The organism is Caulobacter sp. UNC358MFTsu5.1 (assembly GCF_000712075.1).
Lineage (GTDB): Bacteria > Pseudomonadota > Alphaproteobacteria > Caulobacterales > Caulobacteraceae > Caulobacter.
In genome coordinates this window covers 55,500-163,139 of sequence record NZ_JONW01000012.1, presented here as the reverse complement: position 1 = coordinate 163,139, position 107,640 = coordinate 55,500, and the positions used below count along the sequence as shown (strand labels likewise).

Below are 107,640 nucleotides of genomic sequence, written 5' to 3'. Positions count from 1 at the left end.
CGGCGTGGCCCTGGTCGACGAGGCCGGCCGCATCGTCGCCGTCAACGTCCCCGCCGCCCGCGCCCGCGAGGCGATCGTGCGGCTGGACACCGGCGAGGACGTCACCGCCCTGGTCGACACCCGCCTGACCGCCGTGGAGCTGGGCTCGGCCTACAACCACGCCCTGCGCAAGCGCGAGCCGCCGGTGCTGGAGCGCCTGACGCCCGAGACCCGCGTGGCCGTCGAGAAGCGCCTGTTCCAGGGCTCGTACAAGGGCGTCACCGACCTGGTGACCAAGCACGTGTGGCCCGTGCCCGCCCGGATCGTCACCCGCTGGTGCGCCCTGGCCAGGATGACGCCCAACCAGGTGACCCTGATCGGCTTCCTGCTGGTGCTGGCGGCCTTCTGGCTGTTCTGGAAGGGCGAATTCGGCTGGGGCCTGGTCTGCGCCTGGATCATGACCTTCCTCGACACCGTCGACGGCAAGCTGGCCCGCGTGACCCTGACCTCGTCCAAGTGGGGCAACGTCTTCGACCACGGCATCGACCTGGTGCATCCGCCCTTCTGGTGGTGGGCCTGGTATGTCGGCGTCGGCGCGCTGGGCCTGACCATGCCGCACGGCCAGCTGGCCCTGGCGGTGATCCTGGCCGGCTACGTCCTGCAGCGGGTTGAGGAGGGGATCTTCCTGGCCCTGTTCAAGGTCGAGATGCACGCCTGGCGGCCGTTCGACAGCTTCTTCCGGCAGATCACCGCCCGTCGGAACCCGAACCTGATCCTGCTGACCCTTGCGGTTGTGGCCGGTCGTCCCGACATCGGGTTCCTGGCGGTGGCGGTCTGGACGGGCATCTGCCTGGTCGTGCACGCCGCGCAAATCCTGCAAGCCCTGGCCGCCCCGAAGGGGGCCGTCGTTTCCTGGTTGTCGCGCTGATGCGAGTAGGCGTCGTCCGCAATCCGATGAGCCACGCCAATATCGGGCGCTCGGAGTCCGATACGGGCGACGCGTCGACGACCGACGCGGTGCTGCTCGTCGAGCCGGCCACGCCCGAGGCGCTGGAGCAGGACCTGCAGGCCTTCGCCCAGTGCGGCGTGAAGATGCTGGTGATCGACGGCGGCGACGGCACGATCCGCGACGTCCTCAGCCGCGCGGCGACCATCTTCGGCGACGCCATGCCGCTGATCGCCCTGATCCCGTCCGGCAAGACCAACGTGCTGGCCATCGACCTGGGCGTGCCGCGCGACTTCACCCTGGCCAAGGCCCTGGCGGCCGCCAAGTCGCCCGACGCCGTGATCAAGCACCGCGCGCCGCTGGAGGTCCGCTGGGACGACGGACGGCCCAGCCTGCGCGGTTTCGTCTTCGGCCTGGGCGCCTTCGTGCGCGCCACCAGCCTGGCCCAGACCGTCCACAAGACCGGCGCCTTCCACAGCATCGCCGTGGCGATGAGCGTGCTGGGCGCCCTGGTCGGCACCGTCATGGGCGGCAAGCGCGACCAGTGGCGGGCCGGCGTGCCCCTGTGCCTGGCCATCGACGGCGAGGAGACCCGCACGGCCGACCGCTTCCTGGTGCTGGCCACCACGCTCAAGCGCCTGCCGTTCGGGGTCAAGCCGTTCGGCCCGCCGCGCGAGGGCCTGAAGTTCCTGGACGTCGACGCTCCGCCCCGCGGCCTGCCGGGCGCCTTCCCGGCCCTGGTGGCCGGCAAGGAGTCGGCCTGGTCGGGCCGCTACGGCTACCGGCGCGGCGACGCTTCGAGGCTGCGGATCACCACCAACCAGCCGCTGGTGGTGGACGGCGACGTCTATGACGGCTCCGGCGGCCTGACCGTGGTGCTGGCCCCGACCCTGAGGTTCCTGGCGGCATGACCGGGTCCGTCGCAAGCCTGGTGGGCGAGGAGCTGCTGGCTCCCGCCCCGCCGCAGGCCGTGGCCTTCGCGGCCAAGCTCCTGGACCGCTTCGAGACGCCGCTGGCGGTGCTGTTCTACGGCTCGATCCTGCGCACGGGCGACCTGGACGGGGTGCTGGACTTCTACGTGCTGACCGAGCGCGTCCGGCCGGGCCCGCGCGGCCTGGTCACGCGCCTGCTGTGGCCGGACGTCAGCTATCACGAGCTGGAGGTGGACGGTCAGGTGCTGCGGGCCAAGGTGGCGACCATGACCCTGGCCCAGTTCCAGGCGGCGACGCGCGGGCAGGGGATCGACACCACGATCTGGGCCCGCTTCGTCCAGCCGGCGGGGCTGGTGTGGAGCGCCGATCCGGCGATGGCCGGCCAGGTCGTCGAGGCCGTGGCCGACGCCGCCCGCACCGCCGCCCGCTTCGGCGCCGCCCTGGGCCCCGCCGAGGGGCCGTCCGAGGCCTATTGGACGGCGCTGTTCAAGGAGACCTACGCGGCCGAGTTCCGGGTCGAGAAGGGCGGGCGCGAGCGCTCGATCCTGGGCTTCGACGCGGCGCGGTACCATCGCCTGCTGATCGCCTGCTGGCGCGAGGAAGGGCTGCTGGGCATCGAGGCCGACGGCGTCGTGCGGCCCAAGCTGGACGAAGCGGGCCGGAAACGCCTGCTGGCCGCCTGGCGGTTGCGCCGGCGGATGGGGCGGCCGCTGAACTACGCCCGGCTGATCAAGGCGGCCTTCACCTTCGACGGGGCGGCGCGCTACGCCGCCTGGAAGATCGAGCGCCACACCGGCATGCCGGTCGAGGTGACGCCCTGGCGCGAGCGCCATCCGGTGCTGGCCGCGCCGGGCGTGCTGTGGGGCCTGTGGCGCCGACGGCAGGCCCAGGACCGGGCGAAGGCGGGGAATGGGACGTAGACGGGGACATGCCCTTGCGGCGTGTCCCCAAGACTTGGCTCTGTAGATGCCGATGGGGACACGCCCAAGGGCATGTCCCCGACCGCAAAAAGAAAAGGCCCGAGGTTTCCCTCGGGCCTTTCGTTTTCCAGAGCTGTCCGGCCTTAGGCCGAGACGCGCTTCAGCGGGGCTTCGATCAGGCCCATGGCCGCGCCCAGCTCGGCGAACACGGCCAGGACCTGGTCGATCTGCTCGAAGGTGTGGGCGGCGCTGACGCTGGTGCGCAGCAGCGGACGGCTGTCCGGCGTGGCGGGCGGCAGGGCCAGGTTCAGATAGACGCCGTTCTGCAGCAGCGCGTTCCACATGCCGATCGCGCGCTCGGTGTCGGGCATGGTGATGGCCACGATCGGGCTGGAGGTCGGGCCGGTGACGTAGCCCATGCCCGACAGGCCGTCGTACAGGCGGCGGGCGTTGTCCATCAGCTTGTGGCGCAGCTCGGGCTGCTCTTCCAGGCGGCGCAGGGCGGTCACGGTCGAGGAGACCACGGCCGGCGGCAGCGAGGCGGTAAACATGTACGGACGGCAGGTGACGCGCATGACGTCGAAGTCGTCCATGTCCGAGACGCAGAAGCCGCCGATGGCGCCCAGGCTCTTGGAGAAGGTGCCGACCACGAAGTCGACGTCGGCCTCGACGCCGGCTAGTTCAGCCAGCCCGCGGCCGTGCTCGCCCAGGACGCCCATCGAGTGGGCCTCGTCGACCAGCAGGTAGCCGCCCAGCTCGCGCTTCACGGCGGCGATTTCCTTGAGCGGCGCGGTGTCGCCGATCATCGAATAGATGCCCTCGACCACGATCAGGCGCTCGCCGGGCACGTCCTTCATGCGGCGCAGGCGCTTGTACAGGTCTTCCGGGTCGTTGTGGCGGAAGCGGATGACCTCGGCGTGGCCCAGGCGCGCGCCGTCGTAGATCGAGGCGTGGCTGTCGGCGTCCAGGATCAGGTGGTCGCCGCGGCCGACCAGGGTCGACAGCACGCCCAGATTGGCCTGGTAGCCGGTGGTGAACACCATGGCGTGCTTGCGCTTGTAGAACTTGGCCAGGGCTTCTTCGAGCTCGACGTGCGCCTCGAAGCTGCCGTTGGCGATGCGGGAACCGGTGGTGCCGGTGCCGCGTTCCTGCACAGCCTTGACCGAGGAGGCGATCGCCTGCTCGTCGAAGGTCAGGCCCAGATAGTTGTTGGTGCCCAGCAGGATCGTGCGTTTGCCGTTGATCACGCCTTCAGTCGGCGAGACGACGGCGTCGAAGCGCACGCTGAAGGGATCGGCGCCGGCTTGCCGGATGGCATTGTAGGCGTCGCGATATGCGAGGTGCTTGTCGAACAGCCCCATGGCTTAGGCCCTATTCCGAAGATCTTTAATCAGGGAGGCGAGGTCTCCGGCGGTTTCCACCGAAGCCAGGCGATCCAGAGGAATGGAGATGTCGAAGGTGTCTTCGAGCTCCATGATGATGTTCATGAGGGCCAGGGAGTCGACCGCCAGATCGCGGCCGATATGAGTATCGTTCGCCACATCGACCGAGCGCCCGAGCACCTTGCTCGTCGCTAGTCCGATTTCACGTAGAGTGAGATCCGTAACAGCTTCCATCGACCCGACAGTATCCCCGACCACAGTCTTACATAACCGAATTGTAACAGCAGTCCCGCCAGAAAATCGCCGTATTCGGCTATTTTCGAGACTTTTCTTCCTTCAACCAACCTTCCGAGCGATACCAGCGCACGCTTTGCGCGAATCCCGCTTCGAGAGGGTATCTCACTGGGGGAAAGTCCGGAATCGGATCGTTGCTAGATAGGGCCCAATCGTCGTGAAGCAACTCCCGAGCCTTGCCCGGCGTGAGAATTGTATCCTTCCCAGTTGCGGCGGACGCCCATTTTGACAACACCGCCAAAGCCTTGATCGCCCCCGAGGGGATGCGCACCAGCCTTGGCGACGCGCCGACCGCTTTGGACGCGGTCCGCATGAGTTCGATCCAGCCATACCCCTCCGGACGGTTGTCGGACAAGCTGAGCAGCCCGAGGCGCGGCGTTTTGACCAAGTCGGCGATTCGGGCCGCGGCGTCGTCGACGTGGATCCACGCCATGCGCGTTTTGGGGCTCAAAACGGGTAAAAAGGCCGCTTTCGAGGCCATTTTGAACAGTCTGAGCGTCTCGACGTCGCCCGGTCCGTAGATCGCCGGCGGGCGGACGATGGTCAGATCACCGCCGAAAATCTCGCGGGCTGCGTCTTCTCCGCCACGTTTGCTGCCCGCGTAATCGGACAAATGGGGCTCGCGGGCGGCCAGGCTGGAGACCAGGATGAGTCGCGCGCCGGCCGTCTTGGCCGCCTGGGCCACCCGCCGCGAGCCCTCGACATTGCCGCGATCGAAGGTCGCCCGGTCCCGCGCCTTGATCAGGCCGGCCACGTGGACGACCGCCTCGGCGCCGTCGCAGAGCGCGGCCAGGGCGGGAGCGCTGGCCAGGTCGCCGATCACCAACTGGGGCTCAAGGCCCCGCCACATCGGGTCGGTGATGTCCCGTCGGGCCAGGATGCGGACGGTCCAGCCTTGCTCGGCCAGGATCTTGACCAGCCGGCGGCCCAGGAAACCTGTGGCCCCCGTGACGGCGACCACGGGGCCCTTGTGGGCCCCCGTCATGTCAGGCGCGCTCGCCATAGGCGCCGGCCAGATAGGCGGCCTTGGCCTTGGAGCGGCTCAGCTTGCCGGACGAGGTCTGGGGCAAGGCGTGGGCGCCCACCAGCTGGACCTGGGTCTCGACCTGGTGGCGCAGGCGCAGGACGCCCTGGATCTTCTCGACCAGGGCCGCGCGGGTGTCGGCGTCGCCGCCGCGCGCCTGGACCAGGATCACCACGACCTCTTCCTCGTCGCCGGGCACCGAGAAGGCCGCCACGTCGCCGCTGCGCAGGCCGTCGACCTCGGCCTCGGCGGTCCATTCCAGGTCCTGCGGCCAGATGTTGCGGCCGTTGAGGATGATCAGGTCCTTGCCGCGGCCGGTGATGACGATCTCGCCCTCGATCAGGTATCCGAGGTCGCCGGTGTCCAGCCAGCCGTCGGCCGACAGCACGCGAGCGGTCTCCTGGGGCTGCTCGAAGTATTCGCGCATCAGGCTGGGGCCGCGGGCGTAGATGCGGCCGACGCCGCGCTCGGGCAGCACCGCGCCGTTCTCGTCGCGCACTTCCAGCTCGTGGTGGGGCAGGGCGGGGCCGTTGCGGGCGAACTCGCGCGAGCGGTCCAGGTCGTCGGTGAGCACGGCCTCGTGCTGCTCCAGGCGCTCGACGTCCAGGCGCTCGGTCTTCAGGCCGCCGCCCAGCGGGGCCATCGACAGGGCCAGGGTCGCCTCGGCCATGCCGTAGCTGGCGACGAAGGCTTTTTCCGAGAAGCCGACGCTGGCGAACCGCTCGGCGAAGGCGCGCAGCGGGCCGGTGCGGATCATGTCGCCGCCCAGGCCGGCGCTGCGCCACTTGGACAGGTCCAGGTGCTCGATCGAGGCCACCTCGGCGCGACGGGCGCACAGCTCGTAACCGAAGGTCGGGCTGTAGCTGATCGTGCCGCCGTTCTTGGTGATCAGGTCCAGCCACAGCAGCGGCCGGCGCACGAAGGCGCCGGTCGGCAGCAGGTCGACCGTCATCTGGCTGGTCATCGGCGACAGCAGGAAGCCGATCAGGCCCATGTCGTGATAGAGCGGCAGCCACGAGACGGCGCGGTCGGACGGCAGCACCTGCAGGCCGTCGCGGGTGATGGCCACGGCGTTGGCCATCAGGGCGCGGTGGGTGACCAGCACCCCGGTCGGGAAGCGCGTGCTGCCCGACGAGAACTGCAGGTAGCAGGTGTTGTCCGGCTTCACCTCGGGCAGGGCGTCGCCCTTCGAGGCCGGCAGATCAGCCAGGACGCCGGCGAAGTTCAGCGCGGTCTTGGCGGCGATCTCGGCCACCCAGTCCTTCATGCCGGCCGGGCCGATCAGCAGCTTGGCGTGGGCCGAGTCGAGCATCCGCGCGATCTGCTCGACATAGGCCTCGCGGCCGCCCAGCGGCGCGGGCAGCGGCAGGGGCGCGGGGACCAGGCCGGCGTACTGGCAGGCGAAGAAGGCGCGCACGAAGTCGCCCTCGGTCTCGGCGATCAGGCCGACGCTGTCGCCCGGCTTGGCGCCGGTGGCCAGCAGGCGCGGCGCCAGCTCCAGGGCCTGCTCGCGCAGCTTGGCGTAGGGCAGGGCCTCGACCAGTTCGCCGCGCAGCGAATAGAGGTTGATCCCCGTTTCACCGGTCGCGGCGAAGTCGAGCGCGGCCGTCAGGGTGGGGAAATCGGCGAATCTCACGGTTCGCGAAGAGGACGTCGGAGTAATCATTGCGGAAGGCCTTTGGCGCCGTTTTGATCCTCGGCGCAAGTTTGTTCGTCTTTGGCGTGGGCCGTTTCCTGGGCCAGGCTTCGCTTGAGGGCGATGTACATGCCGATCGCCAGGGCGGCGGCGACGCCGACCAGGGCCGCCCCGGCGCCGTCCAGGCCCGCGGCGCGGATCAGCGGCACCAGGCAGGCCAGGTAGATCGCGCAGACCACGGCCCGCACGCGCAGGGCCAGGCCCGCCTTGCCCAGCGAGACCAGCATCGGCTCCAGCGGCATGGCCAGGACGCCGATGGCGGCGGCGGCCACCTGCCAGTTCATGATGCTGGCGCCGGCCGCGAAGGCGGGGCCCATCACGATGGCCAGGATGTGGGCGCCGAACAGGATCGAGACCAGCAGCAGCAGGCCCGCCACGCCGCCGCCGATCAGGCCGATCTGGCGCGACAGCTTGCGCATGGCGTCCTCGCCGCCCGTGGCCCGCATCTTGGCCAGTTCGGGATAGAGGGCCGGGACCAGCAGCTTGGCCGGCTTGGCCATGCCGTCGGCCACCTGGCGGCCCACGCGCCACATGGCGGCCTGGCCCGGGCCCAGCACCGAGCCGACCACCAGGGTGATCACCTGGCTGAAGGCGGTGTCGATGGTGCCGCTGAAATTGGTGGCCCAGGCGAAGCGCCAGATGCCCGGCAGGCCCTCGGACAGCGGGCCGCGGAAGGTGAAGCCCTTGAGCAACTGGCGGCGATTGAGGTCCCACAGGGCCACGCCGTTGACGTAGAGGAAGGCCGCGACCGTCCCCGCCGCCCAGGAGGCCAGATAGGCCTCGATCGGGGCGTGCAGGGTGAAGCACAGGGCGCAGCCGACCAGCCGCACCGCCGAGCTGACGGCCTGTTCGGCGGCCAGGAAGCGGAAGCGGTCGAACAGCCGCAGCAGGCCGACCGAGGTGGCCGAGTCCATGACCGCGATCGACAGGGCGTAGCAGGCGGCGGCGGGCGACAGCTCGGCCGGCCAGCCCAGGAAATGTCCGAACAGCAGGGCGCCGACCACGCCCAGGGTCACGCCCACGGCGGCGCCCAGCGAGTCGAGCAGGATGGTGAAGCGCAGCACCTGCTGGAAGCGCGGCCGGTCGTTCTGCAGCAGGGCCGAGGCGCCGTACTGCAGCAAAGTCTGCCACGACTGAAACTTGGCGACCTCGCCCAGGAACTGCGAGAAGGCGTTGATCAGCACGATCACGCCCATCAGCTCCTTGCCGAGGCCACGTGCGGTCAAGGCGATATAGGCCAGGCCGACCACGGCGTTGACCGTACGCCCTCCGAGCAGGGTCCCGGCATTGGCCAGAACCCGGTGCAAGACCTTGGTTTCCTTGCTCATCGTGGACGTCGGCGTCCCGATGGCAGGCGGTCGACGATCGCCTGGGCGGCGCGGACCGACGAGGGCGTCTCGCGCAGGTCGAAGCTCTCGGCGAAGCCCTTCTTCTGGGCCTCGACATAGTCGCCGTGCCCGCGCTGGGCCGAGGCGACGGCGTCGACCACGCCCTCGATGTCGTCCAGCACCGGCCCGTACAGCCAGTGATGGAAGCTCTCGTCGCCGCGCCAGTCGGCGTGGGTGGGGTTGAGGAACAGGCACGGCTTGGGCGTGCGCAGGAATTCGTAGACCTGGCTGGAGACGTCGCCCAGATAGATGTCCGCCGCGCGGGTGTAGGTCATGTCGATCGCCGCGGGCCCCCCCAGGTCGAGATGGATGCGCGGATGATCGACGAACGGGGCCAGGGCCTCGATCGAACGGGGATCCGCGCCTTCGAAGAGGCGGATATGGGGCGCGAAGATCAGATTGTAACGCTCGTCCGCCGCGAACCGCTCGAGAATCCGCCGGCCCCACTTGGGCCAGGAGCCCAGGGTCGGGTGGAAGTGCGGGTTGTACAGCACCAGCGGCTTGGCCTGCGGGAAGACCGGCAGCGGCGAGGGCGGCAGGGCGTCGATGATATCGAACTTGGGATAGCCGACCATGGCGCAGGTCTTCTGCGTGACCCAGCCTTCGTCCAGCATGCGGTCGCGCTGCTTGGGGCCGGCGGCCATGACCAGGTCGAACTGCTTGAGGCGCGGCTCGAACGGACCGCCCCGGTCGCCGGCGCCGTGCTGGGTGTAGACCAGCTTGGTGTCCTTGACCCCCAGCTTGCGCAGCAGGGCCGTGGTGCGCTCGGGCGTGACCACGGCGTCGTAGCGGCCCAGGCGGTGGACGTTGGCCGCCAGCATCAGGGCCTTGGGCGGGGTCGAGGAGCCCTTCAGCCGCAGCTCGCGCAGCCAGGTCGGCGGCAGCAGCCGCATGGGGATGGGCGGGGCCTTCAGCGTCTCCAGCAGGTCGCGCACATAGTCCAGGTGCTCCTGGGCGGTGGCGGCAATATGCACGTCGACGTCGGGCCAGCCCCGGGCCAGGGCGATGGCGATCGGCAGGCTGTGCAGGATCTGGTGGGTCTGGGCGATGTAGAGGAAACAGACGCTGGGCCTGGATCCGCCGCCCTTCGGGTCGGTCGCGGTCACTGTTGCGGCGTGAGGCGCGTGCGCACCCGGCCCTTGAACACCACCCGGTCGCCCTTGTCGCTGACCGAGTAGTTGTCGGCCCGGACCGAGCCGTTGTTCGGGCCGGCGCCCTCGACCGCGGCGCCGCCGACCAGGTCGCCGGTGTGGGTGTCGATCAGCGCCTTCTGCGAGGCGAACTGGTAGCCCTGGCCGTTGTCGATCTTGACGTCGCCGGTCAGCAGCAGCGAGCCCTTCTCCTCCTGGTAGGCCCCGTCCTTGGAGACCACGTGGGTGGGGTTGTCCGAGCCGTAGCCGCGGGTCAGCTGCGGGTTCTTCAGGAACACCTGGTCGGCGTTGCTGAGGTCGCGGGTGGCCGAGGAGGCGGTGATCAGGAAGGCGCGGCCGTCCTTCAGCGTGCCGGTGAAGCGCGGGTTCTCCATGCGCAGCGGCGCGGCGGAGGCGGGAGCGGCGGGCTTGACGGCCATGGCGCGGATCACGCCCTGGCCGACGATCGCCACGGCCATGCCGACGGCGATCGCCGGCAGGACGGTCCGCAGGGTGCGCACCGGCTTGCGGTGGCGATTGCGGTTCTTCTTGCGGACCGGCGCGGCGGCTGCGGGCGTGATGGCGATCATGGCTGTACGAACTGGATGCGGCTGCCGAAGGGGACAGGCGACCGGCTTAAGCCCACCGGCCCGATCCCCCAAGCGGTATTGCGAACCTGCCCCCGCCCGGGGTGGCGGTCAACGTCGGGTTTATCCGGCGGCGGGATGGATCAGGCCAGCCCGTTCGGCGGGGGTCAGGGGCCGCCAGCGTCCCTCGGGCAGGTCGCCCAGCACCAGGTCGCCGATGCGGATGCGCAGAAGGTCGGTGACCGTCAGCTCGACCAGCTCGCACATCCGGCGGATCTGGCGGTTGCGGCCTTCCTTGAGCACGAAGCGCAGCTGCTGGCGGCCCACGACCTCGACCTCGGCGGGGCGCAGCTGGCGCTCGTCCAGCTCCAGGCCGTGGCGCAGCAGGGCCAGCTTCTCGTCGGTGATCCAGCCGTCGACCCAGACGAGGTATTCCTTCTCCAGCTCCGAGGCCGGGCCGATCACCGCCTTAGCCACCACCCCGTCCTCCGACAGGATGAGCAGGCCGCGCGAATCCATGTCGAGGCGTCCGACCGGGGCCAGCTTGTTGTCGAAGCCGGGGATGACCGGGCTCTGGCCGACTAGGGCCTCGCGGGTCAGCAGGCGCACGGCCGGGACCTGGCCCGGATCGGGCTGCGACGAGACGATCCCGACGGGTTTGTGGATCATCACCGTCAGGGCGCCTTCCAGCTTGGCCTGGGCGCGGTCGGACAGCACCAGGGTCTGGCCGGGCTCGATCTTGCGGCCGACGTCGTCCACCCGCTGGCCGTCGATCGACACCAGGCCCTGGCTGATCAGGGCCTCGGCCTCGCGGCGCGAGCAGACGCCGTTCTGGGCCAGCCAGCGGTTGACGCGCTGCGGCTCGGCTTCGTCGTAGAGGCGGGTCCAGGCCATGGGATCGGGTCCGAAGAGGTGAGGGGCTTGTCTAGGACTAGCCGGGGGCGCTCGGCAACCGTCGTGGCGGCCAAGCCGTTGGATCGGCAGTGCGAACCGCTTTGGAGACCTCCCATGACCGATCACGTCGACAACGATACCGCGCTCGAGGAGGTCCTGGAATTCCTGGCCGCGCCGCCCGCGCCGGGCACCCCCGAAGACGCCCGTTTCGGCGCCCGCCTGCGCCAGGTGCTGTCGGCCTCGCTGGTCGACGATGCGGTGGATGAGGACGACCCCGTGCCCAAGGCGGAACTGGCCCTGGACGACGACCTGCGCCGCAAGCTGGAAGCGGCGGCCAAGCGGCGCTCGTCCAACCCGTTCGGCGAGCACCCCGAGGGGATCGGTCCGACCCTGGGGATGGATCTGAGCAAGTCCTGAGGCTTGCCGCCGAGGCCTAGGCCCGCCCGCCGGGGCTGTTCTTGAAGGTGTCGCCGATCTCGCGGGAGTCGCCGCCGTCGGGTCCGGCCGTGCGGCGTTCCTTCTGGCCGGTCTTCCTGGTGTCGGCGTCCGAAACCAGTCCCGGACGTTCGCCGGCGGGCAGGGCCTCGTTGGCCTCGCGGCCGGGGCTGTTGATCTTGTCGGTCATGGACGTTCCTAATGATGAGCGTGGTGTTCGGCGTTGCGCTTGCGGGTCGCGGCCGCCTTCTTGGCCGAGGCCGAGCGTTCCGCCGCGGTGCGCGAAGCCGCCGCCTTGCCGCCCTTTTCGCCGCCCTTGTGGGCCGCCGGATGGCCGGTGGACTTGCCGCGGCCGGAGCCGCCGGGCTTCTTGCCGCCGCCGTCGTCCTTGTTGACCGTGGCCCAGGCCCGCCGCTCGGCCTCCTTCTCGGAGACGCCCCGCGCCTCGTAGCCTTCGGCGATGTGGTCGGCCTTGCGTTCCTGCTTGTCGGTGTATTTCGACTTGTCGCCCTGGGGCATCGTCGTCCTCCATCTCTCGTGGAGGGAAAATCCTTCGCCGCAGGGTGAGGTTCCTAAGGCCAACCTTCGGAACAAGCTGAACAATCCGGCCGTTCGTGAGGCATGGCGCGCAAGCTCAAGGTGTTCTCCTGGTCGGACGGCCTCCACGACTACACCGTGGCCGCGACCTCGCGCGCCAAGGCCCTGGAGGCGTGGGACGTCGGCCGCGACCTGTTCAAGGACGGCACGGCCCGGGAGATCGCCGAGGGGCCGGCCCACGACGCCGCCCTGAAGGGGCCGGAAACCGTGGTCACCACCCCGGCCGGCGGCCTGGGCGCGGCGTTGAAGGGACTGCCCGCCAAGGCGCGGCGCAAGCCGTCCAAGGCCGAGACGGCGCGGGCCGAGAAGCTGGCCGCCCTGAAGGCGCGGCTGGACGCCCTCGAGGACGAGGCCGAAGCCTCGGAACTGGCCTTCGCCGAACGCCGCGCGGCGCTGGACGCCGAGGAGGCGGCGGCGGCGGAGGACCTCCAGGCGCGGCGGGCGGACCTGGAGACGGCGATCAAGGCGGCGCGGAAATAGCCGCTACTTCCCCGCGCTCTCCTGGAACCGCAGCCGCGCGATGTCCGGATCGTCGACCAGCCGGGTCTCGGGCCCGATCAGCATCTTCTTCGGCGTGGCGGGGTCGTAGGGCGTCCAGGCCGGCAGGCCGGGGCCGTTCGGATCGCCGGCGCGCGCGAAATTGACCCAGTAGGACGACGTCTGGTCGGCCACCCGGCGGTCGACCGCGTCGGTGGTCCAGGCCTTCAGGATCTCCGGATGGTCGAACACATAGACGATGTCGGCCGAGTGGAAGGCCCCGAAGTCCTTGCCGCGGTTGGCCGCGCCGAACCAGCCGTCGGGAATCCTCGGCGCGTGGTCGAAGCGGTAGACATAGACGGGCGACTTGCCGGTTTGGGTCTGGGCCACGGCCCAGCGCCAGGTCGGCAGGCCCATCCACAGGTCGCCGGCATAGGTCTGCTGCGAGGCGCGGGCCACGGCGGGCGGATCGGCGGGATAGAGGGCCAGGGCGTCGCCGACCCGGGGGCCGAAGCGCTCGGCCAGCACCGGCTGCAGCGCGCGTTCGCCGAAGATCGCGCCCTGGAACAGGCTGCCCTCGTCGCGGTTCCAGCCGACCAGCAGCGGCACGTCCGACTGCTGGCGGGCGGCGAAGGTCTGGGCGGCGGTGGCGGGCAGGATCCAGCCGTCCAGGTTCGGCCGGAAGGCGAAGGCGGCGTTCGGGGCCATGCTCGCCGCCAGGATCTCGGCCGAGGAGCGTTCACGCAGGCGCTTGAGGTCGTCGCCGCCCAGCGACCGGGCGAAGGCCTGGCCGACGGCCTCGGCCTGGGCCAGGGTCTGGTCGTCGCCCATCATCGAGAAGGCCGAGCCGCTTTCGCCGATGGCGCGGTGGAACAGGCCCTTGGCTTCCGGCGAGATCATCATCCGGCTGACGGCGTCCGAACCGGCCGACTCGCCGGCGATGGTGACGTTGTCCGGGTCGCCGCCGAACGCCGCGACATTGGCCTTCACCCAGCGCAGGGCGGCGACCATGTCGGCCAGGGCCTGGTCGCCGCTGGCGTGGCGGGGGCTCTCGGCGGTCAGCTCCGGATGGGCCAGGAAACCGAAGACGCCGAGGCGGTAGTTGATCGTCACCACGACCATGCCCTTGCGGGCCAGGGCCTGGCCGTCATGGCGCGGCTCCGATCCCGAACCCGCCCCGTAGCCGCCGCCGTGGATCCAGAAGAACACCGGCAGCTTCTCGGTCGGCTTCGCGGCCGTGGTGATGTTCAGATAGAGGCAGTCCTCGCTCATGGACGGGGTGAACGGGTCGATGTCGTCGTAGCGCTTGGGCTGCAGGCAGTTGGGCGCGTAGGCGTCGACCGGGCGCACGCCGGTCCAGGGCTGGACGGGCTCGGGCGGCTTCCAGCGGCGCTCGCCCACGGGCGGGGCGGCGTAGGGCAGGCCCTTGTAGACCCGCACGCCGTCGGCCGCGGCCGGGGCGGCGGCGATCTCGCCGCCGGTGATCCTCAGCGTCTGGGCGGCGGCGGGCGTGGCCAGCAGGGCCGCCGCGACGAGCGACAGGGCGAGGGCGCGAAGGGTCATGGGCGGGCTCCGACGATGCGGGGCCGATCATGGATGATTCAGCGTAGAGGTCACGCTGCGGCGCGGTAGGGGCGGCCCTAGACCCGCTCCACCACCATGGCGATGCCCTGACCCACGCCGATGCACATGGTGGCCAGGCCGTAGCGGGCGCCGCGCCGGTGCAGCTCCTCGACCAGGGTCAGGCCCAGCCGGGCGCCGCTCATGCCCAGGGGGTGGCCCAGGGCGATGGCCCCGCCGTTGGGGTTCACGTGGTCGCCGTCGTCGGGCAGGCCGAGGTCGCGCAGCACCGCCAGGCCCTGGGCGGCGAAGGCCTCGTTCAGCTCGACCACGTCGATGTCGCCGATCGACAGGCCCAGGCGCGCCAGCAGCTTCTTCGTGGCGGGGACCGGGCCGATGCCCATCACGCGCGGTTCGACCCCGGCGGCGGCTACGCCCAGGATGCGGGCGCGGGGCGTAAGGCCGTGGGCCTTGGTCGCCGCCTCGGAGGCGACGATCAGGGCGGCGGCCCCGTCGTTGACGCCCGAGGCGTTGCCGGCGGTAATCGTGCCGTCCGGGCGGACGATCGGCTTCAGGGCCGACAGGGCCTCGATCGTGGTGGCGCGCGGGTGCTCGTCCTTGGAGACCACCACGGGATCGCCCTTGCGCTGGGGCAGGACGACCGGGACGATCTCGGCGTCGAACCGGCCCGAGGCTTGGGCGGCCGCCGCGCGGGCCTGGCTGCGCAGGGCGAAGGCGTCCTGGTCGGCGCGGCTGACCTTCCAGTCGTCGGCGACGTTCTCGGCGGTCTCGGGCATGGAATCGACGCCGTAGGCCTTGCGCATGGCCGGATTGACGAAGCGCCAGCCGATGGTGGTGTCGAAGATCTCGGCGTTGCGCGAGAAGGCGCTGTCGGCCTTGCCCATCACGAAGGGCGCGCGGCTCATGCTCTCGACGCCGCCGGCGATCATCAGCCCGGCCTCGCCGGCCTTGATGGCGCGGGCGGCCACGCCCAGGGCGTCCAGGCCAGAGCCGCACAGCCGGTTGACGGTCGAGCCCGAGGCGGTGGTCGGCAGGCCCGCCAGCAGGGCGGCCATGCGCGCGACGTTGCGGTTGTCCTCGCCGGCCTGGTTGGCGCAGCCCAGCACCACGTCGTCCAGCGCGCCCCAGTCGATGCCCGGGTTGCGCTCGGCCAGGGCCTTGATCGGGATCGCCGCCAGGTCGTCGGCCCGCACGCCCGACAGCGCCCCGCCATAGCGGCCGATCGGCGTGCGGATCGCGTCGCAGATGAAGGCGCCGAAAACAGAGGAGGTCATGGCGCGGGTGCTCCCAAACGTTTGTTTGAGCGCAAACTAGCGGGCCCGGCCCTGCGATCAAGGGCCGCTAGTTCTTGATGTCGATCGTCTCGATCCGCGACTGGGTGGCCTCGGCCTTGCGGTGGCCGGGCACGGGCATCAGCAGGCCGACCAGGACGGCGGCCAGGACGGCGAGGGAAATGAAGGCCTTGAGGGCCATGACGCACACGAACTTGCTGTTGATCCGACACAGGAACAGCGTCCTGGGCGGGGGACGGGTTCCAGAGTCGGAACCTCGACGTCCTCACCCGTGAAACGGGGGAGGTGGATCGGCGCGCAGCGACGAGACGGAGGGGGTCGTGCGGCGGACGCCCGCTCCGTCACGATGCGTATCCGCATCGCGCCACCTCCCCGCTTCGCGAGGGAGGAGAAAGGGCGTTAGGCTGGTCGGATGAGTTTCGAAATCCACCAGACCGAGACGCCGTCGCTGGAGTCCTACCAGCAGGGCCTGGCGGTGCTGCGCGCCTTCACTGGCGAGGCGGTCGGCCCGCCCGACAACCGCGACTTCGCCCTGCTGATCCGGACGCCGGGCGAGCCGGCCGTGCGGGGCGGCCTGTGGGCGCAGTCGCGCTGGGGCGCCTTCTATGTCGACATGGTCGTGGTGCCCGAGGCGCTGCGCGGGACGGGCGTGGGGACTGACCTGATGACCCGGGCCGAGGCCGAGGCGCGGGCGCGCGGCTGCCACCTGATGTGGCTGGACACCTACGCCTTCCAGGCCCGGCCGTTCTACGAGCGGCTGGGCTTCGAGGTCTTCGCGCGGATGGACGGCCCGGAGCCGTTCTATCCGCGCTGGTTCATGCGCAAGCTGCTGGCCTAGGACGCGGCCAGGGTCGTCGGCCGGGCGCCGGGGCAGGCCCGGGCGATCGCCGAGATCAGCGCGGCCGGCTGGATCGGCTTGGCCTGCACCGCGTCGAAGCCGCAGGCCAGCAGGTCGCCCTCGTCGCCGTGCATGACGTCGGCGGTCAGGGCGATGACGGGGATGTCGCCGGCCCCGGCCGCCCCGGCGCGGACCCGCCGCAGCGCCTCCAGCCCGTCCATGTCGGGCATGTGCACGTCCATCAGCACCGCGTCATAGGCGTGCTCGCCCAGGCGCTGCAGGGCCTGGCGGCCGTTGTCGGCGACTTCGACCCGGGCGCCGGCGGCTTCCAGGATGGTGCGCGCCACCAGCTGGTTGATGTGGTTGTCGTCGGCGACCAGCAGCCGCAGCCCGGCGATGCCCTCGCACGGCGCGCTGGGCGCGACCTCGGGCGCGGCGACGGCCGGCAGGGGGAGGGCCAGGGTGAAGGCCGAGCCCTGGTCCGGCGCGCTGCGCACCGTGATGGCCCCGCCCATCAGCTCGGTCAGCTGCTTGCAGATGGCCAGACCCAGGCCCGTGCCGCCGAACCGGCGGGTGATCGAGGCGTCGGCCTGGGAGAAGGCCTGGAACAGCCGCGCCTGCTGCTCGGCCGACATGCCGATGCCGGTGTCGACGACCTGGATCTCCTGGAACGCCGCGCCGGCCGGGCCGACGCGCAGGGTCACCGCGCCGCTGGCCGTGAACTTCAGGGCGTTGGAGATCAGGTTGGTCAGGACCTGGCGAAGCCGGGTCGGATCGCCGCTGACCCAGGTCGGGGCCAGGGGATCCACCACGCTGGTCAGGCGCACGTCCTTGGCGGTCGCCGCCTCGGCCCACAGGCCCGCGACCTCGTCGACCAGGTCGCGCAGGTCGAAGGCCAGGACCTCGAGCTCCAGCTTGCCCGCCTCGATCTTGGAGACGTCCAGCACGTCGTTGAGGATGGTCATCAGGCCTTCGCCCGAGCGGATCAGCATGTCGACCTGGCGGGCCTGCTGGCGGTCCAGCGGGCCGGCGGTCAGGGCGCGCGCCATGCCCAGGACGCCGTTCATCGGCGTGCGCAGCTCGTGGCTCATGGTGGCCAGGAACACCGACTTGGCCGCGCTGGCCGACATGGCCGCGCGCTCGGCGGCCTCCAGGGCGGAGACGCGGCGGGCGTTCAGGGTGGCGCTGGAGACCGTGTAGAGCAGGACCAGGGCGACGGCGATCAGCACCGTCAGGCTGGACCAGCCGCCGTAGCCGCCCAGCAGCAGCGGCATGCCGGCCAGGGCCAGGGCCGGAAGCCCGGCGTCGAAGGCGAACACCGTCGGCGAGCGGAAGGTGACCGCCTGCGCGTGGATCAGCTGTCCGGCGGTCAGGCAGACGGCGGCGAAGCGCAGGGCCGGGTGTTCGGACAGCCACAGCACCACGGCCAGGGAGGTCCAGACGCTGACCATCACCACCACGGCCGATACATAGCCGGCGCGGCGGACCTTGGGCCCGGCGCCCCGTTTGGCGGCCAGGCGGGTGACGGCCAGTCCGTACAGGTCGGCGAACAGCACCGCGGCCAGCCAGACGAAGGCGGTGCGGAAACCCAGGTTGAACAGCAGGAAGCCGGTGATGAACACCGCCATGATCAGCCGTTGAGGACGCGCGCGCCGGCTGGCCGCGGCGACCTCGTCGACCCGCTCGTCCAGAATGCCGAGCCTGGCCGGCCCGGGCGAAGGCGTCTGCCCCGTCATACCGCCGGTCTAGCGGAAAACCGTTAGGAATATGCTCCCCAAGGCCCCGTTTCGCGGGGTGCGACATTTGGCCTTGGGCCGGCCTAGGCCGTGATGTAGCGGATCAGGGCCGCCATGTTCTCGATGTAGGCGCCGGTCGAGATGCCCGGCTTGGGCACGTCGGCGATGTAGGGCGAGGTGTCGGTCGGGTCGCCCACGCGGGTCATCGAGAACTCGCCCGGGGTCACGGTGGTGGAGCCGTCGCCGATATAGGGGTTGCTGACCGCCTTCATCGGGGTGGGCCACCAGCCCTCGGCGTTCAAGCCCGCCATCAGGCCCGCGACCTCGGCGTCGGTGGTCTTCTCGCTGGTCTTCAGGGCGCCGACATTGAGGTCGGAGACCGAGATGGTCTTGGTGGTGAAGTAGCGGGGCAGGGGGCGGCTGCCGCCCTTCACCTTCAGCGGCGAGTCCTTGCTGACCACTTCGGCCGGGGTCGCCTTCAGGGCGGCGTAGCGCTTGCGCAGCTTGTCGATGTTGACTGCCCGGAACGACGAGTAGTGGACGATGGTGTTCTCCCAGTGCTTGTCGATGAAGTACTCGCCGTTGAAGACGTTCGAGCCGCGACGGTGCACGTAGAGCGGCTCGTTCGTGCCGATCTCGATGAAGGTGGGATAACGCGGGCGGCCGGGCGCGACGTTGTCGGGCAGCTTCAGCGAGGCCAGCCAGTCGATGGTCTCGGGGATGCGGTCCAGATACTTCGGGTCGCCCGTCAGCTCGTAGTAGTCCATCAGGTTTTCGAGGTTGCCGGCCGTGGTGTGGCTGGCGAAGGCCTTGGGCTCGTAGGTGCGCGCGCCGGCCGGCTTGAGGTCGGCGACGGTGTGCTGCAGGCCCCAGCCGGGCTGCGGCATCGGCTGGTGGGCGGCGATGTAGACGTCCATGGCCCGCTTGATCGGGTCCAGCACGCGTTTGTCGCCCAGGGTCTGCCAGACCATGATCAGGAACTTGACGTTCTCGTCGACCACGCCGTCGTTGAAGGTGATGTAGCCGGTGTAGTCGGGGTGGCCCTTGTTCTCGAAGCCGCTCATCAGCGGGAAGCGCTGGGGCCAGCCGCCGACCGGATACTGGCTGTCGAGGACGAACTGGATGGCCTTGTCCAGCGCCGGCTTGAAGGCCTTGTCCTTCTTTTCCAGATAGATGCGCAGCATCAGCTGGCAGCTCTCGGCGGTGCCTTCGTCGTCGAACGTGGCGTTGCCGTAGTAGTGTTGGAATTCCTCGAGCCGCCAGCCGTTCTTGCCGATGGTGTCGTACCACTTCTTCAGCGACTCCGGCCCGGCCAGGTCGCCCATGTAGTTCCAGCCGCCCGCCGGGTGCTGGATCTTGATCAGGGCCAGGGCCGCTTTCTTGGCCGCCTCGTAGTAATATTCGTCGCCCGTGGCGTGATAGGCGTCGAGGAACAGGTGGCCCATGGTCGCCGTGCCGGGCGGCTGGACCCAGATCATGGTCGGGAAGGCCTCCATCTCGCCGAAGCGGCGCGAGAAGTCGGGCAGGTAGCTCCAGACATAGCCGCCCTCGTAGGCGGCCTTCTCGGCCATGAAGGTCGTGGCCTTCTTCATCGTCGCCAGGACCTGGTCCTTGGACGGGGCGGCGCCTTGGGCCAAGGCCTTCAGCGGGGCCATGGCCGCGGCGGCGGCGAAGGTGGCGGTGGTCGTCGCCAGCAGGCGGCGGCGGGTGAGGGGGCTAAGCGGCATGACGACGAGACTCTCCCTGGGACTTCACGTCCGAACCCCGCGACGCAAGGACGCGGCGTGGCGGCCGGGAGAGGAAGCGGGAGGGCCTTACCAAACCCTCGCGTTCCTGGTCGTCCTCCCGGTCGGTCCTTGCCGAAACCCTTGTCGCCGTTGGGGCGGCGTGTGTTGGGCATAGGTATGATACCGGTGTCATGACTTGACCAGCGCCTTTTGGTAAAGCTTTGTTATGTGACGCCGGCGTCATTCTCCTGCGACAGGCCGTCACGTTGTACCGGGACGGCCGTCGAGCGAGAACGGGGCATCGGTTTTTGAGGCGACGCCGCCGCGCCGGTTCTGGTAGCGCGCGACGCCGTCCTGTTGGGGAACAGGACGACGGCCCCGGGTCAGGAATGACTCGGGGCCGTTTTCAGTTCTGACACCGGTGTCCGGCCTAAGCGCTTGATTTTACGTGATGTTACACCGTTCTGCGACCAGCGGTCACATGGATGGCGTCGTTCATCTCCCGTAAATGTTCAGCATGCCCAGCCAACTCGACCATTTGAACGAAGCCGAGCGTCTCGAGCGGCAAGCCGAGCTCGCCGACAGCGATCACGCCCGCGAGGCGCTGCGCCGCATGGCCCAGACGTCGCGTCTGTCGGCGGCCCTGGTCGGCATGCTGGAAGCCAGCCGCGAAGAACTGCCGGGCTGAGGTTGGATCGGTCGTTTCCCAAGAAGTCCGTCCCCAAAATACACGCATCGCTTGAATTGCTGCGCGGCTCGGTGAACATGGGTTCCAGCAAGGAGACCCTGGTGTCGGGCGAGGGATCGGACAAGACCGTTCTGGAAGGCGCGGGGGCGTACTTCCTCAGCATCGTGGAAGCCAGCCGCGACTGCATCCGGGTGATCAGCCCCGAAGGCTTCGTCGAATACATGAACGCCCGCGGCCAGGCGCTGTTCGAGATCGAGGACTTCGCGGGCCGCAACCGCAACCGCTACTGGCCCGAGATGTGGCCCGCCGAGAGCCGCACGGCCGTCGAGCAGGCCCTGCGGACCGCCCTGGCCGGCGAGGCCTCGGCCTTCCGCGCCCAGTGCCCGACGGCCAGGGGCGAGCCGCGCTGGTGGGACACCACGGTGTCGCCCATCCTGTCGGAAGAGCGGGGGGACGAGGGCCGGGTGATCCGGGTCCTGGCCACCTCGCGCGACGTGACCGGCGAGGTGCGCGCCGAGGCCCACCGCCAGCTGCTGGTCAACGAGCTGAACCACCGGGTGAAGAACACCCTGGCCACCATCCAGTCGATCGCCAGCCAGTCGCTGCGCAACGCCGGCGTCGACCTGGCCGTGCGCGGGGCGTTCGAGGGACGGCTGATGGCCATCGCCGCCACCCACAACGTGCTGACCGACGAGAACTGGTCGGCCGCCAGCCTGCGCCAGATCATCGACGGCTCGGTCACGCCCTATCGCGCCAATCCGGGACAGCTGACGATCAGCGGCCAGGACCTGATGGTCTCGCCCAAGCCCGCCGTGGTGCTGGCCCTGGCCTTCCACGAGCTGGCGATCAACGCCCTGAAGTACGGCGCCCTGTCGTCGGCCGGCGGCCATGTCGACATCGGCTGGTCGGTGGCGGGCGGCGACCGGCTGGACATCACCTGGACCGAGCAGGGCGGCCCCACGGTGCGCCCGCCCGAGCGGCGCGGGTTCGGCTCGCGCATCGTCGAGCTGGCCCTGCCCAATGAACTGGGCGGCGAGGTCGACATCGACTACCGTCCCGAGGGGCTGCGCTGCCGCATCCACGCGCCGCTGGCCGCCCTGGACAAGGTCGACGCCTTCATGCCGCTGGCCTGAGGACGGCTGAGGCCGAGTGCAGGCGAGCGCCGCCAATGTCCTGACACGGTGAACCCCGATCCTCCTGGGCCGTTGTGCAAGCTTGAGCGGCGTTGAGGTCGCGGAGGCGCGTCGCTGATGATCCCTGGGAGCATGAAGGCAAGGCTGGCGTCCGCCTGGACGGTCTCGCGCGCCTTCGTCGTCCGCCATCGGCTGTGGTTCGGGGCGGGGATCGGGGCGCTGCTGCCGCTGGCGGTCCTGCTGGTCTGGCTGGGCGCCAGCCTGCCGATCTCGCGCGCCCTGGAGCCCTTGCCCAACCGGGCGCTGATCCTGCTGGACGACCAGGGCCGGCCGTTCGCCCGCCGCGGGGCCTACAAGGAGGCGCCGGTGGTCATCAAGGCGCTGCCCAAGCACGTCCCGGCCGCCTTCATCGCCATCGAGGACCGGCGGTTCTACCACCATCTGGGCGTCGACCTCGGGGGCATGGCGCGGGCCCTGGTGGTCAACGCCAAGGCCGGCCGCACCGTGCAGGGCGGCAGCACCATCACCCAGCAGCTGGCCAAGAACGCGTTCCTGAAACCCGAGCGCAGCCTGCGCCGCAAGGGCCAGGAGGCGCTGATCGCCGTGTGGCTGGAGCTGCGGCTGTCCAAGGACGAGATCCTGTCGCGCTATCTCTCCAGCATCTATTTCGGCGACGGGGTCTACGGCCTGGGCGCGGCGGCGCGGCACTATTTCGGCAAGCCGCCCGAGCAGCTGTCGATCGGCGAGGCGGCGATGCTGGCGGGCATGGTCAAGGCGCCGGTCGACCTGGACCCGGTCGACCATCCCCAGGCGGCCGGCGCGCGGGCCCGGCTGGTGCTGGACGCCATGGTCGACACCAAGGCGGTCACCCGCGAGCAGGCCGACGCGGCCGGCCACGTCGTCGTCACGACCACCCGGGCCGACCTGCCGGTGGGCGGCTATTTCGCCGACTGGATCTCGCCGCAGGTGAAGTCGGCCTTCGACGGTCCGGGCTACGGCGAAGTGCGCGTGCCCACCACCCTGGACGGCCGCCTGCAGCGGATCGTCGAGCGCGCCGTGGCCGCCGACATGAAGGGCGCTGCCAAGCGCAAGGTCGGCCAGGTGGCCGTGGTCGCCATGCGTCCGGACGGCCGGGTCGTGGCCATGCTGGGCGGGACCAACTATCGCCAGACCCCGTTCAACCGCGCCGTCCAGGCCAAGCGCCAGCCGGGCAGCGCCTTCAAGCTGTTCGTCTACCTGGCCGCCCTGCGCGACGGGGCCACGCCGGACAACCTGGTGATCGGCGATCCCGTCACCATCGGCGGCTGGACCCCGGCCAACTACGAAGGCGGGGGCGGGCGCGACCTGACGATCCGCGACGCCTTCGCCCAGTCCAACAACGTCATCGCCGCGCGCGTCTACCAGCAGGCCGGCGGACCGGCGGTGGTCCAGGCGGCGCGGGACCTGGGCATCGTCTCGCCCCTGCGCCAGGACGACGCCACCCTGGCCCTGGGCACGGCCGAGACCAGCCTGCTGGAGCTGACCAGCGCCTACGCCGCCGTCGCCTCGGGCAAGACGCCCGTGCGGCCCTATGGGCGTCCGGACACGGTGGGCGCCTCGGTCCAGGATCTCGATCCCGATCAGCGCGCCGCCCTGCTGGACCTGCTGGGGGCGGTGGTCGAGGAGGGCACCGGCCGCGCGGCGCGCCTGGGCCAGAAGGCCTACGGCAAGACCGGCACCACCCAGGACTATCGCGACGCGGTGTTTGTGGGCTTCACCGGCGACCTGGTGGTCGGGGTCTGGGTCGGCAACGACGACCATTCGCCGATGACCCGCATGGTCGGCGGCGACCTGCCGGCCCGCATCTGGCGCGACGTGATGACCGCCGGCCTCAAGGCGGGCCTGGTGGCGCGCGACGCCCCGCCCGAGCCGCGCTACCGCCAGGTCGAGCCCGACGAGGTCGAAGAGGCGCCGCGTCCGAAGCATGTGCCGAAATGGCTGCGGCGGATCTTCGGGCTCTGACCCTTCAAGATAATCCGCTCATCGGCGAATGCCGGGATGAGCGGAAGCAAGAGTGGTCCGGGCCTTGCTGCCGGACTGAGGCCGCGACCCAGAATGGGACGCCTTTCGACCGCCGTTCGGGGGAGCGGTCGCTGGGCGGCTGGGCGGCGTAGTCGGAAAGGCTTTGACGATGAACCCGAAGGCAGCGCTCCTGATCGGAGCCGCGACGATGACGCTCGCCGCGTTGGAACCGGCGACCGCCGCCCTGGCGGACGGCTATCCGTCCCGCGCCACGCCCATCACCCAGGCCGCGCCGAAGCCGGCGGCCAAGCCCGCCCCCAAGCCCGTCGTCAGGACCCGGGTCAAGGTCGTCGAGCGCCCGGTCTATGTCGAGAAGGTCGTCAAGCAGCTCGTCTATGTCGATCACCCCGTCGACCGCGTCGTCGAGAAGCGGGTCGAGGTGCCGGTGATCGTCGAGAAGACCGTCGACCGCCCGGTCTATGTCGATCGTCCGGTGGACCGGATCGTCGAGAAGCGCGTGGAAGTGCCCGTCGAGCGCATCGTGGAGAAGCGCGTCGAGGTGCCGGTGGTCAAGATCGTGGAAAAGCCGGTCGACCGCATCGTCGAGAAGCGGGTCGAGGTCCCGGTCGAGAAGATCGTTCGCGTGCCGGTCTATGTCGAGCGCGAGGAACGTCGCGGCTGCGACTGCGACGACGACCGTCGCGGCTATCAGGAACGCGCCTACCAGGATCGCGGCTATCGCCAGCAGGGCCGGGTCGAGAGTCAGGTCGAGCGATCGGAAGAGACCTACGAGTCCGAAAGCTCGCGCTACAGCGAGGAAGGCCAGGGCTGGAGCTACCAGGGCAGCTACATGGCCGGCGACGGCTACGCCCAGTCGCTGGAGGGGACGGCCGGCGGCGGCTACTACGGCTCGTCCACGGCCCGCTACGGCGTCGGCGGCGGCTGGATCGGCGGCCAGGCCTATGGACGGTCGGGCTACGCCCGCGGCTGGTCGGGCGCGTCGGCGTCGTCCAGCGCCCAGGCCAGCTCCAGCGCCAGTTCGTCGGTCAGCGTGACGGTGTCGCGCGGCGGGCGGGGCGGCGGAGGCGGCCATGGCGGCGGCTCCACGGGCGGTCACGGCGGCTGCTGCGGCCGTTAACCGCGTTCGCGCAGAAACACGGGTTCACGGAGCGAAAACGCGCCGTTCTGCATAGTCTGGCCCTTGGAATCGGTCATCATTCGCTCACTGGGGGATCACGCGCGACGCGAGTCGCCTGATCGGGAGCGGATCGTGGACTTGATCCTGGTGGTCACCAAACCGTTCGATTGGTGTGTCGAACGCAAGGGGCAGACCCTGTCGCGCCATTCCAGCCAGGAAGCCGCCTACAAGGCCGCCCTCGACTACGCCAGCGCGCTGTTCGAGGAAGGCATCCGCACCCAGGTCACCATCAAGCCCGAAGCCCGCACCTTCGCCGGCGTCACGGCGGAGTGACCTCCGCGCCGCCATGGCCTAAGACCCGGGACAGGTTCGAAGTCCTTGGGAGCGGAAGCTCGTGCAGATCGCGGTTCTGACGTTCGACGGTTTCAACGAGTTGGACTCGTTCATCGCCGCCGCGATCCTCAACCGCATGAAGCCCCACGGCTGGAAGGCGCACATCACCGCGCCGACCGACGAGGTGACCTCGATGAACGGCGTCGTCGTGCGTCGCCAGAAGCCGCTGGCCTTCGCCGCCGAGGCCGACGCGGTGATCATCGGCAGCGGCGTGAAGACGCGTGAAGTCGCCGCCGACGCCGGGCTGCTGTCCCAGATCGGCCTGGACCCGGCGCGCCAGCTGATCGCCGCCCAGTGCTCGGGCACGCTGCTGCTGGCCCGCCTGGGCCTGATCGACGGCGTCCCCGCCTGCACCGACCTGACGAGCAAGCCCTGGGTGGTCGAGGCCGGCGTCGACGTCATCGACGCCCCGTTCTTCGCCCGGGGCAATGTCGCCACGGCCGGCGGGTGCCTGGCCTCGCAGTACCTGGCCGCCTGGATGATCCTGCGCGCCGCCGGCCGCGCGGCGGCTCGCGACGCGATCCACTATGTCGCTCCGGTGGGCGAGAAGGACGCCTGGGTCGAACGGACGATGGGTGTCGTCCAGCCCTTCGTGGTCGATGAGCTGGCGGCGGAATAGGGCGCGGCGATGATCGATCCGTTGATGGACAAGCTGCGTCCCGGCTGGCGTGAGCGGCGGGACGCCCAGAGGTCGTGGTGGAAGCCCATCGAGGTCCTGCTGGTCCTCGGCCTGTGCCTGGTCTCGTACGTCTGGTTCTGCCGGCACCTGGTCTGGGGCCTGCACGTCGTGTTCCATCGCGAGGACGCCGGCCGTTTGGCCCAGGTGATGGCCGGGCCGGTCCAGGCGCTGCCGCTGATCGTCCTCCTGGTGGCCGTCTTTCCGTTCCTCTGCCTGGCGGGGGTGGTCGTGAACACGATCGTCTATTTCATCCCGCCGCTGCGACGGGTGTCGGAAAAGGGGTCGGATCGAGTGGCCGGGCTGACCATCCGGCACGCCAATCGCCAGCTGTTGGCCGTCGGCGGAAAGGCGGCCCTGGTCGCCGCGCCGCTGCTGGTGCTGTTGGCCGCCTGGCCGTTCCACCGCCACTAGGGCGTCCGCGCGGCCTCGCGACGTGCAATTCCCCCAGCGTCGCGTTATGAGGGAGTCGCTAGATTTCGCGGGGGTAGGGGTTCATGGAAGATCCGCCGAAGCGTTCCTTCATAACCGGCGAAATTGACGTCAAAGCCCTGATCGCCTTCGTGTTCGGCGCGATCTTCATCATCACGATCCTGGCGTTCGCGACGATCGTGAAAAATCCCAGCTCGACCGCGATCTGGACCTATCGCGTGATCCTGGCCCTCGCCGCCGGCGGCGTCGCGGCGATCCTGCCCGGGTTCATCGACGTCAAGTACAAGAGCTTCGTCCAGGCCGGCGGCGCGATCGGCGTGTTCGTGCTGGTGCTGATGGCCTTTCCCACGCCCAGCCCAGCGCCCGAGAAGCCGGCCGCAACCGAGAAAGCCGCCGAGGCGCCGTCCCAGGCGTCTGGCCAGGCGTCTGGCCAGGCGGCCCCGCCAACGGCCTCCCAGCCGATCGTCTGGCCGACCGAGGATCCGGACTTCGTGGCCCGCAAATACGTCGAGCTGGTCGACAACGAAAAGTATCTGGAAGCCTACGAGCAGATCGACAAATCGATCGGCATCCCGTGGGCCACGTTCGAGGCCTCGTACAAGGCCGGGCACGCGCCGCTCGGCGTGGCGGAGGATCGCCGCCAGACCGGAGCCAAGCGCGAGATCGACCCGCCGGGCAAGGCCAAGGGCGGCTATGCGATCGTCACCTACCAGACCAAGTTCGCCAAGGAAGCCAAGTGCCGCGAGGAGGTCGTCGCGCTCAGGGCGATGCCCGACAACAGCTGGCGCGTGGCCAAGCACGAAAGCTCGCCCCAGCTGGTCGACTGCATCGGCCTGTAGGACCGGCCCTCAAGACGCCAGGCAGACCTCCACGCACCGCTTGGCCAGGGCCTCGGTGGCGTCGATGAACGGCACGGTCAGGTCGGCGCCGCCCATCACCAGCGGCACCTCGGTGCAGCCGGCCACGACCACCTGGGCGCCCTTGCCGACCAGCCGGTGGGCGAGGGCGGCCATGGTCTCGCGGCTGTCCGGCCCCAGGTCGCCGTGCTTGATGCGGTAGAGCAGGGCCATGAACTCGACCTGCTCGTGGTCGTCCAGGGTGACCGCCTCGATCCCCAGGTGCGAGAAGGTCCGGCGATAGAGGGCCAGGGCCCCGCCGGTGCCCAGCACGCCGACGCGCTCGGCGCCGTCCTTCTTCGCCGCCAGACCGGCCGTCTCGATCAGGTCGACCAGGGGCAGGCCGCTGGCCTTCACCTGGTCGGCATAGGCGTGGGCGGTGTTGCAGGCGATGGCCAGCACCTGGGCGCCGGCCTCGCGCAGGCCCACGGCCATCTCGGCCAGGACGGGACCGGCCGCGTCATAGCTGTTGTTGCGGTCGGGGACCTTGGGGTTGATGTCGACCAGCACCCGCAGGTGGTCCTGCTCGCGGCTGACCGGCGTGGCCGCCTGCAGCTTGGCCAGGAAATCCAGGGTGGCGGCGGGGCCCATGCCGCCCAGGACGCCCAAAACTTTCGAATGGGGGGTCTTAGACAAGGGCGGCCTCCAGTTCGCTCTGATAGCCGAACAGGCCCTGGGCGCCGCCGGTGTGCAGGAACACCACGCGCTGGCCCTTGAAGGCGCCCTTGCGGGCCTGGTCGATCAGGCCCTTCATCGCCTTGCCCGAATAGACCGGGTCCAGCAGCAGGCCCTCGGTGCGCGCGGCCAGGGTCAGGGCGTCGATCACGCCCTGATCGACCAGGCCGTAGCCCGCGCCGACATAGTCGCAGTCGGCCACGACGGCCTCGCGCTTCACCCGGCCGGCGGCGCCGATGGTCTCGGCCGTGGCGACCGCCAGGTTGAAGACGTTCTCCTCCTGCTTGGCCTTGGGCGCGCGGACGCCGAAGCCGAGGATCGGGATGTCGACGCTGAGCGCGGCGAAGCCGGCGACCAGGCCCGCATGGGTGCCGGCGCTGCCGGTGGCGGTGACCAGGCGGTCGATCTTCAGGTCCAGGGCGTCGGCCTGGACCACCAGCTCGCGGGCGCAGTCGACATAGCCCAGGGCCCCGACCGTGTTGGAGCCGCCGCCGGGGATGACATACGGCTTGCCGCCCCGCTGACGCACCGCATCGGCGCTGCTCTCCAGCTCGGCGACCATGTCGGTCCCGCCGGGCACGAAGCGGATCGAAGCGCCCATCAGCCGGTCCAGCAGCACGTTGCCGTTGCCGACATAGTCGCTGGCCTTGGAGCCCGTGCGCTCCTCCAGGATGATCTCGCTCTTCAGGCCGAAGCGCGCGCCGGCCGCGATGGTCTGGCGCACGTGGTTGGACTGGACCGCGCCCTGGGTGACCAGGGTATCGGCGCCTTGGGCGAGGGCCTCGCCCAGCAGGAACTCCAGCTTGCGGGTCTTGTTGCCGCCGCCGGCCAGGCCGGTGCAGTCGTCGCGCTTGACCCACAGGTCGATCCCGAGCTCGGCGCCCAGGCGGGGCAGGGGCTCGAGCGGCGTCGGCAGGTGGGCGAAACGGGCGCGGGGGAAGCGGGCCAGATGCATCGGGCGTCTTTCGATACTGGAGGGCGGACGTTCGCCGATTCCCTACAGGCTCGGGCGCGGTCGTGCTATGCTGACGGTCAGAAAAGCACGACCCGGCGCGTTCTCCGCGCGACTGCCTCCAGCCGCGCCGCGCCGCCAAGAGCCGCGCCCCCAAAAGTCGCGTGGCTGGCCGCGCTGGGGAGAGGCGCATGGCTTCGATCAGGATCATCCTATGCGCGGCGGCGGCGGGGCTGCTGCTGTGCGCGGCGCCGGCGGGCGCCTCGACGCTGATCATCGGCGGCGGGGCGGCCAAGGAGTGCGCCGACGCGGCCCTGGACGGGCGCTCCGACAACGCCTCGATCACCACCTGCACCCTGGCCCTGGAGACCGAGATCCTGAACTTCCGCGACCAGGCCCGCACCTATGTCAATCGCGGCGTCCTGCACCTGCGGCAACGCGATTTCGACGGGGCGATCGGCGATTTCGACGCCGCCTCGAAGATCGATCCGGGCCTGGGCGAGGCCTATGTCAATCGCGGGGCGGCCTATGTCGGGTCCAGCCGCTACGGCGAGGGCCTGGCCCAGATCGACCAGGGCCTGGCCCTGGGCGTCAAGGATCCCCAGAAGGCCTATTTCAACCGCGCGATCGCCCACGAGAACCTCGGCGACGTGAAGGCGGCTTATCTGGACTTCACCAAGGCGGCCGAGCTCGATCCCGATTGGCAGGCCCCCAAACAAGAGCTCACGCGTTTCACCGTCAAGCGGCCCTGAACCCGACGCATTGGCGGCGTAGGTTGAAGGGCTGGAAAACGGAGCCCTGACGGCATGAGCAAGGTTCGGACGATGATCGCGGCGACAGGGCTGGCCCTGGCCTTCGCCGCCTCGGCCTCCGCCCAGATCGACCCGCGCGCCCAGCGCGAGCGCAACGCCTTCTATCTGCAGCAGGACGTCAACCGCCAGAACGCCCTGGCCGCCCAGCGCGAGCTGTCGGCGGCCCAGAGCCGCTACAACGCCCAACTGACCCTGCGGTCGCTGGACGAGGCGGCGCATCCGCCCACCGAGCCGACGCTGCGCTCGACCCTGCCGCCGGCCCCGCGCGGTCCCAGCGCCGGGGACATGGCGTCCGACATCGAGCGGATGGAGCGACTGACCGACCAGGCCCTGGCCGCCAGCAACGCCCGCCTGCGCAGCATCAAGCCGGCGTCCTGACGCCCCTTCCGGACAAGACCAGGAGATCGAACGCATGGAGTGGGGTGGCGGACGCCGCGAGGGCAATATCGAGGACCGTCGCGGCCTGGGCCCGGTGGGCCTGGCCGGCGGCGGCATCGGGGCGGTGGTGCTGGCCGCGATCGGCTATTTCGTCTTCGGGATCAGTCCCGACACCACGATGAGCGTCGTCAACGGCGCCCAGCGGCCCGCCGCCCAGGAGGGCGTGCGCGGCCAGGTCAGCGACCGCGACGGCCAGTTCGTCGACGTGATCGAGACCTCCAACACCGACGTCTGGGGTCCGTTGCTGGCCAAGCACGGCGTCAGCTACCGTCCGCCCCGGGCGGTGGTGCTGTACGACCAGGCCACGGGCACCGGCTGCGGCACGGGGCAATCGGCCATGGGGCCGTTCTATTGCCCGGCCGACAACAAGGTCTATCTGGACCTCAGCTTCTGGAACGAACTGGAGACCCGGTTCGGCGCCAAGGGCGAGTTCGCCCGGGCCTATGTGATCAGTCACGAGATCGGCCACCACATCCAGAGCCTGACCGGCGCGGCCGACGAGGCCCGGCGGCTGGGCGCGCGTGGGGCCGAAAGCGGCTCGGTGCGGCTGGAGCTGCAGGCCGACTGCTACGCCGGCGTCTGGGCCCGGCACGCGCCCGAGGCCTCGAACGGCGGCATCCAGATCACCAGGGCCGACATCGAGGACGGCCTGGGCGCGGCCTCGGCGGTCGGCGACGACGCCATCCAGGAGCAGGCCCAGGGCCGCGTCATGCCCGACAGCTTCACCCACGGCACCAGCGCCCAGCGGATGCGGTGGTTCGGCAAGGGCTACGACGCGGGCGACCCCGGCGCGTGCGACACGTTCGGGGCGCGGACGCTCTAGCCGCCCGCCCATCTCTAATCGCTTGATTGGGCGGCGCGTTCGATCAGGTCGGTGATCGCCTGAGGGTGCGAGATCATCGAGACGTGGCTGGACGGCAGCTCGATGGTCGTCGCCTTCATCCGCTGGGCCAGGAAGCGCTCAAGGTCCGGCGAGGTGGTCTCGTCGTGGGCCGAGACGGCGTAGTAGCTGGGCTTGCCGCGCCAGGCCGCGACCGTGGTCCTGGCGGCGAACAGGTCCGCGGCGATCGGCTGCTGGGCGGCGTACAGCACCCGCGCCCGGGCGGTCGGGACGTCGCCGGCGAAGTGCTTGAGGAAGGCGTCCTCCGTCAGCCGCGAATAGCCGTCGGTCGTCACCACCCCGGCGCGGGCCGGCATGGTCGGATAGCGCGCGACCAGGGCGGCGAAGTCCTCGCCGGCGTCGGGCGCGCGGGCGGCCACATAGACCAGGGCCGTGACCTTCGGATCGTCGCCGGCCTCGCTGATCACCACCCCGCCCCAGGAATGGCCGACCAGCACGGTCGGGCCGTCCTGCAGGGCCAGGGCGCGGCGGGTGGCGGCGACGTCGTCGGCCAGCGAGGTCAGCGGGTTCTGGACGACCGTGACGTTGTACCCGGCCGCCTGCAGCCGCACGACGACGTCGCTCCAGCACGAACCATCCGCCCAGGCGCCGTGCACCAGCACCACGTTGCGGACGGGCGCTCGGGCGAGCGCGCGCGGGGCGATCGCCAGGGCCGTCGCGCCCAGGACCGCGCCGAGCACGGCGCGACGGTTGGAAACGGGGCCTTGCTCGAGCTTCGATCGCGCCATGCCGACATCCTCCGGGCTCCGGGTCACAGGATGCCATTCGCGCGGGCGGGAGGGAAGGTTACGCCGGCGGCGCGGCGGGCAGGCGATTGCCCAGATACTCGGCCGGGTTCACCGCCGTGGGGTGACCGCGGTTGCTCAGCACGGCGGTGACGTAGCCGGAGCCCGGATAGATCGCCAGGTCGCCGTTGACCCCCGGCGCGCCGCCGCCGTGGCCGTAGCAGGTCGCGCCGTTGCGGCTCTGGATCCGGAAGCCCAGCCCCCACTTCGACGCCCCGCCGGCTGCGACCCTCGGCGTGGTCGCCAGCGTCGTATGGGCGGCGTCCAGCAGGCGGTGTTCCCGCAGGGCGGTCGCGAAGGCGTGGAGGTCGTCCACCGTCGAATAGCCGCCGCCGGCGGGCAGGCCGACATAGGGCGTCAGCGGCTTCAGGCCCGCCAGGGCGCTTCCGGCATAGGGCAGGGCGTCGCCCTCGCGCGGCCGCTGGCCGGTCGCGCTCATGCCGGCCGGTCCGAAGACGTGGTCGTCGAAATAGGCTTCGTAGGGCCGGCCGGAGACCCGTTCGAGGATCGCGCCCAGCAGGACGAAGCCGTAGTTGCTGTAGGCGAACCGGGCGCCGGGCTCGAACAGCGGCTCGCGCGGGCCGTACAGCCGCACATAGTCCGATACCGTGCCCAACTCGGCCTGATGGGCGTCGTGGAACGGGCCGAAGATGTCGCCTGTGCCGCCGGTGTGGGTCAGCAGGTGCTCGACGGTCAGGCGCTTGGCCAGGGCCGCGTTCGGATAGTCGGACAGCAGGGCGGCCACCGGCGTGTCCAGCGCCATCCGCCCGGCCTGGACCTGCTGCAGGATCGCGACGGCGGTGAACATCTTGCCCATCGAGCCGATGCAGAACCGCGTGCCGGTCTCGACCTTGCCTCGTCGGGCGCGGTCGGCCAGCCCGTAGGCCTCGCGTAGGATCACGCGGTCCGCCCGCGCGGCCAGCACGGCGCCGGAGAAGCGGTCGGCGGCGGCCTCGGCGCTAAGCTTGCCGGCCAGGGCGGCGACGGCCTGGGCCTCGCCGAGCCGGGCGATCCGGAAACCGTCCGGGGGCGTGGCGCCCGAGAACGCGATGTCGGCCAGGCCGCCTTCCGGTCCGGCGGTCACCACCACCTTGGAGAACCGGTCCCAGGCGCGGTCCTGGACCCAGACGGTCAGCTCGCCGGGCCCGGTCGCCTCAGCGCGCAGCACGGTGAAGCCGCCGGACGCCTCGCGCGTGGCCAGGTCCTCGTCGACATAGGGCAGGGCGTCGGGCAGCCGGGCCTGGATGAAGGCGCGATAGGCGGCCGGATCGTCGCCGTTGAACACCGCCAGCCATTGCCGGAACCAGACCTTGGCGGGCTCGTCGCCGGCCAGGTCCGACGCGGGATCGGCGCACCGGCAGGCGCCGGCGGGCAGGCCGAGGCCGAGGAGGGCCGCGCCCGCCATGAAGTCGCGTCTGTTCATCCGCCGGCGTCTCCTGTAGAGGTGACGAGAGAAATGTAAGCGCTTACGGATTCTGTCAATGGCCTCCGAAGACACGTCCTCCGACAGCAACTCTGGCGACTACCCCCGCGCCTCCGGCGCCGCCGCCCTGGGCGCGCGGCTGCGGCGGCTGTCCGAGCGGATCGACCGCGACGCCGGCCGGCTGTACGCCGCGCTCGACGTGCGGTTCGAGCAGCGCTGGTTCGGGGTGCTGAACCAGCTGGTCCTGCACGGCCCGCGTTCGGTCGGCGACCTGGCGGCCGCGCTGGGGGTCACCCACGTGGCGGTCAGCCAGGTGCGCCAGGCCCTGGTCGCCGAGGGGCTGGTGGCCGAGGACCGCGACCCGCGCGACGGCCGCAGCCGGGTCCTGCGCCTGACCGACGACGGCGAGGCCCTGGCCCGGCGGCTGGCCCCGGCCTGGGACGCGCTCTCGGCGGCGGCCGTCGAACTGGACGCCGAGGCGCGCGACGTCCTGGCGGCGCTGGACCGGCTGGAGGCGGCGCTGGACCGGTCGTCGATCCTGGAGCGGTCGCGGCGCATTCTCGATAGCGCCCGCCCTTGACCCGCGCGTCAGTCGGTCTAGGGTCGCCCCGTTCACCGGGGGGCCGCTTCGCGCGGCTGAGATTGGGCCTGGCCCTGACCCGTCGAACCTGATCCGGGTCATGCCGGCGAAGGGAGGGAACGCGGTCGGAACGCTCGAACCCCGTCCGTAAACCGACTTAAGCGCGACACGTCCGGGTCTCCTTGAAGCTGAAGGAGCGCCCGAAATGAACATCCAGTCCACCATCAAGGCCGTGGCCGAGACCCTGTCGACGGGGCCGATCCCCGGCTCGCGCAAGGTCTATCAGGCCGGCGAACTGTTCCCCGACATCCGCGTGCCGTTCCGCGAGGTGGCCGTCCACCCGTCGGCCAACGAGCCGCCGGTGACGATCTACGACCCGTCCGGTCCCTACAGCGATCCGTCGGTCGCCATCGACATCGAGAAGGGCCTGCCGCGCTCGCGCGAGGCCTGGGTCGTGGCGCGCGGCGACGTCGAGCTGGTGACCGATCCCCGCCAGGTGAAGCCCGAGGACAACGGCTTCGCGGCCGGCAAGCACCTGGCGCCGGAGTTCCCGGACACCTCGCGCAAGATCTACCGCTCCAAGCCCGGCAAGCTGGTCACCCAGCTGGAATACGCCCGGGCCGGGATCATCACGGCCGAGATGGAATACGTCGCCATCCGCGAGAACCTGCGCCGTGAGCAGACCCGCCCGTGCGTGCGCGACGGCGAGGACTTCGGCGCCTCGATCCCCGACTTCGTGACCCCCGAGTTCGTGCGCCAGGAAATCGCGCGCGGCCGGGCCATCATCCCGGCCAACATCAACCACGGCGAGCTGGAGCCGATGGCGATCGGCCGCAACTTCCTGGTCAAGATCAACGCCAACATCGGCAACTCGGCCGTGCTGGGCACCGTGGCCGACGAGGTCGACAAGCTGGTCTGGGCCACGCGCTGGGGCGCCGACACGGTCATGGACCTGTCGACCGGCCGCAACATCCACAACATCCGCGACTGGATCATCCGTAACTCGAGCGTCCCGATCGGCACGGTGCCGATCTACCAGGCGCTGGAGAAGGTCAACGGCGTGGCCGAGGACCTGAACTGGGAGGTCTTCCGCGACACCCTGATCGAGCAGTGCGAGCAGGGCGTCGACTACTTCACGATCCACGCGGGCGTGAGACTCCCCTTTGTCCCGATGACTGCAAAACGGGTGACGGGCATCGTCTCGCGCGGCGGCTCGATCATGGCCAAGTGGTGCCTGGCGCACCACAAGGAGAACTTCCTCTACGAGCGGTTCGAGGACATCTGCGAGATCATGCGCGCCTACGACGTGTCGTTCTCGCTGGGCGACGGCTTGCGTCCCGGCTCGACCGCCGACGCCAACGACGAGGCCCAGTTCAGCGAGCTGCGCACCCTGGGCGAGCTGACCAAGGTGGCCTGGAACCACGGCGTGCAGGTGATGATCGAAGGGCCGGGCCACGTGGCCATGCACAAGATCAAGGCCAACATGGACGAGCAGCTGAAGCACTGCCACGAGGCCCCGTTCTACACTCTCGGCCCGTTGACCACCGACATCGCCCCTGGCTACGACCACATCACCAGCGCGATCGGCGCGGCGATGATCGGCTGGTTCGGCACAGCCATGCTCTGCTACGTCACGCCCAAGGAGCACCTGGGCCTGCCGGACCGCGACGACGTCAAGACCGGCGTCATCACCTACAAGCTGGCCGCCCACGCCGCCGACCTCGCCAAGGGCCACCCCGGCGCGGCGATGTGGGACGACGCCATCAGCCGGGCGCGGTTCGAGTTCCGCTGGGAGGACCAGTTCAACCTGGGCCTCGATCCGGAAACGGCCCGCAAGTTCCACGACGAGACCCTGCCCAAGGAGGCGCACAAGACCGCGCACTTCTGCTCGATGTGCGGGCCCAAGTTCTGCTCGATGAAAATCAGCCAGGAGGTCCGCGACTTCGCGGCCGGCAAGGCGCCCAACAGCGCCGAAATCGGCATGGCGGAGATGAGCGAGAAGTTCAAGGAACAGGGCTCGGAGATCTATCTGAAGACGGAGTAGGCATTGCAGCTCAGGGCGGCGAGAAACGTTATTTCATCGCCGCCCACAAAGGCGGTGAAAGGGGATGCCCAATGCAAACCTCTTTGAAAGCGCCTGGCCCATAAGCGTGGTCGACGTATATGGTCCAATAATAGGGTGTAATTCGTGGACCACAGGCTGACTCGACCCGAGGCCCGGTTTGAAAGAGCCGGGCCTTTGTGATGCACCGATCCTCGGTTCGCGTCCTGCGGTCGATGCATCGCGCTTTACGGAGACGCAGGGGATGCTGGGGTTGATATTGGCGGCTGGGGTACAGGCCGCCGCGCCGGCCGCCATGGCCGATCCGCTGGCGCCCGCCCGCATCGGCGACCTGCAGTGCTATCGGCCCGATCCGGTCCGCAAGACCTGCCGGTCCATGGCCGGCTACGCCTTCGCGGCCGACGGCAAGATCCTCAACAGGGCCGAGGTGCTGCTGCAGGACGCGCCGCCGGTGACCATGACCACGGTCACGCCGGTGACGGTGAAGGACGGGGCGGTCTGCGGACCGATCTCGGGGATCGACAAGGCCCAGATCGCCTTCCGCGGCCGCCGCATCCCGGAGGCGGACGCCGTCCCGATCCGCGCCCAGATCCAGCAGTCCATGGCCGACGTGCTGGGCCAGGAGGTCTGCACCACCTATCGCCGCAGCGGCGACTGGTGGATCGCCGAGGTCAAGCTGAACGGCGTGGCGCGGCCGGACATGGGCGACACCCTGATGTGGGTGCCGGCCTCCGCCGGCTACTCGGTCCAGCCCTGACGGGTCAGCTCGAACTGGCCGAGGCGAACCGGGCGCGCATGGCCTCGTCCGGCTGTTCGCGCCAGTAGAAGTACAGCAGCACGGCCATGGCGCCCGACAGGGTGTGCCACAGCAGGCCGTGCGGCTGGAACCCGCTGGTGGCGCTGCACAGCGGCCCGCCGGTCTGGGACAGGATCTGGAACATGGTGGCCAGGCCGAAGCAGCCGGCGCCGACCCACCAGAAGATGGTCGCGCGCTTGGACCAGCCGTCCCGCCAGTCGGTCTTGACCTGGTCCCACCAGGCCGAGGGGCCGCCCAGGCGGATCATGTCGTAGATCTGCAGCGCCAGTTCGGTCAGGAAGTACAGCCCGACCAGCGAGCCGATCAGCTTCATCGAGATCAGGGGCACGTCGTCCAGGATCCGGTTCAGCATGGTGAAGACGATCACCAGCACCGCGTAGGCGCAGTAGAAGAACACCCCGATGTCGAAGCGTCGTCGGACCGTGATGACGGGCAGGAACGAGGCGAAGACGTACATCGACATGCCGTCGAACCAACTGACCGTGCTGGACAGCGAGGCGTGGAACCACATGCTGCCCAGGCCCAGGAACAGCACGGCGAAGACCCAGACCTCCGGGACCCAGCTGCCGGAATTGTAGAAGACGTTCCTGACGGTGGACTCGCCGTCGATCACCTTCTTGCGGTCGCGGCGGATCAGGAACACCACGGCCAGCGACGTGAACAGCGCGTAGTAGTTGCTGTAGGTGTTGACCTTCTGCCGGATGCCGGGCGCGCCGTTGTAGACGTCCTCGATCCGGAAGGCCTCGCAGTAGCAGCTGTCGGCGTGCGCCCAGTCGGGCCTGCCGTCGACCACCGGGGGCACCTGGACGCCCGCGGCGTTGATGTTGGTGCAGGAGTCGGGATGGGCCGGCCAGCCCAGCAGCGCGAACAGGTAGAACGGGATCAGGATCAGCAGCGCGCCGCCGCCCCACACGAAGAACCCTCTGATCGGCGCCATGAACCTGCCCTCCCGGCGTTCGCGACCGTGGAGCGCTCGTTGCAAGGCGACGCTCCGTCCGGTTGAGGAGAATGACACGGTCGCGCTTAAGTGCAATGGCGTTGGTCGGCGATCCGACCGAGGGTCGGTCCTGGGCCGACCCAGGGCGAAGGCGCGGGCGGCGACCATTTTTTCCGACGCCATGTCGGAACGCCGCGCCGTCGCCCGTCCTTTGGACGGCAACAACCCCAGGGAGGACGTCATGTCCTATGTCGACGGTTTCGTGATCGCGGTCCCCAAGGACAAGGTCGAGGACTACAAGGCGATGGCCCGGCTGGGCGGCGAGGTCTGGATGGAGTACGGCGCGGTGTCGTACGTCGAGTGCCTGGGCGACGACACGCCCTACGGCGAAGTGACCTCGTTCCCGCGCGCCGTCCAGGCCAAGGAAGACGAGATCGTGGTGTTCTCGTGGATCACCTACAAGGACAAGGCCTCGCGCGACGAGATTATGGCCAAGGTCATGGCCGACCCGCGCCTCAAGCAGGACCCCAAGGACATGCCCTTCGACGGCAAGCGCATGATCTTCGGCGGCTTCGTGCCGTTCCTGGAGCGGTAGGGAAGCCCTCGTAGGGCTGGCGCGGCCTCTGCAAGCAGCTTCACACCGTTCGCAGAGGCCGTTCTGCCCCTGTCAGCCGCCGCCCCCGCCGTCGAGCTCCTTGAGGCGCGCCTCAATGTGATCGCTAAGTTGGTAGATGTGGGTCAGCTCCGGAAGAAGGTGGCGATGCTCCTCCTTGCCAACAAAAGTACCTAGATATTTTGTGGTAATGCCATTGAAGTGCATCCGGGCGATGGTCTTTCGGTTGTTGTCATCCAAAAGTATCGCGCAATAAGACTTCGCGTCTCGGATGATGATGCGTTTGGGGTCAACAAATTTAGAAGCAATCGCCTGAATGATGTGGAAGCCGGATATTTCTTCCGCGGTCGTAATGACGCCATCCTCGTTAGGCTCTTCTTCCGGGTTGTCATTCTCCAAGATCGAAGGGTTGGAAGCGTTCAGTGCTGAGGACAACCGTTCGTTGACGAGCTCCCGAATGACGGTCGAGATCGATGAAGCTATCATTTTCCCGAAGCTATCCTTGATCGCTGGCGTCAGGCGACCTTCGTGAACTCGACCGGCGAGAAGCTTGGTGAACTCCTCGGATGGCTCGGCGAATTCCTTCTCTATCTCTTTTCTGAGAAGGGATTGTAGCTTTAGATTTCCGGCTTCCTGGACGATTTTTTCAATATCGAAGGATGCTTTCGCGAACTTTTCCAGCGTTTTGACGTCCGCAGTTTTCACGCCGTCCAGGCTGAACGTGAAGAACGGCTTGTCATCCATCTTGTTGGGGCGCTCTACATCTGAATAGAACTGATAGACAACACCATTAGTGAGAACGGCGAGTCGAGCGTCGGTAACGCTGAAATAGCGAAATAGCTGACCTGCGTGATTGATGTTGAGTTCGACGGTGGACGGTTTGCATTCGACAAGAATTGAGACCTTTCCCTCGTTGCAAACGGCGTAATCGACCTTCTCACCCTTCTTGGTGCCAACGTCCGCGGTAAATTCTGGCACGACTTCGCTCGGATTGAAGACGTCATAGCCTAGCGATTGCAAGAACGGCATAACGAGCGCCGTCTTTGCGGCTTCCTCTGTTAGCAGCACTTCCCGATGATCGAGTGCGCGCTTTTGGAGTTCGAGGATGCGTGTGGCCAAATCCATGGAACGGATCTCCCCCCAATTTTATAGCTAAGCTACTTAAGACCCAGGAGGTTCGGGTTCGCAACCTTTTGCGCGAGCGTCTTTGGCTTCACCAACCGCGAGGTGGTGTTGCTCGTGTCGCTCATCGAGTCAGTCTGGGCGGGCATGAGGTAGTCGAGGCCGACCTTCGACGCGCTTCGAGCGTGGTCTGGCGAATTTGGACAGCTACAGTCGTTGCAGGATCGCTGGGAGGTCTACAAATTCGCACGGGAAGCCAGTCTCATCGACAAGAGCCTGTCATGAGCAGTAAGCTGGACCGGGAGAACATCGCAAATGCCGTGCGCGCTGCCACTTGTGTCGCCGCGCACGGCACGCGCGAGGAGCATTCGGGCGCTTTATCGCCCCCACGCCGACTCCCTCGAGCGGGGCCGTTCCGAAGAAGGCCCAAACCGCTCGAGGCTAGGCAGCTTCGTTTCAATAGAAGAACCGCTCCTCGGCGATCTTGCCGTCGCGGATGGTGTAGAGGCCGACCTCGTCCAGGGTCGTGCGCTCGCCCGTGGCCTTGGGCGTCACCTCCATCTTGAAGCCGACGACGAACTGGTCGCCGTTGACGAAGGGGCCGGTGACCTCGAAGGCGTGGACCTCGTTGTTGGCGGCCCACCATTCGCCCTTGCCGCGCACGGCGGCCTTGCCGGCGATGCGGGCCATGTCGCCGGGCATGGCCTCGATACTGACCACGTCGTCGGCCCAGTACTTCTCGCCGGACTCGTCGAACTTGCCTTCCTTGCACAGGGCGACGAGGTCGTCGGCGATCTCTTGAACGGTCATGATGGTGCTCCGGGGTGAGGGCTTGCGGCGGGACCATCGACCCGCGCGGCGGCCCGCGCAATCGCGGCGGCGTCGGTTGATGACAGGGGGTGTCAGCAGACAGCCGGCGGGCTTTCGGTCTAGCCTGACGCCATGACTCGCACGCCCTTTTCCGGCTTCGCCGCCGCCGACCTGGCCTTCCTGACGGGCCTCGCCGCCCACAACGACCGCGAGTGGTTCACCGCCCACCGCGCCGTCTACGACGACCGCCTGAAGCCGACCCTCTCGGCCCTGATCGACGCCCTGAACGGGGCGCTGGCGGCGCGCGACCTGCCGCTGGCGGGCGATCCGAAGAAGAGCGTGTTCCGCATCCACCGCGACGTGCGCTTCTCCAAGGACAAGCGGCCCTACAAGACCCACGTCTCGGCCACCCTGACCCGCGACGGCCAGAAGCTGTCGCCGGGCCTGCTCTATGTGCACATCGAGCCCGAGGGCGGGCCGGCGCCGGCCTTCGATCCCGAGACCATCGACCCGCTGGACCCCTCGACCCTGCCGTCGGCCCAGGAGGAGCAGGCGGGTTATGCCGGCAACGGCCCGTTCGCGGCGGCGGGCTTCTACCTATCGGAACGCCCGCACATCGACGCCTTCCGCCGGGCCATCGTCGCCGATCCCAAGGGTTGGCTGGCGGTCGAGAGGGCTCTGGCCGCCAAGGGGCTGCCGCTGGAGCCCGGCGAGCCGACCAAACGCATGCCCAAGGGCTTCGAAGAGCACGCGGGCACGACGCTGGAGCCGGGTCTGAAGCGCACGCGCTGGCTGGTGCGCCGCCCTCTGACCGGGGCCGAGATCGGCGACGACGAGCTGCCCGAGCTGATCGCCGACTTCGTGGCCGAGGCCCGACCGCTGCTGACCTTCGGCTGGAAGGCGCTGCACGGCGTGAGGACGGACTAGGCGGGTTCGGCGCGGAAGCGACGCCGCGCCGGCTGGGCGGCCGCCTGGCGTCCGGCCAGGCGGGCTATGCCGCGGAAGCGCGGGCATTCCATCAGGCTGGGCGCGGTGCAGGCCACGGCGTGCAGCAGGCCGTCGCGCAGACGGGCCAGGTCGTCGATGCGGCGGTCCAGCTCGGCGGCCTTGGCCCGCAGCTGACCCTTGTCGATGGCCGGCCCCTCGCTGAGCATGGCCGCGATCTCGTCCAGCGAGAAGCCCGAGGCCCGGCCCAGGGCGATCAGCGACAGGCGCTCCACCGTCGAGGGGGCGAACAGGCGCTTCAGGCCATGGCGGCCGGTCGAGACGATCAGGCCCTTTTCTTCGTAGTATCGCAGGGCCGAGGCCCGCACGCCGGTCCGGCGCGCCAGTTCGGCGATGTCGATATCGAACATGCTTGACCTCAAGTCGGCTTGAACTTGCAGGATGCGGTCAGACCGCCAAATCCGCAACGATCGGGAGACCCGCATGACGACCGAGAACACCACCCAGGCCGCGCGAGGGGCCATGACGGCCGAATTCTGGAACACCGAGGGCGGCGAGGTCTGGGTGCGCCAGCAGGACCTGCTGGACCGGCTGAACGCCCCCATCGGCGAGGCCGTGGTCGCGCGGGCCGATCCGGGGCCGGGCAGGCGGGCGCTGGATGTCGGCTGCGGGGCGGGGGCGACGACCCTGGACATGGCCCGTCGCCTGGGGGCGGACGGGGCCTGCGTCGGCGTCGACGTCTCCGCGCCGCTGCTGGACCTGGCGCGCGAACGGGCCCGGGACCAGACGACCGGCCGGGCGGAGTTCGTCCAGGCCGACGCCCAGGACCACGCCTTCGAGGCGGGCGCGTTCGACGTGATCCTGTCGCGGTTCGGGGTGATGTTCTTCACCGACCCGGACGCGGCCTTCGCCAACCTGCGGCGGGCGTTGCGGCCCGGCGGCGCGCTGGTCTTCGCCTGCTGGCGGAGCCCGGCCGACAATCCGCTGTCCCAGGTCCCGCTGGAGGCGGCCGCGCCCTTGCTGTCGCAGCCGCCGCCGCCGCCGCGCGAGGGACCGGGTCGCTTCGCCTTCGCCGACCCGGACCACGTGCGGGGGATCCTGGACCGCAGCGGCTGGCGCGACATCGAGATCGCGCCCCTGGACGCGCCCATGCCGGCCAGCCTCGACGAGATGATGACCCTGAGCCTGGAACTGGGCCCGCTGGGCCAGATCCTGCGCCGCGAGGACGAGGCGACCCGCGCCAGGGTCACCGACGCCGTGGCCGCCCGCCTGCGCGAGGAGATGCGCGACGGCGTCGTGCCGCTGAAGGCGGCCTGCTGGCTGGTGACGGCGAGAGGGTAGGGGCCTAGTCCTTGCGGGCCTTGGCCTTGTCGCCCGTATAGACGTCCACGGCCTGCTTGGCGCCGCCGGCCTTCAGCTGGCGGATATAGGCCAGCTCGGCCTTGGCGCCGCCGTGGTCGGGCTCCAGCTCCAGCGATTTCAGATAGGCGGCCTCGGCCTCGTCCAGGCGATTGAGTTCGGTCAGGCAGAAGCCCCGGCTGCGCTCGATGCGCGCCTCGCCGTCCGGATTGGCCAGGGTGTCCAGCAGGTCCATCGGCGGCCGGGCGTCGTAGAAGGCCAGGGCCTCGGCGAAGCGGTGCTGCAGGATCAGGGCCGAGCCCTTCTCGGTGACCAGCATCAGGTTGTCTGGCTGGAAGGCCAGGCCGCGCTCCAGCCAGACCAGGGCCTCCTCGGGCTGGCGATGCTCCACCGCCAGGGTGCCCAGCAGGAAGGCGGCCGTGCCATAGGTGTTGAACACCGCGATCACCTGGCTCTGCCCCTGGCCCGCCTTGGCGGCGACGCCCGCCGCGGTCACCGTGGCGATGAGGGCGGCTTGGGAGTCGTTGACGCGGATCGTGGTCAAGCCGGGCTGGCGGTCGATCACCGGCCAGCGGGCCGGCGCGTTGGCGACCACCTTCTGCAACTGGGGAACCATCGGCTCCAGCTCGGCGAAGGAGGTCACGTGCAGGGCCTTCTCGACCACCTCGCGGTCCTTGGTCTCCTGCTTGGCGAAGGCCTTCTGGTCCAGGGCGGGCGGCGAAGCGGCCGCCTGGGCCAAGGCCTGGGCTGGCAGGGCGGCCGACGACAGAAGGGCGGCGGCGATGATCGCCTTGAAGGGGGTTCCACGCATGCGTCGTCTCCGGCAAAGCTTATGGCAAGGGTGAGCTACAGGTGTAATAAGTCAAGCCCTGCCAGGGATACGCCTCGGAACGCGCGACGACGTTTCCGCATTCCACAGCCATGCTCGCGCTCATCCTCGACCTCTCGAACATCCTCGGCGGCTTCCTGCTGGCGATCGGCCTGCTGGCCCTGATCCCCAACGCCGGCGACAACCTCGCGCGGTTCGCCGAGCGGCTGGGCCCGTTCCGCTGGATCGTCGGGGTGATCGCGCTGGTCTGCGGCGGCTTCTTCCTGATCGTCCACCTGGTCAGCGGGCCGCGCGTCTTCCACTTCGAGATCGTCGGGATCGCGGTGGGCGTGCTGCTGCTGTGGGACCGGCTGCGGGCGGGGCGGCTGGCCAATCGCGACCTGCCGGCCAGCGGGGCGCAAGGGCCGGGCCTGGTGCTGGCGGTGTTCGGGATCATCGCCATGATCGTGGGCCTGCAGGGGATCTTCACCCCCGATTGAGGCGGCGGCTATTTGACCGCCTTGGCCTGGTCTGAGGTGTAGATCTGGACCGGCTCGCTCTTGGCCACGCCCGCCCGCTTGTCGGCGATGTATTTCAGCTCGCGCAGGGCCCCGCCATGGTCCGGCTCCAGGACCAGCGACTGCTTGTAGTCGGCCTCGGCCTCGTCCAGGCGTCCCAGTTCGATCAGGGCCCAGCCCCGGGCGCGTCGCAGGCGGGCCTTGGACTTGGGATCAAAGGTGCGGTCGCCCAGGGCCAGGGTGGCGTCGTAGAGCGCCAGGGCGTCGGCCGGCCGGTTCAGCATGGCGAGGGCCGCGCCCTTCTCGGTGACGAGGTACAGATTGTCGGGCTGCAGGGCCAAGCCCTTGTCCAGCCAGGCGATCGCTTCCTCCGGCCGGCGGCGGGTGACGGCGTCGGAGCCCAGCATCAGGGCCGCCGTCGGATAGACGTTGAAGGCGGCGTCCACATAGACGGTCTTCTTCTCGGCCTTGTCGGCGCCCGCCGCCTGCAGGCCGGCCACCAGCGACAGCGCGGCGATCTCCTCGGCCCCGACGCCCCGGACGATGATGTGGCCGTTGCGCGGTTCGACCAGCGGGTAGCTGGCCGGGGCGCGGTCCAGGACCTCGCGCAGCGTCTGCAGTTGCTGGGGCGTGCGGGGCGGCGAAATCATGATGCCGCGGACGATCTTGGCGTCGGCGCGCTCCTCGGCCGTAAGCAGGGAGGGCGCCGGGGCCTGAGCCTGGGTCGGGGCCGGGGCTTGCGCCTGGCTCGCGGCCGGGGCCAGCGGGCCGGCCAGCAGCAGGGCGGCCAGGATCGTGCTGCGGACGGTCATGCGGGCCCCTAAGGCTATGCGATCCGAGGAGCTTAACCTTGGGTGGAGTCTTGGCAAGGGGCGCGCTGACGCTTCTCAATCGGCCGTTAAGGCGGCGGGCGCAGAGTTTCCCGCAATCCGCCAGCAGGGCGGAGACCAGGGAAGACCGTCATGTCCTCGACCGTGACATCCAGCTTTCGCCGCGGCCACGACCATTTCGAGCCGCAGGACACCGATCCCCAGACCCAGCGCCGCCTGCGCGGCCAGCTGGAGCAGATCGACTACACCGCCTTTGCCTCCAACACCGCCGTGATCTCGCAGGTGGTCGGCAAGAGCGACGCCGGCAAGTTCCAGCGCCTGGCGGTGGCCGCGGCCATGGCCCGGGCCCGCTGGGTGGCGGAAGCCGTGGCCATGACCGAGGGCGGGTCGGCGATCACGGCCGAGCAGACGGCGCGCCTGGCCACCCTGCGGGCCGCCTACGAGGAACTGGCCGAGGTCTACGAGGCCATGCGGCGCATGGTCGAGCGCGGCTACCTGACCTACAGCAACCCGATGGTCACCGAGGGCGGCAACGTCGTAACACGATAGTGAAATTGAAATGCGCGCATAAGTTTCATCTTGCGCTAACGTGCCGCCGCTCATTCCGAGCCGGAGGCATTGCCCATGTCGGCCTATCCCATCGCCATCTATGGCAGCGGTCTGTTTCAGGACGGTTATCCCACCCCGCCGGTGCCCTATACCCAGCAGGCCGCCCAGCTGAACGACGGGATCACCACGGTCATCCTGTGGTCGATCCACATCCACTCGGGCGGCGACCTCTATCTGAACGACACGCTGTTCGTGAGCGGCGGCGAGGTCAAATACGCCACCGACGGCAAGACCGGCGCCAATCCGGACTTCCCGGACCTGGTGAAGGCGCTGATGAGCGGCGGCAGCGTCAAGGACCTGATCGTCTCGGTCGGCGCCTGGAGCACCACCAGCGACTTCACGGCCTGGCTGGCCGCCCGCGACCAGGTGAAGGCCAACCTGGGCGCCCTGGTCTCGGCCTTCGGCGTGACCGGCGTCGATTTCGACTACGAGTCCGAGGACGGCTACACCAGCCAGGACCAGTCGATGATCGTCACCCTGACGCTCGATGTCGGGTCGCTGGGCCTCTACGCCACCTATTGTCCGTACACGGCGACCGACTTCTGGACGGGCTGCCTGACCGACGTCTACGCCCAGAACAACCAGGCCCAGATCGTCAAGTGGATGAACCTGCAGTGCTATGCGGGCGGGACGGGCAATTCGCCCACCGACTGGGCCCAGGCCGTCCAGGCGGCGGGCGAGACGGGCGTGTCCGACGCCTACGCCTTCATCGTGCCGGGCTTCGCGGTGCTGGGCGCCGACGGCTTCGGGCCCGAGGAGATGCAGCAGACCTTCCAGACCTTCGCCGGGACCGGGGTCACCGGCGGCTTCCTGTGGAACAGCAGCGGGATCTGGTCGACCGAGGCGTCGGGCGATGGTCAGCCCACGCCCGCCGACTACGCCCAGGCGATCAGCGCCGGCCTGGGCGCGACGGCCAAGCCGCGCGAGTCGGTCGAAGCCTGACGCGAAGCGGAGCGCCGACCGATCGTCGGCGCTCCGCCAAGCTGGGGATTAAGACTAGGCGGGGACCTTGTCGCCGCGATGCAGCGGGTCGGGCAGGGGATCGCCGGCCTTCACGAACTGCAGCGACACCGAATTGATGCAGTAGCGCAGCCGCGTCGGGGCCGGGCCGTCGGGGAAGACGTGGCCCTGGTGGCTGTCGCAGCGGGCGCAGCGGGTCTCGATGCGGAGCATGCCGTACGAGGTGTCGCGCACCTCCTTGACGTGTTCCTCGTCGAACGGGGCGTAGAAGCTGGGCCAGCCGGTGCCGCTCTCGAACTTGGTGCGGTACTCGAACAAGGGCAGGCCGCACTCGCGGCAGCAGTAGACGCCGGGGCTCTTCTCGCCCAGCAGGCCGCCGCAGAACGGGGCCTCGGTGCCGTGGTGCAGCAGGACGCGGGCTTCCTCGGCCGTCAGGTCGGCCTCGAGGCGCAGGCGCTCGGGCTCGGTCGGCGGGGTCAGGTCGAAGCCGGTCGTGGAGAGATGGGCTGTGTCGGTCATGAGCGGCAATATGGGCGCTCGAAGCCTTTTGCGGTAGGGGGTGATCGCCTGCTGACAGGCGCCGACGCGACGGAGCATAAGGCTGTCCTCCGCGTTCGATCCTCGTCGCCGAAAGGACCCCGCCATGACCGTCGCCGTCGCATTCCTGCAACCGGGCTGGGCCGACTGGGAGGCCGGGTCGGTGCTGTCCTACCTGCGCGAATATTGCGGGGTGCAGGTCGAGATCGCCACGCCGGACGGCGAGCCGCAGACCTCGATCGGCGGCGTTCTGGCCGCCTCGGACTACAAGTTCACCGACCCGGTGCTGTCGGACGCCGACGTCTTCCTGCTGATCGGCTCGGACGCTTGGCCCGGCTATCGCGACGAGGCCTTCGACGGCCTGCTGCGCCAGGTCCACGCCGACGGCAAGATCGTGGGCGCGATCTGCGGCGCGACCGTCGCCGTGGCCCGGGCGGGGCTGCTGGCCGGCAAGGCCCACACCTCGAACGGCGCCGAATGGCTGGCCGGCCACGCGCCGGACTATGCGGGGATCGAGGGCTATGTCGACTCGCCCAAGGCGGTGGCGGACGGCAAGATCGTCACGGCCTCGGGCCTGGCGCCGGTGACCTTCAGCGCCGCGATCGGCCGCCTGGTCGCGCCCGAGGCGGGCGCCAAGCACGACGAGTACCTGGCGCTGTTCGCGCGGGAGTTCGCGGCCTAGATTTGATCCGCTCATCCCGGCGAATGCCGGACCCAGATCCCAGAGCTGGATGGCTGATTGGAAGGGCTCAGCGGTTCTGGCGTCAGCCACACCGCCATTCCATCTGGGTCCCGGCATTCGCCGGGATGAGCGGAGTTTGGGGTTATTTCAGCGCCGCCACCCCGGCGCGAGCCACCTGGCCGTCCTGGGCGCCGGAGCCGCCCGAGGCGCCGACGGCGCCGGCGATCTTGCCGTCGATGATCAGCAGCTCGCCGCCCTCGATGGCCATCGCGCCGCTGAAGATCGAGTTCAGGGTGCCGCCCTTCACCGCCTCCTGGAAGTAGGACGTCGGCCGGCGGAAGTTGGCGCTGGTCTCGGCCTTGCGGCGGGCCACGTCGTTGGAGCCGTACTGCGTCCCGTCCATCTTCTCGCTCATCACCAGGGCGCCGTTGGGCTCGACCACCACGATCACCATGGTCCAGCCCTGCTTGCGGGCCTCGGCCTCGGCGGCGGCGACCACGGTCTTGGCCTCGGCCAGGGTGATCGTGCGGCCGTAGGCCGGGGTCGGAGCCGGCGTCGCCGGGGCGGTCTGGGCCAAGGCGGGACAGGCCGCCAGAACAGCGGCCAGGATCAGCGGGGCGAGGGCGGGGCGGAGCATCGACGGTTTCCTCTCGGGCGGCGCGACAGGCCGGTCGGGAGGGTTTCGCGATTGCGAAACGAAAACCCGTGGCTGATCGTCGCTCATTGTTTCGATCCGGCTTGGAAACCGGTGTCATGGACAATGTCACGCTGCGGCGCCGTTGCAAACCTCTGGCGGCCTGCTAGTGCCTGTCCAACGAGACAATTAGAAATGCGTAGGGAAGGGCCGGGATGTTCAAGAAGCTGCTGATCGCCAACCGGGGCGAAATCGCGGTCCGCGTGATCAAGACCTGCCGCCGCCTGGGCATCAAGACTGTGGTCGTCTATTCCGACGCCGACGCCGACAGCCTGGCCGTCGAGATGGCCGACGAGACCGTGCACATCGGCCCCGCGCCCGCCGCCCAGTCCTATCTGGTGGCCGACAAGATCATCGCCGCCTGCAAGCAGACCGGGGCCGAGGCGGTTCACCCGGGATTCGGCTTCCTGTCCGAGAACGCCGGGTTCGCCCAGCGCTGCGCCGACGAGGGCGTGGTCTTCATCGGTCCCAATCCCGGCGCCATCCAGGCCATGGGCGACAAGATCGAGAGCAAGAAGTTCGCCCAGGCCGCCGGCGTCTCCTGCGTGCCCGGCCACATCGGCGAGATCGACGACACCGCCCACGCCGTGAAGATCTCCGAGCAGATCGGCTATCCGGTCATGATCAAGGCCTCGGCCGGCGGCGGCGGCAAGGGCATCCGCGTGGCCTGGAGCCGGCAGGACGTCGAGGAGGGCTTCCCGGCCGTGCGCGCCGAGGCCAAGGCCAGCTTCGGCGACGACCGGATCTTCATCGAGAAGTTCATCGAGAGCCCGCGCCACATCGAGATCCAGGTGCTGGGCGACAAGCACGGCAACGTCGTCCACCTGTTCGAGCGGGAGTGCTCGATCCAGCGCCGCAACCAGAAGGTCATCGAGGAAGCGCCGTCGCCGCTGCTGGACGAGGCCACCCGCGCCGCCATGGGCGCCCAGGCCGTCGCCCTGGCCAAGGCCGTGAACTACGACAGCGCCGGCACGGTCGAGTTCGTGGCCGGCCAGGACAAGAGCTTCTACTTCCTGGAGATGAACACCCGCCTGCAGGTCGAGCACCCGGTCACCGAGCTGATCACGGGGCTGGATCTAGTGGAGCAGATGATCCGCTCGGCCTGGGGCGAGACGCTGGCCTTCAAGCAGGACGACCTGAAGATCAACGGCTGGGCCATCGAGAGCCGCATCTACGCCGAGGACCCGTACCGCAAGTTCCTGCCCAGCATCGGCCGCCTGGTCCGCTACGACCCGCCCGCCGAGGGCCAGCAGGACGGCTACACCGTCCGCAACGACGCCGGCGTCCGCGAGGGCGACGAGATCTCGATGTACTACGACCCGATGATCTCCAAGCTCTGCACCTGGGCCCCGACGCGCCTGGGCGCCATCGACGGCATGGGCCGGGCGCTGGAGGATTTCCACATCGAGGGCCTGGGCCAGAACATCCCGTTCCTGGCCGCGGTCATGGACCAGGAGCGCTACCGCTCGGGCAAGATCTCGACCAACTACATCAAGGACGAGTTCGCCGACGGCTTCAAAGGCGTGGACCCCACGCCCGAGCAGGTCGACGTGCTGACCGCCGTGGGCGCGGCCATGCAGCGGGTCTACGCGGCCCGGGCGCGCAATACGGATGCGGGGCTGAGCAATCCGGTGCGCACCGAATGGATCGTCGCCGTCGGCCACGCCAAGCGACGGGTGAAGCTGTCGGGCGAGGCCGAGCACCTGTCGGTCGAACTGCCCGACGAAGGCCGCACCATCGACCTGGAGACCGTCGACTGGCGTCCCGGCAAGCCGGTGTTCCTGGGCCGGCTGGACGGCAAGGCCTTCACCGTCCAGGTCACGCCGGCCGCCGAGGGCTTCACGATCCGCCACCGCGCCGCCAAGGCCAAGGTGCTGGTCCTGACCCCGCGCTCGGCCGAGCTGCACGACAAGCTGCCCGAGAAGCAGGCCGCCGACACCTCCAAGCTGGTGCTGTCGCCGATGCCGGGCCTGGTGGTCAGCATGGACGTCGTCACCGGCCAGCAGGTCCGCGAGGGCGAGGTCGTCTGCGTGCTAGAGGCCATGAAGATGCAGAACATCATCCGCGCCGAGCGCGACGGCGTCGTGAAGGTCGTCAACGCCAAGGGCGGGGACCCCGTGGCCGCCGACGAGGTGCTGGTCGAGTTCGCCTAGACATGGTCTTGTCGTCCCAGGGTAGAGCTTGGGGGATTCGATGACGTTCACGCAGAAGCTGTTCTCGTTCCAGGGACGCCTTCGCCGACGCGACTACTGGCTGCTGAGCCTGTTGCTGGTCGCGATCGCGATGGTGGCCTACGCCGTGGCGGCGGTCATGGGCGTCGAGGTCACCGGAGAGAGCGCCGAAGCGACCATCCTGCAGCTCGGTGTGAGCGCGGTGCTGATCTGGCCCAGCCTGGCCGTCGGGGTGAAGCGCTGCCATGACCGCAATCAAAGCGGCTGGTGGCTGCTGATCGAGTTCGTTCCGCTCGTCGGCGGCGTGTGGGCCCTGATCAACCTGGGCATCCTGGACGGGACCCAGGGCGTCAACCGTTTCGGCAAATCGCCGAAGGGGATAGGCGGCGAAACCGACGGCGCCCTCGCCGACGTCTTCGCCTGACGCGACGCGGGGCGGTCTCGATGAACCTTCTGCAGAAGTTCTTCAGCTTCAAGGGGCGGCTGCGCCGGCGCGACTACTGGCTGTGCAACCTGGCGCTGGGCGTGGCGATCGGGGTGATCGTCTTTCCGCTGATCATCGCCTTGAAGATCCAGCCCGAGGATCCGCGCTTCCAGGCCGCGACCCTGGTCTTCCTGTGGCCGTCGATCGCCATCCTGGTGAAGCGGATCCACGACCGCGACAAGACCGGCTGGATGGCGGCGAACTACTGGGTTCCGTCCCTGGTCTCGATGGGGCTGAGCTTCCTCTCCGACCCCGAGTTCGCCATGTGGAAGGTGTTCGTCGACATCGGAACCGGCATGGTCGGGCTGTGGTACCTGGTCGAGTTCGGCTTCATGGACGGCACCCAGGGCAAGAACGCGTACGGGCCGTCGCCCAAGGGCGTGGAGCCCACCGAGAAGGTGGCCGAGGTCTTCTCCTAGCAGAGGCCTTCCGCTGAAACGCGGCGCGGCCTAGGTTCGGGTATCGGAGTCGCTGGGGCCGGACGGGATGAACGAACGCGCGGAAGGGTGGGACCTGTTCCTGTCGGCCACGGGCCGGACCGCGCGCGGACCGTTCCTGATGGCGGCCGGAGTGCTGCTGGGCGTCGCCATCCTCTACGACGCCAGCCTGCCCGACGCCTTGCATTGGCTGACCGGCTGGCTGGTCTATCCGACCCTGGTGTTCTGCGGGGCCTGCGTGCTGTCCAAGCGGTTGCACGACCGGGGGCGGTCGGGCTGGTGGGCGGCGCTGGTGCTGATGTCGCTGGTCGCCGTCTGGCCGACGCCCAAGCACTTCCTCGACTTCCTGTTCGCCGGGATCATCGTCTGGGCGATCGTCGAGCTGGGCGTGATGCCGGGCGAGCAGGGCGCCAATCGCTACGGACCCAACCCGCTGAAGCCGGCCGCGGCGGTCTAGACTATTTGATATCCCGCTCATCCCGGCATTCGCCGGGATGAGCGGATTAAGGTCTAGACCGGCGCCTCGGCGGTCTCGATCGGCCCGAACACCCGCTGGAACGCCGCCCGCAGCGCCTCGTCCGCCTCGTCCATCGTCACCGGCAGGCCCAGGTCGACCAGGCTGGTGACGCCGTGCTCGGTCTGGCCGCACGGCACGATCCCGGAGAAGTGCTCCAGGTCCGGCTCCACGTTCAGGCTGATGCCGTGGAAGCTGACCCAGCGCCGCAGCTTGACGCCGATGGCGGCGATCTTGTCCTCGCGCGACCAGCCCGGGCCCTTGCGCTCGACCCAGACCCCGACCCGGCCCTCGCGCATCTCGCCGACCACGTTGAAGGCGGCCAGGGCGTCGATGATCCAGGCCTCCAGCGCCGCGACGAAGGCGCGCACGTCGCGTCCGCGCCTGGTCAGGTCCAGCATCACATAGGCCACCCGCTGGCCGGGGCCGTGATAGGTGAACTGGCCGCCGCGGCCGCTCTCGAACACCGGGAACCGGTCGGGCGCGATCAGGTCGGCGGGCTTGGACGAGACGCCGGCCGTGTAGAGCGGCGGATGCTCCAGCAGCCAGACCAGTTCGCCCGCCGTCCCGTCGGCGATGGCGGCCGCGCGGGCCTCCATGGCGGCAACGGCTGCCGGGTAGGGCACGTACCCGGTCGAAACCGCCCACCCCACGGGCGCGCCGTCGGGCGCTCCCAAAGACGGAAGTGTCGAATTTTCAAGGTTTAACGGGCGATCAAGCATACGGCCTTAGTCTTGCATCGGGTGGCGCGCGATCGAACGTGATCGCGTGTGAAATCCAGGGACTTACTTCGTGAGCCAGGTCAACGCCGTCAATGTCGAGATCTCCGTTCTTCTGGGACGGTCGATCCTGCCGATGCAGCAGCTGCTGCGCATGGGCCGCGGCGCGGTGATCCCGTTGGACGCCAAGACCAATGACGAGGTCTGGATCCTGGCCAACAACCACCCCATCGCCCGGGGCGAGATCCAGATCAGCGACGACCGCATCGCCATCCAGGTGACGCGCGCCGCCGACGTCTACGACTACATGGCCGGCGGGTCCTAAGGGCCGACAGAGCGCGGTTCGGGATTTCCGAACTTCGCGCTTTCCAAATCGAACTCAGTTTGCTACCTGCCGCGCCTCACCACGAGCGGTCGTGGCGGAATTGGTAGACGCGCAGCGTTGAGGTCGCTGTGGGGCAACCCGTGGAAGTTCGAGTCTTCTCGACCGCACCAAGGTGACAACGGATAGAGCGCTTCCGGCGAATTCGGTTTCCGACTCGCCGGGGGCGCTCTAACCATTTCCGGGGAAGGGCTTGGCCCTTCGCAGCATTCAGGTCACGCGCAGGACGCACGTCTTACGAGTTCAGGAGGTCCCAATGTCCCGGGAAACAACCGACCTGACAGACGATCCGCGCCACAACCTGGTCATCCCCGAACCCCAGCTGCCCGAGGATCTCGAAGACCTCGCGCTCGGCGACGACTACGCGCTCAATCCCGAATACGTCGAGATGGTCATCGACGCGGCCGACCGCGGCGACACGGCGCGTCTGCGCGAGCTGGTCCACGCGCTGGAGCCGGCCGACGTCGCCGACCTGATGGGCTTCCTGTCGGCCGGCTACCGGGAAGAGGTGATCCCGGTCCTGGACCCCGAATGGCTGGGCGAGATCATCGCCGAGCTGGACGACAACCTGCGCGAGGAAGTGCTGGAGGCGACGCCCTCGCACACCCTGGCCAAGGCGCTGGAGGAACTGGACTCCGACGACGCCGCCGACGTCATCGACGACCTGGACGAGGGCAAGCGCGCCCAGGTCCTGGCCGCCATGGACGAGGGCGACCGCGCGGCGATCGAGACGACCCTGTCCTACGAGGACGAGACGGCCGGCCGCCTGATGCAGCGCGAGTTCCTGGCCGCGCCGCAGTTCTGGACCGTGGGCCAGACCATCGACCACGTGCGCGAGAACGGCGACAACCTGCCGGAGCTGTTCTTCGACGTCTATGTGGTCGACCCGGCCTATACGCCCGTCGGCGCCCTGCCGGTCAGCCAGCTGCTGACCCACAAGCGCGAGACGCCCCTGGCCGAGATCATGGAGCCGGTGACCGAGATCACCGTCGACATGGACCAGGAAGAGGTCGCCTACATCTTCGACAAGTACCACCTGATCAGCGCGCCGGTCGTCGAGGCGGGCGGTCGGCTGGTGGGCCAGATCACCGTCGACGACATCGTCGGCGTCATCCGCGAAGAGGCGGAAGAGGACATCCTGGCCCTGGCCGGGGTGAGCGACGCCGGCCGCGACGCCAATGTCGTGGAGATCGTCAAGTCGCGCCTGCCGTGGCTGCTGCTCAACCTGGTGACCGCCACCATCGCCGTCAGCGGCGTGGCCGTGTTCCAGGGCGAGATCGCCCAGCTGGTGGCCCTGGCCATCCTGATGCCGATCGTCTCGTCCCTGGGCGGCAACGCCGGCACCCAGACCCTGGCCGTGGCCGTGCGCGCCCTGGCCAGCAAGGAGCTGACCACGGCCAACGCCCGCCGGATCATCCTGCGCGAGCTGTCGGTGGGCATCGTCAACGGCTGCACCCTGGCCCTGGTCATGGGCGGGGCGACCTATCTGTTCTTCGGTCCGGCCGACCACCACGGCAAGCTGGCGATCATCGTGGGCCTGGCCCTGATCACCAACATCTTCACCGCGGCGGTGGGCGGCATCCTGGCGCCGCTGGCCCTGGCGAAGATGGGACGCGACCCGGCGGTGTCCTCGTCGATCTTCGTGACCTTCCTGACCGACTTCACGGGCTTCTTCGCGGTCCTGCTGATCGCGGCCCTGCTGTTGCACTAAATCGGTCGAAAACGCCGTCCGTCTGGACGGCGCGGCGCGAATCCGCCACGGGCGGCGTTCATTTCATGAAAGAGGGGCCGAAAGCCCCTGCGGAACGCCAGAACGGCGCCCATCTTGCGCGGTGCACCCTGAACGCATCCGCGTCTGTCTCAAACTGGGTCATTCTAGGCGATGAAACCGCGCTATCAGGTCTCCCGCGCCGCCGTCGATCTCATCAAGAGGTTCGAAGGGTACCGGATGAAAGCCGCTCAGCTGCCCGACGGGCGCTGGACGCTGGGCTACGGCCATACCCTGACCGCGCGGGCCGGGGCGTCTGTCTCGGAACAGGACGCTGAAGCTCTGCTGCTCTACGACCTGATCACCGTGGCCCATGCGGTCAACGAGAACGTCTACGCGCCGCTGAACCAGAACCAGTTCGACGCCCTGGTCTGCTTCGCCTTCAACATCGGGACCGAGAACTTCATCCGTTCGGCGGTGCTGCGCCGCCTCAACGAGGGCGCGCCGCTGCTGGCCGCCTGCGAGATGGAGATGTGGCGCAAGGCCGACTTCGAGGGCGAGCGGATCGTCGTCGACGCCCTGGTGCGCCGCCGTTCGGCCGAGAAGACCCTGTTCCTGACGCCGACCGACGGCGGCTGGGTGGCCGCGCCCAGCTCGGTGCTGCGGCCCAAGATCGACTACGACGCCGGCAAGCTGGTGCCCAGCCAGCCGCCGGCCGCCATCACCACCTCGCTGAACGGCGACAAGGCCGTGGCCCTGCGGACGGACGGCGGGGCGACCCCGGCCCTGACCGGGAACGGACCCAGCGCCAGCGAAGTGGCCTCCGCCGCCGTCAGCGCGCGCCTCGAGGCGATCCTGCCCGATGAGACCGCCGCCGCGCCGGTCCGGCTGACGCCGCCGCAGCAGGACCTGGTCCTGCCGGAGCCGCCGGTCCTGGCCGCGACCGCCGCCGCCGCGCCGTCGCCGTTCATCTACGCCAATCCCGAACCGCCGGGCCCGATCATCGCGCCGTTCCAGCTGACGCCGGACGAGCCGGTCGCCGAGTCGGCGTTCGCGCCGCCGGCCGCCGCACCGGTCACGGAACCCGCCGCGGAGCCCGAGCCCGAGCTGTTCGAGGCCGCCCGGGCCCCGGCCGAGGCCTCGCTGTTCAATCTGGGCGGCTTCTCGACCAGCGGCGCGGTCGACCTAGCGGCCCAGGACGTGGCCCTGGCCCCGGTCCAGCCGCACGCCTTCGGCGGGATCAGCCTGCTGGTCAGCCTGGGCCTGCTGGGCCTGGCCCTGTTCGGCGGCGGCATCCTGTGGAACCTCAGCGTGGGCGCCAACGAGGGCCTGTCGCCGATCCGCATGTTCGGCTGGGGCGCCAGCGTGATCGGCATGATCTGCTTCGCCACCTCGGCCTATCTGCTGATGCGCCGGCTGGGCGATCCGGACATCCAGGACGAAGAGTAGACCTCGATCCACCGAGATCGAGAGCATGAACGCCCGCGGGTCTGCTTGATCCGCGGGCGTTTGTGCTATGGAGTCGCGCATGACGAACCAAACCGCACCCTCGATGGACTTCGCGCTGGGCGAGACGGCCGACGCGATCCGTGACACCACCGCGCGCTTCGCCGCCGACCGCATCGCGCCGATCGCCGCCAAGATCGACGAGACCAACGCCTTCCCCCGCGAGCTGTGGGTCCCGATGGGCGACCTGGGCCTGCACGGCATCACGGTCGAGGAGGAGTTCGGCGGGCTGGGCCTGGGCTATCTCGAGCACGTGATCGCCATGGAAGAGGTGAGCCGCGCCTCGGCCTCGGTGGGCCTCAGCTACGGCGCCCACTCCAACCTCTGCGTCAACCAGATCCGCCGCTGGGCGAACCCCGAGCAGAAGCAGCGCTACCTGCCCAAGCTGATCAGCGGCGAGCACGTCGGCTCGCTGGCCATGAGCGAGGCCGGTTCGGGCTCGGACGTGGTGTCGATGAAGCTGAAGGCCGAACAGGTCGGCGACCGCTACGTGCTGAACGGCGCCAAGTTCTGGATCACCAACGCCCCGCACGCCGACACGCTGGTGGTCTACGCCAAGACGGACGAGCGCCGCATCACCGCCTTCCTGATCGAGAAGGGCATGAAGGGCTTCAGCGTCAGCAAGAAGCTGGACAAGATGGGCATGCGCGGGTCGGACACCGCCGAGCTGGTGTTCGAGGACTGCGAAGTGCCCGAGGAGAACGTGCTGGGCCCGGTGGGCGGCGGCGTGGGCGTGCTGATGAGCGGCCTGGACTACGAGCGCGCCGTGCTGTCGGCCGGGCCGCTGGGCATCATGCAGGCCTGCCTGGACGTGGTGCTGCCCTATGTCCGCGAGCGCAAGCAGTTCGGCCAGGCCATCGGCTCGTTCCAGCTGATGCAGGGCAAGATCGCCGACATGTACGTGGCCCTGAACTCGGCCCGGGCCTATGTCTACGCCGTGGCGCGGGCCTGCGACGCGGGCAAGACCACGCGGTTCGACGCGGCGGGCGCGATCCTGATGGCCTCGGAGAACGCGGTGAAGGTGTCGCTGGAGGCCATCCAGGCCCTGGGCGGCGCGGGCTACACCAAGGAATGGCCGGTCGAGCGCTTCATGCGCGACGCCAAGCTCTACGACATCGGCGCGGGGACGAACGAAATCCGGCGGTTCCTGATCGGGCGGGAGCTGGTGGGGGCGTAAAGACAGCCCACGCAGGCCCTCCCCCTGTGGGGGAGGCGATCGCGCAGCGATCGGTGGGGGGAGTTTAGGATAGTCGGTCTGGGAGGCGGAGCGATCCGATCACTCCCCCCTCCGTCGGCTTCACCGACACCTCCCCCACAGGGGGAGGACCTAGGTGGTTCATAATGCAAGGGCCGCCCCGATTGCTCGGGGCGGCCCTCCATCGTCGTAGCCGCGTCGCGGCGTGACTTTGAACCTTAGGCGTTCAACGCCTTCAGTTGGAAACCTCGTTCTTAAGGCTCCAGGTCACTCGCGACCTCGGTTGGAGACAATGAGACACTGGTCACCTCCTTTCAGTTGTTGAACAACACAAGAGGAATATGGGCGCCGATCGGCCGTTGTGCAAAGGGGCAAAGTCGCGACGGGACGTCGCGGGCGCCGAATGCTTGATCGGAAGGCGGAAGAGGCGTGGCGTGGGGGAGGGCACTCCCGGGTCGCGCAAAGGGGGGATATGCGCGACCCGGGGCCGCATCATCCCGGTCGGGCTAGAGGGCGCGCACGACCAGGACGATGAGGGTCCAAAGACCGAGGTTGAGGCCCAGCATGCCCAGGCGATGCACATTCACGGCCGGGGACTTGGCGGCGACGGCGACGGCGGTGGCGACGGCGGAGCGGTTCACTTCGGTTTCCATCCTGCGGCGCGGTTGATCAGCGCCTTAACCAAAAGATAGGGAAGGGCGGCCTCTGCTCCCATGCGACAAAGTCGACGGATCGGTGCAAATGAGCGGACCGATTGTCGCAGTTCTTGCACGGAGGGCCGGATGCCGGTCTGGGATCCCGACGTCTACCAGCGCTACAAGGCCTATCGCGACCGGCCGGCCCTGGACCTGATGCTGCAGATCCCGCGCGACCTGGAGCCGCGCGAGGTCTGGGACCTGGGCTGCGGGACCGGCGAGCACGCGGCACTGCTGAAGGCCCGTCACCCCCAGGCCCAGGTGCACGGCCTGGACTCCAGCCCCGAGATGCTGGCCCGGGGCAGGGCGATGCGGGCCGACATCGACTGGGTGCTGGGCGACATCGCGACCTTCGCGCCCGAGGTCCCGCCCGACCTGATCTTCACCAACGCCGCCCTGCAGTGGGTGGACGGGCACGAGGCCCTGTTCCCGCGCCTGATGGGCCTGCTGGCGCCCGGCGGCGTCTTCGCCTGCCAGATCCCCGTGGTGGCCGACGACGGCTGGCGGCGCAGCCTGCGCGAGACGGCGCTGGACGGGCCGTGGGCGTCGCGCCTGGCCGACATCGAACGCGTGCGCTCGGGCGTCGATCCGCGGCCCTATCACGACTGGTTGTCGCCGCTGAGCGAAGACCTCGACATCTGGGTGACCACCTATGTCCACGCCCTGGGCGGCGACGACCCGATCGTCGACTGGACCTCGGGGACCAGCCTGCGGCCGTATCTGGAGGCCCTGGGCGACCCGGCCGAGCGCGCGGCGTTCCTGGCGGCCTGGCGCGAACGGCTGGCGGTCGACTATCCGCGCCGCGAGGACGGCGTGACCCTGTTCCCGTTCACCCGCCTGTTCGTGGTCGCGCGGCGCTGGTGAGGGGGCGAATGGCCCTCGCCAAAAGACAGACGTCCGCCCAATAGGGCGGTCTGTCCCGATTAATTTTGGGGATGACGCTGTCGGTCGTTGCCTTAACGAGGGACTTTGAAGCTGATCGGGATCGTCGCGCGGCCCTTGATCACGAGTGGGCCGTTGGGATCCATCCGCAGGATTTTGGACATTCTGAGCGCCGCATCGCCGAAGCCGTAATCGACCGGGGTTTCAGAGGCGACGGTGCACTCCTCCAGCTTTCGCTCCGAAGTTATGGCGCAGTCGAGAACGACCTTGCCGTTGACCTCAAAGCGTTGCGCCTTGTCTGGATAGAATTGCGGCGGAGCGTCTGTGGCGGACGGCGCCGATGCATCCGCCTGAGGCTGAGGCTGAGGCTGAGGCTGAGGATGGGCTTGGCCGGAGGCCGCAACGGCCCAAAACATTGTCGCAGTGAGAAGCTTCCGCATCGTGAACTCCACCTTGTGTGGAGTGAACTTAACATTGGCGCTTGGCGCGTTGGCTAGACCTGCCAGCGCAAAAAGCGGACCCATCGAACTTCGCCCTTGGGGTGGTTGTCGGTCATTGCAGCTCAACACCAATACCGATCATCCCCGCGAACGCGGGGATCCAAGCCGAACCTGAACGCCAAAGGCGCCGGATGATCCCGGCGCCGTTTGGATCCCGCTTTCGCGGGGATGATCGGTAATCTTGAAGATCAGCAACGGGTGGAAGGCGGCCCTCGAAACCCCTCTCTCTTTGAGAGAGGGAGGGGCCCGCCGCGAAGCGGTGGGAGGGTGAGTGGTTTCACCGCCGGCCGGCAAACCCCACGACGTTCAAACTCGCTTTCGAGGCGTCGGAAGAAGCACGCCATGCTTACCCGTCGTGAATCTGGCGAACAATCGAACTCCTGCTGAACAACCGCACCCCATTCGGAGAGAGTGTAACCACTCACCCTCCCATGGCTTCGCCATGGGCCCCTCCCTCTCTCAAAGAGAGAGGGGTTCGGTGGGCGTCCTTCAACGTCAGCTACAGGTCGAAAGCAGAAACTAACGCCGCCCTTGGGCCTCGGAGAGCTCACTCAGGCTCGGCCGGCGGCGCAGCTCGGTCACCGGCTTGCCCAGGCTGTCGATGGCCAGGGCGGCGGCGGCGCGCCCGGCGGCGACGGCGGGCGCGAAGGCCTTCCAGTCGCGGATGTCGATCTCGTTGAGCTTGGGCGTGATCAGGACGTCGGTGGCCTCGCGGCTGGCCGCCAGGTCGCGCCCGGTCGAGACCGTGGCCGCCCGCATCAGCAGGGCCACGATCGGCGGCCCCTTGCGCCACTCGCCCGACCAGAACCAGCGCCACAGCGAGGCGGGACGATGCACGTCCTCGGCGGTGATGCTGCGGCCGCGCGTGACGTCCACCCCGACGATCGGTCCCAGCTGGAAGGCGCGCATGACGTCGGCGGGGAAGTTCTTCATCACCGCTCCGTCGACCAGCACCGAATGGCCGTCGGCCACCGGCGGCAGCACGCCGGGCAGCGAGATCGAGGCCCGCAGGGCGTCCTTCAGCACGCCCTGGCGGTGCAGGTGATAGGCGCCCGAGGTCAGGTTCGACGACACGCAGAAGAACGGCAGCCACAGGTCGGCGATCTCGATGTCGTCGAAATGCTCGTCCAGCCGCGCCTTGACCTTCAGGCCCTGGGTCATGGCGACCAGGGGGAAGGCGATGTCGTCCAGCGGGCTGGTCTCGACGAAGGCCTTGCGGATGCGGGTCTCCATCTCGCCGTCGTCCCAGCCCATGGCCAGGCCGGCCGCCACGACCGCGCCCATCGAGGCGCCGCCGACGAAGTCGATCGGCACGCCGCGCTCGCGCAGGGCCTGGATCGCGCCGACATGGGCGTAGGCCCGCGCCCCGCCGCCCGACAGCACCAGGCCCACCGACTGGCCGGTCAGCACCCGCGCCATCCGCTCGACGTCGGCCATGCCGTTCTCGCGCAAATGGAACAGGCGGGCGGCCTGGGTGGCGTTCAGCCATTCGCCCGAGCCCTTGGGGTGGGTGACGTTGGCCGGCTGCAGCAGGATCAGGTCGACCAGCCGCTGGTCCTGCAGCGGGCCCGAGGCGTAGGACGGGATCACCGCCGGCGGCTTGCGGTCGCCCAGGCCGACGCGGAACAGCCGGTCCACCTGGCGACCGACCACGTGCTTCCAGGCGGTCTCCTCGGCCTCGGCGACGTAGAGGACGAAGTCGTGCCGGCGCTCGACGCCGCTGAACCACTCGGTCGGGGCCAACAGGGATTCGGCGCCCTCGACGGTGACCGAATAGCCCAGGCCCGAAATGGCGTGGGCGATCCGCTCCACGACCGGCCGGATCGCCTTGCCGGGCTCGACCGCGATGAAGCCGTAGACCGACGGGTCGCCGATCGAGGCGTGGGCGCCGGCGTTGCGGGCCCGCCGGATCATCAGCCGCGACAGCTCGATCATCACGTCGGGATCGCGTTCGACGGCCTCGAAGAAGGCGGCGCGGGGCAGGGCCAGGATTTCCGAATCGCGCAGGGCCACCAGGTTGGCCGAGTGGGGCGCGCCGGCGATCATCGCCATCTCGCCCGCCGGCTCGCCGGGGCGGATCACGCCCAGGAACTGCGGCTCCTGACCTTCCTCGCGTCGAAACGCGCCCAGCCGGCCGGTGCGGAGGAAGTAGAGATAGTCCGCCGCCTCGCCGGGCGCGTACAGTGTCGCGCCGCCCGGCAAGGAGAACCAGGCGGCGTCGCCTTCGCGGTGCTCTTGCGCGAACAGGCGGGCCAGGGCCGTATCGGCCATGAAGTCGGGCAGGGTGACCACGACCCGACGCTAACTTGAACCGCGGACCTTGACCATCGAAGGTCAAAAACTGCGGCTTTCGGTGGGAAACGGAAAAGGCTATGCCTCGATAATGCCGAAGATGAACACGGGTATCGACAAGAACGGCGAGACCTTCGCCAAAAACGCCGCGCACAACCGCGGTCTGGTGGAGGCGCTGCGCGAAAGGGTCGCGCAGGCGGCCCTGGGCGGTCCGGAGAGCGCGCGCACACGTCATGCGGCGCGCGGCAAGCTCCTGCCGCGTCAACGCGTCGAGCGCCTGCTGGACCCCGGTTCGCCGTTCCTGGAGATCGGCCAGCTGGCGGCCTGCGACCTCTACAACGGCGAGGCGCCCGGCGCGGGCGTGATCACCGGGATCGGCCGGGTGTCGGGCCGCGAGGTGATGATCGTCGCCAACGACGCCACGGTGAAGGGCGGCGCCTATTTCCCGATGACGGTGAAGAAGCACCTGCGCGCCCAGGAGATCGCCCAGCAGAACCGCCTGCCATGCGTCTATCTGGTCGATAGCGGCGGGGCGAACCTGCCGCACCAGGCCGAGGTCTTCCCCGACCGCGACCACTTCGGCCGCATCTTCTTCAACCAGGCCCGGATGAGCGCCCAGGGCATCGCCCAGATCGCCTGCGTCATGGGCTCGTGCACCGCCGGCGGGGCCTATGTGCCGGCCATGAGCGACGAGACGGTGATCGTCCGCGACCAGGGCACGATCTTCCTGGCCGGCCCGCCGCTGGTGAAGGCCGCCACGGGCGAGGTGATCAGCGCCGAGGAACTGGGCGGGGCCGACACCCACGGCCGGCGCTCGGGCGTGGTCGACCACGTGGCCAACGACGACGAGCACGCGCTGGAGATCGTCCGCTCGATCGTCGCCAATCTGAACACCACCAAGCGGATCGAGACCGAGATCCGCGACGCCCGGCCGCCGGTCCACGATCCGGCCGAGCTGTACGGCATCGTGCCGACCGACGTACGCGCGCCCTATGACGTGCGCGAGGTGATCGCCCGCGTCGTCGACGGCAGCGAGTTCGACGAGTTCAAGGCGCTGTACGGCACGACCCTGGTCTGCGGCTTCGCCCGCATCTGGGGCCAGCCGGTGGCGATCCTGGCCAACAACGGCGTGCTGTTCAGCGAGAGCGCCGTGAAGGGCGCGCACTTCATCGAGCTGGCCTGCAAGCGCAAGATCCCGCTGGTGTTCCTGCAGAACATCTCGGGCTTCATGGTGGGCGGCAAGTACGAGGCCGGCGGCATCGCCAAGGACGGCGCCAAGCTGGTCACGGCGGTCGCCAGCGCCGAGGTGCCCAAGTTCACCGTGCTGATCGGCGGCAGCTTCGGGGCCGGCAACTACGGCATGTGCGGACGTGCCTACTCACCCCGCTTCCTCTTCACCTGGCCCAACAGCCGCATCAGCGTGATGGGCGGCGAGCAGGCGGCCAGCGTGCTGTCGACCATCAAGCGCGACGGCATGGAGGCCAAGGGCGAGACCTGGGCGGTCGAGGACGAGGAGGCCTTCAAGGCTCCGATCCGCGCCCGCTACGAGGCCGAGGGCGACCCCTACCACGCCACCGCGCGCCTCTGGGACGACGGGATCATCGACCCGGCCCAGACCCGCGACGTGCTGGGCCTGGCGATCAGCGCCAGCCTGAACGCCCCGATCCCCGAAACCACCTTCGGCGTCTTCCGGATGTAGGCGGACAGGGCAGGGAGGAAACAACAATGACCAATCCGATCGCCGACCCCATCGTCGAGGTCCTGAACACCGACGCCATGACGCCGCTGGTCCACCTGGAGTCCACGCCGAGCGGCGCGGTCACCGTGTGGATCAACCGTCCGGCCAGGAAGAACGCCTTCGACGCGGCGACCATCGCCGCCCTGAACGAGGCCTTCCAGACCCTGCACGGGGCCGAGGGCGTGCGAATCGTCTTCCTGCGCGGGGTGGGCGGGGCGTTCAGCGCCGGGGCCGACCTGGAGTGGATGAAGGCCGCCGCCGACTGGAGCGAGGACGACAACCGCGACGACGCCCTGGGCCTGGCCCAGATGCTGAAGGCCCTGCACGACATCCCGGCCCTGACCGTGGCCCTGGTCGAGGGACCGGCCTTCGGCGGCGGGGCGGGGCTGGTGGCCGCCTGCGACCACGCCCTGGCCACGGCCGACGCCCGCTTCGCCTTCTCGGAGGTCAAGCTGGGCCTGACCCCGGCCACCATCAGCCCCTACGTGATCGCCGCCCTGGGACCGCGCACCGCCAAGCTGCTGTTCGCCACCGGGCGGGTGTTCGACGCCGACCAGGCCTGGAGCTACGGCCTGGTGGACGAGGTGTTCGACGACGCGGCCGGTCTGATCGCCGCCCAGGACGCCCTGATCGAGGAGGTGGCCGTCTGCGCCCCCGGCGCGATCGGCGACGCCAAGGCGCTGGTCAACGACTTCGCGGGTCAAAAGATCGACCGCGGCCTGCTCGACGAGACGGCAAAACGCATCGCCCGCCGCCGCGTGTCGGATGAAGGCCAAGAAGGCGTGCGCGCGTTCCTCGAACGTCGTAAGCCCAGCTGGACCATCTAGAGTCGAGCAGGGGATTACATGACGGCGGCGGATCTCGAGACAGCGGCGGCGGACTCGGCGGGGAGCTTCTTCCGGCCGAGGAAGAAGCCGTTCACCCATCAAGGCGAGCCTTGCAAGAATTGCGAGACGCCGCTGGAGGGCTGGTACTGCTATTCGTGCGGCCAGAACGCCGACACCCACCACCGCTCGATCTGGCACCTGATCTGGGAAGCGATCGAGGGGATGTTCCACCTCGACGGTCGCCTGGCCAACACCCTGCCGCTGCTGTTCTTCCGGCCCGGCGTGCTGGCCAAGGACTACATGGAAGGGCGCATCGTGCGGCACGTGCCGCCGTTCCGCACCTTCCTGGTGGCCCTGCTGCTGTTCATCTTCGCCGCCGAGCACGCGATCCATTCGGCCCAGCACCACGCCGAGGAAGAACGGCACAAGCGCGCCGAGCTCCTGGCCACGCCGCAGGGGCGCGCCGCCGAGGCCGCCCGCATGCGCGCCGAGGCGGTCAAGGACCGCGATGAGCGCCTAAAGGGGGCGAACGCCGACCGCGACGAGGTCCTGGCCGACGCGGCCAAGACCCGGGACGAGGACCTCAAGGACGCCGACCAGGACCGCGCCAAGGTCCTGAAGACCTATCAGGACGACGTCGCCAAGGCTCAGGCCGACCACCAGAAGGAGGTCGCCGACGCCCAGGCCCGCTACGCCAAGGACGTCGCCGAGGCCGACCACCTGCAGAACAACCCGCTGGCGGGGCAGGAAGCCCTCGCGGCCGAGGAGAACCTGCGCAAGTCGGCGGCCGAGAAGGTCCGCTCGGCCCAAGTCCCCGACGTCTTCGACGCCGACAAGGTCGAGGCCCAGGCCAATGCGATCGCCGAGAACTCGACCGAGACCGCGACGATCGGCGGCGTCCACATCAGGACGCCGAACCTGTCCTCGTCGGCCGGCGGAGACGCCGCGCATGGGGCCCCCGCCGCCGGAGCCGATCACGGCAAGGAACGTTGGCCCAAGGCGGGCCTGGCCAAGGCGCTGGAGAACCCCGAGTACTACATGGTCGTGATGTTCGGCTGGGGCCATCGCCTGGCGGTGCTGCTGCTGCCGATGTTGGGCCTGAGCCTGGCGCTCGTCTATCTGAACAAGCGCCAGTACTTCATCTACGATCACCTGCTGACCGCCACCAACCTGCTGTCGTTCGCGTTCCTGACCAATGCGCTGGGGCTGGTCCTGCCCGACCCGGTGCGGGGCTGGTGGTTCGTGCTGCTAATGGTCTGGACGCCGATCAACCTGTTCCAGACCCTGCGCGGCGGCTACGGCTCCAGCATCCTCGGCGCGATCCTCAAGACCCTGATCGTCTGGTGGTCCACCGTCTTCTCGTTCGTTCTGCTGCTGGGGTTCCTGATGGTCTTCACCCTGGCCCAGATCTAGGAAAATCGCCTTGCTCTCTTCCGTCCTCATCGCCAATCGCGGCGAAATCGCCCGTCGTATCATCCGCACCGCCCGCGAGCTGGGCGTGCGGACGATCGCGGTCTATTCCGAGGCGGACGCCGAGGCCCCGTTCGTGATGGAGGCCGACGTCGCCATCCTGATCGGCCCGGCCCCGGCGCGCGAGAGCTACCTGGTCCCGGAGAAGATCCTGGCCGCCGCCCGCCAGACCGGCGCCGAAGCGATCCACCCGGGCTACGGCTTCCTGTCCGAGAACGCCGACTTCGCCCAGGCGGTGATCGACGCCGGCCTGGTCTGGATCGGCCCGCCGCCCTCGGCGATCCGCGCCATGGGCCTGAAGGACGCGGCCAAGAAGCTCATGATCCAAGCTGGCGTGCCCACCACGCCCGGCTATCTGGGCGAGGACCAGTCGGTCGAACGCCTGGCCTCGGAAGCCGGCAAGATCGGCTTCCCTGTGCTGATCAAGGCCGTGGCCGGCGGCGGCGGCAAGGGCATGCGCAAGGTCGACAACCCTCCGGACTTCGCCGCCCTGCTGGCCTCGTGCCAGCGCGAGGCCAGCGCTAGCTTCGGCGACGACCGGGTGCTGCTGGAAAAGTACGTCACCCGCCCGCGCCACATCGAGGTGCAGGTGTTCGGCGACACCCACGGCAACGTCGTCCACCTGTTCGAGCGCGACTGCTCGCTGCAGCGCCGCCACCAGAAGGTCATCGAGGAGGCTCCGGCCCCGGGCATGGACGAGGCCACCCGCGCCGCCGTCTGCGGGGCGGCGGTCAAGGCGGCCCAGGCCGTGGGCTATGTCGGGGCCGGCACGGTGGAGTTCATCGCCGACGCCTCGGAAGGCCTGCGCGCCGACCGCATCTGGTTCATGGAGATGAACACCCGCCTGCAGGTCGAGCATCCGGTCACCGAGATGGTCACCGGCCAGGACCTGGTCGAGTGGCAGCTGCTGGTGGCCTCGGGCGAGCCCCTGCCGCTGGAGCAGGACGAGATCACGCTGGACGGCTGGGCCATGGAGGCGCGCCTCTACGCCGAGAACCCGGCCACCGGCTTCCTGCCCTCGACCGGCCCGCTGACCCACTTCCGCCTGCCGGAAGGCGACGTGCGGGTGGACAGCGCGGTGGAGGAGGGCGGCGAGGTCACCCCGTTCTACGACCCGATGATCGCCAAGCTGATCGCCCACGGCGTCGACCGCGAGGACGCCGCCGCCCGCTTGGCCGAGGCCTGCCGCCTGGTCGAGGTGTGGCCGGTCAAGACCAACGCCGCCTTCCTGGCCCGCTGCGCCAGCGATCCGGACTTCGTCGACGGGGCGGTGGACACCGGCTTCATCGAGGCGCGTCTGGAAGACCTGACCGCCCGCGAGTTCTCCGACGCCCCGACCCTGGCGGCCATCGGCCAGCGCCTGGAGGCCTTCATGGAGGCCGACCAGCCCCGCGCCGACGTCTGGGCCAGCGCGCCGTCGCGCCTGCTGGGCTTCCGGATGAACGCCCCGCGCGCCGCCATGACCCTGCCGCTGGCGGTGGACGGCAAGCCCGTGCCGCTGCGCGTGGCCCTGGCGGGCGGCGCCCTCTCGGGAAGAATGGGTGACGACTGGTCGTGGGACATCACGGTCGAGGACGGCCGGGCGCTGGACGACGTGGACGTGCTGCCCGGGACCTTCGGCGGCGATCCGCTGTACGTGTTCGAGGGCGGCGACGTCCGCGAGTTCGACTTCGCCTACCAGGGCGGCGGCGCCCATGCCGCCACGTCCGACGGGGCGATCCTGTCGCCGATGCCGGGCAAGATCGTCTCGGTGGCGGTCGAGGCCGGCCAGACGGTGGTCAAGGGCCAGACCCTGCTGACCCTGGAGGCCATGAAGATGGAGCACGCCCTGGCCGCGCCGTTCGACGGCGTGGTCGCCGAGCTGTCGGCCACGGCCGGCGGCCAGGTCAGCGAAGGCGTGGTGCTGGCGAAGCTGGAGCCCGTCGGCTGATTTTTGGCGCGTGACGGGCGCCGAAACCGCTCACACTTTCGGCTGTCACGCACTAAGTACGCCGCCATGCCCCTGCACATCATCAAGCTCGTCGTCGGCTGCGACAACATCGAGGAACTGGTCGCCTGGCACGCCGAGGCCGACCGCCCGTGGATCATGCACACCCGCATGACGCCCAAGCGCATCGACGAGGTGATGGACGGCGGCTCGCTGTACCGCGTGATGAAGGGCCAGATCCTGTGCCGCCAGACGATCCTGAAGATCGAGACGGTCGGCGAGGGCCAGGCCTCGCGCTGCGAGGTGACGGTCGACCCGACCATCGTCCGCGTGGCCCCCACGCCCCGGCGGCCGTTCCAGGGCTGGCGCTATCTGAAGAACGAGGACGTGCCGCCGGATTTGACCGAGGCCGAAGCCGCCGAAATGCCGGCCGAGCTGGCGCGGCAGCTGCGGGAGTTGGGGGCCTGGTAGGGGTCCAGGACGAGGTGGGCTCCGGTCCGCTTTCGACCCAAGCCGGACTTTGGGCGGCCCTCCTGCCCCCTCTCTCATAGAGAGAGGGAGGGGCCCATGGCGAAGCCATGGGAGGGTGAGAGGTTACACTCTCACCGAATGAAACGCGGCTGTTCAGATGGTCTTAGGATAGTTGCCCGATCCACGCTGGCGGCCCTGGTGAGCCTCTGTCGGAGTCTCGAAAGCGCGGCTCAGCGGCTCTGGATTTTCCGGCTAGCGGTGAAACCTCTCACCCTCCCACCGCTTCGCGGCGGGCCCCTCCCTCTCTCTATGAGAGAGGGGGTCTGCACGGCGTCCGCCGTCTAGGCTCTGGCCAATGCGCTGGCCGCCTTGCCGTCATACTGGCCGCCGAAGTTGGCCTTCAGGTGGGCCATGATCGCGCCGACGTTGGCGTCGGGGTTCTGCACCCGGAAGTCGTTGATGGCCTCACGCAATTCCGCGTCCGTCATCTGCTTCGGGCCATAGGACGATAGAATCGCCAGTTCGGTTTCAGCCGCCTTGGTCCGCTCGTCCACCTTCGATACATCGCCATCGGCTTCGACCAGCCGCGCGCGTTCGGCCGCGAGGTTCTCCAGCGTCAGCTTCGTGTTCTTCAAGAACTTCGCGACGGTTGCGACGACTTTCTCGTCGGTGACTTCGGTCACGCCGCGCTTGAACTCTTCGGTCGTGATCTGCGTGGCTTCGCCGATCAGCGTGGTGAGCAGGTCGGCCTTCAGGCGGTCGCTCACCTTGCGCGCCGCCAGTTGGTCAGCCTTGAGCTCGTCGAGCAAAGCCATGTCGCGGTCCTTTCAAGTCACTCTGTTCGGTCGTGCTGTAGTGGGGTGAGGGAGACAGCCGTTCAAGAGCGCAGTCGCGCCGTAGGGCGGTTTCTGGCGTCGCCGGGATCGTTTGAAGGACCGCCTTCGACCCTGAGTGGACAGAGAGCGGCCCTCCTGACCCCTCTCTCTTAGAGAGAGGGAGGGGCCCATGGCGAAGCCATGGGAGGGTGAGAGGTTACACCCTCGCCGGATGAAGCACGGTCGTTCAGCCGGTTTTCGACGTGAAGAGCCCCGCCTTTCAACCGTCATCCTCGGACTTGTTCCGAGGACCCCTCTATCGGCGGGTTTATCGGTTGGAGGGAGGCCGCGAGCTCGCCGCTCCACGGATCGTCCTTCTTCGCGGCTGAAGCAGGGGTCCTCGGAACAAGTCCGAGGATGACGGATGGTGGGGGAGCGCAGGGCCGGGGACATGCCCTTGCGGCGTGTCCCCATCAGCTAGCGCCGCGCCTGGACTTGGGGACACGCCGCAAGGGCATGTCCCCGCGCGGGGATCGAGCGCTCTCTATCCCCGTAAGCGGCGGGACAAACCTGAACCATTCCAACGTCCTGCAGAAAAAGCAGCGTCACCGACGCGCCAGTATTCAAACCGCCCGCATACTGAACCGGTCACCATCACGGGGAGGGCTCTTGGTACCGGCCCAAGCAGGCGATGGGGATGGAACCGAGCGGGGCCGAGCCGGCCCGGCGGTCGGATCGTTGCGGGAAGCGGGGCTCAGAAGGTCTCAAGGCCCGGGACGGGCGAACGCTGGACGGCAAGGGTCGACGGGGCCGGGAAGTTCAAACCGGCCTGTTCCAGGATCAGTCGGAGTCGCCGACGGCCCCTTCCGGGCGACCTGATCCTGCCCGCCCGAGGGGGAACGTCGATCGGGATGAAACAGGCCCTCAGTCGCCGTCCCTTGAGAAGAACGGTTCCGCGGAGCGGTCGAGCCAAGCCGAAACGCAAACACAACCTCACGGTCTCCGGGCGAAGCCCGGCCCGCTCCGCGCCTCCCCACAAACTCGGCGGCTTTCCGCGTGAGGACGAGAGGTTATGCCGATGCGCCTGCTAGCCGACCGCCATGTTGTCGATCAGCCGGGTCTTGCCCAGCCACGCCGCGACCAGGATGCGGCCCGCCGCGTCGCCGATCGGGCCGGGGCCCAGGCGCGACAGGTCGCCGGCCTCGCGGATGTCGACATAGTCCACCTGTCGGAAGCCGGCGGCGAGGATGGCGGCGGTGGCCGCGGCCTCGGCTTCGTCGACCCGGCCGCCCTCGGCCACGGCCCTGGCGGCGGCCTTCATGGCGTCGGGCAGGGCCACGGCGGCGGCGCGTTCCTCGGGGCTGAGATAGGCGTTGCGCGACGACAGGGCCAGGCCGTCCTCGGCCCGGGCGGTGGGCGCGCCGACGATCTCGACCGGCATGTCCAGGTCGCGGACCACCCGCTTGATCACCTGGAGCTGCTGGTAGTCCTTCTCGCCGAAGATCGCGACGTCGGGCTGGGCCTGGTTCAGCAGCTTGGTGACCACCGTGGCCACCCCGCCGAAGAACTGCGGCCGGGCCGCGCCCTCCAGAGGCTCGGAGACGCCGGTCAGGTTGACCGTGGTCGAGAAGCCGGGGGCGTACATCTCGTCGACGTTCGGGGCGAACATCAGGTCGCAGCCGACGCCCGCCAGAAGCTCGGCGTCGCGGGCCTCGCCGCGCGGATAGGAGTCGAAGTCCTCGTGCGGGGCGAACTGCTTGGGATTGACGAAGACGCTGGCCACGGTGCGCCGGGCCATCGTCTGGCCCAGCTGGATCAGGGACAGGTGACCCTCGTGCAGCGCGCCCATGGTCGGGACCAGCGCCACGCGCTCGCCGGCCGCTTTCCAGGCGCCGACCTGGGCGCGCAGCTCGGCGACGGTGCGGACGATCTTGGGGGAGGGGGCGGTCACCGCGAACTCCTGTGACGAACAGGCGTTGGCTTATGACGGACGCCGGTCCGGGCGTCCACCTGCGACAATGGGTCCACAGGGAAGGGCCCCGCGGATTGACGTCGCGTCCTCTCAGGGCGTCTCCTGCGTGTTAATCTTTCATTGAGAGTCGCCGAGTCGGGCGAAAAGAAGGAAAGAAGCATGGCCGAAACGCGTGTCATCGTCGTCGGCAACGAGAAGGGCGGGGCGGGCAAGTCCACCATCGCCGTCCACCTCGCCACGGCGCTGCTGTACGGCGGCGCCAAGGTGGCGCTGCTGGACCTCGACCTGCGCCAATGCACCTCGATGCGGTTCTTCGAGAACCGCGACGCGTGGGTCGCCGGCAACAACGTGACCCTGCCCGTGCCGCTGCAGTTCCGACTCAGCGAGGATGACATCGCCCTGGCCGCCGCGCCGGAAGCCGAGCAGGTGGCCAAGTTCGAGGCCGCCTTCCTGGCCGCCCGCGAAGCCGCCGACTTCGTGCTGATCGACACCCCCGGCGGCGACACCCAGATCTCGCGCATGGCCCACGGCCTGGCCGACCTGATCGTCACGCCGATGAACGACAGCTTCGTCGACTTCGACATGCTGGGCCACGTCGACCCGGTGACCATGGAACTGCAGAAGCCCAGCCTGTACTCGCTGACCGTCTGGGAGGCCCGCAAGGCCCGCGCCCTGTCGGGCCAGCGCCAGGCCCTGGACTGGGTGGTGCTGCGCAACCGCCTGGCCACCACCGAGGCCCGCAACCGCAAGCGCGTCGAGGACCGCCTGACGGCCCTGTCCAAGCGCGTGGGCTTCCGCATGGGCCCCGGCCTGCGCGACCGCGTGATCTATCGCGAGCTGTTCCCGTTCGGCCTGACCATCGCCGACCTGTCGCCCCAGGTGCGCCCGGTGCCGGTGTCGCTGCAGCACCTGGCCGCGCGCCAGGAGCTGCGGGCCCTGATGCATTCCCTTGGCCTTTCGGCCTATTCCGGGGAAACTCTGCTCGCCGCTCAATAAACGTGACGAGCGGCGTCGGGGACTGACGCTCGATGTTCTATCTGCTGCTGGGCGGCGCGATCCTGTTGTTCGTCCTGTCGGGACGCGCCACGCGCGCCCTGAAGGGCGACGGCTGGCGGATCGGAGCCGGGATCACGGCGCTGCTGGCCTTCGCCGGCGGGGCCTATGCCGGCGTGCGCAGCGAATGGCCGGTCTGCATCGTGCTGGTGGTGATCGGCGCCTGGAGCGCCACGACCGCGCGCCAGCGGCCGACGGTCCGGAAGGCCAGGCGGGAGGAGGGCGGCCCCAGCCTCACCGAGGCGCGGGCGATCCTCGGCATCGGGCCCGAGGCCACGAAGGCAGAAATCCAGGCGGCCTATGCGCGCCTGATCCGCATGGCCCATCCCGACAAGGGCGGCACGGCGGGCCTGGCCGCGCAGCTCAACGCCGCGCGGGACCGGTTGCTGGACGGGAAGTAGCGCGCTGTCACGGCTCCATCGGGCGCTGCCCTAATGGTTGTCATCCCGGAAAGCGCGTAGCGCTTGTCCGGGGCCCAGGTGAACTGCAAGACCTCAGCCCAGTCCCCTGGGTCCCGGACAGCCTCTGCGAGGCTTCCGGGATGACAACGATTTGAGTGGTTCGCCTAGACGGGTTTCCTGCGCGAATTTAGCTCGGCGACAGGACCATGCAGGGCTGGCGCTTGGCGGTGATCGCCCGGCAGGCGCCGCGGGCGGCGTCGGCCGTCAGGCCCTGGAACTGGGCCCGGAACGTACCGCCGGCCGCGCCTTCGACCGCGCCCTCGGCGTCGGCCACGAACTTGGCGAAGCGCGAGCGGACCAGGGCGATCTGTTCGTTGGCCAGGCTCTTGGACTTGAACGCCCCGACCTGCACGCCCCATTCGCCCTTGGCCTTCTTCGCCGGCGCGGGCTTGCCCTTCGCGGCGTTCATGGTGGGCGACACCTTGATCGGCGGCGGAGGCTTGGGGTTGTCGGTCAGCACGATCTTCAGGCCGGCCTGGTCGCCGTCGCCTTCCTCGGTCGAGGGACGCATGATCGGGCCGGTGGGCTCGTCTTCGTAGAGGTTGGCGGCGATGGTCGTGCGCTCGCCGTGCGAGCGGCGCTTGAGCACGTCGAAGCCGGTGGTCAGCAGGTCTTCCATGTTGTTGTCGCGCCAGGCGGTGGACGACCCGCCCAGGACCACGGCGATCAGGCGGCGGCCATCGCGCACGGCCGAGCCGGCGAGGTTGTAACCGGAAGCGTTGGTGTAGCCGGTCTTCAGACCGTCGAAGCCGGGCATGTTGGTCAGCAGGCGGTTGTGGCCGGCGATGTAGCGGCCGCGGAACTCGAAGCCCTTGATGCTGAAGTAGGAATAATACTGCGGGAAGTCGCGCATGGTGGCGCGCGACAGGATGGCCAAGTCGCGGGCGGTCGAGATCTGGCGGCTGTCGGGCAGGCCCGAGGCGTTGACGAAGCGGCTGTTGCGCATGCCCAGTTCCTGACCGCGCAGGGTCATCAGGGCCGCGAACCGCGACTCGCTGCCGCCCAGCTTCTCGGCCATGGCCACGGCGATGTCGTTGGCCGACTTCACGGTCATGGCGCGGATGGCTTCGTCGACGCTGACGCTGTCGCCGACCGGCAGGCCCAGCTTGGTGGGCGCCTGGGCGGCGGCGTGGGACGTGATCGGCACGCGGTCGGTCAGCTTCAGGCGACCTTCGCTGAGCGCCTCGAAGGTGAGGTACAGCGTCATGATCTTGGTGACCGACGCCGGATAGCGCGGGCTGTCGGCCCGTTTGTCGTAGAGCATCTCGCCGGAATTGGCGTCGATGACGATCGCGGCGTACTTCGGTTCCGCGGCGTTCATCTGCAGATACGGGATCTGGGCGGAGGCCTGGGTCGGCGCGATCAGGCCGCAGACCATGGCGCCGACGATACCCAGGGCGGCGAGAGCGGAGCGGACGGAAGTAAGCTTGGCGAACATGGGAATGCGTCCGTCATTTGAACTGAGCGGTTCCGCACCGCCACACGCGTGACCTTAGCATGCGCGCCGTCGCCTTTCTCTAAGGTAAACAACTGGTGAGCGATTTCGCCGCAGAGCTGGATTATTTCAAGGCGTTGCGGCGAAGCTTCGGTCTGACTTTGACCAGCCGAACAGGCGTTTCCGCTAGGTTATGGTGCGCTGCACAAAATTCTTGACTGCTGCACTGCAACATGAGACACCGTCGTTGTCCCAACGCATGGTTCGGTCCCCTTGTCCGTCGCCATGCCCCGCAACTCGCCAGGAGCCTCCCCCATGGCCGCCGCCGAAACCCTGAAGAACACCGTCGAGCAATTCAGCACCGCCTCGAACCAAGCGTTCAAGGACGGCGTCGAGAAGTCGCTGGCCGCTCTGGCCGAAGCCAACACCCACTCGAAGAAGAACCTGGAAGCGCTGGTCGCTTCGGTGACCGCCGCCACCAAGGGCGCCGAAGCCCTGGGCGCCCAGACCTTCGCCTATTCGAAGAAGGCCGCCGAAGACCAGGTCGCCGCCGCCAAGTCGCTGGCCGCCGCCAAGAGCGTGCAGGAAGCCGTCGAGCTGCAGACCGCCTGGGCCAAGTCGGCCCTGGAAGCCTACATCGCCCAGGTCAGCAAGGCCTCGGAGATCGTCTCGGCCTCGATCAAGGACTCGGTCAAGCCGCTGAACGAGCGCGTCTCGGCCACGGTCGAAAAGCTGCAAGCCGCCCGCTAAGGCGACAGGCTCCTCACCGGGCCAACGGATTGAAGGCCTGAGCCGGCAACGGTTCAGGCCTTTTTTCTTGTCCTGTCATCCCGCCGCGCTAAGCATGCGTCCAAGTCATTGGAGTGTGTGATGTCGAAGGTCGAACAGCGTCTGGCGGAACTTGGGATCGTGCTGCCGCAACCGGTGGCCCCGGTCGCCAACTATGTGCCCTTCGTCGCGACGGGGAACCTGGTCCACATCTCGGGCCAGGTCTCGATCGACGCCAACGGCGGCCTCAAGGGCACGGTCGGGACCGACATCGACCTGGAGACCGCCCAGCAGGGCGCGCGCCTCTGCGGAATCAACCTGCTGGCCCAGATGAAGGCCGCCGTCGGCGACCTGGACTGCGTCAAGCGGGTGGTCAAGCTGGGCGGCTTCGTCCAGGTCAGCCAGGACTTCACCGACATCCCCAAGGTCATCAACGGCTGCTCGGACCTGATGGTCGAGGTGTTCGGCGACGCCGGCCGCCACGCCCGTTCGGCGGTGGGCGTCTACAAGCTGCCGCTGGGCTTCTCGGTCGAGGTCGACGCCGTGGTCGAGGTGGCCTGATGCGCGCGCGGCCTCGCCCCGGAACCGAGGTGTTCGGCGAGGCGTGGGAGCGTCTGTTCGAGCCCGCGGTCGCCCACCGGGGCCTGTGGTCGCCGGGCGGCGCGCCCGAGAACTCCCTGGCCGCCTTCCAGGCCGCCTGCGCCGGCGGTTATGCGATCGAGCTGGACGTCCAGCTGACGGCCGACAACCACGTGGTGGTCTTCCACGACGACCACCTGGAGCGCCTGACGGGCGTTGAAGGCAAGCTGCGCGACCATACGGCCGCCGATCTCCAGCAATTGACCCTGTCGGGCACGGACGAGACCATCCCGACCCTGGCCGACGCCCTGACCCTGATCGGCCACCGGGCCATGGTCTATATCGAGCTGAAGACTCCCTTCGGCGAGGTGGGCGAGCTGGAGAAGCAGGTCAGCGAAATCCTGCTGGACCACAACGGCCCGACCGCCGTGATCGGCTTCAATCCCTATTCCCACGCCTGGTTCGCCGAGCACCAGCCGCAGATCCTGCGCGGCCTGGACAGCTACAACTGGGACGACGAGAACGCCCGCCGCCTGTCGCCCGAGATCCGCAAGTCGCTGGCGGCGCTGGAGCATGTCGAGATCGCCCGGCCGGACTTCCTGGCCCTGGGGCTGGACATGCTGCCCAGCGCCCGGGCCGACGTCTATCGCGCCAAGGGCATGCCGGTGATCGCCTGGACCGTGCGTTCGGCCGAGCAGTGGGAAAGCGTCCGCGACCATTGCGACAACCTGATCTTCGAGGGCTTCGCCGCGTGACAGCCGTCAAGGCGGAGGTGCGCGTCCACCGGCGCATCGCCGAGATCGGCCGCGACGCCTGGGACGCCTGCGCGGCCCCGCACGGCGATCCGTTCGTCAGCTACGATTTCCTGGACGCCCTGGAAGAGAGCGGCTGCGCGGTCGAGCGCACCGGCTGGGCGCCGCATCACCTGTCGGTCCAGGACGAGGCGGGCGGGGTGGCGGCGGTGATGCCGCTGTACCTGAAGTCCCACAGCCAGGGCGAATACGTCTTCGACCACAGCTGGGCCGACGCCTACGAGCGGGCCGGCGGACGCTACTATCCCAAGCTCCAGTGCTCGGCGCCGTTCTCGCCGGTCACCGGGCCGCGGCTGATCGTGCGGCCCGACATCGATGTCGACGACGGTCGCTCGGCCCTGCTGGGCGGGGCCCTGACCCTGTGTGATCGGCTGAAGGCCTCGTCCCTGCACGTGACCTTCCCGACCGCCGACGAGTGGGGCTGGATGGGCGAGCGGGGCATGCTGCGCCGCCAGGACCAGCAGTACCACTGGTTCAACCACGGCTACGCCAGCTTCGACGACTTCCTGGCGGCCCTGTCGTCCAACCGCCGCAAGACCATCCGCCGCGAGCGCCGCGACGCCCAGGCCGGGCTCGAGATCGTCGCCCTGACCGGCGACCAGCTGACCGAGGACCACTGGGACGCCTTCTTCGGCTTCTACATGGACACCGGCGGCCGCAAGTGGGGGCGGCCCTATCTGAACCGGGCGTTCTATTCGCTGCTGGGCGAGCGGATGGCCGACAAGGTGCTGCTGATCCTGGCCCGCCGGCCGGGCGGTCCGTGGATCGCCGGGGCCCTGAACCTGATCGGCGGCGACTGCCTGTACGGCCGCCACTGGGGCTGCACCGAGGACGTGCCGTTCCTGCATTTCGAGCTCTGCTACTACCAGGCCATCGAGCACGGCATCCGCCTGGGCCTGCCAAGGGTCGAGGCGGGAGCCCAGGGTCAGCACAAGATCGCGCGCGGCTACCTGCCCAGCCCGGTTTATTCGGCCCACTGGATCGCCGATCCCGCGCTGCGCGAGCCCGTCGCCCGCTATCTGGAGCGCGAACGCGAGGCGGTGGACGCCGAGATCGCCATGCTGACCGACGAGTTCTCGCCGTTCCGCCAGGAGAGCTAGGTCAGTTCGACCTCGCCGACCTTGTCCTGGTAGTCCTTCTTGGGATCGCTGCCGAGCATCATCCGGACGCCGGCCAGCAGGCTGTGCTCGTTGAGCCAGATCTGGGCATGGCCGGGATCGAAGCGCAGCAGCCGCAGCTTGGGATCGTCCTTGCCCTCGAACCAGGCGGCGACGAACGGATTCCACAGGCGCTCGACCGTCGTGTGGTCGGTGTCGACCTTCAGGTGGCCATCCACGGTGGCGAACAGGTCGTGGCCTTTCGAGGCGAAATGAATCTGCGCCTCATGGCCCTGGCCTGTGGCGATCAGCAGGTCGTTGTCGGCCGAGGTGAAGATCCACAGCGGACCGCTGTGGTCGCCCTCGAACAGGGCGGTCATCGGCTGGCCCCGGCCGTTGTCGAAGCCGGGCAGGCCCAGCATGACGGTGCGATCGGACTTCAGCGCCTTCCAGAACTTGGCGGCGAGATCGGCTTCCTTGGACATGGACGTTCCTCCGTTCGCCACTGAACGGCGCGGATCGCCCGATGTTCCGGTCAGGAGGCTTCCCAGGCCGCCTTCAATAGGACGCGAACCTCGTCGTCCACCTCGGCCGGCGAGGCGAGGGGCAGCTTGGCCTTCAGGCGCTCGGACCAGCCCTCGTTCTTCGGGGGCAGCAGGCGAGGGGAGGCGTCGGGCGCGACCGCCAGGCCCAGCACCGCCTTGCCGCCCTTGATCGGCTTGGCGGCGGCGAACTGGAACGCGCGGGACCAGGCGGTGAACGCCTTGCGCTGGCCGGTGACCAGGTCCGGCAGGTCGGCGACGGCCGCCTCCAGCGCCGCCAGGATCGCCAGCGACGCGGCATCGGCCCACAGGGCCGCGCGCAGGGCGACGGGATCGTCCCAGCTGGGATCGGCCGATGGGAAGGCCTCGGCCAGGATGAAGGCGGCGTGGTTCACGCCCAGGCCGTGGTGTTCCTTCAGCCAGACCTGGCGGGCGCGGGGCTTGGTCTCGGGGCAGGTCCTGGCGACGGCGACCCACTCGGCCAGGGTCTTGCCGGTGTTGCGCTCGATGCCCTCGCGCACCGAGGCGAACCACTTCTTCTGCCGTTCGGTCAGGTGCTCGGTCATGCGGGAAGGGCTCCGAAGTGATCGACCAGTTCGGCCAGCAGCCGGTCGCGGCCGCGGGCGGGGCGGTCCAGGTGGACGAAGTGGGTGGCGCCGGCCAGGGTCACGGTCCTGACCGACGGCGTGCGGGACGCGTCGGCCGCGAAGGCGTCGAGATCGGCCTGGCGGCTCCAGAAGTCGTGCTCCGCGCGCACCAGAAGGGTCGGCGCGGTGATCGAGCCGGCGTCGTACAGCCGCCGCCCACAGGCCTGGTGGAAGCTGTCCTCCAGCGCCCCGAGTGGCGCGCGGAACCTGGGCGGATCGTGGCGGCCGCCGTCGGGGTCGCCGGCCAGGACGGCCGTCGCCAGGGCTTTGGCGACAGCGGGATCGCGCCAGGCGTCCTTGTCGTCGGTCGGGATGTTGCGCTCCCAGACCCCGATCAGCGACGCGGCCGGATAGAGGGCGTAGCCGCCGGTCGCCGGATCGAAGCGGCGGGGCTGGCCGGGCTGGGCGAAGGCCGAACCAGGACCCAGCATGGCGTGGACGTCCGAGCCGCCGTAGAGCGCGTTGATCGTCGCCAAGCCGGACACGGCCTCGGGGCGCAGCGACGCGTAGAAGCCGGCCCACATCCCGCCCGTGGCCCAACCGAGCAGCCCGACCTGGCGGCTCTCCGCGCGTTGGGCCGCCAGCTTGCGGACGGCGTCGAGATCGCGGACCACCTCGAAGGCGCGCGACAGGGGACGGCTCTCCTCCGGCGGTCCGTCCATGGCGGCGGGGCGCTGCGAGCCCCCATAGCCCCGCGCGTCCATCACATAGACCCGGCGGTTCAGGCGCCGGGCCAGATCGCCGGCCAGCGAGCCGCCCTCGACGGGCAGGTCGAACGAGGCCGCGCCCGCCGCGCGGGCGCCGTGCACCAGGATCAGCGGCGCGCCGCGCGGGGCGGCGGGCCGGACCTCGCGCACATGCAGCCGGACGCCGTCGTCGGCGGTGACGAAAAGCTCTTCGCGACGGAGGCCTTCGGGCGCGGCCTGGGCCGGGCCGGCGGCGGCCAGGGCCGCTCCGGCCGCCAGCATGTCCCGCCGGGTCGGGCTCGTGGTCATTTGCGCGCCCCTCCCGGTTTGCTAGGTACGGTTCCGATCATGCTGGAGACGATCATGAGCCTTCACGGAAGCTACGACGCCGACAACATCTTCGCCAAGATCATCCGCGGCGAGATCCCGGCCGTGAAGGTGTACGAGGACGACCAGGTCCTGGCGTTCATGGACGTTTTCCCGCAGTCGCGCGGCCACGTGCTGGTGATCTCCAAGACCAGCCAGGCCCGCAACCTGCTGGAAGCCGAGGCCAAGACCCTGGGCCGGCTGATCGGCGCGGTGCAGAAGGTGACCCAGGCGGTGACCACGGCCCTGAAGCCGGACGGCGTGGTGGTGACCCAGTTCAACGGCGCTCCGGCCGGCCAGACGATCTTCCACCTGCACTTCCACGTCATCCCCCGCTACGAGGGCGAGGCCCTGGGCCGGCACGGCGAGGGCATGGCGGACGTCGAGGACCTGAAGGCCCTGGCCGAGAAGATCAAGGCGGCGCTCTAAGCTGAACCTTTAGCCAAGCTGAGCATTGAGCGGTGGTAGCGGTAGCTTGGGGACGGGCAGTCCATGTTGGAGTTCGACGATGCGCCGAAAGGCCTGGCGCGTCTGATCTATGCCAGCCGATCGCTGAGCGTCGGCGCCGGCTTCTCCGACGACGTGCGGACGATCCTGCGCACGTCCATTCACCAGAACCGCATGAGCGCCATCACCGGTTTCCTGGTGATCGGCGAAGGGCGCTTCCTGCAGATGCTGGAAGGGCCCGTCGCCGAAGTCGAGGCGACGTTCGAGCGCATCCGTCGGGACGATCGTCACACCGATCTGGTCGTCATCGCCCAGGGACCGGCGGATCGCCGGATGTTCCGCGACTGGAACATGGCCCATCACCAGATCGTCGCGGCCGATCGGATGCTGCTGGCGACGGCCGGTCTTTCCGAGTTCAGGCCTGAGACGTTGGACGGGGCGGGGGCGCTGCGGATCCTGACCAGTCTGGGCGGTCGCCACCTGCGATAGGCCTGGGCTCGCAAGCCCGGCTTGCAGTCAAGCTTGGCCGCGCCTTAGATGCTCGCGGGGGAATCGCGTGCGTCTTCATCCGGTGACATGGCTGATCGTCCTGGCCGCGGGCTTGAGCCTGTCGGCGGACCTGATCCTGTGGGCGTGGGTCGCGCGATCCGCTCTGGAGTGGGCGTCGTCGGCCGACGGTCCGGCCTTGTCGGCGATGACCTGGCTCCGGGCCCTGGGGCCCTCGATGGCCTGGCAGATCAAGATCAGCGCGGGAACCCTGGAAATGCTCGGAACGGCCGTCCTGGTCGAGGGGCTGTCCCGCATCCATCGGCGCCTTCGGGCGCACAACGCCGTCCCGTTCGAAGGGGGAGCCCATGGCCCTAGATGATCCCGCGCCGGCCGAGCGCATCGGCGTGCTGCTGGGGCGGCTGCACCCGATCACCCGGCTGATCATCGCCGCCGGCGTGCTGCACCTGTGCGGCGACCTGCTGGCGGGCGCGATGAACCTGCTCCAGTATCGCGACATGGTCCTGACGGGCAGCGAGGCTTCCCTGGCCCGGGTGCTGGCCGACATCGCCCACGGCGTGGCCTACGGGCTGTCGTTCTTCGGCACCGCCGCGACGGTGGAGTTCCTGGTCCGCATCTGGGGCGAGGTGAAGGCGATGCGCGGGCAGGGCGACAAGGCCGGCTGAGGTCGAGCTTTAGTGCCCCAGCTTGATGATGGCCGTGGCCAGGCCGACGATCGCGGTCACGCCGCCTAGGAAGGTCAGGCTCTGGGACCGAAGCTTGTCGTTCAGTTCGACGAGGATCTGGGTCTTGGTGATGGCCAGGTCCGCCTTGAGCGCCTGGATGTCCATCTTGGTCGCATGGGCGAGTTCGGTGAGGTCGGCCTTTGTAGCCATATTGGCGAGGTCAGCTTTCGTCGCCGTGTCGGCCTTGGTCGCCAGCCCGCTGATGTCCGGGAACTGCGCGGTCGACTGCACCAGTTCGACGATCGCCTCGGCCGCGCGCTCTTCCAGCCCCGCGTCGCGGAGGCGTCTCGTGGCGCCGAGGGTGTCGAAGGCGACGGTCATGCGATCAACCTAACCGAGTGTTCTCGTTTTGTCCAATCGTTTTCCGCGACCGATCGTCCGATAGCAAAGAGGCCCGGATCGCTCCGGGCCTCTCGCTGTCCTACTCGGTGAGGGCCGGTTCGGCCTCGTCTTCCTTGGCCGCCTTGCCGGGCTTTTCCGGATTGGGCTCGATCTCGAAGGCGATCTTGCCGTTCTCCAGCACCACCTTGACGTGGCCGCCGCGGACGAGGCGTCCGAACAGGATGTCGTCGGCCAGCGGCTTCTTGATGTGCTCCTGGATGACCCGCGCCAGGGGGCGGGCGCCGTAGAGCTCGTCGAAGCCGTTCTTGGCCAGCCAGTCGGCCGCGTCGTCGCTGAGCGAGATCGTGACGTTCCGGTCGGCCAGCTGGACTTCCATCTGCAGCACGAACTTCTGCACGACCTGACGGATGATCTCCGGCGTCAGCGGCTTGAAGGCCACCACCGCGTCGAGGCGGTTGCGGAACTCCGGCGTGAACAGGCGCTTGAGGGCGGCCTCTTCCTCGCCCTGCACCTTGTCGCGGCCGAAGCCGATCGACTGGCGCTGGGCGTCCGAAGCGCCGGCGTTGGTGGTCATGATCAGGATGACGTTCCTGAAATCGACCTTCTTGCCGTTGCTGTCGGTCAGCACCCCGTGGTCCATGACCTGGAGCAGGATGTTGTAGACGTCCGCGTGCGCCTTCTCGATCTCGTCCAGCAGCACCACGGCGTGCGGGTGCTGGTCGACGGCGTCGGTCAGCTGGCCGCCCTGATCGTAGCCGACATAGCCGGGAGGAGCCCCGATCAGGCGGCTGACGGTGTGGCGCTCCATATATTCCGACATGTCGAACCGGATCATCTCGATCCCGAGGGTCGCGGCCAGCTGCTTGGCGGCTTCGGTCTTGCCGACGCCGGTCGGGCCGCTGAACAGGTAGCTGCCGATCGGCTTGTCCGGGTCGCGCAGACCGGCCCGGGCCAGCTTCATGGCCGAGGACAGTTGGGTCAGCGCCTCGTCCTGGCCGAACACGGCGCGCTTCAGGTCCGCTTCCAGCTCGCGCAGGGACTCGGTGTCGGACTTGGAGACCGACTTCGGCGGAATCCGGGCGATCTTGGCCACGACGGCCTCGATCTCCTTGACGCCCAGCACCTTCTTGCGGCGGCCTTCCGGCAGCAGCATCTGGCCCGCGCCCGCCTCGTCGATCACGTCGATCGCCTTGTCGGGCAGCTTGCGGTCGGTGATGTACTTGGCCGACAGCTCAACGGCCACCTTCAGGGCGTCGTTGGTGTACTTCAGCTTGTGGAAGTCCTCGTAGTAGCTCTTCAGCCCCTTGAGGATCTTGATGGTGTCTTCCACCGTCGGCTCGTTGACGTCGATCTTCTGGAAGCGACGGACCAGGGCCCGATCCTTCTCGAAGTGCTGACGGAACTCCTTGTAGGTGGTCGAGCCCATGCACCGCAGGGTGCCCGAGGCCAGGGCCGGCTTCAGGAGGTTGGAGGCGTCCATGGCCCCGCCCGAGGTGGCGCCGGCGCCGATCACCGTGTGGATCTCGTCGATGAACAGCACCGCGTTGGGGTGGTTCTCGAGTTCCTTGACCACCTGCTTGACGCGTTCCTCGAAGTCGCCGCGATAGCGGGTGCCGGCCAGCAGCGCGCCCATGTCGAGCGAGTAGATGGTGGCTTCCGCCAGGACTTCGGGCACCTGGTGGGTGATGATCTTGCGGGCCAGGCCTTCGGCGATGGCGGTCTTGCCGACGCCGGGCTCGCCCACCAGCAGGGGGTTGTTCTTGGTGCGACGGCACAGGATCTGGATCGCGCGTTCCACTTCGTTCGCGCGGCCAATCAGCGGGTCGACCTTGCCCTGGCGGGCCTTCTCGTTGAGGTCGACGCAGTAGGCCTCGAGCGCCTCGCCGCCGGTCTTGGCGTTGGGCTTCTCGACGTCTTCCTCGACCGCCGCGCCCTTGGCCGTCTTCGGCTCGGACGCACCCGCCTTCTTGGCGATGCCGTGGGCGATGAAGTTGACCGCGTCGTAGCGGGTCATGTCCTGCTCTTGCAGGAAGTAGGCGGCGTGGCTCTCGCGTTCGGAGAAGATGGCGACCAGCACGTTGGCGCCGGTCACTTCCTCGCGACCCGAGGACTGGACGTGGATCACCGCGCGCTGGATCACGCGCTGGAAGCCCGCCGTGGGCTTGGCGTCGTCCTCGTCGTCGACGACCAGCGAGGCCAGTTCGACGTCGAGATAGTTCACGAGGCTCTTCTTGAGAGCGTTGAGGTCCACGTCGCAGGCGCGCATGACGCCGGCCGCGTCGTCATCGTCGGTCAGCGACAGCAGCAGGTGTTCAAGCGTGGCGTATTCGTGCTTGCGCTGATTGGCGTAAGCGACGGCGCGATGCAGGGATTCTTCAAGTGGGCGCGAAAAAGAGGGCAAGGGGGGCTCCTCAATCCTTTTCCATGGTGCACTGCAGGGGGTGCTGATGCCTGCGCGCCGAGTCGATCACTTGCGCGACCTTGGTCTCGGCAACTTCGTAGGTGAAAACGCCGCAAACGCCGACGCCATGCTGATGAACGTGCAGCATGATCCGGGTCGCATCTTCGCGCGACTTGTTGAAGAAACGTTCAAGTACGTAAACGACGAACTCCATCGGAGTGTAGTCGTCGTTCAAGATCAGTACGCGATAAAGCGAAGGCTTTTGTGTCTTCGGCTTCACTTCCGTGATGACCGAAGAGCCCGCGCCGTTGTTTTGTCCGCCTTGCTTTCGCTCGGCCATTGACCGCTCTCTCCCGGCGGGCCGAACCACCCGCCTTACATGGATTAGATATGGAAACGCGGCAGCATTGGAAGAGGCTGCCGCGTGGCTGCGCCGCTTTAACACAGGGGCGCCGCTCAAAGTGGCTTCTCGCTTGGGATAGCGGCGACACGGGCTTGGGGGCGTCACCGGCGAGGTGCGCAGATGGGGGGCGTTTTGGCGCGGCGCAAGGGGCGGGAAGGGCGACTCAGTCGAGGTTGTGGCGGCGAACACTTGCCCCCTACGGACCGCTTCGCGGTCGTCTTCCCCCAAAGGGGGAAGAGCGCTCCGGCGCGAAGACTCCGCCCCCTATGGGGGCGGACAGACGGCGAAGCCGTCAGGTGGGGGCAAGTGGGTGTGATCCCACGCCCCGCTTTGACGCTACCCCAGCTTCACCAGCATCTTCCCCAGGTTCTCGCCGGTGAACAGCTTGATGAAGGCGTCCGGCGCGCGCTCGACGCCTTGCTCGACCGTCTCGTTCCACTTGATCTTGCCCGACGAAATCCAGCCGGACATGTCGGCGATGAACTGCGGCGCCAGGTCGTAGTGGTTGGAGACGATGAAGCCTTCCAGCCGCAGGCTCTTGCCGACGATCTGGGCGACGTTCCACGGGCCGGTCGGCTTTCCGGTCTCGTTGTACTGCGAGATCATCCCGCACACGGCGAAGCGGGCGAAGGTGCGGGCCGAGTTGAGGGCGGCTTCCAGGTGCACGCCGCCGACGTTCTCGAAATAGACGTCAATGCCCTTGGGCGCGACCTTCTCCAGCTCGGCCACCACGTCGGGCGTGGCCTTGTAGTCGATCACGTGGTCGACGCCGATGCTCTTGAGGAAGGCCACCTTCTCCGGTCCGCCGGCCGAGCCGATCACGGTGTGGCCCTTCAGCTTGGCGATCTGGCAGACCACCGAGCCCACCGCGCCGGCGGCGGCCGAGACGAACACCACGTCGCCCTCCTTCAGGGCCGCGATCCGCAGCAGGCCGACATAGGCGGTCAGGCCCGGCATGCCGGCCACGCCCAGGAAGGTCTGGGGCGGCAGGCCGTGGGTGTCGATCTTGGTCACCGCGCCCATGCCGCCGGCGGCCAGGGCCTTGGGCGAGACGTTGAAGACCTCGCGCCAGCCGAACATCGTCGAGACGATGTCGCCCACCTTGTAGTCCGGGTCGTTCGAGGCGGTGACCTCGCCGATCGCGCCGCCCTGCAGCGCCTTGCCCAGCTCGAACGGCGCCACGTAGCTCTTCCGGTCGGTCATGCGGCCGCGCATGTACGGGTCGACCGACATCCACAGGTTCCTGACCTGGATCTCGCCGTCGCCCGGCGCGCCGACCTCGACGCTGGCCAGTTCGAAGTTCTCGTGGGCCGGGACGCCGACGGGGCGGCTCTTCAGACGGATTTCGCGCGACGTGACCATGGCCTTGCCTCCCAACCCCGCTCATCGGGGTGCGTTGTTTAAACGAACGTTTAGACCGGTCTTCGCCGAGGCTCCAGTGCTTCCCGCAGGAAAGCGAACACGATAGACAGCGGCCATGACCCAGGATGTTCTGAAAGCGGGCGTCGTCGGCGCCGGGGTGTTCGGCGGCTATCACGCCAAGAAGTATGTCGAGCTGGACGGCGTCGCGCTGGTCGCGGTGTTCGACATCGACCTGGAACGGGCCAAGGCCCTGGCCGAGCCCTTGGGGGCCCAGGCCTTCGACGACCAGGCCGCCTTCCTGGCCGCGGTCGACGTGGTCACCGTCGCCACCCCCGCCGTGCATCACGCCAAGGCGGGCCTGGCGGCGCTGAAGGCCGGCAAGCCGGTCTATTCCGAAAAGCCGCTGGCCGTGACGCCGGACGACGCCGACGCCCTGGTCGCCGCCGCCGCCAAGGCCGGCGTGCCGCTGGCCTGCGGCCACCAGGAGCGCGTGGTGTTCCAGGCCATGGGCCTGCTGGACATCCCCGAGCAGCCGCTGCGCCTGGAAGCCGTGCGCCGGGGCACGCCCTCGGACCGCAACCTCGACGTCTCGGTGGTGCTGGACCTGATGATCCACGACATCGACCTGGCCCTGGCGCTATGCGACGGCGAGCCGGTGGCGGTGGAAGGCGAGGGGGCGATCACCCGCTCGACCTCGCTCGACTGGGTCAAGGCCGAGGCCACTTTCGACAACGGCTTCACCGCCGTGTTCGACAGCTCGCGCGTGGCCGAGGCCCGCGAGCGGACGATGAAGGTGGTCTACCCCTCCGGCGAGGTCGAGATCGACTTCCTGGCCCGCACCTTCCGCAACACCACCCCGTTCCCGCTGATCGAGAACTTCAACGACACCCCGGCCGGCAAGGATCCGCTGGGCCAGAGCGTCGCCGGCTTCCTGAAGGCCGTGCGCGGCGAGGCCCCGCGTCCGGTGGTCACTGGCGAAGAAGCCGCCCGGGCGCTGGACCTGGGCCTGGCCGTGGAGCAGGCGGCTGGCGGCTAGCGCCTAGCCCGGCCATCATCCCCCACCGTTGTCATCCCGGAAAGCGCGGAGCGCTTGTCCGGGACCCAGGTGAACCGCAAGACCTCAGCCCAGTCCTCTGGGTCCCGGACAGCCTCTGCGAGGCTTCCGGGATGACAACCTTTTGAGAAGCGCCGCGCTACCTCGGCGCCACCTTCACCAGCACCACGTCGTTGGCCCGCATCGGCACCGCCACGCTGGCCGCGCCGATCTTGCCGATGGTCAGGGTCCGGGTCTCGGGCTTGTCCGTCGTCAGGGCGTTCAGGTCGCGCACCTGCTGGTCGGTCAGGGTCTTGGGCGAGCCCAGTTCCAGATAGGCGGTGTAGGCGTCGTTGGTCTTGAAGCCGGTGCGGAAGATCTGGACGTCGTAGCGGCCGGGCTTGAGGCCCTTGAGGTCCAGGCTGACCGGCTCGACGTCCACGGTGGGCTGGACCTTGGTGTAGTAGGGGCGGTTGCTGACCGTCTGGACCGGCTGGCGGAAATCCCAGACCAGGGCCTGGACGCCGCCGGCGTCGGCGGTGGCCCAGGTCTGGGTGTCGGCGACCTTCACGGCCTTGTCGCCCAGCTGGTTCAGGTACTTGTAGGCGAACCAGGCCGGCTTGCGGATTCCCTGCGGGTTCATCAGGCCGAAGCCGCCCTCGAACGGCGCGGTGGGCGGGCCGGGCTCTTCGAACAGGTCGCTGTAGGTCCAGTAGCTCATGCCCTGCAGCTGGCCCTCGCTGCCCTTGAGCTTGGAGAGGATGTAGGGCGCGCTGACATAGGAGTCGTGCACCGGATCGCGCGGCGTGTAGCTGGTGCTCCACTCGGTGAAGTACAGCGGCAGGCCGGGCTTGAACGAGGCCTCGATCTCGCGGCGCACCCGGCGGATGTCGCCGACGATGGCGTCCTGCGAGGGCGACAGCTTGGTGTCGCTCTTGCCGTTCTCGTCCAGGAAGCCGCCGTCCACGCCGTAGGTGTGGGTGGTGATGAAGTCGACCGGCGCGCCCGAGGCCTGGACGTGGCTCAGGAACTCCGGCGTCCAAGCCGCGCCGGCCGTCGAGGGGCCGCCGACCCGCAGCGCCGGATCGATCGCCTTGATGGTGCGGGCGGTCAGGTCATAGAGCTCGAAATAGGCCTTCTGGTCGGCCTTCTCCCAGAAGCCGTCGAGATTGGGCTCGTTCCAGACCTCGAAATACCAGGACCGCACCTCGGCCTGGCCGTAGCGCTGCTGGATATGGCGCACGAACGCGTCGACCAGGCCGGCCCACTGCTTGGGATCGGGGTGGGAGGTGTTGCCCTTCCACCAGAAGATCTGGTTGTCGGACGACTTCATGGCCAGGGGGGTGAAGCCCAGCTCGACGAAGGGCTTGATCCCCATGCCCAGCAGGCGGTCGTACAGCTGGTTGATCTTGGTCCAGTCGTAGACCGGCTGGCCGTCGACCACGCGATAGGTCCCCAGCACGTCGTGGAAGATGCCGTGGAAGCGGACATAGCGGAAACCCAGCTCGTCGCGGGCCGTCTTCAGCTGGGCCAGGCTGTCTTCGCGCAGCAGGGTGCCGGGATAGTCCGAGCCGACCGACAGGTCGTAGAACCGGTCGCGCGGCGTGGTCGGCGCCTGGGCGTCGATGGCGATATGGCGGACGGCCGGCTTCTCCTGAGCCGTGGCGGAACCCGCCAGCAGCACGGCCAGGGCCGAGGCGGCGATCGCGGCGCGCAGGCCGGTCCTGGTGGCGGTCGTCGTCATGGCGGTCGGTCCCTTCCTGGCGGTGGCCCGCCCTCGTCGTCGGGGCGGTGTTGTTGGGAGCGGTACCATTATTCCCGCCGCGTCGTACAGCCCAACGGCAAAAGGGCGGGGAGGGGTCTGTTCATGCGCGGCGACCGGGCTTACGCGAACCGTTCGCAATGAAACGAGCGCGGGGCGGCCGGTTTCCGGCAAAAACTCGGCGTCGAACCCTTCCGTCGCGCCGTCAGCTGAGCTAACCACGGCGCACTCTTTGGAAGGCGTACCATCATGACCAAGAAACCCGACGGCACCTGGGACAAGTCGCAACTCCCGAGCCGGCATGTAACCGAAGGGCCGGCCCGCGCGCCGCACCGCTCGTATTACTACGCCATGGGTCTTGGCACGCGCGAGATCGCCCAGCCGTTCGTAGGGGTGGCCTCGTGCTGGAACGAGGCCGCGCCGTGCAACACCGCCCTGATGCGCCAGGCCAACGCCGTGGCCAAGGGCGTCAAGGCGGCCGGCGGCACCCCGCGCGAGTTCTGCACCATCACCGTCACCGACGGCATCGCCATGGGCCACGAGGGCATGCGCTCGTCCCTGGTCAGCCGCGACGTGATCGCCGACTCCGTCGAGCTGACCATGCGCGGCCACGGCTATGACGCCCTGGTCGGCGTGGCCGGCTGCGACAAAAGCCTGCCGGGCATGATGATGGCCATGCTGCGCCTCAACGTGCCCAGCGTGTTCCTGTACGGCGGCTCGATCCTGCCCGGCCGCTTCCAGGGCAAGGACATCACCGTGATGGACGTGTTCGAGGGCGTCGGCGCCCACGCGGCCGGCACCATGGACGAGAAGACCCTGTGCGAGCTGGAGAAGCACGCCTGTCCGTCGGACGGCGCCTGCGGCGGCCAGTTCACCGCCAACACCATGGCCTGCGTGTCGGAAGCCATCGGCCTGGCCCTGCCGCTGTCCTCGGCCCTGCCGGCCCCGTATCTGGACCGCGACCAGTACGCCGTGGCCTCGGGCGAGGCGGTGATGCGGCTGATCGAGCAGAACATCCGCCCGCGCGACATCTGCACCCGCAAGGCGTTCGAGAACGCCGCCGTCGTCGTCGCCGCCACCGGCGGTTCGACCAACGGCGCCCTGCACCTTCCGGCCATGGCCCACGAGTGCGGCATCGAGTTCACCCTGAAGGACGTGGCCGAGATCGCCGCCCGCACGCCCTATGTCGCCGACCTCAAGCCCGGCGGCCGCTACGTGGCCAAGGACATGGGCGAGGCCGGCGGCGTGCCGATGCTGCTGCGCACCCTGCTGGACGCCGGCCTGCTGCACGGCGACGTCATGACGGTGACCGGCAAGACCCTGGCCGAGAACCTGGCCGACGTGGTCTGGCGCGACGACCAGGACGTGATCCGTCCGGCCAGCAACCCGCTGTCGCCGACCGGCGGCGTGGTGGGCCTGTGGGGCTCGCTGGCTCCCGAGGGCGGCATCGTCAAGGTGGCCGGCCTCAAGCACCAGGTGCACCGCGGCCCGGCCCGGGTGTTCGACGGCGAGGCGGCCTGCTTCGAGGCGGTGTCGAACCGCGACTACAAGGAAGGCGACGTCCTGGTCATCCGCTACGAAGGTCCCAAGGGCGGGCCGGGCATGCGCGAGATGCTGTCGACCACGGCCGCCATCTACGGCCAGGGCGTGGAGAACATCGCCCTGATCACCGACGGCCGCTTCTCGGGCGCCACGCGCGGCCTGTGCATCGGCCACGTGGGACCGGAAGCCGCCGTGGGCGGTCCGATCGCCCTGGTCCAGGACGGCGACATCATCAGCATCGACGCCACCAAGGGGACGATCGATCTGGAGGTCGAGGCCGAGGAACTGGCGCGCCGCAAGGCCGCCTGGAAGCCGCGCGGCCACGACTACAACAGCGGCGCGATCTGGAAGTTCGCCCAGCTGGTGGGGCCGGCCTATCTGGGGGCCACCACCCATCCGGGCGCGGCGAAAGAGACCCACGTCTACGCGGACATCTGAAAGAGAGGGGCCGGGCGGATCGCCCGGCCCCTTTTCCTTTCGGCCCCTATTTCTTGATCTTCTTGAAGTCCTTGTAGAACAGGTCTTCCGGCGGGCGGTCCTCGGGGGGCGGGGCGCGGAAGTCGTTGGGGCGCAGCAGGCCCTGGTCGAACATCGTCCGGCGCTGCTCCACCGCCGCGGCGGCGCGGGCCGAGGCGCTCAGCCGGACCGGCACGATCACCCCGCGATCCCGGTCCAGCCAGGCGGCGGCCTCCTGGGTGCTGACCACGCCGTCGCGATCGGTGTCGGCGGGCGTGAGGGCCAGCGGCCGCGTCTCGGCCAGGGCCGGCGCGGCGCAGCAAAGGGCGAGGGCGGAAGCGAGAACCAGACGCATCAAGGACTCCCCAAAGGTCAACTGGCAAGCTGACAAGGCATTTGGGCGGTCAAACGCGCGAGGAGTCAAACGGGATCAGTCGTCCAGGTCGAACGGCAGCTCGTCCTGGTCGCCCCTGGGCGGGCGCGCGGCCTTGGAGACCGGCTTGTAGGCCTTTTCCGGGATCGGCGGCGGATCGTCGTCCAGATCATCGTCCCACGGAGCTTCCGTGGGGTCGGCGGTGGTGTCGATCTCGTCGAACAGCGGGGCCGTGGCGGCCGAACGCGCCGGCGTGGCGGCGGCGACCGCCTCGAGAGCCGGCGTATAGGGCTTGGGCGCGGGTTCCGGCTCGACGGCCGGCGGGCGGGTCTTGATGGCCGGCTCGGACGTCTCCGGAGCCTGGGCGGCCTTGGCCTTCGGGGCCAGGGGGCGGCGGACGATGGCGTCGGCGCGCAGCAGCCAGCGGTTGGCCTCCTGGATGGCGTCGGCCGGCGAGCGGCTCTCGCGGCGCTGCTGGTCGCCCTCCAGCCACAGGTCCAGTTCGAAGTCGGGATGGCGCGGATCGTCGAAGATCAGCTTCAGGGTCACCTGGGCGGCTTGCTGGACGATCTGGTCGATGGCCCGGCGCGGCTCGCCCCGGAAGACGCGGCCGATCACCTGGCCGTCCACCGACAGCTCGGCCCCCATCAGCTCGTCGATGCGGTAGATCAGGCACCAGGCGCCGCTGTCCCAGGCCACGGCGGCCTGGTTGGTGGTGAAGTTGAAGCCCGCGCCCCGGCCGCGGCCCTTGGCGACGATCACGGTCTCGGGCGAGCCCTTGAGCACGTGGCGCAGGGCGCGGCGGATCCGGCGCTCCTCGTCCATGAACCAGATGGCGGCGCTGCCCACGAAGGTCACCGCGGACGCCGACAGGGTCACCAGCAGCAAAAGACGCCAGAGTTCGCTCATGGGATCAGGCTAGCGAGAGTCCGGGTTTCCGAACAGTTGATGTTTCAGAGGGCCAGCTCGGCGACCACGGGAACGTGATCCGACGGCTTTTCCTTGTCGCGCTCGTCGCGGTGGATGACGACGCCGGCCAGCTTGTCGGCCGCCTGGGGCGACAGCAGCAGGTGGTCGATGCGGATGCCCAGGTTCCGGGGCCAGGCGCCGGCCTGGTAGTCCCAGAAGGTGTAGCCGCCCGGCGCGCCGTCGGCCTGCATGTAGGCGTCGGTGAAGCCCAGGTTCTTCAAGGCCCGGAAGGCGCCCCGGCTCTCGGGCCGGAACAGGGCGTCGCCCAGCCAGGCCTCGGGATTGGCCACGTCCTCGGCCTCGGGGATGACGTTGTAGTCGCCGGCGATGACCAGCGGCTCCTCCAGCTTGAGCAGCCCCTGGGCGTGGGCGTGCAGCCGCTTCATCCAGGCCAGCTTGTAGGCGAACTTCTCGGTGCCGATCGGATTGCCGTTGGGCAGGTAGATGCCGACCATCCGGAAGGGCGTGGGGGCGCCGATCACCGCTTCGATGTAGCGCGACTGCTCGTCGACCTCGTCGTCATGCAGGAAGGGCAGGCCCTTGCGCACGTCCTCCATCGGGTGCTTCGAGAGCATGGCCACGCCGTTGTAGGTCTTCTGGCCGTGGACGGCGACGTTGTAGCCCAGGCGCTCGAAGGCCTCGGTCGGGAACTTCTCGTCCAGGCATTTGATCTCCTGGAGCACGGCCACGTCGGGCGCGGCCGATTCGAACCAGGCCAGGACGTTTTCCAGGCGGGCGTTGACGGAATTGACGTTCCAGGTGGCGATGCGCATTGACGGCTCCAGTCGGCGGCGGGAGGCTAGGGCGCATGGGGAACGCGCTCAAGTCGGGGTTCCAGATTTCACGACGGAACCGGCGCTGGCTGCTGGTCCTGGCGACGCTGACCTGTGGCCTGATGGCCGTGCCGGGCGGGATCGCCGCGATCTTCACGCCCCTGGTCTTCGACGCCCCGGGCTCGCTGTACAATCCGGTAGCCTGGCTGGGTTTCGTGCTGTGCGCGGGGTTCTGGGTGGTCTGCCTGCTGGCCCCGCTGCTGGCCTGGATCCAGTGGCGGCGCGGCCGCGAGCCCATCGCCTGGGCCGCCATGGCCGCGCCGGTGGCCTGGGGCGCGGCGGCGCTGACGGTGCTGCAGCTGGTGCCGGGGTAAGGCGTTATCGCGGCGCGTGCGCCGAAGAGGCGGCGGTCTGGCCGGCCTGGAAAGCCGACAGAAGATTGGCCTGGACGCTCAGGATCAGAGCGGACGCCGCCATGATGGATGTGATCAGGGTGATGGCGATGGTCCAGCGCGTCGCCCGATTGTCGGCCCGGCTCTCGGCCCTCAGCGAATTCATTTCGGCCTTCAACGCGTTGGCTTGCGCGAGACTGTCGGCCTTCAGGGATTTCATCTGTGCGAAAATCCCGTGATCGCCGATCAGGATGTCGGTCAGGTAGTCGAGTTTGCCGCCGAGTTCGACGAACCGCGTCTCGCCGCGCGCTTCCACGGCTTCAAATCTGGCGCTGATCTCTTCGCGCGTCATGGGGCTGGCCTTGCTTCCGGAGCGCGTCGAACCCAATGGACTCTTCGGAGCGGCCATCGCTTTCCGACCTCCGCCAGTTCGCTATTTGTTCTAAACCTATACGACCGAAAGTCGCGCGACGCAACCGCCTGGATTGAGTGTTCTCTCAGATCGAGAAGCTGACGCCGCAGCCGCAGCTGGACTTGGCGTTGGGGTTGCGCACCCGGAACTCCGCCCCCGCCAGCTCGTCGACGAAGTCGATCTCCGAGCCCTTCAGCAGGGCCAGGGAGATGACGTCGACCAGGGCCGCGGCCCCGTCGCGTTCCACCCTCAGGTCGTCGGGCTCGGCCGCCTCGACCAGGTCGAACCGGTACTGGAAGCCCGAGCAGCCGCCGCCGTCGACGGCGACGCGGAGCATCACCGGATGGCCTTCGGCCTCCGAGATCGAGTGGAGCCGGCGGGCGGCGTTGGAAGAAAGCGTTACGGCTGTGTCGGTCATGGCTGTGGAAAATCCATACTTCGCCTATATGAGGGCCTGCGCGCCCCAGGGAAAGAGGGCGATCAGCAAAGGCCTTCCATGTCGTCTCCCTTCTTCGTTCAGCGCGCTCCCTATGCCGAGGATCCGGCCAAGTCCCGGGGGCGGCGCTTCCAGGAGGACGAGAGCCGCACCCGCACGCCTTTCGCCCGCGACCGCGACCGCATCATCCACACCTCGGCCTTCCGCCGCCTGAAGGAGAAGACCCAGGTGTTCGTCGCCCACGAAGGCGACAACTTCCGCACCCGCCTGACCCATTCGCTGGAAGTGGCGCAGGTCGCGCGCTCGCTGGCGACCGCCTTGGGGCTGGACAGCGACCTGGCCGAGACCATCGCCCTGGGCCACGACATCGGCCACCCGCCGTTCGGCCACGCCGGCGAGGACGAGCTGCAGGCCTGCATGAAGAACTTCGGCGGCTTCGACCATAACGTGCAGACGTTCCGCGTCGTCACCGAGCTGGAGCGCCGCTATCCCGATTTCAACGGCCTGAACCTGACCTGGGAGACCCTGGAAGGCATCATCAAGCACAACGGTCCCGTGACCGAGAAGCTGGGCAAGCCGTCCTGGAAGGCGATCTCCAAGTACGACAGCGAATACAAGCTGGGCCTGAACACCTGGGCTTCGGCCGAGGCCCAGGTCGCGGCCCTGGCCGACGACATCGCCTACAACAACCACGACATCGACGACGGGGTCGAGGCGGGGCTGTTCACCCTGGACGAGCTGATGGACGTGCCGCTGATCGGCCCGATCCTGGCCGCCGTGCGCAGCGAGCGCCCGGACCTGGACCTTCGCCTGACCCGGCTGGAGGCCGTGCGCCGGATGATCGGGGCCATGGTCGACGACGTGATGGGCGAGACCCTGCAACGGGCCGCGGCCACCGGCGTGCAGTCGGCCGAGGACGTCCGCGCCCTGGACCACGCCCTGGTCGCCTTCTCGGTCGACATGGCCGAGGACCTGGCCCGGCTGCGCCAGTTCCTGCACACCCGGATGTACCGCCACTGGCGCGTCAATAGGACGCGCAGCCAGGCCCGCCGCATTCTGGCCGAGATGTTCAACCTCTTCTTGGCCGAGCCCGACGTCCTGCCGTCGGAATGGTTCGCCCGGTCGCAGAACCGCGACGAGGCCGGCCGCGCCCGCGTGGTCTGCGACTACATCGCCGGCATGACCGACCGCTTCGCCATCGAGGAGCATCGGAAATTGTTCCAGCTGGACGTCTGGAACTAGACCAACGTTCACGGGCGGTTCTGGGTAGGCTCGGGCTTCGATAAACTAGGTCGGCGCGCGTCCGATTCGCTGTGAGCGATCCGTGCGCCTGGAAGTCTGGAGCCTCGACGCGAATGTCCGATCCCCACCGCGGCGCCTATACGCCGCCCACCGATGCGCCGCTTTCGTTCGATGCGCGTCAACCCGTTCGCGGCTCGCGGCCCCTGCCCATGACCCTGATCATCAGCGCCGTGGTGCTGGCGACGCTGGTGGTCGCGGTCATGCTGATCTATCGCGGCGGCGTGCGCGGCCCCAACGAGCCGCCGCGCACCGTGGGCGAGCCCGTCGCCCAGGTGAAGGCCGCCCCGCCGGCCGGCGCCGCCCAGCCGACCGACCCGGCCGCCGGCCTGCAGATCTACAAGAACGAGACCCCCGAGGCCTCGCCGACCTTCGCCGCCCAGCCGGAAGCGCCGATGGCCCGTCCCACCCCGCCGCCGCCCAGCGCGCCGGTCCAGAGCGCCGCCCTGCAGCCGGCCAAGCCGGCTCCTGCCGCGCCGGTCTCGGCCGCGCCCGCCGCGAAGCCGGCCGCCAGACCCGCCCCCAGCATCGAGGGCCTGGCCACCGCCGCCGTTTCGCCGCGCGCGACGGCGCCCGCCGCGACCAAGCCCGCCGCCGCCGCCCCGGCCCCCGCCGCCTCGGCCGGCGGCCCGGCCAGCGTGCAGATCGGCGCCCTGTCCTCGACCGCCCTGGCCGACAAGGCCTGGTCCGACGCCGCCCGCATCGCGCCGGGCATGGCCGCGGGCAAGGGCAAGCGGGTCGAGGCGATCGACAAGAACGGCACGACGCTCTACCGCACCGCCGTCACCGGGTTCGCCAGCCGCGCCGAGGCCAAGGCCTTCTGCGACGCCCTGACCGCCGCCGGCAAATCCTGCTTCGTGAAGTAAGAGGGCAGGGCGCATGGCAAGCATCTCCGCCGCCATCCTCGGCTGCGCCGGGACCACCCTGACGGCGGAAGAGGCCGCGTTCTTCCGGGACGTGAAGCCGTGGGGCTTCATCCTGTTCAAGCGCAACATCGCCGACCCGAACCAGGTCCGGGCCCTGACGGCGGCGTTGCGCGAGACGGTGGGGCGTCCCGACGCGCCCATCCTGATCGACCAGGAGGGCGGCCGCGTCGCCCGCCTGGGCGAGCCGCACTGGAAGAAGTACCCGCCCGGTCGCGCCTATGGCGAACTGGTGGCCAACGACCCGTTGGTGGCCCGCGAGATCACCCGCCTGGGCGCCCGCCTGATCGCCCACGACCTGCTGTCGCTGGGGATCAATGTCGACTGCGTGCCGGTGCTGGACGTGCCCGATCCGCAGGGGCACGAGATCATCGGCGACCGCGCCTACGGCGATACGCCCGAGCAGGTGGCGACCCTGGGCCGCGCGGCGGCCGAGGGCCTGCTGGCCGGCGGCGTCCTGCCGATCATCAAGCACATCCCCGGCCACGGCCGCGCCATGGCCGACAGCCACCTGGAGCTGCCGGTGGTGAAGGCCAAGCTGGCCGAGCTGGACGCCCGCGACTTCGCGCCGTTCCGCGTGCTGTCGGATATGCCGATGGCGATGACCGCGCACGTCGTCTACACGGCCATCGACCGCAACCGCCCGGCCACGACGTCGCGCAAGGCGATCAAGAAGATCATCCGCGAATCCATCGGCTTCGACGGACTGCTGATGAGCGACGACCTGTCGATGAAGGCGCTGTCGGGCGACTTCAAGCAGCGCGCCAAGGACAGCCTGTCGGCCGGCTGCGACGTGGTCCTGCACTGCAACGGCGACATGGCCGAGATGAAGGCCGTGATGTCGGGCGTCGGCAAGCTGTCGCGCGAGGCCAGGCGCCGCGTCCAGGCCGTCATGGGCCGCCTGGTCAAGGTTCCCGAGCCCTTCGACGTCGCCGAGGCCCGCGCCCGCTTCGATGCGGCTTTCGACGGACGCTTTGCGTGAGCACGGGCTTCCAGCCCACGCTCGACTTCGAAGCGGCCAACGAGGCGGCCGAGGACGGCGCCGCGCTGGTCATCGACATCGACGGCTACGAAGGCCCGCTGCACGTGCTGCTGGCCCTGGCGCGCAGCCAGAAGGTCGACCTGCTGCAGCTGTCGATCACCCGCCTGGCCGAGCAGTACCTGGCCTTCGTCCAGCAGGCCCGACGCGTGCGCTTCTCGCTGGCCGCCGACTATCTGGTGATGGCCGCCTGGCTGGCCTACCTCAAGTCGCGCCTGCTGCTGCCCAAGCCCGAGCGCCCCAAGGCCGAGGAGCCGCCCGCCGAGGAGATGGCCGCCCAGCTGGCCTTCCGCCTGGCCAAGCTGGACGTGATGCGCAAGGCCGTCGAGGCCCTGAAGGAGCGTCCGATCCTCCAGCGCGACGTCTTCATGCGCGGCGATCCCGAGGCGGTGAAGATCGTCTCCTCGACCCGCTTCGAGGGCGACCTCTACGCGCTGATGACCGCCTACATCACCCAGCGCAAGCGCGAGCACGGCCGTCACTACGCCCCGCGTCCGCCCCAGGCCTATCCGCTGGAGGACGCCCGCGACCGCCTGCGCGATCTGCTGCCGGAGATGAAGGACTGGACCACCCTGTCGGGCGTGGCGCCGGTCGACCGCTGGGAAGAGGACCCCGAAGGGCCCAGTCCCGCCAGCTACCTGGCCTCGACCCTGTCGGCCAGCCTGGAGCTGGTGAAGGAGGGCATCCTGGAGGCGCGGCAGATGGAGCACTTCTCGGACATCTACCTGCGCACGCGGGCCGAGCCGCTGGAGCCGATCGCTTGACGACCCAAGACCCGCTGTTCACCGAACGCTGCATCGAGGCCCTGCTGTTCGCGGCGGCCGAGCCGCTGAGCGCCGAGGACCTGGCCAAGCGCCTGCCCGAGGGGGCCGACATCGCCATGGGCCTGGCCGACCTGGAGGCGCGCTACGCCGGACGGGGCATCGAACTGGTCCAGGTGGCCGGCCGCTGGCGGTTCCAGACGGCGACCGACCTGTCGTTCCTGATGACCGAGGAGCGCGAGGAGCCGCGCCGCCTGTCCAAGGCCGCCCAGGAGACCCTGGCCATCATCGCCTACCACCAGCCGGTCACCCGGGCCGAGATCGAGGCGGTGCGCGGCGTCCAGGCCAGCCGGGGCACGCTGGACGTCCTGCTGGAGCTGGGCCTGGTCAAGATGCGCGGCCGTCGCCGCACGCCGGGCCGCCCTGTGACCTTCGGCACCACCGACGCCTTCCTCGAGCACTACGGCCTGGCGACCCTGGGCGACCTGCCGGGAATCGCCGAGATGCGGGCCGCCGGCCTGCTGGCCCTGGACCTGCCGCCGGGCTTCTCCGTGCCCGACCCGATGGGCCTGCGCGCGGGCGAGGACGAGGACCCGCTGGAGGACGGCGACGAGGCCCCGGAATTCGCTCAGGATTTCCTGGGAGACCTGGAAGGGCGGTAGGGTTTGCGCACATCGTCGCGGGCGGCGGCTTATCGTCCGGCGACGCTTTGCCCACCGCCTCGCGACCGCCTATATTGTCAGAGATATTGTAACGACACGCCGCAGCGGCTAATGGGCGCGCTGTCGCAAGGAGCATCGTCGTCATGGGTAGCATGAGCTGGATCCACTGGGTGATCGTGATCGCGGTCGTGGCCCTGCTGTTTGGCGGGCGCGGCAAGCTGTCCGGCATCATGGGCGACGCGGCCAAGGGCATCAAAGCCTTCAAGGACGGCCTGAAGGACGATCCGTCCGACGAAGTCGCCGCCAACAAGGCCACCGGCGCGCTGCCGCGCACCGACGCCGAGAAGGAAGACCTGCGCAAGTCGTAGGAGATTCGTTGCGGCGCGGTCTCCGAGGGGAGGGCGCGCGCGACCGTCGTTTCACTCCGCGAGCCCGGCCTGGCCGCTCGCTCTAAGGCGCGTCCATGCTTCCTGATATCGGCGGAACGGAACTCCTGGTCATCGCCGCGGTCGCCCTGATCGTGGTCGGTCCCAAGGACTTGCCCGTGCTGCTGCGCAAGCTCGGCCAGTTCGTCGGCAAGATCCGCGGCATGGCCAACGAATTCCGCGCCAGCTTCGACGAGATGGCCCGCCAGTCGGAGCTCGACGAGCTGCGCCGCGAGGTCCAGGCCATGCGCGAGGGCCAGTACACCGCCCCGATGCGCGACGCCGCCGCCCAGGCCGCCGACGCCAATGTCGACCAGGTGTTCGCCGACATCGACGCCGGCCTCAACAGCGGCGCGGTCAAGGTCTCGCCGCACGACGCCTACCAGCCGCTGACCGCCACGGTCGAAACCCCGGCGCCGGCGGTCGAGATCGTCGACAAGCCCGCCCGCAAGCCCCGCGCGCCCGCCAAGCCCAAGGCGACCGAGATCGTCTCCAAGTCGCCCGCCAAGCGAGCGGCCAAGGGCGACCTGTCGGTGCCGGCTCCGACCAAGCCCGCCCGCAAGCGCGTGGCCAAGACAGCCCCTGGGGCCGGCGACACCAATTCGGACATCACCTCGTGACCAACGCCATCGGACACGATCCGGAAGACGAGATCGAAGCCTCGCGCGCGCCGCTGATGGATCACCTGATCGAGCTGCGCATGCGGCTGATCATCTGCGTGGTCGCGCTGTTCATCGGCTTCGGCGTCTGCTTCGCCTTCGCCGACCGCATCTTCCTGTTCCTGGTCGAGCCGTTCACGGTGGCCCAGAAGCTGCTGGCCGCCCAGCACGCCGGCGGCCATCACGGCCCGTTCGACCTGCTGCTGGCTCTGCTGGGCCTGAAGGACATCCCGGCGACCGACACCAAGGCCCTGGGCCTGGTCTACACCGCCGCCCTGGAGTTCTTCTTCACCAAGCTGAAGCTGGCCGGGTTCGGGGCCGTGGTCCTGACCTTCCCGGTGCTGGCCTGGCAGCTGTACCGCTTCGTCGCGCCGGGTCTCTACAAGAACGAGCGCCACGCCTTCCTGCCGTTCCTGATCGCCTCGCCGGTGATGTTCGTGCTGGGCGCGGCCCTGGTCTATTACGTGATGCTGCCGTTCGTGCTGTGGTTCTCGCTGAGCCAGCAGATCAGCACCGCCGGTATCTCGATCCAGCTGCTGCCCAAGGTCAGCGACTACCTGACCCTGGTGACGACCCTGCTGCTGGCCTTCGGCCTGTGCTTCCAGCTGCCGGTCGTGGTCTCGCTGCTGGGCATGGCGGGCATCGTGTCGAGCAAGCTGCTGCGCGACGGCCGCCGCTACGCCATCGTCGGCGTGTTCATCGCCGCGGCCATCCTGACCCCGCCCGACCCGATCAGCCAGATGACCTTGGCCATCCCGATGTGCCTGCTCTACGAGATCTCGATCTGGTGCGTGTGGCTGATCGAGCGCCGCAAGGCCAAGGACGAGCGCGAGCAGACCAAGGACGTGGTCGCGGTCTAGGCTTCGCCTCAGCGTCTCCCAAAAGCAAAAGCCGCGTCCGGTCTTTCGACTGGGCGCGGCTTTGTCGTTCTTCAACCCCTCACCCGACCCCGGCTTTCGCCGGGGCCACCCTCTCCCGCAAGGGGAAAGGGAAGGGCTCAGGCGCTTACGCGTCCTGGCGGCTCGCGACGGTCGCGGCCTGCAGCTGGGCCTTGGCCGAGCGGACGGCGTAGCCGACGCAGGCGCGGTAGTCGGCCATGCTGCTGACGCCGTTGGTCGCCTTGCAGACGGTCTGGGCGGCCAGCTTGATGTCGGCGTCGATCTGGTCGGCCGACTTGCCCTTCAGCGAGACGCGGACGACGGTCAGGTCCTGGCGCGGGGCGACGGTCTTGGTGGCGCGGGCCTTGGCGATGGCGGCCAGCTGGCGATTGGCGGCGCCGATCGCGCCGGTCACGCACTCGTCCGAGACGACGGCCTTGCGGTCGGTGCAGACGGCCTGGGCGGCGGCGCGGATTTCGGCGTCGATCTGGGCGGTCGACTTGTCGACCAGCGAGATGCGGATCAGTTGGGCGGCGCTGGCGGGAACGGCGACGGCCGACACGGCGGCGACAGCGGCCAGAATAGCGATCTTCTTCATGGGGAGGCTCCAGGATTTTCGAAAACAAACACGAGTGCTTCAAGTGGCGCGCTGTTTTTCATCCTGGGATTAATAGGCAATGGAGGAACGGCATTAATCGCCGTTATCCATGCATTTTCGGCCGCGACATCTCGCCGCGCCTAGAAATGACTTTGGAATGTTCTTGCCTGAAGAATCTATGCCTGCACGTGGCGAAGACGTCGAGCCCCAAAATGAGCGCGGCGCGATCACGGTCGGTTGATGGGCGGGCGATGGCGGCGCGGCGGCTCCCGAAAAGGTTGGCGCCCCCGCCGACGCGCCTTAGAGAGGTCCGTTCTTAACGACTTCTCCCTCGAGCGTTCCGATGCACGACATCAAGGCCATCCGCGACAATCCCGAAGCCTTCGACGCCGTCTGGTCGGCGAAGGGCCGGTCGGGCGCGGCCGCCGAGGCGGTCAAGCTGGACGCCCAGCTGCGCGCGGCCCAGACCGCCCTGCAGGAAGCCCAGGCCAAGCGCAACGAGAGCTCCAAGCTGATCGGCCAGGCCAAGGCCAAGAAGGACGAGGCCGAGGCCGCGCGCCTGATGGCCGAGGTCGAAGCGCTGAAGGGCGTCATGGCGGCCGCCGGCGAGGAAGAAGCCCTGGTCGGCGGTCATCTGAAGGACCTGCTGGCCAGCCTGCCCAACATCCCCGCGCCCGAGGTCCCCAAGGGCGAGGACGAGGCGGGCAATGTCGAGGTCCGCCGCTGGGGCGACGCCGCCAAGCTGCCGGCCGGCCGCCTGAACAACCCCAAGGACCACGTCGACCTGGGCGCGGCCCTGGGCGGCATGGACTTCGAGGCCGCCGCCCGCATGAGCGGCGCGCGCTTCGTGGTGCTGAAGAACCAGATCGCCCGGCTGGAGCGCGCCCTGGGCCAGTTCATGCTGGACCTGCAGACGGTGCAGAACGGCTATGCCGAGATCAGCCCGCCGGTCCTGGTCAAGGACGAGGCGCTGTTCGGCACGGGACAGCTTCCCAAGTTCGCCGAGGACCTGTTCCGCACCACCGGCGACCACTGGCTGATCCCCACCGCCGAGGTCTCGCTGACCAACCTCGTGCGCGAGCAGATCACCGACGAGGCCGAGCTGCCGCTGCGGCTGACGGCCCTGACCCATTGCTTCCGCTCCGAAGCCGGCGCCAGCGGCCGCGACACCCGCGGCATGATCCGCCAGCACCAGTTCCAGAAGGTCGAGCTGGTCTCGATCACCACGCCCGACCAGTCCGAGGCCGAGCACGAGCGCATGGTCCAGTGCGCCGAGGCGGTGCTGAAGGCCCTGGAGCTGCCGTTCCGCACCATGCTGCTGTGCACCGGCGACATGGGCTTCGGCGCGAAGAAGACCTACGACCTGGAAGTCTGGCTGCCCTCGCAGAACACCTATCGCGAGATCAGTTCGTGCTCGAACTGCGGAGACTTCCAGGCCCGCCGCATGGACGCCCGCTGGAAGAAGGCCGGCGAGAAGGGCACGCACTACGTGCACACCCTGAACGGCTCGGGCCTGGCCGTCGGCCGCACCCTGGTGGCCGTCCTGGAGAACTACCAGGACGAGACGGGCCGCATCACCATCCCGACCGTGCTCGTGCCCTATATGGGCGGGGTGACCCACATCGGGGGCGCGGCGTGAGGATCCTCCTCACCAACGACGACGGTATCCACGCCCCCGGGCTCGAGAGCCTGGAGCGCATCGCCCGCGCCCTGTCGGACGACATCTGGATCGTGGCCCCGGAGTACGAGCAGTCGGGCGCCGGCCGGGCCCTGACCCTGTCTGACCCGATCCGCGTGCGCCGCATCGACCCGCGCCGCTTCGCCGTCGAGGGCACGCCCACCGACTGCGTGGCCATGGCCGTCCAGCAGCTGATCGAGGGCCCCGCGCCGGACCTGGTGCTGTCGGGCGTCAACCGCGGCCAGAACCTGGCCGAGGACGTCACCCTGTCGGGCACGGTGGCCGGCGCCATCGAGGGCATGGCCCTGGGGATCCCGTCGATCGCCCTGTCCCAGGCCATGACCTATTTCCACGACGAGGTCGTGGCCCATTGGGAGACGGCCGAGCACTTCGGGCCGGGCATCGTCCGGCGGCTGCTGGAGATCGGCTGGCCGAAGGACGTCATCATGAACGTCAACTTCCCGGCGCTTGCCCCGGAAAGCGTCACCCAGGTGGAAGTCACCCGCCAGGGCTTCCGCGACTCGCACATGCGGAGCATGGAGAAGCGGACCGACCTGCGGGGTCGCGACTACTACTGGACCGGCTTCGTGCTCAAGCCGTCCACGCCGGCGGAGGGCACCGATCTGAAGGCCGTCTACGAGGGGCGCATCTCGGTCACCCCGCTGCATATCGACCTGACGCACAACCAGACCGTGGCGGCCATGAAGGGCGTTCTGGGCGGCGCGCCGCCTAAGCTGGAGCCCGTCACGTGATGGCCCAGGCCAAGAGCGATACGCCCGAGGCCCGCCTGAAGGCGCTGATGGCCGCCCTGCGCGCCCAGGGCGTCACCGACCCGGCCGTGCTGAGCGCCATCGAGAAGACCCCGCGCGACCTGTTCACGCCCGACCTGTTCAAGGAGCGGTCGTGGGAGGACTCGGCCCTGCCGATCGCCTGCGGCCAGACCATCAGCCAGCCGTTCATCGTCGGCCTGATGACACAGGCCCTGACCCTGGAGCCGCGCTGCCGGGTGCTGGAGATCGGCACCGGCTCGGGCTACCAGACCGCCGTCCTCAGCCGCGTCTCGCGGCTGGTCTACACGATCGAGCGCTACCGGACCCTGATGAAGGAGGCCGAGGCCCGCTTCGCGGTGCTGGGCCTGACCAACGTCATCACCAAATTCGGGGACGGGTGGGAAGGCTGGCCCAAACAGGCGCCGTTTGACCGCATTCTGGTCACCGCCGCGGCGCAGGATGAGCCGGAAACTCTGCTTTCGCAGCTCAAGCCCCAGGGCGTGCTCGTCGCGCCGGTGGGGAAGGGGCCGGTGCAGAGCCTTCGCCGCTACGCCGGCGACGGAAAGGGGGGCTTCACCGTTGAAGTCCTGTGCGACGTGCGTTTCGTCCCGATCCTGGATGGCGTCGCCCGCGAGTAGTGCGGGACGGCGGCGCCGGGTTCCGGAAGCGACGCGAGATGTTTAATGGTTGGTTTACCCTCGTGACGGCGTCTGGAGCCTCGCGAGGCAGAGGAGAGGCTATGAGGCAGTTGTGGACGCGCGCGGCGGTGATCGCCCTGACGGCTGGAACCCTCGCGGCCTGCGAAAGCACGGGCGGCGCGCAGTATCCGATCCGGGGCGAGGCGCCGACGCCGAACTTCCCGGTCGTCAAGGCGCCCGTCGCCGACCAGCAGCCGGAAGGGCCTTCGACGCCGTCGACGGCCGACGAGCCCGCGCCCAGCTTCTCGGCCCCGGCCGGCCATGTCGGCGTGTCCAGCCAGTCGCTGGCGCCGCCCGCCGCCGAACCCGCGCCTCCGCCGCCCCCGCCGCCGCCTCCGGCCGCTGAATATCGACCCGCGCCCGCGCCGCGGCCCGTGGTGGTGACCACCGTGGCCGGCCCGGTCGTGACGATCGCCGGCCCGCCCAAGACCTACAAGGTCAAGGCCGGCGACAACATCGACGCCATCGCCCGCAATCTGGGCACCAGCCGCGCCCAGCTGGCCAAGGACAACGACCTGAAGTCGCCGTACCGGATCCATCCGGGCCAGGTGCTGCAGGGCCCGGACGCCAAGGACGCCAAGGCCTATGTCGTCCAGACCGGCGACACGATGTTCGCCATCGCCAAGCGCTTCTCGGTCTCGGCGGCCGCCCTGGCCGAGGAGAACGACCTGAGCACCGGCTCTTCGATCAAGAAGGGCCAGAAGCTGCGCCTGCCGGACGGCTACAAGGACAAGGGCCCCAGCAAGACCACGGTCATGCAGGCCGCGCCGCCTTCCAGCGCGTCTTCGGCGCCGATCGGCGGGACCCCCGCCCGCACCCCGACCTCGAGCGCCAATTCCGACTGGCGTCCGCCGCCCGCCGCCCCCGAGCGTCAGGTCGAGGACGAGGCGCCCGCCCGTCCGGTCACCACCACCACGGTCAGCGTCACCGGTTCGGTGGTCGAGGTGGCCGGTCCGCGCCGCATCTATACCGTCAAGTCGGGCGACGCGATCGACGCCATCGCCCGCGGCCTGGACACCACCCGCGAGGACCTGGTCAAGGACAACAAGCTCAAGGCCCCGTACACGATCCACCCGGGCCAGAAGCTGAAGGGCCCGGAGACCACGGCCAAGGCCTATGTCGCCAACAGCGGCGACACCCTGACCAACATCGCCAAGCGCTTCAACGTCAAGCCGGCCGCCCTGGCGGAAGAGAACAACCTCAAGGTCTCGGCCACGCTGAAGAAGGGCCAGAAGATCCGCCTGCCGTCCGGCTACAAGGACAAGGGCCCGCTGAAGACCACGGTGACGACGACCCCGGCCGCCCCGCGTCCGACCACGCCGGCGCCGAGCTACAATCCGCCGGCCGACACCACGCCGGCCCCGCTGCCGACCGCGCCGCGTCCCTACACGCCGCCGGCCACGAACTATCCGCGCACGCCCAGCGGTCCGGTCTCGGCCCAGCCGGTGACGCCGCCGCCGTCGTCGGGCCAGATCATCGGCTCCAGCCCGCCGCCGACCGAGGCGGAGATCACCGCCGCCGGCCGCGGCCGCTTCGTGTGGCCGATCCAGGGCGAGACGATCTCGGACTTCGGCCCCAAGGGCACCGGCCAGCGCAACGACGGCGTCAACATCCGCGCGCCCCAGGGCACGCCGGTCCGCGCCGCCGCGGCGGGCGAGGTGGTCTACGCCGGAAACCAGGTGCCTGGCTTCGGCAATCTGGTGCTGGTCAAGCACGCCGACGGCTGGGTGACGGCCTACGCCCATCTGTCGACCACCGAGGTCAAGATGCGCCAGCAGGTGGCCCAGGGCGCGACCCTGGGCGCGGTCGGCCAGACCGGCGGCGTCACCGAGCCGCAGCTGCACTTCGAGGTCCGCTACGCGCCGACCCCGAAGGACAAGGCGCGTCCGGTCGATCCGGGCCTGGTGCTGCCGAAATAGTCAGACGTGTTTTCCCTCCCCTTTATGGGGAGGGTGGACGCGAAGCGGACGGGTGGGGCCTGCTGACTCAGAAACCCCCACCCGACCCTGGCTCCGCCAGGGCCACCCTCCCCACGAGGGGGAGGGACGGGAGCCTACTCGTTACCCCAGCGCCACTTCCACGGCCCGTCGCTCTTGCGCCAGCTGACGACGAGCACGATCGCCGTCGAGGCGAGGACGATGCCGAGATGCAGGTTCAGGTCGCGCTCGCTGAAGGCGATGGCGCTGGCGATGACGACGGCCAGGAAGCCGGTCACCAGCGCCCATCCTTCCCAGCTGCAAGGCAGTCCAGCGCCGAATCCGTAGCGCTTCACGCGAAACCAAGGCTTGCCCATAGGGGCCTCCAGAGCGGTTTTACGCCGGCAAGTGTACGCCCAGCTCCCCGGCCAGGTCACGGATGAACTGATAGGCCACGCGGCCCGAGCGCGCGCCGCGCAGCTGCGACCACTGCAGGGCCCTGCGGTCCAGGTTCTCGACCTCCAGGCCGAAGCGCTCGGCATAGACGTGGATCGCCGCCAGGTAGGTCGGCTGGTCCATGGGCGGGAAGCCGATCCACAGGCCGAAGCGATCGGAGACGCTCATCTCCTCCTCGGCGTTCTCGGCGGCGGCGATGGCGCCCTGGGTCTCGACGTGGTCGCGCGGCATCAGGTGGCGGCGGTTCGAGGTGGCCACGAACAGCACGTTCTCGGGCGGGCCGGCCACGCCGCCCTCCAGGGCCGACTTCAGCGCCTTGGCGGCCGCGGCGCCGTCCTCGAACGACAGGTCGTCGCACAGCACCACGAAGCGCTCGGCGCGCGTGCGCAGGGCGTCGAACAGGTCGGGCAGGGCGGTGACCTCGTCGCGGTCGACCTCGACCAGCTTCAGGGCCGGGTGCTCGGCGGCCAGCACCATGAAGGCCGACTTGGTCAGCGAGCTCTTGCCCGTGCCGCGCACGCCCCACAACAGCACGTGGTTGCAGGGCAGGCCGACGGCGAAGCGGCGCAGATTCTCGACGAAGCGGTCCTTCTGCCGATCCACGCCCACCAGCAGGTCCAGGGCCATCGGATAGTCCGGAGCCGGTACGAAGCTACCGCTCTTCGGATCATGCCGGAACAGCCGGCCGCCGTCGAAGGCGGGGGCGGCCGGAGGGGCCGGGGCCAGGCGCTCCAAGGCGTCGGCGATGCGGGCGAGCAGGGGGAGGGCGGCTTCGGTCATGTGTTGCCTCCTAACCCCACCTCGCTGTCATTGCAAAAGCGGAGGTGAACGCATAGCTTCCGCCGACTTGGCGGGACCCCCATGTGCGGCGGGACGCTGGCTAGAATTCTTGGAGACGACATGTCCGGTGGACTGCAAGCCCAACTGATCCAGATCGCGCCCATCATCCTGATGGTCGTGCTCTTCTACTTCATGCTGATCCGTCCGCAGCAGCAGCGCGCCAAGCAGCACGCCGCCGCCATCGCCGCCGTCAAGCGCGGCGACAACGTCGTGCTGTCGAACGGCATGCTGGGCAAGGTCGTCCGGGTCGAGGAGACCGAGGTCGGCGTCGAGATCGCCCAGGGCGTGACCGTGAAGGTGGTCAAGAGCATGATCGCCGAGATCCGCGCCAAGGGCGAACCGGCCCCGGCCAACGATCCCAAGAGCTGATCACCTTTCGCGCCGTAACGAGGCGCCGAAAGGCGTCGTCCAGAGCCTGTAATCCATGCTGACCCTCTCCCGCTGGAAAGTCACCGCCGTCATCCTGTCGGT

Annotated in this window: 118 protein-coding genes, 1 tRNA gene and 1 riboswitch (2 of these 120 running past the window's edge); of the genes, 69 read left to right on the top strand and 50 right to left on the bottom strand. The window is 69.1% G+C overall.

All coding sequences use genetic code 11. The annotated features are described in order from the left end of the window. The 3 genes in view from BR39_RS0123420 to BR39_RS0123410 are tightly spaced (each overlapping or abutting the next) and all read left to right on the top strand, a layout consistent with a single transcriptional unit that may run on beyond the window. Positions 1-907 carry the 3' portion of a CDP-alcohol phosphatidyltransferase family protein gene (locus BR39_RS0123420; protein WP_231499543.1) on the top strand. Its footprint begins 152 nt before the window's first position, so 907 of the gene's 1,059 nt are visible here — the last part of the coding sequence; its start codon lies beyond the left edge, outside the window; it ends in the stop codon at positions 905-907. Further along, positions 907-1,836 (top strand): diacylglycerol kinase family protein, encoded by a 930-nt coding sequence (locus tag BR39_RS0123415; RefSeq protein WP_029916747.1) that lies wholly within the window; start codon positions 907-909, stop codon positions 1,834-1,836. The genes BR39_RS0123420 and BR39_RS0123415 overlap by 1 nt, the downstream gene beginning before the upstream one ends. Continuing rightward, the gene (locus tag BR39_RS0123410) at positions 1,833-2,777 is read left to right on the top strand and encodes a hypothetical protein (RefSeq protein ID WP_029916744.1); all 945 of its coding nucleotides are present in this window, start codon (positions 1,833-1,835) and stop codon (positions 2,775-2,777) included. The genes BR39_RS0123415 and BR39_RS0123410 overlap by 4 nt, the downstream gene beginning before the upstream one ends. Before the next feature lie 143 nt (positions 2,778-2,920). On the opposite strand, the gene spt is transcribed toward BR39_RS0123410, so the two are convergent. From spt to BR39_RS0123370, 8 genes are all read right to left on the bottom strand, one after another. Beyond that, on the bottom strand, positions 2,921-4,138 hold the full coding sequence (gene spt / locus BR39_RS0123405) for a serine palmitoyltransferase (RefSeq protein ID WP_029916741.1): 1,218 nt from the start codon (positions 4,136-4,138) through the stop codon (positions 2,921-2,923). Between the two features lie 3 nt (positions 4,139-4,141). Then, positions 4,142-4,393 carry an acyl carrier protein gene (locus BR39_RS0123400; RefSeq protein ID WP_026176593.1) on the bottom strand — a complete coding sequence of 84 codons (252 nt, stop codon included), beginning with the start codon at positions 4,391-4,393 and terminating at the stop codon, positions 4,142-4,144. Between the two features lie 79 nt (positions 4,394-4,472). Then, positions 4,473-5,456 carry an NAD(P)-dependent oxidoreductase gene (locus BR39_RS0123395; protein ID WP_081916964.1) on the bottom strand — a complete coding sequence of 328 codons (984 nt, stop codon included), beginning with the start codon at positions 5,454-5,456 and terminating at the stop codon, positions 4,473-4,475. Beyond that, entirely contained in the window at positions 5,440-7,143 is a 1,704-nt protein-coding gene (locus BR39_RS0123390) for a fatty acyl-AMP ligase (RefSeq protein WP_029916736.1), read from the bottom strand. The genes BR39_RS0123395 and BR39_RS0123390 overlap by 17 nt, the downstream gene beginning before the upstream one ends. Then, a complete protein-coding gene (locus BR39_RS0123385) occupies positions 7,140-8,501 on the bottom strand; it encodes a lipopolysaccharide biosynthesis protein (RefSeq protein ID WP_029916735.1) in 1,362 nt (453 codons plus the stop codon). Before BR39_RS0123385 ends, BR39_RS0123390 begins: the two co-directional genes overlap by 4 nt. After that, positions 8,498-9,667: a glycerophosphotransferase gene (locus tag BR39_RS0123380; protein WP_029916733.1), complete on the bottom strand. Its 1,170-nt coding sequence runs from the start codon at positions 9,665-9,667 to the stop codon at positions 8,498-8,500. The genes BR39_RS0123385 and BR39_RS0123380 overlap by 4 nt, the downstream gene beginning before the upstream one ends. Next, on the bottom strand, positions 9,664-10,281 hold the full coding sequence (gene lptC / locus BR39_RS0123375) for an LPS export ABC transporter periplasmic protein LptC (protein WP_029916731.1): 618 nt from the start codon (positions 10,279-10,281) through the stop codon (positions 9,664-9,666). Before lptC ends, BR39_RS0123380 begins: the two co-directional genes overlap by 4 nt. Before the next feature lie 120 nt (positions 10,282-10,401). Then, the gene (locus tag BR39_RS0123370) at positions 10,402-11,172 is read right to left on the bottom strand and encodes a pseudouridine synthase (protein WP_029916730.1); all 771 of its coding nucleotides are present in this window, start codon (positions 11,170-11,172) and stop codon (positions 10,402-10,404) included. A gap of 114 nt (positions 11,173-11,286) precedes the next feature. Between BR39_RS0123370 and BR39_RS26645 the strand changes: the two genes are divergently transcribed. Continuing rightward, positions 11,287-11,589 carry a hypothetical protein gene (locus tag BR39_RS26645; protein WP_029916728.1) on the top strand — a complete coding sequence of 101 codons (303 nt, stop codon included), beginning with the start codon at positions 11,287-11,289 and terminating at the stop codon, positions 11,587-11,589. Between the two features lie 16 nt (positions 11,590-11,605). On the opposite strand, the gene BR39_RS0123360 is transcribed toward BR39_RS26645, so the two are convergent. Then, positions 11,606-11,797 carry a hypothetical protein gene (locus BR39_RS0123360; protein WP_029916726.1) on the bottom strand — a complete coding sequence of 64 codons (192 nt, stop codon included), beginning with the start codon at positions 11,795-11,797 and terminating at the stop codon, positions 11,606-11,608. Positions 11,798-11,805: 8 nt separating this feature from the next. Beyond that, complete coding sequence (locus tag BR39_RS0123355) at positions 11,806-12,126, bottom strand: hypothetical protein (RefSeq protein ID WP_029916724.1); 321 nt, start codon at positions 12,124-12,126, stop codon at positions 11,806-11,808. 102 nt (positions 12,127-12,228) lie between these two features. On the opposite strand from BR39_RS0123355, the gene BR39_RS0123350 reads away from it, so the two are divergent. Beyond that, positions 12,229-12,684, top strand: a complete 456-nt coding sequence (locus BR39_RS0123350; RefSeq protein WP_029916722.1) for a hypothetical protein — start codon at positions 12,229-12,231, stop codon at positions 12,682-12,684. Positions 12,685-12,687: 3 nt separating this feature from the next. On the opposite strand, the gene BR39_RS0123345 is transcribed toward BR39_RS0123350, so the two are convergent. The 3 genes from BR39_RS0123345 to BR39_RS27320 all read right to left on the bottom strand — a co-directional run bounded on the left by BR39_RS0123345 (position 12,688) and on the right by BR39_RS27320 (position 15,735). Beyond that, positions 12,688-14,244, bottom strand: coding sequence for a carboxylesterase/lipase family protein (locus tag BR39_RS0123345; RefSeq protein ID WP_035018962.1), 1,557 nt, complete (start codon positions 14,242-14,244; stop codon positions 12,688-12,690). A 77-nt stretch (positions 14,245-14,321) separates the two neighbouring features. After that, on the bottom strand, positions 14,322-15,536 hold the full coding sequence (gene pcaF, locus BR39_RS0123340) for a 3-oxoadipyl-CoA thiolase (protein ID WP_029916718.1): 1,215 nt from the start codon (positions 15,534-15,536) through the stop codon (positions 14,322-14,324). A gap of 67 nt (positions 15,537-15,603) precedes the next feature. Next, a complete protein-coding gene (locus BR39_RS27320; protein WP_255347308.1) occupies positions 15,604-15,735 on the bottom strand; it encodes a hypothetical protein in 132 nt (43 codons plus the stop codon). Between the two features lie 231 nt (positions 15,736-15,966). Here BR39_RS27320 and BR39_RS0123330 point away from each other — a divergent pair, with 231 nt between their 5' ends. Further along, entirely contained in the window at positions 15,967-16,392 is a 426-nt protein-coding gene (locus tag BR39_RS0123330; protein ID WP_029916715.1) for a GNAT family N-acetyltransferase, read from the top strand. On the opposite strand, the gene BR39_RS0123325 is transcribed toward BR39_RS0123330, so the two are convergent. Next, positions 16,389-18,128, bottom strand: a complete 1,740-nt coding sequence (locus BR39_RS0123325) for an ATP-binding protein (protein ID WP_051696059.1) — start codon at positions 18,126-18,128, stop codon at positions 16,389-16,391. The genes BR39_RS0123330 and BR39_RS0123325 overlap by 4 nt on opposite strands. Positions 18,129-18,211: 83 nt before the next feature. Continuing rightward, positions 18,212-19,855 carry a pectate lyase gene (locus tag BR39_RS0123320; RefSeq protein ID WP_029916711.1) on the bottom strand — a complete coding sequence of 548 codons (1,644 nt, stop codon included), beginning with the start codon at positions 19,853-19,855 and terminating at the stop codon, positions 18,212-18,214. 517 nt (positions 19,856-20,372) lie between these two features. Here BR39_RS0123320 and BR39_RS26855 point away from each other — a divergent pair. The 8 genes from BR39_RS26855 (at position 20,373) to BR39_RS0123280 (ending at position 27,155) form a co-directional block, all read left to right on the top strand. Further along, complete coding sequence (locus tag BR39_RS26855; protein ID WP_197026752.1) at positions 20,373-20,543, top strand: hypothetical protein; 171 nt, start codon at positions 20,373-20,375, stop codon at positions 20,541-20,543. Between the two features lie 101 nt (positions 20,544-20,644). Next, a complete protein-coding gene (locus BR39_RS0123310) occupies positions 20,645-21,676 on the top strand; it encodes a sensor histidine kinase (protein ID WP_029916709.1) in 1,032 nt (343 codons plus the stop codon). Between the two features lie 117 nt (positions 21,677-21,793). After that, positions 21,794-23,677, top strand: a complete 1,884-nt coding sequence (locus tag BR39_RS0123305; protein WP_029916707.1) for a transglycosylase domain-containing protein — start codon at positions 21,794-21,796, stop codon at positions 23,675-23,677. A gap of 208 nt (positions 23,678-23,885) precedes the next feature. Further along, complete coding sequence (locus BR39_RS0123300) at positions 23,886-24,815, top strand: IMCp domain-containing protein (protein WP_081916968.1); 930 nt, start codon at positions 23,886-23,888, stop codon at positions 24,813-24,815. Between the two features lie 132 nt (positions 24,816-24,947). Continuing rightward, positions 24,948-25,148: a hypothetical protein gene (locus tag BR39_RS0123295; RefSeq protein WP_029916704.1), complete on the top strand. Its 201-nt coding sequence runs from the start codon at positions 24,948-24,950 to the stop codon at positions 25,146-25,148. A 61-nt stretch (positions 25,149-25,209) separates the two neighbouring features. After that, a complete protein-coding gene (locus tag BR39_RS0123290; RefSeq protein WP_029916702.1) occupies positions 25,210-25,827 on the top strand; it encodes a DJ-1/PfpI family protein in 618 nt (205 codons plus the stop codon). Between the two features lie 9 nt (positions 25,828-25,836). Further along, the gene (locus BR39_RS0123285) at positions 25,837-26,298 is read left to right on the top strand and encodes a hypothetical protein (protein WP_029916700.1); all 462 of its coding nucleotides are present in this window, start codon (positions 25,837-25,839) and stop codon (positions 26,296-26,298) included. A gap of 83 nt (positions 26,299-26,381) precedes the next feature. After that, entirely contained in the window at positions 26,382-27,155 is a 774-nt protein-coding gene (locus BR39_RS0123280) for a DUF4019 domain-containing protein (protein WP_029916698.1), read from the top strand. Between the two features lie 9 nt (positions 27,156-27,164). On the opposite strand, the gene BR39_RS0123275 is transcribed toward BR39_RS0123280, so the two are convergent. Together BR39_RS0123275 and BR39_RS0123270 are read right to left on the bottom strand one after the other, a co-directional pair. Further along, complete coding sequence (locus BR39_RS0123275; protein WP_081916963.1) at positions 27,165-27,848, bottom strand: aspartate/glutamate racemase family protein; 684 nt, start codon at positions 27,846-27,848, stop codon at positions 27,165-27,167. Next, positions 27,841-28,842: a D-cysteine desulfhydrase gene (locus BR39_RS0123270; protein ID WP_029916688.1), complete on the bottom strand. Its 1,002-nt coding sequence runs from the start codon at positions 28,840-28,842 to the stop codon at positions 27,841-27,843. The genes BR39_RS0123275 and BR39_RS0123270 overlap by 8 nt, the downstream gene beginning before the upstream one ends. Before the next feature lie 188 nt (positions 28,843-29,030). On the opposite strand from BR39_RS0123270, the gene BR39_RS0123265 reads away from it, so the two are divergent. Genes BR39_RS0123265 through BR39_RS0123255 form a run of 3 tightly spaced genes read left to right on the top strand, consistent with a single transcriptional unit; the run spans position 29,031 to position 30,912 of the window. After that, entirely contained in the window at positions 29,031-29,591 is a 561-nt protein-coding gene (locus tag BR39_RS0123265) for a tetratricopeptide repeat protein (RefSeq protein WP_029916686.1), read from the top strand. 54 nt (positions 29,592-29,645) lie between these two features. After that, the gene (locus BR39_RS0123260) at positions 29,646-30,029 is read left to right on the top strand and encodes a hypothetical protein (protein ID WP_029916684.1); all 384 of its coding nucleotides are present in this window, start codon (positions 29,646-29,648) and stop codon (positions 30,027-30,029) included. 34 nt (positions 30,030-30,063) lie between these two features. Beyond that, positions 30,064-30,912, top strand: coding sequence for a neutral zinc metallopeptidase (locus BR39_RS0123255; RefSeq protein ID WP_029916681.1), 849 nt, complete (start codon positions 30,064-30,066; stop codon positions 30,910-30,912). A gap of 14 nt (positions 30,913-30,926) precedes the next feature. Here BR39_RS0123255 and BR39_RS0123250 read toward each other — a convergent pair whose 3' ends face one another. Together BR39_RS0123250 and BR39_RS0123245 are read right to left on the bottom strand one after the other, a co-directional pair. After that, the gene (locus BR39_RS0123250) at positions 30,927-31,718 is read right to left on the bottom strand and encodes an alpha/beta fold hydrolase (RefSeq protein WP_051696057.1); all 792 of its coding nucleotides are present in this window, start codon (positions 31,716-31,718) and stop codon (positions 30,927-30,929) included. Positions 31,719-31,776: 58 nt separating this feature from the next. Continuing rightward, entirely contained in the window at positions 31,777-33,198 is a 1,422-nt protein-coding gene (locus tag BR39_RS0123245) for a serine hydrolase (protein ID WP_051696055.1), read from the bottom strand. 58 nt (positions 33,199-33,256) lie between these two features. Between BR39_RS0123245 and BR39_RS0123240 the strand changes: the two genes are divergently transcribed. From BR39_RS0123240 to BR39_RS0123230, 3 genes are all read left to right on the top strand, one after another. Beyond that, positions 33,257-33,778, top strand: coding sequence for a MarR family winged helix-turn-helix transcriptional regulator (locus tag BR39_RS0123240; protein ID WP_035018955.1), 522 nt, complete (start codon positions 33,257-33,259; stop codon positions 33,776-33,778). Between the two features lie 26 nt (positions 33,779-33,804). Beyond that, positions 33,805-33,910: riboswitch (TPP riboswitch) on the top strand. A gap of 73 nt (positions 33,911-33,983) precedes the next feature. Continuing rightward, entirely contained in the window at positions 33,984-35,822 is a 1,839-nt protein-coding gene (thiC, locus tag BR39_RS0123235; protein WP_029916672.1) for a phosphomethylpyrimidine synthase ThiC, read from the top strand. Between the two features lie 277 nt (positions 35,823-36,099). Then, positions 36,100-36,597, top strand: coding sequence for a hypothetical protein (locus tag BR39_RS0123230; protein ID WP_156035876.1), 498 nt, complete (start codon positions 36,100-36,102; stop codon positions 36,595-36,597). A 4-nt stretch (positions 36,598-36,601) separates the two neighbouring features. On the opposite strand, the gene BR39_RS0123225 is transcribed toward BR39_RS0123230, so the two are convergent. After that, complete coding sequence (locus tag BR39_RS0123225; protein WP_051696054.1) at positions 36,602-37,594, bottom strand: ceramidase domain-containing protein; 993 nt, start codon at positions 37,592-37,594, stop codon at positions 36,602-36,604. A 241-nt stretch (positions 37,595-37,835) separates the two neighbouring features. Between BR39_RS0123225 and BR39_RS0123220 the strand changes: the two genes are divergently transcribed. Beyond that, complete coding sequence (locus BR39_RS0123220) at positions 37,836-38,189, top strand: DUF1428 domain-containing protein (RefSeq protein WP_029916666.1); 354 nt, start codon at positions 37,836-37,838, stop codon at positions 38,187-38,189. Between the two features lie 72 nt (positions 38,190-38,261). On the opposite strand, the gene BR39_RS0123215 is transcribed toward BR39_RS0123220, so the two are convergent. Beyond that, entirely contained in the window at positions 38,262-39,332 is a 1,071-nt protein-coding gene (locus tag BR39_RS0123215; RefSeq protein WP_029916664.1) for a type I restriction enzyme HsdR N-terminal domain-containing protein, read from the bottom strand. A gap of 453 nt (positions 39,333-39,785) precedes the next feature. Then, positions 39,786-40,139: a nuclear transport factor 2 family protein gene (locus BR39_RS0123210; RefSeq protein WP_029916661.1), complete on the bottom strand. Its 354-nt coding sequence runs from the start codon at positions 40,137-40,139 to the stop codon at positions 39,786-39,788. 132 nt (positions 40,140-40,271) lie between these two features. Between BR39_RS0123210 and BR39_RS0123205 the strand changes: the two genes are divergently transcribed. Next, positions 40,272-41,066 carry a DUF2461 domain-containing protein gene (locus BR39_RS0123205; protein WP_029916659.1) on the top strand — a complete coding sequence of 265 codons (795 nt, stop codon included), beginning with the start codon at positions 40,272-40,274 and terminating at the stop codon, positions 41,064-41,066. On the opposite strand, the gene BR39_RS0123200 is transcribed toward BR39_RS0123205, so the two are convergent. Then, on the bottom strand, positions 41,063-41,494 hold the full coding sequence (locus tag BR39_RS0123200; RefSeq protein ID WP_029916657.1) for a helix-turn-helix domain-containing protein: 432 nt from the start codon (positions 41,492-41,494) through the stop codon (positions 41,063-41,065). The two genes, BR39_RS0123205 and BR39_RS0123200, sit on opposite strands and share 4 nt — an antisense overlap. A gap of 73 nt (positions 41,495-41,567) precedes the next feature. Here BR39_RS0123200 and BR39_RS0123195 point away from each other — a divergent pair, with 73 nt between their 5' ends. Further along, entirely contained in the window at positions 41,568-42,425 is an 858-nt protein-coding gene (locus BR39_RS0123195) for a class I SAM-dependent methyltransferase (protein ID WP_081916961.1), read from the top strand. 4 nt (positions 42,426-42,429) lie between these two features. On the opposite strand, the gene BR39_RS0123190 is transcribed toward BR39_RS0123195, so the two are convergent. Continuing rightward, complete coding sequence (locus BR39_RS0123190) at positions 42,430-43,254, bottom strand: hypothetical protein (protein ID WP_029916655.1); 825 nt, start codon at positions 43,252-43,254, stop codon at positions 42,430-42,432. A 110-nt stretch (positions 43,255-43,364) separates the two neighbouring features. Here BR39_RS0123190 and BR39_RS0123185 point away from each other — a divergent pair, with 110 nt between their 5' ends. Beyond that, positions 43,365-43,751: a hypothetical protein gene (locus tag BR39_RS0123185; RefSeq protein WP_029916654.1), complete on the top strand. Its 387-nt coding sequence runs from the start codon at positions 43,365-43,367 to the stop codon at positions 43,749-43,751. Between the two features lie 8 nt (positions 43,752-43,759). On the opposite strand, the gene BR39_RS0123180 is transcribed toward BR39_RS0123185, so the two are convergent. After that, on the bottom strand, positions 43,760-44,581 hold the full coding sequence (locus BR39_RS0123180) for a tetratricopeptide repeat protein (protein ID WP_029916653.1): 822 nt from the start codon (positions 44,579-44,581) through the stop codon (positions 43,760-43,762). A gap of 150 nt (positions 44,582-44,731) precedes the next feature. On the opposite strand from BR39_RS0123180, the gene BR39_RS0123175 reads away from it, so the two are divergent. Beyond that, positions 44,732-45,148 (top strand): hypothetical protein, encoded by a 417-nt coding sequence (locus BR39_RS0123175; RefSeq protein ID WP_029916652.1) that lies wholly within the window; start codon positions 44,732-44,734, stop codon positions 45,146-45,148. 75 nt (positions 45,149-45,223) lie between these two features. Continuing rightward, a complete protein-coding gene (locus tag BR39_RS0123170) occupies positions 45,224-46,150 on the top strand; it encodes a hypothetical protein (protein ID WP_029916651.1) in 927 nt (308 codons plus the stop codon). Positions 46,151-46,204: 54 nt separating this feature from the next. Here the strand turns inward: BR39_RS0123170 and msrB are convergent, their stop codons facing one another. Further along, the gene (gene msrB / locus BR39_RS0123165) at positions 46,205-46,687 is read right to left on the bottom strand and encodes a peptide-methionine (R)-S-oxide reductase MsrB (protein WP_029916648.1); all 483 of its coding nucleotides are present in this window, start codon (positions 46,685-46,687) and stop codon (positions 46,205-46,207) included. 124 nt (positions 46,688-46,811) lie between these two features. On the opposite strand from msrB, the gene BR39_RS0123160 reads away from it, so the two are divergent. Beyond that, complete coding sequence (locus tag BR39_RS0123160) at positions 46,812-47,387, top strand: DJ-1/PfpI family protein (RefSeq protein ID WP_029916646.1); 576 nt, start codon at positions 46,812-46,814, stop codon at positions 47,385-47,387. Between the two features lie 142 nt (positions 47,388-47,529). Here BR39_RS0123160 and BR39_RS0123155 read toward each other — a convergent pair whose 3' ends face one another. Further along, entirely contained in the window at positions 47,530-48,024 is a 495-nt protein-coding gene (locus tag BR39_RS0123155; RefSeq protein ID WP_029916645.1) for a heme-binding protein, read from the bottom strand. Between the two features lie 212 nt (positions 48,025-48,236). On the opposite strand from BR39_RS0123155, the gene BR39_RS0123150 reads away from it, so the two are divergent. The 4 genes from BR39_RS0123150 (at position 48,237) to BR39_RS0123135 (ending at position 51,630) form a co-directional block, all read left to right on the top strand. Continuing rightward, positions 48,237-50,234 (top strand): acetyl/propionyl/methylcrotonyl-CoA carboxylase subunit alpha, encoded by a 1,998-nt coding sequence (locus tag BR39_RS0123150; protein WP_029916643.1) that lies wholly within the window; start codon positions 48,237-48,239, stop codon positions 50,232-50,234. 40 nt (positions 50,235-50,274) lie between these two features. Next, positions 50,275-50,676 (top strand): DUF805 domain-containing protein, encoded by a 402-nt coding sequence (locus BR39_RS0123145; protein WP_029916642.1) that lies wholly within the window; start codon positions 50,275-50,277, stop codon positions 50,674-50,676. 20 nt (positions 50,677-50,696) lie between these two features. Continuing rightward, positions 50,697-51,155, top strand: coding sequence for a DUF805 domain-containing protein (locus BR39_RS0123140; RefSeq protein WP_029916639.1), 459 nt, complete (start codon positions 50,697-50,699; stop codon positions 51,153-51,155). 67 nt (positions 51,156-51,222) lie between these two features. After that, on the top strand, positions 51,223-51,630 hold the full coding sequence (locus BR39_RS0123135; RefSeq protein WP_029916637.1) for a DUF805 domain-containing protein: 408 nt from the start codon (positions 51,223-51,225) through the stop codon (positions 51,628-51,630). Between the two features lie 53 nt (positions 51,631-51,683). On the opposite strand, the gene lipB is transcribed toward BR39_RS0123135, so the two are convergent. Beyond that, complete coding sequence (gene lipB / locus BR39_RS0123130) at positions 51,684-52,409, bottom strand: lipoyl(octanoyl) transferase LipB (protein ID WP_029916636.1); 726 nt, start codon at positions 52,407-52,409, stop codon at positions 51,684-51,686. Between the two features lie 70 nt (positions 52,410-52,479). Here lipB and BR39_RS0123125 point away from each other — a divergent pair, with 70 nt between their 5' ends. The 5 genes from BR39_RS0123125 (at position 52,480) to BR39_RS0123105 (ending at position 57,179) form a co-directional block, all read left to right on the top strand. Then, entirely contained in the window at positions 52,480-52,731 is a 252-nt protein-coding gene (locus BR39_RS0123125) for a FliM/FliN family flagellar motor switch protein (RefSeq protein WP_012287186.1), read from the top strand. 85 nt (positions 52,732-52,816) lie between these two features. Next, positions 52,817-52,901, top strand: a tRNA-Leu gene (locus BR39_RS0123120). 143 nt (positions 52,902-53,044) lie between these two features. Beyond that, the gene (gene mgtE / locus BR39_RS0123115; protein ID WP_029916635.1) at positions 53,045-54,499 is read left to right on the top strand and encodes a magnesium transporter; all 1,455 of its coding nucleotides are present in this window, start codon (positions 53,045-53,047) and stop codon (positions 54,497-54,499) included. Positions 54,500-54,736: 237 nt separating this feature from the next. Further along, a complete protein-coding gene (gene spmX / locus BR39_RS0123110) occupies positions 54,737-55,945 on the top strand; it encodes a lysozyme-family localization factor SpmX (protein ID WP_369795676.1) in 1,209 nt (402 codons plus the stop codon). 79 nt (positions 55,946-56,024) lie between these two features. Beyond that, positions 56,025-57,179 carry an isovaleryl-CoA dehydrogenase gene (locus BR39_RS0123105; RefSeq protein WP_029916633.1) on the top strand — a complete coding sequence of 385 codons (1,155 nt, stop codon included), beginning with the start codon at positions 56,025-56,027 and terminating at the stop codon, positions 57,177-57,179. A 524-nt stretch (positions 57,180-57,703) separates the two neighbouring features. Here BR39_RS0123105 and BR39_RS27315 read toward each other — a convergent pair. Then, positions 57,704-57,838 (bottom strand): hypothetical protein, encoded by a 135-nt coding sequence (locus BR39_RS27315; protein ID WP_255347307.1) that lies wholly within the window; start codon positions 57,836-57,838, stop codon positions 57,704-57,706. Positions 57,839-57,979: 141 nt separating this feature from the next. Between BR39_RS27315 and BR39_RS0123095 the strand changes: the two genes are divergently transcribed. Next, positions 57,980-58,756: a methyltransferase domain-containing protein gene (locus tag BR39_RS0123095; RefSeq protein WP_029916632.1), complete on the top strand. Its 777-nt coding sequence runs from the start codon at positions 57,980-57,982 to the stop codon at positions 58,754-58,756. Positions 58,757-58,848: 92 nt separating this feature from the next. On the opposite strand, the gene BR39_RS26285 is transcribed toward BR39_RS0123095, so the two are convergent. Both BR39_RS26285 and BR39_RS0123090 read right to left on the bottom strand, forming a co-directional pair. Continuing rightward, positions 58,849-59,214, bottom strand: a complete 366-nt coding sequence (locus BR39_RS26285; protein ID WP_197026751.1) for a TonB family protein — start codon at positions 59,212-59,214, stop codon at positions 58,849-58,851. A gap of 579 nt (positions 59,215-59,793) precedes the next feature. Further along, a complete protein-coding gene (locus BR39_RS0123090) occupies positions 59,794-61,545 on the bottom strand; it encodes a patatin-like phospholipase family protein (protein ID WP_156035879.1) in 1,752 nt (583 codons plus the stop codon). Positions 61,546-61,657: 112 nt separating this feature from the next. Here BR39_RS0123090 and BR39_RS0123085 point away from each other — a divergent pair, with 112 nt between their 5' ends. From BR39_RS0123085 to BR39_RS0123065, 5 genes are all read left to right on the top strand, one after another. Continuing rightward, complete coding sequence (locus BR39_RS0123085) at positions 61,658-63,265, top strand: carboxyl transferase domain-containing protein (protein WP_029916629.1); 1,608 nt, start codon at positions 61,658-61,660, stop codon at positions 63,263-63,265. A gap of 26 nt (positions 63,266-63,291) precedes the next feature. Further along, positions 63,292-64,131 carry an enoyl-CoA hydratase-related protein gene (locus tag BR39_RS0123080; RefSeq protein ID WP_029916627.1) on the top strand — a complete coding sequence of 280 codons (840 nt, stop codon included), beginning with the start codon at positions 63,292-63,294 and terminating at the stop codon, positions 64,129-64,131. 18 nt (positions 64,132-64,149) lie between these two features. After that, a complete protein-coding gene (locus BR39_RS0123075; protein WP_029916625.1) occupies positions 64,150-65,544 on the top strand; it encodes a DUF3667 domain-containing protein in 1,395 nt (464 codons plus the stop codon). A 10-nt stretch (positions 65,545-65,554) separates the two neighbouring features. Continuing rightward, on the top strand, positions 65,555-67,531 hold the full coding sequence (locus BR39_RS0123070; RefSeq protein ID WP_029916622.1) for an acetyl/propionyl/methylcrotonyl-CoA carboxylase subunit alpha: 1,977 nt from the start codon (positions 65,555-65,557) through the stop codon (positions 67,529-67,531). Between the two features lie 66 nt (positions 67,532-67,597). Beyond that, entirely contained in the window at positions 67,598-67,999 is a 402-nt protein-coding gene (locus BR39_RS0123065; RefSeq protein WP_029916619.1) for a DUF1489 domain-containing protein, read from the top strand. A gap of 341 nt (positions 68,000-68,340) precedes the next feature. On the opposite strand, the gene BR39_RS25960 is transcribed toward BR39_RS0123065, so the two are convergent. Further along, positions 68,341-68,814 carry a GatB/YqeY domain-containing protein gene (locus BR39_RS25960; protein WP_051696052.1) on the bottom strand — a complete coding sequence of 158 codons (474 nt, stop codon included), beginning with the start codon at positions 68,812-68,814 and terminating at the stop codon, positions 68,341-68,343. A gap of 1,087 nt (positions 68,815-69,901) precedes the next feature. Beyond that, the gene (gene panC, locus BR39_RS0123055) at positions 69,902-70,765 is read right to left on the bottom strand and encodes a pantoate--beta-alanine ligase (RefSeq protein WP_029916615.1); all 864 of its coding nucleotides are present in this window, start codon (positions 70,763-70,765) and stop codon (positions 69,902-69,904) included. A gap of 180 nt (positions 70,766-70,945) precedes the next feature. On the opposite strand from panC, the gene BR39_RS0123050 reads away from it, so the two are divergent. Both BR39_RS0123050 and BR39_RS0123045 read left to right on the top strand, forming a co-directional pair. Next, positions 70,946-71,782, top strand: coding sequence for a division plane positioning ATPase MipZ (locus tag BR39_RS0123050; protein ID WP_029916614.1), 837 nt, complete (start codon positions 70,946-70,948; stop codon positions 71,780-71,782). Between the two features lie 32 nt (positions 71,783-71,814). Beyond that, complete coding sequence (locus tag BR39_RS0123045) at positions 71,815-72,240, top strand: DnaJ domain-containing protein (RefSeq protein ID WP_029916612.1); 426 nt, start codon at positions 71,815-71,817, stop codon at positions 72,238-72,240. A gap of 187 nt (positions 72,241-72,427) precedes the next feature. Here the strand turns inward: BR39_RS0123045 and BR39_RS0123040 are convergent, their stop codons facing one another. After that, positions 72,428-73,738: a D-alanyl-D-alanine carboxypeptidase family protein gene (locus BR39_RS0123040; RefSeq protein WP_029916610.1), complete on the bottom strand. Its 1,311-nt coding sequence runs from the start codon at positions 73,736-73,738 to the stop codon at positions 72,428-72,430. A 312-nt stretch (positions 73,739-74,050) separates the two neighbouring features. Between BR39_RS0123040 and BR39_RS0123035 the strand changes: the two genes are divergently transcribed. The 4 genes from BR39_RS0123035 (at position 74,051) to BR39_RS0123020 (ending at position 76,994) form a co-directional block, all read left to right on the top strand. Continuing rightward, entirely contained in the window at positions 74,051-74,485 is a 435-nt protein-coding gene (locus BR39_RS0123035) for a phasin family protein (RefSeq protein ID WP_029916608.1), read from the top strand. A gap of 120 nt (positions 74,486-74,605) precedes the next feature. Further along, on the top strand, positions 74,606-75,064 hold the full coding sequence (locus BR39_RS0123030) for a RidA family protein (RefSeq protein ID WP_029916599.1): 459 nt from the start codon (positions 74,606-74,608) through the stop codon (positions 75,062-75,064). After that, a complete protein-coding gene (locus BR39_RS0123025; RefSeq protein WP_029916597.1) occupies positions 75,064-75,837 on the top strand; it encodes a glycerophosphodiester phosphodiesterase in 774 nt (257 codons plus the stop codon). The genes BR39_RS0123030 and BR39_RS0123025 overlap by 1 nt, the downstream gene beginning before the upstream one ends. Further along, the gene (locus tag BR39_RS0123020) at positions 75,834-76,994 is read left to right on the top strand and encodes a GNAT family N-acetyltransferase (protein ID WP_029916595.1); all 1,161 of its coding nucleotides are present in this window, start codon (positions 75,834-75,836) and stop codon (positions 76,992-76,994) included. The genes BR39_RS0123025 and BR39_RS0123020 overlap by 4 nt, the downstream gene beginning before the upstream one ends. Here BR39_RS0123020 and BR39_RS0123015 read toward each other — a convergent pair. From BR39_RS0123015 to BR39_RS0123005, 3 genes are read right to left on the bottom strand one after another with little or no spacing between them, the layout of a single operon-like run. After that, positions 76,991-77,476 carry a pyridoxamine 5'-phosphate oxidase family protein gene (locus BR39_RS0123015; RefSeq protein ID WP_029916593.1) on the bottom strand — a complete coding sequence of 162 codons (486 nt, stop codon included), beginning with the start codon at positions 77,474-77,476 and terminating at the stop codon, positions 76,991-76,993. The genes BR39_RS0123020 and BR39_RS0123015 overlap by 4 nt on opposite strands. Positions 77,477-77,526: 50 nt before the next feature. Further along, the gene (locus BR39_RS0123010; protein ID WP_029916591.1) at positions 77,527-78,099 is read right to left on the bottom strand and encodes a DUF4287 domain-containing protein; all 573 of its coding nucleotides are present in this window, start codon (positions 78,097-78,099) and stop codon (positions 77,527-77,529) included. Next, the gene (locus BR39_RS0123005) at positions 78,096-79,175 is read right to left on the bottom strand and encodes an alpha/beta fold hydrolase (protein ID WP_029916589.1); all 1,080 of its coding nucleotides are present in this window, start codon (positions 79,173-79,175) and stop codon (positions 78,096-78,098) included. The genes BR39_RS0123010 and BR39_RS0123005 overlap by 4 nt, the downstream gene beginning before the upstream one ends. Before the next feature lie 54 nt (positions 79,176-79,229). On the opposite strand from BR39_RS0123005, the gene BR39_RS0123000 reads away from it, so the two are divergent. From BR39_RS0123000 to BR39_RS0122985, 4 genes are all read left to right on the top strand, one after another. Further along, positions 79,230-79,661, top strand: coding sequence for an HIT family protein (locus BR39_RS0123000; protein WP_029916587.1), 432 nt, complete (start codon positions 79,230-79,232; stop codon positions 79,659-79,661). 63 nt (positions 79,662-79,724) lie between these two features. Then, entirely contained in the window at positions 79,725-80,168 is a 444-nt protein-coding gene (locus tag BR39_RS25520; protein ID WP_051696050.1) for a BLUF domain-containing protein, read from the top strand. A gap of 67 nt (positions 80,169-80,235) precedes the next feature. Continuing rightward, positions 80,236-80,547, top strand: a complete 312-nt coding sequence (locus BR39_RS26640) for a hypothetical protein (RefSeq protein WP_156035875.1) — start codon at positions 80,236-80,238, stop codon at positions 80,545-80,547. Continuing rightward, positions 80,534-80,851, top strand: coding sequence for a hypothetical protein (locus BR39_RS0122985; RefSeq protein WP_029916581.1), 318 nt, complete (start codon positions 80,534-80,536; stop codon positions 80,849-80,851). Before BR39_RS26640 ends, BR39_RS0122985 begins: the two co-directional genes overlap by 14 nt. A gap of 9 nt (positions 80,852-80,860) precedes the next feature. Here the strand turns inward: BR39_RS0122985 and BR39_RS0122980 are convergent, their stop codons facing one another. From BR39_RS0122980 to BR39_RS0122965, 4 genes are all read right to left on the bottom strand, one after another. Further along, the gene (locus tag BR39_RS0122980) at positions 80,861-81,232 is read right to left on the bottom strand and encodes a hypothetical protein (protein ID WP_029916579.1); all 372 of its coding nucleotides are present in this window, start codon (positions 81,230-81,232) and stop codon (positions 80,861-80,863) included. Between the two features lie 100 nt (positions 81,233-81,332). After that, entirely contained in the window at positions 81,333-83,654 is a 2,322-nt protein-coding gene (gene clpA, locus BR39_RS0122975; RefSeq protein WP_029916577.1) for an ATP-dependent Clp protease ATP-binding subunit ClpA, read from the bottom strand. Positions 83,655-83,664: 10 nt separating this feature from the next. Further along, positions 83,665-83,994, bottom strand: a complete 330-nt coding sequence (clpS, locus tag BR39_RS0122970; RefSeq protein WP_007672483.1) for an ATP-dependent Clp protease adapter ClpS — start codon at positions 83,992-83,994, stop codon at positions 83,665-83,667. Between the two features lie 399 nt (positions 83,995-84,393). Beyond that, positions 84,394-85,419, bottom strand: coding sequence for an NADP-dependent oxidoreductase (locus BR39_RS0122965; RefSeq protein ID WP_029916575.1), 1,026 nt, complete (start codon positions 85,417-85,419; stop codon positions 84,394-84,396). Between the two features lie 115 nt (positions 85,420-85,534). Between BR39_RS0122965 and BR39_RS0122960 the strand changes: the two genes are divergently transcribed. Then, on the top strand, positions 85,535-86,455 hold the full coding sequence (locus BR39_RS0122960) for a Gfo/Idh/MocA family protein (protein ID WP_029916574.1): 921 nt from the start codon (positions 85,535-85,537) through the stop codon (positions 86,453-86,455). 157 nt (positions 86,456-86,612) lie between these two features. On the opposite strand, the gene BR39_RS0122955 is transcribed toward BR39_RS0122960, so the two are convergent. After that, on the bottom strand, positions 86,613-88,196 hold the full coding sequence (locus BR39_RS0122955; protein ID WP_029916572.1) for a beta-xylosidase: 1,584 nt from the start codon (positions 88,194-88,196) through the stop codon (positions 86,613-86,615). 267 nt (positions 88,197-88,463) lie between these two features. On the opposite strand from BR39_RS0122955, the gene ilvD reads away from it, so the two are divergent. Then, positions 88,464-90,194 carry a dihydroxy-acid dehydratase gene (gene ilvD, locus BR39_RS0122950; protein ID WP_029916570.1) on the top strand — a complete coding sequence of 577 codons (1,731 nt, stop codon included), beginning with the start codon at positions 88,464-88,466 and terminating at the stop codon, positions 90,192-90,194. A gap of 46 nt (positions 90,195-90,240) precedes the next feature. Here ilvD and BR39_RS0122945 read toward each other — a convergent pair whose 3' ends face one another. From BR39_RS0122945 to xth, 3 genes are all read right to left on the bottom strand, one after another. Beyond that, complete coding sequence (locus BR39_RS0122945; protein WP_029916567.1) at positions 90,241-90,567, bottom strand: hypothetical protein; 327 nt, start codon at positions 90,565-90,567, stop codon at positions 90,241-90,243. A gap of 75 nt (positions 90,568-90,642) precedes the next feature. After that, on the bottom strand, positions 90,643-91,494 hold the full coding sequence (locus BR39_RS0122940; protein ID WP_029916565.1) for a hypothetical protein: 852 nt from the start codon (positions 91,492-91,494) through the stop codon (positions 90,643-90,645). 44 nt (positions 91,495-91,538) lie between these two features. After that, entirely contained in the window at positions 91,539-92,327 is a 789-nt protein-coding gene (gene xth, locus BR39_RS0122935; protein WP_029916563.1) for an exodeoxyribonuclease III, read from the bottom strand. A gap of 35 nt (positions 92,328-92,362) precedes the next feature. Here xth and BR39_RS0122930 point away from each other — a divergent pair, with 35 nt between their 5' ends. Further along, entirely contained in the window at positions 92,363-92,701 is a 339-nt protein-coding gene (locus tag BR39_RS0122930; protein WP_156035874.1) for a hypothetical protein, read from the top strand. Positions 92,702-92,705: 4 nt separating this feature from the next. Here the strand turns inward: BR39_RS0122930 and BR39_RS0122925 are convergent, their stop codons facing one another. Together BR39_RS0122925 and erpA are read right to left on the bottom strand one after the other, a co-directional pair. Continuing rightward, positions 92,706-93,071 carry a hypothetical protein gene (locus BR39_RS0122925; RefSeq protein WP_029916557.1) on the bottom strand — a complete coding sequence of 122 codons (366 nt, stop codon included), beginning with the start codon at positions 93,069-93,071 and terminating at the stop codon, positions 92,706-92,708. Positions 93,072-93,216: 145 nt separating this feature from the next. After that, positions 93,217-93,549, bottom strand: coding sequence for an iron-sulfur cluster insertion protein ErpA (gene erpA / locus BR39_RS0122920; RefSeq protein ID WP_029916556.1), 333 nt, complete (start codon positions 93,547-93,549; stop codon positions 93,217-93,219). Positions 93,550-93,627: 78 nt separating this feature from the next. On the opposite strand from erpA, the gene BR39_RS0122915 reads away from it, so the two are divergent. The 8 genes from BR39_RS0122915 (at position 93,628) to tatC (ending at position 100,195) form a co-directional block, all read left to right on the top strand. Next, positions 93,628-94,809, top strand: coding sequence for a deoxyguanosinetriphosphate triphosphohydrolase (locus BR39_RS0122915; RefSeq protein WP_029916554.1), 1,182 nt, complete (start codon positions 93,628-93,630; stop codon positions 94,807-94,809). A gap of 113 nt (positions 94,810-94,922) precedes the next feature. Further along, positions 94,923-95,732: an SPOR domain-containing protein gene (locus BR39_RS0122910; RefSeq protein WP_029916551.1), complete on the top strand. Its 810-nt coding sequence runs from the start codon at positions 94,923-94,925 to the stop codon at positions 95,730-95,732. 13 nt (positions 95,733-95,745) lie between these two features. Then, complete coding sequence (gene nagZ, locus BR39_RS0122905; protein ID WP_029916549.1) at positions 95,746-96,771, top strand: beta-N-acetylhexosaminidase; 1,026 nt, start codon at positions 95,746-95,748, stop codon at positions 96,769-96,771. Next, positions 96,768-97,592, top strand: coding sequence for a ScpA family protein (locus BR39_RS0122900; protein WP_029916547.1), 825 nt, complete (start codon positions 96,768-96,770; stop codon positions 97,590-97,592). The genes nagZ and BR39_RS0122900 overlap by 4 nt, the downstream gene beginning before the upstream one ends. Then, complete coding sequence (scpB, locus tag BR39_RS0122895; protein ID WP_029916545.1) at positions 97,589-98,251, top strand: SMC-Scp complex subunit ScpB; 663 nt, start codon at positions 97,589-97,591, stop codon at positions 98,249-98,251. Before BR39_RS0122900 ends, scpB begins: the two co-directional genes overlap by 4 nt. A gap of 143 nt (positions 98,252-98,394) precedes the next feature. After that, the gene (locus BR39_RS0122890; RefSeq protein WP_029916543.1) at positions 98,395-98,619 is read left to right on the top strand and encodes a twin-arginine translocase TatA/TatE family subunit; all 225 of its coding nucleotides are present in this window, start codon (positions 98,395-98,397) and stop codon (positions 98,617-98,619) included. Positions 98,620-98,714: 95 nt separating this feature from the next. Next, positions 98,715-99,296 carry a Sec-independent protein translocase protein TatB gene (gene tatB, locus BR39_RS0122885; protein WP_029916541.1) on the top strand — a complete coding sequence of 194 codons (582 nt, stop codon included), beginning with the start codon at positions 98,715-98,717 and terminating at the stop codon, positions 99,294-99,296. Further along, positions 99,293-100,195 (top strand): twin-arginine translocase subunit TatC, encoded by a 903-nt coding sequence (tatC, locus tag BR39_RS0122880; protein ID WP_029916540.1) that lies wholly within the window; start codon positions 99,293-99,295, stop codon positions 100,193-100,195. Before tatB ends, tatC begins: the two co-directional genes overlap by 4 nt. 145 nt (positions 100,196-100,340) lie before the next feature. On the opposite strand, the gene BR39_RS0122875 is transcribed toward tatC, so the two are convergent. Beyond that, positions 100,341-100,811, bottom strand: a complete 471-nt coding sequence (locus tag BR39_RS0122875; protein WP_029916538.1) for a hypothetical protein — start codon at positions 100,809-100,811, stop codon at positions 100,341-100,343. 343 nt (positions 100,812-101,154) lie between these two features. On the opposite strand from BR39_RS0122875, the gene serS reads away from it, so the two are divergent. The 4 genes from serS (at position 101,155) to BR39_RS0122855 (ending at position 105,876) form a co-directional block, all read left to right on the top strand. Next, positions 101,155-102,450, top strand: a complete 1,296-nt coding sequence (gene serS / locus BR39_RS0122870; protein WP_029916536.1) for a serine--tRNA ligase — start codon at positions 101,155-101,157, stop codon at positions 102,448-102,450. Continuing rightward, complete coding sequence (gene surE / locus BR39_RS0122865) at positions 102,447-103,241, top strand: 5'/3'-nucleotidase SurE (protein ID WP_029916534.1); 795 nt, start codon at positions 102,447-102,449, stop codon at positions 103,239-103,241. The genes serS and surE overlap by 4 nt, the downstream gene beginning before the upstream one ends. Further along, positions 103,241-103,897, top strand: coding sequence for a protein-L-isoaspartate(D-aspartate) O-methyltransferase (locus tag BR39_RS0122860; RefSeq protein ID WP_029916533.1), 657 nt, complete (start codon positions 103,241-103,243; stop codon positions 103,895-103,897). Before surE ends, BR39_RS0122860 begins: the two co-directional genes overlap by 1 nt. A gap of 101 nt (positions 103,898-103,998) precedes the next feature. Then, on the top strand, positions 103,999-105,876 hold the full coding sequence (locus BR39_RS0122855) for a LysM peptidoglycan-binding domain-containing protein (RefSeq protein ID WP_029916531.1): 1,878 nt from the start codon (positions 103,999-104,001) through the stop codon (positions 105,874-105,876). A gap of 134 nt (positions 105,877-106,010) precedes the next feature. Here BR39_RS0122855 and BR39_RS0122850 read toward each other — a convergent pair whose 3' ends face one another. Together BR39_RS0122850 and BR39_RS0122845 are read right to left on the bottom strand one after the other, a co-directional pair. Continuing rightward, on the bottom strand, positions 106,011-106,172 hold the full coding sequence (locus BR39_RS0122850; protein WP_231499542.1) for a hypothetical protein: 162 nt from the start codon (positions 106,170-106,172) through the stop codon (positions 106,011-106,013). A gap of 97 nt (positions 106,173-106,269) precedes the next feature. Beyond that, entirely contained in the window at positions 106,270-107,109 is an 840-nt protein-coding gene (locus BR39_RS0122845) for an ATP-binding protein (protein ID WP_029916528.1), read from the bottom strand. Between the two features lie 120 nt (positions 107,110-107,229). Here BR39_RS0122845 and yajC point away from each other — a divergent pair, with 120 nt between their 5' ends. After that, positions 107,230-107,538 carry a preprotein translocase subunit YajC gene (gene yajC / locus BR39_RS0122840; RefSeq protein ID WP_029916526.1) on the top strand — a complete coding sequence of 103 codons (309 nt, stop codon included), beginning with the start codon at positions 107,230-107,232 and terminating at the stop codon, positions 107,536-107,538. A 55-nt stretch (positions 107,539-107,593) separates the two neighbouring features. Then, on the top strand, positions 107,594-107,640 hold the 5' portion of the coding sequence (gene secD, locus BR39_RS0122835) for a protein translocase subunit SecD (RefSeq protein WP_029916524.1). The gene runs 1,555 nt beyond the window's last position; the window shows 47 of its 1,602 coding nt (coding positions 1-47); its start codon is at positions 107,594-107,596; the stop codon falls past the right edge of the window.

Bases quoted from the DNA above. Each gene is read 5' to 3' on its own strand.
- BR39_RS0123415 (WP_029916747.1), top strand. From the start codon at position 907: ATGCGAGTAGGCGTCGTCCGCAATCCGATGAGCCACGCCAATATCGGG.
- BR39_RS0123410 (WP_029916744.1), top strand. From the start codon at position 1,833: ATGACCGGGTCCGTCGCAAGCCTGGTGGGCGAGGAGCTGCTGGCTCCC.
- spt (WP_029916741.1), bottom strand. From the start codon at position 4,138: ATGGGGCTGTTCGACAAGCACCTCGCATATCGCGACGCCTACAATGCC.
- BR39_RS0123400 (WP_026176593.1), bottom strand. From the start codon at position 4,393: ATGGAAGCTGTTACGGATCTCACTCTACGTGAAATCGGACTAGCGACG.
- BR39_RS0123395 (WP_081916964.1), bottom strand. From the start codon at position 5,456: ATGGCGAGCGCGCCTGACATGACGGGGGCCCACAAGGGCCCCGTGGTC.
- BR39_RS0123390 (WP_029916736.1), bottom strand. From the start codon at position 7,143: ATGATTACTCCGACGTCCTCTTCGCGAACCGTGAGATTCGCCGATTTC.
- BR39_RS0123385 (WP_029916735.1), bottom strand. From the start codon at position 8,501: ATGAGCAAGGAAACCAAGGTCTTGCACCGGGTTCTGGCCAATGCCGGG.
- lptC (WP_029916731.1), bottom strand. From the start codon at position 10,281: ATGATCGCCATCACGCCCGCAGCCGCCGCGCCGGTCCGCAAGAAGAAC.
- BR39_RS0123370 (WP_029916730.1), bottom strand. From the start codon at position 11,172: ATGGCCTGGACCCGCCTCTACGACGAAGCCGAGCCGCAGCGCGTCAAC.
- BR39_RS26645 (WP_029916728.1), top strand. From the start codon at position 11,287: ATGACCGATCACGTCGACAACGATACCGCGCTCGAGGAGGTCCTGGAA.
- BR39_RS0123360 (WP_029916726.1), bottom strand. From the start codon at position 11,797: ATGACCGACAAGATCAACAGCCCCGGCCGCGAGGCCAACGAGGCCCTG.
- BR39_RS0123355 (WP_029916724.1), bottom strand. From the start codon at position 12,126: ATGCCCCAGGGCGACAAGTCGAAATACACCGACAAGCAGGAACGCAAG.
- BR39_RS0123350 (WP_029916722.1), top strand. From the start codon at position 12,229: ATGGCGCGCAAGCTCAAGGTGTTCTCCTGGTCGGACGGCCTCCACGAC.
- BR39_RS0123345 (WP_035018962.1), bottom strand. From the start codon at position 14,244: ATGACCCTTCGCGCCCTCGCCCTGTCGCTCGTCGCGGCGGCCCTGCTG.
- pcaF (WP_029916718.1), bottom strand. From the start codon at position 15,536: ATGACCTCCTCTGTTTTCGGCGCCTTCATCTGCGACGCGATCCGCACG.
- BR39_RS27320 (WP_255347308.1), bottom strand. From the start codon at position 15,735: ATGGCCCTCAAGGCCTTCATTTCCCTCGCCGTCCTGGCCGCCGTCCTG.
- BR39_RS0123330 (WP_029916715.1), top strand. From the start codon at position 15,967: ATGAGTTTCGAAATCCACCAGACCGAGACGCCGTCGCTGGAGTCCTAC.
- BR39_RS0123325 (WP_051696059.1), bottom strand. From the start codon at position 18,128: ATGACGGGGCAGACGCCTTCGCCCGGGCCGGCCAGGCTCGGCATTCTG.
- BR39_RS0123320 (WP_029916711.1), bottom strand. From the start codon at position 19,855: ATGCCGCTTAGCCCCCTCACCCGCCGCCGCCTGCTGGCGACGACCACC.
- BR39_RS26855 (WP_197026752.1), top strand. From the start codon at position 20,373: ATGCCCAGCCAACTCGACCATTTGAACGAAGCCGAGCGTCTCGAGCGG.
- BR39_RS0123305 (WP_029916707.1), top strand. From the start codon at position 21,794: ATGATCCCTGGGAGCATGAAGGCAAGGCTGGCGTCCGCCTGGACGGTC.
- BR39_RS0123300 (WP_081916968.1), top strand. From the start codon at position 23,886: ATGACGCTCGCCGCGTTGGAACCGGCGACCGCCGCCCTGGCGGACGGC.
- BR39_RS0123285 (WP_029916700.1), top strand. From the start codon at position 25,837: ATGATCGATCCGTTGATGGACAAGCTGCGTCCCGGCTGGCGTGAGCGG.
- BR39_RS0123280 (WP_029916698.1), top strand. From the start codon at position 26,382: ATGGAAGATCCGCCGAAGCGTTCCTTCATAACCGGCGAAATTGACGTC.
- BR39_RS0123270 (WP_029916688.1), bottom strand. From the start codon at position 28,842: ATGCATCTGGCCCGCTTCCCCCGCGCCCGTTTCGCCCACCTGCCGACG.
- BR39_RS0123265 (WP_029916686.1), top strand. From the start codon at position 29,031: ATGGCTTCGATCAGGATCATCCTATGCGCGGCGGCGGCGGGGCTGCTG.
- BR39_RS0123260 (WP_029916684.1), top strand. From the start codon at position 29,646: ATGAGCAAGGTTCGGACGATGATCGCGGCGACAGGGCTGGCCCTGGCC.
- BR39_RS0123255 (WP_029916681.1), top strand. From the start codon at position 30,064: ATGGAGTGGGGTGGCGGACGCCGCGAGGGCAATATCGAGGACCGTCGC.
- BR39_RS0123250 (WP_051696057.1), bottom strand. From the start codon at position 31,718: ATGGCGCGATCGAAGCTCGAGCAAGGCCCCGTTTCCAACCGTCGCGCC.
- BR39_RS0123245 (WP_051696055.1), bottom strand. From the start codon at position 33,198: ATGAACAGACGCGACTTCATGGCGGGCGCGGCCCTCCTCGGCCTCGGC.
- BR39_RS0123240 (WP_035018955.1), top strand. From the start codon at position 33,257: ATGGCCTCCGAAGACACGTCCTCCGACAGCAACTCTGGCGACTACCCC.
- thiC (WP_029916672.1), top strand. From the start codon at position 33,984: ATGAACATCCAGTCCACCATCAAGGCCGTGGCCGAGACCCTGTCGACG.
- BR39_RS0123225 (WP_051696054.1), bottom strand. From the start codon at position 37,594: ATGGCGCCGATCAGAGGGTTCTTCGTGTGGGGCGGCGGCGCGCTGCTG.
- BR39_RS0123220 (WP_029916666.1), top strand. From the start codon at position 37,836: ATGTCCTATGTCGACGGTTTCGTGATCGCGGTCCCCAAGGACAAGGTC.
- BR39_RS0123215 (WP_029916664.1), bottom strand. From the start codon at position 39,332: ATGGATTTGGCCACACGCATCCTCGAACTCCAAAAGCGCGCACTCGAT.
- BR39_RS0123210 (WP_029916661.1), bottom strand. From the start codon at position 40,139: ATGACCGTTCAAGAGATCGCCGACGACCTCGTCGCCCTGTGCAAGGAA.
- BR39_RS0123205 (WP_029916659.1), top strand. From the start codon at position 40,272: ATGACTCGCACGCCCTTTTCCGGCTTCGCCGCCGCCGACCTGGCCTTC.
- BR39_RS0123200 (WP_029916657.1), bottom strand. From the start codon at position 41,494: ATGTTCGATATCGACATCGCCGAACTGGCGCGCCGGACCGGCGTGCGG.
- BR39_RS0123195 (WP_081916961.1), top strand. From the start codon at position 41,568: ATGACGACCGAGAACACCACCCAGGCCGCGCGAGGGGCCATGACGGCC.
- BR39_RS0123190 (WP_029916655.1), bottom strand. From the start codon at position 43,254: ATGCGTGGAACCCCCTTCAAGGCGATCATCGCCGCCGCCCTTCTGTCG.
- BR39_RS0123185 (WP_029916654.1), top strand. From the start codon at position 43,365: ATGCTCGCGCTCATCCTCGACCTCTCGAACATCCTCGGCGGCTTCCTG.
- BR39_RS0123180 (WP_029916653.1), bottom strand. From the start codon at position 44,581: ATGACCGTCCGCAGCACGATCCTGGCCGCCCTGCTGCTGGCCGGCCCG.
- BR39_RS0123175 (WP_029916652.1), top strand. From the start codon at position 44,732: ATGTCCTCGACCGTGACATCCAGCTTTCGCCGCGGCCACGACCATTTC.
- BR39_RS0123170 (WP_029916651.1), top strand. From the start codon at position 45,224: ATGTCGGCCTATCCCATCGCCATCTATGGCAGCGGTCTGTTTCAGGAC.
- msrB (WP_029916648.1), bottom strand. From the start codon at position 46,687: ATGACCGACACAGCCCATCTCTCCACGACCGGCTTCGACCTGACCCCG.
- BR39_RS0123160 (WP_029916646.1), top strand. From the start codon at position 46,812: ATGACCGTCGCCGTCGCATTCCTGCAACCGGGCTGGGCCGACTGGGAG.
- BR39_RS0123155 (WP_029916645.1), bottom strand. From the start codon at position 48,024: ATGCTCCGCCCCGCCCTCGCCCCGCTGATCCTGGCCGCTGTTCTGGCG.
- BR39_RS0123150 (WP_029916643.1), top strand. From the start codon at position 48,237: ATGTTCAAGAAGCTGCTGATCGCCAACCGGGGCGAAATCGCGGTCCGC.
- BR39_RS0123145 (WP_029916642.1), top strand. From the start codon at position 50,275: ATGACGTTCACGCAGAAGCTGTTCTCGTTCCAGGGACGCCTTCGCCGA.
- BR39_RS0123140 (WP_029916639.1), top strand. From the start codon at position 50,697: ATGAACCTTCTGCAGAAGTTCTTCAGCTTCAAGGGGCGGCTGCGCCGG.
- BR39_RS0123135 (WP_029916637.1), top strand. From the start codon at position 51,223: ATGAACGAACGCGCGGAAGGGTGGGACCTGTTCCTGTCGGCCACGGGC.
- lipB (WP_029916636.1), bottom strand. From the start codon at position 52,409: ATGCTTGATCGCCCGTTAAACCTTGAAAATTCGACACTTCCGTCTTTG.
- mgtE (WP_029916635.1), top strand. From the start codon at position 53,045: ATGTCCCGGGAAACAACCGACCTGACAGACGATCCGCGCCACAACCTG.
- spmX (WP_369795676.1), top strand. From the start codon at position 54,737: ATGAAAGCCGCTCAGCTGCCCGACGGGCGCTGGACGCTGGGCTACGGC.
- BR39_RS0123105 (WP_029916633.1), top strand. From the start codon at position 56,025: ATGACGAACCAAACCGCACCCTCGATGGACTTCGCGCTGGGCGAGACG.
- BR39_RS0123095 (WP_029916632.1), top strand. From the start codon at position 57,980: ATGCCGGTCTGGGATCCCGACGTCTACCAGCGCTACAAGGCCTATCGC.
- BR39_RS26285 (WP_197026751.1), bottom strand. From the start codon at position 59,214: ATGCGGAAGCTTCTCACTGCGACAATGTTTTGGGCCGTTGCGGCCTCC.
- BR39_RS0123090 (WP_156035879.1), bottom strand. From the start codon at position 61,545: ATGGCCGATACGGCCCTGGCCCGCCTGTTCGCGCAAGAGCACCGCGAA.
- BR39_RS0123085 (WP_029916629.1), top strand. From the start codon at position 61,658: ATGCCGAAGATGAACACGGGTATCGACAAGAACGGCGAGACCTTCGCC.
- BR39_RS0123080 (WP_029916627.1), top strand. From the start codon at position 63,292: ATGACCAATCCGATCGCCGACCCCATCGTCGAGGTCCTGAACACCGAC.
- BR39_RS0123075 (WP_029916625.1), top strand. From the start codon at position 64,150: ATGACGGCGGCGGATCTCGAGACAGCGGCGGCGGACTCGGCGGGGAGC.
- BR39_RS0123065 (WP_029916619.1), top strand. From the start codon at position 67,598: ATGCCCCTGCACATCATCAAGCTCGTCGTCGGCTGCGACAACATCGAG.
- BR39_RS25960 (WP_051696052.1), bottom strand. From the start codon at position 68,814: ATGGCTTTGCTCGACGAGCTCAAGGCTGACCAACTGGCGGCGCGCAAG.
- BR39_RS0123050 (WP_029916614.1), top strand. From the start codon at position 70,946: ATGGCCGAAACGCGTGTCATCGTCGTCGGCAACGAGAAGGGCGGGGCG.
- BR39_RS0123045 (WP_029916612.1), top strand. From the start codon at position 71,815: ATGTTCTATCTGCTGCTGGGCGGCGCGATCCTGTTGTTCGTCCTGTCG.
- BR39_RS0123040 (WP_029916610.1), bottom strand. From the start codon at position 73,738: ATGTTCGCCAAGCTTACTTCCGTCCGCTCCGCTCTCGCCGCCCTGGGT.
- BR39_RS0123035 (WP_029916608.1), top strand. From the start codon at position 74,051: ATGGCCGCCGCCGAAACCCTGAAGAACACCGTCGAGCAATTCAGCACC.
- BR39_RS0123030 (WP_029916599.1), top strand. From the start codon at position 74,606: ATGTCGAAGGTCGAACAGCGTCTGGCGGAACTTGGGATCGTGCTGCCG.
- BR39_RS0123025 (WP_029916597.1), top strand. From the start codon at position 75,064: ATGCGCGCGCGGCCTCGCCCCGGAACCGAGGTGTTCGGCGAGGCGTGG.
- BR39_RS0123015 (WP_029916593.1), bottom strand. From the start codon at position 77,476: ATGTCCAAGGAAGCCGATCTCGCCGCCAAGTTCTGGAAGGCGCTGAAG.
- BR39_RS0123010 (WP_029916591.1), bottom strand. From the start codon at position 78,099: ATGACCGAGCACCTGACCGAACGGCAGAAGAAGTGGTTCGCCTCGGTG.
- BR39_RS0123005 (WP_029916589.1), bottom strand. From the start codon at position 79,175: ATGACCACGAGCCCGACCCGGCGGGACATGCTGGCGGCCGGAGCGGCC.
- BR39_RS0123000 (WP_029916587.1), top strand. From the start codon at position 79,230: ATGAGCCTTCACGGAAGCTACGACGCCGACAACATCTTCGCCAAGATC.
- BR39_RS25520 (WP_051696050.1), top strand. From the start codon at position 79,725: ATGTTGGAGTTCGACGATGCGCCGAAAGGCCTGGCGCGTCTGATCTAT.
- BR39_RS0122985 (WP_029916581.1), top strand. From the start codon at position 80,534: ATGGCCCTAGATGATCCCGCGCCGGCCGAGCGCATCGGCGTGCTGCTG.
- BR39_RS0122980 (WP_029916579.1), bottom strand. From the start codon at position 81,232: ATGACCGTCGCCTTCGACACCCTCGGCGCCACGAGACGCCTCCGCGAC.
- clpS (WP_007672483.1), bottom strand. From the start codon at position 83,994: ATGGCCGAGCGAAAGCAAGGCGGACAAAACAACGGCGCGGGCTCTTCG.
- BR39_RS0122965 (WP_029916575.1), bottom strand. From the start codon at position 85,419: ATGGTCACGTCGCGCGAAATCCGTCTGAAGAGCCGCCCCGTCGGCGTC.
- BR39_RS0122960 (WP_029916574.1), top strand. From the start codon at position 85,535: ATGACCCAGGATGTTCTGAAAGCGGGCGTCGTCGGCGCCGGGGTGTTC.
- BR39_RS0122955 (WP_029916572.1), bottom strand. From the start codon at position 88,196: ATGACGACGACCGCCACCAGGACCGGCCTGCGCGCCGCGATCGCCGCC.
- ilvD (WP_029916570.1), top strand. From the start codon at position 88,464: ATGACCAAGAAACCCGACGGCACCTGGGACAAGTCGCAACTCCCGAGC.
- BR39_RS0122945 (WP_029916567.1), bottom strand. From the start codon at position 90,567: ATGCGTCTGGTTCTCGCTTCCGCCCTCGCCCTTTGCTGCGCCGCGCCG.
- BR39_RS0122940 (WP_029916565.1), bottom strand. From the start codon at position 91,494: ATGAGCGAACTCTGGCGTCTTTTGCTGCTGGTGACCCTGTCGGCGTCC.
- xth (WP_029916563.1), bottom strand. From the start codon at position 92,327: ATGCGCATCGCCACCTGGAACGTCAATTCCGTCAACGCCCGCCTGGAA.
- BR39_RS0122930 (WP_156035874.1), top strand. From the start codon at position 92,363: ATGGGGAACGCGCTCAAGTCGGGGTTCCAGATTTCACGACGGAACCGG.
- BR39_RS0122925 (WP_029916557.1), bottom strand. From the start codon at position 93,071: ATGACGCGCGAAGAGATCAGCGCCAGATTTGAAGCCGTGGAAGCGCGC.
- erpA (WP_029916556.1), bottom strand. From the start codon at position 93,549: ATGACCGACACAGCCGTAACGCTTTCTTCCAACGCCGCCCGCCGGCTC.
- BR39_RS0122915 (WP_029916554.1), top strand. From the start codon at position 93,628: ATGTCGTCTCCCTTCTTCGTTCAGCGCGCTCCCTATGCCGAGGATCCG.
- BR39_RS0122910 (WP_029916551.1), top strand. From the start codon at position 94,923: ATGTCCGATCCCCACCGCGGCGCCTATACGCCGCCCACCGATGCGCCG.
- nagZ (WP_029916549.1), top strand. From the start codon at position 95,746: ATGGCAAGCATCTCCGCCGCCATCCTCGGCTGCGCCGGGACCACCCTG.
- BR39_RS0122890 (WP_029916543.1), top strand. From the start codon at position 98,395: ATGGGTAGCATGAGCTGGATCCACTGGGTGATCGTGATCGCGGTCGTG.
- tatB (WP_029916541.1), top strand. From the start codon at position 98,715: ATGCTTCCTGATATCGGCGGAACGGAACTCCTGGTCATCGCCGCGGTC.
- BR39_RS0122875 (WP_029916538.1), bottom strand. From the start codon at position 100,811: ATGAAGAAGATCGCTATTCTGGCCGCTGTCGCCGCCGTGTCGGCCGTC.
- serS (WP_029916536.1), top strand. From the start codon at position 101,155: ATGCACGACATCAAGGCCATCCGCGACAATCCCGAAGCCTTCGACGCC.
- BR39_RS0122860 (WP_029916533.1), top strand. From the start codon at position 103,241: ATGGCCCAGGCCAAGAGCGATACGCCCGAGGCCCGCCTGAAGGCGCTG.
- BR39_RS0122855 (WP_029916531.1), top strand. From the start codon at position 103,999: ATGAGGCAGTTGTGGACGCGCGCGGCGGTGATCGCCCTGACGGCTGGA.
- BR39_RS0122845 (WP_029916528.1), bottom strand. From the start codon at position 107,109: ATGACCGAAGCCGCCCTCCCCCTGCTCGCCCGCATCGCCGACGCCTTG.
- yajC (WP_029916526.1), top strand. From the start codon at position 107,230: ATGTCCGGTGGACTGCAAGCCCAACTGATCCAGATCGCGCCCATCATC.